Here is a 114,402-nt window from a genome sequence, read left to right as displayed (position 1 = left end):
ATCCGCCCGTCACCTGCGATGGACAGGTCAACATGACTGCCCGTCCCGGCGATTCCGTACTGGTCACCAAGAAGCCACACCGGCTCACGCTGCTGCACCCGCTGGGTCACAGTTTCTATGCCAGTTGCCGCGATAAACTGCGCTGGAATACGGCGCTGGTGAACTGATGCACGAGGGGCATGTCGTGCTGCGGGCACCCGCGGGAGAGGATTTGCGCCCGGTGGTTGTGTTCCTGCAGCAACAAGGTGTGCGCTGCCGCGTCTACGAGGCCGGCGGGGAACAGGTGCTGGAGGTGGCAGACCCATCCCAGGTGGAGGCGGCGAGCGCCGTTTATGCCGCCTGGCGGGCCGGTGACATCCAGCTTGAGCTGCGTGCAGCCCCTTCGCATGCCCAGTCGCGGCTGGGGCGGGGTGTCTGGCGCGAGGCACCGGTTACGCTGCTGTTGCTATTGCTCAGCGTGGCAGGGTTCCTGCTGGTGTATCTCGGAGCCTCCGCGCAGCGACTGTCCCTGTTCACCTTCACCCCGTTTGTTATCAGCGGCGATAGCCTGCGCTTTGGGGAAATGGGCAGGGAGTACTGGCGCCTGCTCACCCCGGCGTTCCTGCACTTTGGCTGGTTGCATATCGTGTTCAACAGCCTCTGGCTATGGGAGTTGGGTGCCAGGATCGAGCGGCGCCTGGGCTCGGTACACATGCTGGGGCTGTTCATCTGCATCGCGCTGGTCTCGAATGGCTCCCAGTACCTGTTTGGCGGGCCCTCCATCTTTGGCGGCATGTCCGGTGTGGTTTATGGTCTGCTCGGCTTCAGTTTTTGCGGAGCACGCCTGCAACCTGCCTGGGGTTTCGAACCCAGTCGTCCCATCATGTTGCTGATGGTGGGGTGGTTGCTGCTCTGTATCGCTGGGGTGGTTGAGGTGCTCGGTTTCGGCGCCATCGCCAACGCCGCGCACGTTGCTGGCCTGTTGTCGGGCGCGCTGCTTGGCGTGTTTCTTGCGCTGCTGGCGCGGCGCAGCGGCGACAGCGGAGCGTCCGGACGGTTATAATCAGGGCTTTTGCCGCAGCCGGGGCCGTCATGAATTACCAGGACATCATCAAACAGCTGTCGCCGGAGATCTACCAGAGCATGCGACGCTCCGTGGAGCTGGGGCGCTGGCCCGACGGCCGCCCGGTTACGCCGGAGCAGCGCGCTCATGCCATGCAGGCGCTGATTGCCTGGGGGGAGCTGCATCTGCCGCCGGAGCAGCGGATCGGCTACATCGACAAGGGCAGCAAAGCCCGCGATACCTGCGATGATCCCGAGCCCCTGCGCTGGCGTGATTCGCAGGAGGGGCAGTGACATGGGGCAGGAGCTGGCGCGCGGCGCGCTGCGCAAAATGGCCACCGAACTGAGCCAGCCCGTGTCCTACACGCTGGTATTGGGTGATGCGCGCCTGCCGCTGAACGACTTGTTGGGTAAGTCTCTTACCCTGGAATACCTCGGTGAAATTCACTGCATCCACTGCGATCGCCTGACCAGCAAGAGCTTCAACCAGGGTTATTGTTACCCGTGTTTCCGTCGGCTTGCGCAGTGTGACAGTTGCATCATGAGTCCCGAGAAGTGCCACTACGACCAGGGCACCTGCCGCGAACCCGAGTGGGGGCTGGCGAACTGCATGATCGATCACATTGTCTATCTCGCCAACACATCCGGTCTCAAGGTGGGTATCACGCGGCACAGTCAGGTACCCACCCGCTGGATGGATCAGGGAGCCACGCAGGCGCTGCCGATTTTCCGGGTCGCCAGCCGCTTCCAGTCGGGTCTCGTCGAAAGCCTGTTCAAGGGTCACGTCGCTGACAAGACCAATTGGCAGGCCATGCTGAAAGGCCCTGCCGATCCAGCGGATCTGGCATCCGAGCGCCAGCGCCTGATGGAAGCCTGTGCCTCGGGTATTGCGGAGTTGCAAGGCGCTCATGGCCTGCAGGCGATAGCGCCTCTGCAAGCGCAGGAAACACTGATCGACTACCCGGTGCTGGCCTATCCCGGCAAAGTGTCCTCCTTCAACTTCGACAAGACGCCCCGGGTCTCGGGTACGCTGCAGGGCATCAAGGGCCAGTACCTGCTATTTGATACCGGTGTCATCAACCTGCGTAAATTCGGCGGCTATCAGGTCGCCCTCACGGAACATTGAGGATTCGCATGCGCGACGCAAAGCCCGGCGCAGTCTACCTGCGTGACTATCAGCCACCTGCGTTTTTCATCGAGCGCACGGAGCTCGCGTTTGACCTGCATGAGGATCACGCGCTGGTGAGTGCCTGCCTGCACATACGGCGTAACCCGGCGGTCACGGGCGCTAATCCACTGGAACTGCAGGGCCAGCAACTGGAACTGGTGTCCCTCGCGATCGACGGTCGCGCATTGTCGCCGGAAGACTATGTGCTGGATGATGCAGGTCTGCGCATCGGGCAGGTGCCCGACGCGTTCAGGCTGCAGTCGCAATGCCGCATTCAGCCCCAGAACAACACAGCGCTCGAAGGCCTGTACAAGTCGCGCAGTATGTTCTGTACACAGTGTGAGGCGGAAGGGTTCCGCAAGATCACCTGGTACCTGGATCGCCCGGACGTAATGGCGGTGTTTGATGTGACGGTGGAAGCGGATGCCACGCGCTACCCGGTGTTACTCAGCAACGGCAACCCGGTGTCCTTGCGTGCCCTGGGCAATGGCCGCCACCGGGCGCACTGGCACGATCCTTTTCCCAAACCCGCCTACCTGTTTGCGCTGGTGGCCGGCGATCTGCGCAGTGTCGATGACCGGTTTGTCACCGCGAGCGGTCGCAAGGTGGCTCTGCACATTTACGTGGAGGAGAAAGACCTCGATAAATGCGACCACGCCATGCTTTCGCTGAAGCAGTCCATGCGCTGGGACGAGGCGGTGTACGGGCGTGAGTATGATCTGGATATTTTCAATATCGTCGCGGTCGACGACTTCAATATGGGCGCGATGGAAAACAAGGGGCTGAACATTTTCAACAGCTCCTGTGTTTTGTGTAGCCCGGAGGTGACCACAGACAGCGAATTCCAGAGAGTGCAGGCAATTGTTGCCCACGAGTACTTTCACAACTGGTCGGGGAACCGGGTGACCTGCCGCGACTGGTTTCAGCTGAGCCTGAAAGAGGGTTTTACGGTCTTCCGGGACGCAAGTTTCTCGGCAGACATGGGGTCACCCACCGTTAAACGGGTGGCCGAGGTCAATGACTTGCGCAACACCCAGTTTGCGGAGGACGCGGGTCCACTGGCGCATCCGGTGCGACCGGAGTCCTTTATCGAGATTTCGAATTTCTACACCGCTACGATCTACGAGAAGGGCGCGGAAGTCGTGCGCATGATACATACCCTGTTGGGAGCACAACGCTTCCGCGCCGGGTCTGACCTCTATTTTCAGCGTCACGACGGACAGGCCGTCACCTGCGAAGATTTTGTGCGAGCCATGGAAGACGCCTCCGGCGTAGACCTGCAGCAGTTCCGGCTCTGGTATTCACAGGCCGGCACCCCGGTACTGTCCGCTGAAGGTGCCTATGACCCGGAGGCACAGCAGTTTCATCTGACCCTGCGACAGTCCTGCCCATCCACACCCGGACAGCCGGTGAAATTGCCGATGATGATTCCGGTCGCGCTGGGCCTGCTGGGGAGCGCGGGTAACCTGCCGCTTCGTCTGGCGACAGACGACCCGGCCTCAGCCCTGCAAACCCACCGGGTGCTGGTGCTGAACCAGCCCGAGCAAACCTTTGTGTTCGAACAGGTCAGCGAAGCGCCTGTGCCCGCGCTGCTGCGCGGCTTCTCCGCCCCGGTGCGCCTGGAGTATGCCTACTCCAGTGACGATCTGCGCGCCCTCATGAATCGCGAGGCGGATGGCTTCGTGCGTTGGGACGCGGCCCAGCAATACGCGTTGCGGGTGATCGCGCAGGGGCAGGCCGCCTACACGGCGGGTGACGCAATCGACGTGGAATCGGGCTATCTGGAGGCCTGCGGGCAGCTCTTGCAGGATCCTGCGCTGGATCCCGCGCTGGTCGCGGAGATGATCACGCTGCCCAGCGAAACGTATCTGGCAGACCTCGCGGCGGAGGCGGGTGGGGCGGATGTCGACGCCATCCATGCCGCTCGGCAGGCGGTGCGTTATGCCATTGCCACAACGCACAGGGAGGCGCTGCAGGCCTGCTACCAGCGTTTGCAGAGCACGGCGCCCTACGCGCCCGATGCGGCGCAGACAGGCGCGCGCCGCCTGCGTAACCTATGCCTGGATTACCTCGCGCTAGGCACCGCTGAGGGTCTGGCACTGGCCGCCACCCAGTTCCGGGAGGCCACTAACATGACCGACCGGCTTGCTGCCCTGCAAGCCCTGGCGTTCCACGGTCGCGATGACCGCAGCGATGCGGCTCTGCAACAGTTTTACCGCGACTGGGAGCACGAACCCCTGGTGGTGAATAAATGGCTGCAGCTGCAGGCCCTGGTTCCCGTGCCTGATACGCTCGAACGCGTGCAGGGGCTTGTGCCGCACCCGGCGTTCGATCTGCACAATCCCAACAAGGTGCGCGCCCTCATCGGCGCGTTCGCCAATGGCAACCCGGTCGCCTTCCACCGGGCGGACGGCGCTGGGTACCGTCTGCTGGCGGACAAGGTTACACAGCTCAATGCCCTGAATCCGCAGCTGGCGGCGCGTATGCTTGCGCCGCTTACGCGCTGGCGCAAGTACCGGGACAGGGGTGAGCAGATGCGCGCCGTACTCGTCGGGCTGTCCGCGTTACCCGGCTTGTCTCCCGATGTGTTTGAGGTTCTGCAGAAGTCGCTCGGAGACTGATCAGCGGGCGGGCTTCGCAGCCGGGTAGAGGGGGAATGCACTGTGGCTGCCGTTTTTTTCACCGGGCTGCTGACGCCGCAGCGCGGTGACAGCGGCGGCAAGTTCCGTGCCGCGCCAGGGATTGGCCCCGCGCCGATAGAGTGCCTCTTCCAGATCTGCAATGGCCTGTGTCAGTGTCGGGTCTCCGAACTGACGGGCTATGTCTGCAGTGCGTATGGGCCGGTCGGCGCCGAGTACGGTCCGGGCCCAGTCGATCAGCGCCACGCGCGCAGCCGCCGCGCTGTCGCTGGCACAGGCGGCCTGTAAGTGCTTGAAGGCACGCGTCTCGCTGCCAGCTGCGCGCGGGTCCGGCTCGGCCTGTGGTGTGGACACCGGGCGCCGCCGCCAGAGCAGGAACACAGTCGCCAGCCAGAGTGTTGCAAAGACCACTGCCAGGCTCTGCCAGAGCAGGCCTTGTGCCGCAGCCGACGTCGATGCATTGGAGGGAAGTGCCTGCGGGGACGTTGCATCGGCGGGTACCGCCGATGCCTGCGCGCCACGTGACGTCGCAGCCGCGGCGATCGTAATCCTGCGCTCGGGCACCACGGCGAAGCGCAGTACCTCCTGCTCGACATCCCACCAGGGGATGCGAAGCTCGGGGAGCGTGAAGTCTCCGGCGCGGCTGGCTACCAGCGCGGCGCTGTCCCGGCGCTGCCCGACCAGCCCGCTGCCGGACTCGCTGTCTACCACGTCGGGCTGATCCGGGTAATAGCGCAGGCCCTCCTGGGTGGTAAATGTCACCGGAGGCAGCTGCGCACCCTGCAGGCCCTCGCCACGCAGGGTGATGGTACGCGTTGCCGACTCGCCCACCTGCAGTGATTCCGGCGCTGTGGACCAGGATTCCTCGATGCTCAGATTGCTCGCAGGCAGCCAGGTGGCGTCGGCGGGGAATCCGCTGGGTCGCGGCAGTACGCGCACGGTCACCGGCTCGGTGCGGCGCTGGATCTGACGCCCGCCCGTACCGAAGTCAAATACGCTGCGTCGGCCGGCACTCTCACGGCCGGAAAACACCTGAGCCGGGATAACCAGCGTGCCACTCTGTTCCGGGAAGATCGCGTAACGTATTTCATGCACCAGCCAGGGTCGGCCGTCTATCGTGCGTTGAAAGGAGTTCTGCTCCAGGGGCTGCACATAGGCATTGTCGAGCTGCAACTCGCTGACGCTGCGGGAATCCAGGTTAATCGCCTGCTGAATACGCACGGTGAGCAGCAGCTGCCCCTGTACATACACGGCATCGCGATCGACTTCAGCGGTGACCACGACGGTCTCCTCACTGTCAGTGGGCTCGGGTGGCGGCCCCACCTCGATGGCTATGGGCTCACTGGTCGAGGCGCCAATGCGCAGGCCCGGAATCGCCAGCAGCCCCTGGCGTCGGGGGCTCAGGTCAAGCAGGAGTTGTCGCGTCTGGGTGCGCTGGCCGTTGATGATACTGGTGCTGCTCGTTTTACTGCGCTGCAGCACCTCGAAATCCGCCAACAAGCGACGCAGGTCCAGCGCGTCGAGATCTTCGTTCGCGGTGGCGGTAATGACCAGCCTGAGGCTGTCGCCGAGGGCCACCTGTTGCCGGTCGACAGCGACTTCCAGCGCCGCCTGCACTGGAGCCAGCCACAGAGCAAGCACCAGCAGCACCCAGAAACGCTTACCACTCAACATCATTGCCTGTCCCCGGTTGTTGTTGCCGTTTACGACTCTCATAGCGGAACTTTTCACGCAGCAATCCAGAGGGATCGTCGGGCACCCGTCGCAGCCACTGCTCCATAGCCTGATTGCGCTCGGCTTCCTCCATGGACAACTCGGGTACCGGAACGTTTTGCAGTGAGCCAGGCTGCGCGGGCCGCTCGTTTTCTGCCGGTTGCTGTGCCGTCTCTTGCGGCGGTGTTTCCTCCTCCGGTGAAGCACCTGCCGTTGCGTTGTCATTCTCGTCCGGGTCCCGCTGTTTGCCCTCTGGCTCACTGCCGGGGTCCTGCGGTGGCGCATCGTCTGCGGCGTCCTCTCCTTTGTCAGAGGGGTCAGCCGCATCGCCGCCGCCTTGTTCGGGCGGCGAATTCCCAGGCTCCTGTTCAGCGGATTCTCCGGGCTCTTGCGCCTGCTCCTGCTGACGTTGCAGCTTCTCCAATAGCGCCAGATTGGCTTTGGCATCGTCCTTATCCGGATCCAGCTCCAGTGACTTCCGGTAGGCGTTCATGGCAGCCTCCAGCTGACCACTGCGCGCCAGCGCATTGCCGCGGTTGTACCAGCTGTCCGCGTTTTCCTCTGCAGCAAACAGCTCGGCGGCCAGGTCAAAGTCGCCACTCTGGTAGGCCGCGGTGCCCTTCCAGTCAGGGTCCCTGAACAGCGCAGCAGCGCTTTCCGGATCATCTGCTTCAAGCGCTTTTTGCCCCTGCTGGTCCGGTGTCAGCCATAAATCTTCCCAGACCCCGGCATCTGCGGGGGACGGTTGGAAGAAGAACAGCAGGGGGACGAGCGTGAGCAGCCAGCCACGGCGGAAGAGGGCGAGGCCGAGGGGCAGGAGTGCAACAATCAGCCAGTAGCCCTGGTCCTCCCAGGCGTCTGCACTGCGGTTGTCAGCGATGCGTGTTTCGCGGGTGAGGACTGGCTGGGAGAGCAGATAACGCAGGTCGCTGTCGTCAACCCGCAGTTTGCTGTAAAGGCCACCTGTGGCGGCGGCCAGGACTGTAAGCTGGCTTTCATCCAGACCAGGCATGACAATCGCCCCGCTGTCATCGCGCACGAATCCGCCCCGGGGAAGCGGCATCGGGGCGCCACTTCGGGTGCCGAGGGCGAGTATGGAAAGGCGGGCGGATGAGCCCTCCAGCAGCCCCTGGATACGCCGGCTCTGGTCATCGCTCACGCCATCGGTCAGCAACAGCAGGCGCCCGTGCGTGGTGCCTGCAGAGGTCAACAGCTCCAGCGCGAGCGCAATCGCGGCGGAGGTATTACTGCCCGGCAAGGGCATCATGTCGGGATTCAGCGCGGGCAACAGGTTGGCAATGGTTGCGGTGTCGTCTGTCAGCGGGGTTACCACATGCGCATCGCCCGCGTAGGCCACCAGTCCGGTCTGGCCTTCGTCGCGCTGCTGCAGCAGGTCGAGCAGTTTCTGCCGTGCCCGGTCCAGTCGCGAGGGGGCCTGGTCGGCAGCTTTCATGGAGTAGGACAAGTCCAGAACCAATACCAGTGCATCCTGCACCTGCTCTACCGGGTGTGGAATCTGCTTCAGGCTCGGCCCTGCCGCCGCAACTGCGGCCAGCAGCCACCCCAGCAGGGCGCACCAGAGTACCCGTCGGCGGTGGCCAGCGCGGGTCCCCGCATCGGGTGCCAGGTAAGAAAGCAGGCGTGCGTCGATAACCCGCGTCCAGTCGCCGGCCCGCTGCCCCTGCCGCCACAGCATCCAGGCCAGCGGAATGGCAGGAATGCCCCAGAGCAGCCAAGCAGGGCGCATGAAATGCAGGAAAACCTCGGGGTTATCCACGGGCAGTCTCCCCTGTGACCAGGGCGCCACTGCCGCGCAGTCGCCACAGGTGACGCGCGGCAAGCCCGAAACTGATGAGCAGGGCGAATAACAATGGCCAGTGACCCAGTGCCTGCCGCGGGCGATAGGTCGCGGCGTCAACTTCCACCGGCTCCAGTTGATCGAGCAGCTGGTAGATGCCGGCGAGCTCCTGCGGGTCTCGCGCGCGGAAATAGCGTCCTCCGGTCATCTCGGCGATGGCCTGCAGGCTCTCCTCGTCAAGATCCGCAGACGGGTTGACGCGACGGCTGCCAAAGCTGGACCCGAAGAGACCGGGAATCGCCAGCTGATCGGCACCAATGCCGATCGTGTACACGCGGATACCGAGGCCCTGGGCCAACCGCGCCGCGTCCATGGGGTCAACACTGCTGGCAGTGTCCTGCCCATCGGTCAGAAGGACCAGCACGCGGCTTTCTGCGGGGCGTTCGCGCAAACGTTTGACGGCGAGCCCAATGGCGTCACCGATGGCGGTCTCCTGGCCAGCAAAACCGATCTGGGCCTCACGCAGGAAACGTTCCACCGTTGCGATATCAAAACTCAGCGGAGATTGCACGTAGGCATTGCTGCCGAACAGAATAAGCCCTACCCGGTCGCCGCGACGACGCTCGATGAATTCGGCGCCGACGGCTTTCACCGCGTCCACGCGACGCACCAGATTATTGCCGACCTGCATATCCTCAACCCGCATGCTGCCGGAGATATCCACGGCGAGCATCAGGTCGCGACCGCTGGCGGGCAATTGCACAGGCTCACCAATCCAGGTGGGGCGGGCGGCGGCGGTGAGCAGGCACAGCCAGAGCAGCCAGAGCAGAACCAGTGGAGGCAGGCCTGTGGTGCCCCCCAAACTGCCGCGCGATTGCTCCAGTGCCTGCCAGTCCTCGAAAAACGGTGCGCGCAGCGCGGCCGCCTCGCTACGCGCTGCCGGCAACCAGCGCCGGATCAGCAACGGCAGTGGCAGCAGCAGCGCCATCCAGGGCCATAGCCAGGTGATCATGCGCGGCCACCCCGGTGTCGGCGCAACCAGGCGTCAGCGCAGGCGAGCAGGGCCGGAACATCAACGAATCCCGGGTCGGCCGCGTGTGCCCGCGCGATGGCATCGGGAAAGCGCTGTTCACTGCCCGCTGCAAGAAACTCCGTATTCAGGAAGTCCAGCCAGGCCGCGCCGCTCAGCGCTGCGACGGTGCGTCGTGGATACACCTGCAGGCAAACGCCCTTGAGCAGCACATTGATCGCACACAGTGTGGCTGCCGGATCCTGCCCGGCAGCATGCTGATCTGCGATGGTGCGCAGTTCGGCCCGCGCCAGACGTCGATAACGGTTGCGTCTGTGCCGCCTCCACACATGCCAGCCCAGCGTGGCCAACGCGGCGCAGCCCAGCGCTGCGAGAAGCCACCAGCCCGGCGCAGGCGGCCAGAGCGCGATGGGCTCGGGCGTGCGCAGGGGGTGCAGGGCGGCAAGCGGGTCTTGCGGCGTCATGCGCGCGGTTCCCCAAAATAGCGCTGCAGCAGCAGAAAAGGCGAGTTTTCTGTGCTGGCAGCAAGCAATGGAATCCCCAGCCGCTGCAGCTCCGTCTGTAACGCCGCCGTGCGCTCTGCGGCGAGGGCGGTGTAGCGGGCGCGCAACTGACGATCACTGGTGATCAGTTCGGCTCTGCGCGAGCCATCGGTGACGGCGTAGCGGCCGGGTGGCGGCAGCATGGACTCCAGAGGGTCGCTGCAGGCGATGGCCGTAATCTCCGTGTGCTGTGCCAGACGAAAGAGGTGCTCGCGCACGGCGGGCTCTGCCGCATCATGAAAGTCGCTGATCAGATAGAGGCTGGTTCCCGGTCGGGCGATGTGGCGCAGTGTCTCCAGCATGGCGGCCAAGCCACGGGGTGGATGCTGCCGCCTGATATCGGGCAGTTGCGCGTTGAAGTTGACGATGTGTGAGAGCAGGGCCAGCACCGTTTTGCGGCTGCGCCTGGGCCGTACCTCCTGATGGGACGCTTCGTTGAAGACGACACCGCCAACCCGATCGCCGTTGCCCAGTGCGCTCCAGGCGAGCAGTCCGGCGAGGTGAGCGGCAAGCACCGACTTGAAGCAGCAGTGCGACCCGAAAAACAGGTGCTGCCGTTGGTCGACGACGACGAGCACCGGCCGTTCGCGCTCCTCGCGAAATACCCGGGTGTGAGCGCTGCCCGTGCGGGCGGTGACACGCCAGTCGATAGTACGGATATCATCGCCCGCCTGGTAAGTGCGCACCTCTTCGAAATCAATGCCGCGACCGCGGAAATTGGCCTTGTTCGGCCCGGTCAGGGCCGCCAGCGCCCTGGTGCGGCGAGACAGGCTCAGATGCGCAGCGGAAAAGCGCAACCCGATCAGTGCATCGAGTGTTGCGTAGGCGCCGGTCGCGGGCCCTGTGGCATCGGCGATGCTCACCTGGGCAGCCCTACGCGGCGGGGACGAGAGTCAGCAACTCGTCGATGACGTGGTCCGGGGTGATGCCTTTGGCCTCCGCTTCAAAGCTGAGAATCAACCGGTGACGCAGCACGTCGGCGGCGATTGCCTGCACGTCATCCGGGCTGACAAAGTCGCGTCCACGCAGCCAGGCGTAGGCACGGGCGCAGCGGTCCAGCGCAATCGTGGCGCGGGGGCTGGCGCCGTACTCGATCCAGTTTCCCAGCTGCTCGTTGTACGCAGCCGCCTGGCGGGTGGCAACCACCAGTTGCACGATGTAATTTTCAACGGTGTCGGCCATGTGCAGGCCGAGTGCTTCATTGCGCGCGTCGAAGACACTTTGTTGAGGCAGCGGCGTGGGCGTGGGAGCACCGCCACTGCGCGCTTCAGCGCGCGTCAGGCGCAGAATCTCCGCCTCTGCCGCGGCATCCGGGTATCCAACTTTCACGTGCATCAGGAAACGGTCCAGCTGTGCCTCGGGGAGAGGGTAGGTGCCCTCCTGTTCAATCGGGTTCTGGGTCGCCATCACCAGGAACAGCGCCGGGAGCGCCCAGGTTTCAGCGCCGACGCTCACCTGGCGTTCCGCCATGGCCTCGAGCAGCGCCGACTGCACTTTCGCTGGCGCACGGTTGACTTCGTCCGCAAGCACCAGGTTGTGAAAGACCGGGCCGCGCTGGAAATGGAAGCTGCCTTCCTGGGGGCGATAGATTTCCGTGCCGGTGATATCCCCAGGCAGCAGGTCCGGGGTGAACTGAATGCGGTGGAAGCTGCCCTCGATGCCATCTGCCAGGGCCTTGATGGCGCGGGTTTTGGCGAGCCCCGGTGCGCCCTCCACCAGCAGGTGGCCATCTGCCAGCAGGGCGATGATCAAACGTTCGACCAGATGCGATTGCCCGATGATCTGGCCACTCAACCAGCTTTCCAGCGTTCTCAGTTCAGCGCTAGCCACGCAGTCTCCTTTAATTGTTGACACTACCGCGTCTGCGGCTGGGCGCGTATTGTAGCCAATACCCTGTGCGACTTCACGCCCGCTCCAACGCAGCCCTTGGAGCCCCGTCGCTGTGTAAAAGTTCCCTCCGCAGACATCACGCCCGGGGAGCCCTTTAGGGTAGACTGGGCATGGCGAAGAGAAAAAAAACAGTCGCCCAGGGCGCGGGAGCAGTGCAGCATGGCGTGGGACGAATTCAAGAAAAACCTGCTCAGGGAGCTGTCTGTGCGCATCGACGCGCAGGCCGCCGAGGATGATCGCGCGTCCCTGCACGAGCTCGCAGACGATTTCTTTTCCCGCTACCCCGCGGAAGACCTGCGGCATCGATCGATTGATGACCTCTACGGCTCGCTGTATGGCCTGCTTCACTTCATGGCTGATTGGGACGCGCCAGAACCCAAGGTGCGTATCTTCAACCCGACCCTGCAGGATCACGGCTGGGAAAGCAAAAGCACGGTAATCGCCATTCTTTGTCGGGATTTGCCCTTTTGCACGGCCTCTGTGCGTGGCGAGTTGAACCAGCGCAATATCCGCATTCATGCCCTGGCGAGCTGCAACCTGTTGGTCGTCCGTGATGCCGAGGGCGCATTGGAGGCCGTGCTTGGTGCCATGCCCGATGAGGCATCCCGGGTGTCTCATGAGAGCCTGCTGTTCTTCGAAATCGGTCGGCACTCACGCCCCGATCAACTGGGTGAACTGCATGACGCCCTGCGGGATATCCTGCGGGAAGTTGCCCTGGTGGTCGACGACTTTGCGGCAATGCGCGAGCGCCTGCAGTTGGCGCGTGACGCAGTCAGCGCCAATGCGGGCCAGGATGTCGAGAGCCGCAGCGAAGCGCTGGAGTTTATCGACTGGCTGCAGCAGGATCGCGTGACGTTTCTGGGCTATGAATACCTGCAGGTAACCCGGGAGGGACCGGACTACTCTGTCCATGAAGATCCGGCCGAGCGGTTGGGCATTCTGCGTCAGCGCGACACACGGGGTGCCCAGGATTTGCAAGCGGATCTGCATGCGATGTCCCCCGAGGAACTGCGCAGGCGTCAGCTGAGTTTTGCCAAGTCCGGACTGCGCTCCCGCGTTCACCGCCAGGCCTATCCCGACTACATCGAGATCAAGGTGTTTGATGCGGCCGGTGATGTGGCCGGCCAGCACCGGTTCATTGGCCTGTACACCTCGGCGGTATACACCATGAACCCAAACCTGATCCCGATCCTGCGACGCAAGGTTGCGCAGGTCGTGGAGGGCTCGGGGCTGGATCCGCGCGAGCACGATGGCCGGGAACTCGCTCGCGTGCTGGAGCTGTTTCCGCGTGACGAGCTGTTTCAGTCGAGCGTTGACGAACTGCGCAGTACGGTGCTCTCCGTCAACCGCATCCAGGAGCGGCGCCAGACCCGCCTGTTTGTGCGTCGGGATGTACACGGCAAATTCTTCAGCTGCCTGGTGTACATGCCGCGTGATCGCTACAGCACGCAGCAGCGCTGCGTTATGCAGGACATCCTGTGTCGCGCGCTGGGCGCCGAGGAATCGGAGTTCACGACCTATTTTTCCGAGTCGGTGCTGGTGCGCTGTCACTTTGTCCTGCGGGTAGACCCCGCGGTGCGCAGGGCGTGGGATGTCAACGAGATTGAGGAGCAGATCGTGCAGGCAACACTGGCATGGGAAGACCGGCTGCGACTGCGCCTGATTGAGGAGTTTGGCGAGGAACTGGGAGAGCAGCACGCGCGTGAACTCGGGCCGGGCTTCCCGCCGGGCTACCGTGACGACTTTGATCCTCGCGTCGCCGTGCTGGATATCAAGCACCTGTTGAGCCTTCGAGCCGGGCAGAAGCTGGGGATGAACCTGACGCGCAAGCTCGAAGAGGATGAGGATCGCCTGCGCCTGCGGCTCTACCACCGCGGTGAGTCACTGCCGCTGTCGGATGTGTTGCCGATCCTGGAGAATCTGGGTTTGAGGGTCATCACTGAGCGGCCCTATGGCATACGCGCCGCCGACGATACCCGGTACTGGATTCAGGAGTTCACGCTCAGCTATTCGCTGTCGGACAATATCGACCTTGAGCAGGTGCGCGAAGAGTTCGAGGATGCCTGAGAACGCATCTGGTTCGGCGAGGCTGAAAGTGACTCCTTCAACCGACTTCTGCTGGGAACCCGGCTGAGTTGGCGGGAGATCGCGCTGTTGCGTGCCTACGCGCGCTACCTGCGCCAGATACAGTTTCCCTACAGTGTGGATTACATCGCCGAGACCATGGCGGATCATCTGCAGATCACCGGCGGCCTGGTGGAACTGTTCCTGACCCGGTTTTCGCCGGCATTTGATGGCGACGATGAATGGCGCCACCAGCGGGAGCAGGCCGTGGAGGACAGGTTGCTCGCGGCTCTGGACGAGGTACAGAACCTCGGCCAGGATCGGATCATCCGCCAGTATGTGAAGGTCATCAAGGCGACCCTGCGCACGAATTTCTTCCAGCCCGGAATCGACGGCAAGTTCAAGCCCTACTTCTCATTCAAACTGAGCCCGCGCGACATACCCGATGTGCCCCGCCCCGTGCCGCTGTATGAAATCTACGTCTATTCACCCCGTGTCGAGGGCGTGCACCTGCGCGGTGGCAAAGTGGCGCGTGGTGGGCTGCGCTGGTCGGACCGGCTGGAGGATTTTCGTACCGAGGTGCTCGGCCTGGTCAAAGCCCAGCAGGTGAAGAATGCGGTGATTGTGCCGGTCGGCGCGAAGGGGGGCTTCGTCGCGAAGTGCCTGACCCCGGGCATGTCGCGGGATGAGGTGCAGGCTGAGGGCGTAGCCTGTTACCAGATATTCATCCGCGGTCTGCTGGATATTACTGACAATCGCGGTGAGGGCGGCATTCTGCGTCCGCCGCTGGTGGTCGCCAAAGACGATGAGGACCCCTACCTGGTGGTAGCGGCAGACAAGGGCACGGCGACCTTTTCCGACATTGCGAACGCGCTGGCGCGTGAGTATGGTTTCTGGCTCGGGGATGCCTTTGCCTCCGGCGGCAGCGCCGGTTATGACCACAAGAAAATGGCCATCACGGCGCGCGGCGCCTGGGTGTCAGTGCAACGGCACTTCCGTGAGCTGGGTATCAACGTCCAGCAAACAGATTTCACCGTAGTGGGTATCGGTGATATGGCGGGGGACGTGTTTGGCAACGGTATGCTGCTCTCCCCACACATACGCCTTGTCGCGGCCTTCAATCACCAGCATATATTTGTCGATCCCGAGCCGGATGCCGCCGCCAGTTACGCCGAGCGCCAGCGTCTGTTCGCACAGCCACGCTCGAGTTGGGCTGACTATGACACCACCCTGATATCCGCGGGCGGCGGTATATTCGATCGCGGCGCGAAGTCGGTGTTCATTTCACCACAGATGCAGTCGAGATTCGATATTGCTGTCGACAGGCTGACCCCGAACGAACTCATCTCGCAACTGCTGCGCGCAGAGGTGGATCTGCTCTGGAACGGGGGCATCGGTACTTATGTCAAGGCCAGCAGCGAATCCCACACGGACGTCGGCGACAAGGCCAACGACGGTCTGCGCATCAACGCCAGCGAGCTGCGCTGTCGGGTCATCGGCGAGGGCGGCAACCTGGGCATGACGCAGCTGGCCCGGGTCGAGTATGGCCTGGCGGGCGGGCGCTCCAACACCGACTTTATCGACAACGCGGGCGGGGTGGACTGCTCCGACCACGAGGTCAATATCAAGATCCTGCTCAATGCTGTCGTGGAACGCGGTGACCTTACCGGCAAACAGCGCAACGTGCTGCTTGAGGACATGACTGACGGCGTGGCGGCGCTGGTGCTGCAGAACAACTACCGTCAGACGCAGGCGATCAGCCTTGCCGAGGCGGAGGTGCAGGAGCGCAGCGGCGAATACCGGCGCTATATCAGCAATCTGGAAGCCGCGGGCAAGCTCAACCGGCAGCTGGAGTTTATCCCCACCGACCAGGAACTTGCCGACAGGCGAGCCCAGGGACAGGGGTTGACGCGCCCCGAACTGGCGGTACTGGTGTCTTACAGCAAGGCCATCCTCAAGGAAGAGCTGATCGCCTCTGACCTCGGCCTGGACCCGCATCTGGCCGCAGCAGTGGCCACAGCGTTTCCAGCGCAGCTGGTGCAGCGCTATCCGGATGAAGTGGCCGAGCACGGCCTGCGCCGTGAAATCATGTGTACCCAGGTGGCGAATGACATCGTCAATCGTGTGGGATTCAATTTTGTACCGCGGCAGCGCAAAGCCACTGGCGCGCCGGTGGCAGACGTTGCCAGGGCCTATACCGCGGTGATGCACATCTATGCCGTCGATGAGTTATGGGGGCGTATCGAGGCGCTGGACTACGTGGTTGATGCAACGGTGCAACAGGCCATGATGCATTGCCTGATTCGGCTGGTACGCCGTGCCAGCCGCTGGCTGCTGCGGAATCGACGCCATGAAATGGCGCCGACACGTGCCATCGCCGAATTTGCAGACGGTGTCGCGCAGCTGCGCGAGGCGCTTCCGACCATGTTGCGCGGGCGGGCGGCAGAGCAGTACCGTGCCATGTCGCAGCAGTGGCAGGAAGCGGGTGTCGATGCCTCGCTGGCCGAGGCCGTGGCGGGTGCTCTGCAGGGCTACACCGCCCTGGGCATAATTCAGGCGGCGCGGGAGACGGATGCACCGCTGATGCACGTGGCCGAGCTGTACTTCGACATGGGTGAGCGACTGCAACTGGACTGGTTCAGTGGGCAGATACTGGCCAGCAAAATCGAGAACGAGTGGCAGGCGCTGGCGCGCGATACGTATCTTGAGGATCTGGAGTGGCAGCAGCGTACGCTGGCTGTCGGGGCACTGCGCTATCTCACCCCAGAAGGGTCCCTCGAGGCATGCCTGGAAACCTGGGAAGCGCAGCAGGCAGCGCTGTTGTCGCGCTGGCAGGATATGGTGACCGAGCTACACACCACGGACTCACCGGACTTTGCGATGTTCGCTGTGGCCGTCCGCGAGCTTCTCGACCTGGCGCAGAGCAGCCTGCGAACCTGAAACCGGTGCAGGGGGCCCATGAGGCACCCTGCACACTGCATTGCGTCAGCTGACGCGAAGTTTGTGTACGCCTGACACGCCGGTCAGGCCGTCCCATTGGTCAACACGACCCTCTCGCCAACCTGATACCCACTGCTGACGGTGTTCCTCGTTGGCGTGCGGACAAAAGTCGATACTCCGGCCCGTAACACCGGCTTGATAACCGCGGTCGTACGCCCTGGAACTCATGTCGCGTTTCTGTCTTCTCATAGATACTGCCTCCTGTTGGAACTCTGCACCCTGCGGGCGCAGTTCCATCTAAACAGACTGACACAGGCCTCGCAAACATCTATTTGGAGCAAAGCTCCATCCGGTTATAACCAAACAGGGTGTACACTGCAAGGACAAGCCCGGCTGTGCACATCGAGGGGGGAGTATGGCGACGTCCGGCAAGCATATTGTGATTTGCGCCGATGGCACCTGGAACGATCCGGAGGACGAAAACCCCACCAATGTGTTGCGTATCGCCCGGGCGATCAGTCCCCGCGCCGCGAATGGCCGCAGGCAGGTGGTTTTCTACGATTGGGGTGTCGGCTCCTACTATGCCCAGGCGAGCGGCGGCGTTACGGGGCTGGGGATGACCAAGAATATCCAGGATGGCTACCGCTTCATCGTGCAGAATTTCGACCCGGGAGACCGCCTGTTTCTGTTCGGTTTCAGCCGTGGCGCCTACACGGTGCGCTGCCTGGCCGGCATGCTCAACAACTGCGGTATTCTGCGGCGCTCCGAGGCCAACCGTATTCCGGAGGCCTTCACATTGTACAAGCAGCGCAACGCGCCACCCGGTTCAGTGACCTCAGAGCAGTGGCGGCAGCGCTTTGCCGTTGGTGGTCAGCGTGCCACGGTCGATTTCATCGGCGTTTGGGACACGGTAGGCGCCCTGGGCATTCCCACGCGTGTGCTCGCCTTCGCCGAGGAGAAGGACCTGTTTTACGATCCCGTGCTTGGGAGCAACGTGAGGGTCGCACGGCATGCGGTGTCCATCGACGAAGAGCGCAGCGATTTCGAACCCACACTGTGGGCACCCAGCGAGAGTGCCGATATGCAGCAGGTCTGGTTTGCTGGCGTGCATGCCGATGTCGGTGGTGGCTACCCGGCTGACGACGCTGGCAAGCGGCTCAGCGATATCCCGCTGCACTGGATGGCCAAGGAGGCAGAGCGCAGTGGGCTTCGCCTGGAGCCGCACCTGCTGGACCCTCTCGTGCTGGACAGCACGGCGACCGCACATCGCTCCTACCAACGTTTCTGGCGTGCCCTGGGCCGCTACAGCCGACCTATTCCCGATGACGCCGTACTTCATGCCTCCGTCCGAGAACGGTATGCGCAGGGCAACTACGCGCCTAAATCTCTGGTGGAGTGGCTCGCGCGCCGCAGCGGTGCCTGGCGTTCAACAACATGATTGATGGGCCGTGTTATGTGGTGGTCGCGAGAGTCGCGGAGACTCGAGATACCGTTGTCGCTTTTTGGGTTTTAGCCGGTTGAGGTCAACCATCACGAAAGCGTCCACACAGTGGCCAAACGTCGGGTCGATATTGAAGGCTGTCATCCACATCCCGTCGGGCTCCGCAACGTTGGCGTAATGTTTGAACAGGGTCGGAATCTGCAGGCCGAGACCTGAGAGATGCTGACGCAGTGCCAGCAAATCCTGCTCCTGGTCACCGCTGGGTGTGTAGGGTTGCTGTGGGCGAAACGGGCGACGTGGCTGTACGGAGAGCGCGGTGTTAGCGCCGTAGGTGGCATAATACCCACAGATCATTGTCGTGGCTTGCTCCCCATAGAGCGGGCTGATGGACGCGGGTCCGAACAGATAGCGACAACCGGGGTAGCGACGCAGGTAAGCACCGATGCCCAGCCAGAGGTAGTCCAGGCTGTGGCGGGTTTGGTAGTGCGTCTGTACAAAGCTGCGACCCAATTCCAGTCCTTCTCGCAGGTAGGTATCCATGCTTCTACCAAAGCGAAACAGTGAATGGGAGTACAATGCCGCCAATCCACCCGCAGCAATCAGCATCCGTGCGCGGCCGAGTCGGTAGGCGCCGGCAATTTCTCGAGCCTTTGGGTCCCACAGCGTCAGCTGGAGGTATTCGCGATCGAATCGATCGATGTCCCTTGGCAGACCGGAGCCTTCGCCCAGCGCGCGAAATGCCAACTCTCTCAGACGCCCGATCTCGCGCATGACACACGGGGCGGAATCCATTCTGCACAAACGAATCTGCATACCATCCGGTGTGGTGCCGAGTAGCTCGCTGGTCTCCATTTCCTGCTGCAGCAACGTGCGATTCTCAGGGTCCGCGATTGCCTCAGCACCCTGGAAGATCGGGCGCGCGTTTCGTGCGAGGCGATAAACATGCCGTCTGAAGAGATCCGCCAGAACACGAGGAGAAGAGGACACCTGGCTATAGTTAGCCCAGGGAATCGGCGCTCCCACGCGCGCTGCGATCGTGTTGTGTTCCTGCTTGAACATCTCACGCACCAGCCAGAGTGTTGAGAGGGGTCGTGACAGGAACGAGAGGCTGTAAAAGAACACGGAATTGCGCCCAGCGACGTAGACAGGCAAGACGGGTGCGCGAGCAGACTCAGCGATGCGTATGAAGCCTGGGTTCCATTCACCGTCTTTGACACCCTTGATGCCGAAGCGGGACACCTCGCCCGCGGGAAAAATAATCAAAACCCCCTCGGATTCGAGGTGTTCCCGAATGCGCTGCAGGTTTCTCTTTGGAGTGCCGCCCCCCATGTTATGGACTGGCAAGAGCAGAGTCTCCAGTGGTTTTATCGCGCTCAAGAGCGCGTTGGCGACCACCTTGACGTCCTGCCTGATGCGCCCCACCTGCTGCAGGAGCGCGAGCCCGTCCAAGGACCCCAGGGGGTGATTGGCAACGATAGCAATGCGTCCTGAGGCCGGTACCCGAGCCAGCTCACCCGGCGTAACCTTGAGAGTGAAGTCGAAGTACTGCAGCACGCGATCGACGAACTCTATGCCCCTGAGATCTGGATGTTCACGCGAAAACTGGGCGAACCGCTGCGTGTAGAACAGATAGCCCAGAAAGCGCGTGGCGCTGCGAGCCAGGCGCTTATGGCGTGATACAAACTGGGGATAATGCGTCTGCAGTATTTCCTGTACATCCAGCATCTGTCACGGGCTCCCGTCAGGAGTAGAACAGTGTCAGGGCCTCATCATGATCTCGCTGCCAAGTGTACTGCGCACTGCGCCCCTGTGCTTGCTCGATAACGGCGATGCGTCCACCGCGCTGGATGAAGTGGTCGATCTGGCGCTGTATTTCACGCCGTTCCCGCTCTTTCTGAGTCAATGACGATCGAAACTTGTCTGTCTGCATGGGAGCATCTCCGTGTGCGGTTTGATGGCCAAGGTGCATGGCTGCTGTTGCAGTCCGGCGACAGAACCATGAAATTTTCTTGACCGATAAGGCGTGGTGACCCGTCGCCTTGCTCGATATTCCGTGCAACAAAAACGTCATATATCAATCACACAACTGTCATTTACCCACCTTATTCTTGCCCCTGTCCTGAGCCGGCGCGCTGATCGCAGCCCCGGCTCAAATGTTGCTCATGCATCGGGAAGCAAGAATGAAACCATCGTTTTCTCATATCGGCGCCGCAGCCATCCTCATTTGTTCCAGTGTTATCGTGCAGGCAGCCGATGAACTTGTGGTACAGGTCAGCCGCGATGGGGCCTCCGCAGCGGGGCTGACCGTGGTACTGGACGGCGCGGTGAGCAAGCCCGTAGACGACGGTGGCTTCGCCTACTTCGATCTGTCATCCGGCGCGCACAGCGTGCAGATCCTCGACGGTGGCCGGACACTGCACAGCTTTCGCTTCAACACTGCTGACGGGCAGCTTGCGGATGTACTGGTGACGCTTGGCTCCGACTCGGAGGCCTCGGCCTCGGTAGAATCCTACTTTGCCGCTGAAACTGCTGCACAACGCAGTCGCGCCACCACGGGGCGGATCACCGGCCGTGTGGAATCAGGGGGCCAGCCGGTTGCGGGTGCCCTGGTTGCGCTGGGCGGCGGTGTTGAGCGAACAGCCACGACCGACGAGAACGGGCGCTACCAGCTCGAGGCGCCGCGCGGTATTTACAGCCTGACTATCAGCCACCCTGACCTCGGTACGCAGAACATCGAGGAATACCGCGTTATCGCCAACGCCGAGAAGCAGTCAAATTTCGTGCTGCGTTCCGCGGCAGCGCAGTCACTCGCGATTGGCGTGCCGCAGATCGAGGAAGTGACGGTCATCGCCAGCCTGCCCGCCGGCGGCATGCAGGAGTCTGAGCGATTCGCGACCAACGTCATCAACACACTGGACGTGGAGCAGCTCGCACGCTCTGGCGATACCGATGTCGCGGCTTCGGTGATCCGTGTTCCGAGTGTGACGGTGCAGGATGACCAGTTCGTATTCATTCGCGGATTGGGCGACCGCTATGTCAGCAGCACACTCAACGGGGCGACCTTGCCCAGTACCAACCCGACCAAACGCAGCGTGCCCCTCGATCTGTTCCCCAGCAGCATGGTCGAGCAGCTTGATATCCGCAAAAGTTACCTGGCGTCCATGCCCGGTGAGAGCACGGGCGGCAACTTGGAAATCAACACCCGGACGTTCCCGAATGAGCGTGGGGGCAGTGTCTCGTTGCAGCTGGGCTACGTGGATGGCGTAACCCTGGACGATGCCTATGTCGATCCGGCCAGCGGCGATTTCGACGTCTTCGGCTGGGACGATGGCGCACGCCAGAGACCCGCCATTGCCTACGCCGTGTCGCAGGCACTGAAGTACTCAGAGTTCTACGGCCCTGCGGTCGAGCGCGAGCTCGGGAAGCTGGGCGCAAACGCCATCACGGATGGCTTCCAGTACGACACCGAAACCGCGGTGCCCGACCTGTCGATGGGTGCGAACTACGGGGACGTGTTCGATCTCCCGGATTGGGGTGCGGAATTCGGTTACTTTGTTGCCGGCAACTACAAGAATGAACGCGGCGTTCGCAAAGACGGCATCCGCCGCACCTACGGCGGCCTGAACGCGTCCATGGTGCTGGACGATTACCGCTTCGAGCAGTTCGACAACGATGTTGACGCCAGCGGCCTCTTGTCCCTGGGGTTGAACATGGGCGCCTCCAGCTTTACCTCCAATACCGTGCTGTCGCGGGTCACCAGCGAGTCGGTCCGGGTCGAGGAAGGGTTTGACGGCGATGAACTCAACCCCTCCATCAGCTGGTCCATTGAGTGGGAGGAGCGGCAGTTCATTTCCCAGCAGCTCGCCGGCGAGCACATCCTCGGTGATGAGGAGTCCTGGACGCTCAACTGGCAGCTGACCGGCAGCCGGGCCGAGCGCTACGCGCCTGACCGCCGCGATGTGCGCTTCGACCTGCAGGGTGATGACGGCATCTACAACCTGCAGGTGCCCGAACTGACCCGCCGCTACGATGACCTGGTGGATGACAATCTTGACGGCTCTGTGGACGTCAATTACCTGTTCTCCAACGGTGCATTGGAGTCTTCACTGTCCTTCGGCGTTAACGGCATCAGTCGTGAGCGGGACTCGGATTCCGACACCTACGGCTTCGGTGGTGGTCTGCTGGCCATTGACGATAACGCCCCGAATCTCGACGTCTCCGATGTCGTCAACAGCGAAACCATCACGGGCATTCCGAGCACCGGCTTCACCTTCCAGGACAAGACGCTCCCCAGCGACAGCTACGACGCCGAGCTCGATCTGAACAGCGTCTACTTTTCATATGATGCCCTATGGAACCTGAAGTACCAGCTGGTTGTTGGGCTCCGCTATGAAGAGTTCGAGCAGATCACCGACACCTTCTCCCTGTCGGGTGACCAGGGCCCGGAGCAATCCGTGCTGGCGGAAGACTCGCTGTTGCCGACCCTGAGCTTCAACTGGTTCATCACCGATGACCAGCAGCTGCGCTTCGGGATGTCGCGCACGGTAGCGCGTCCGGATTTCAAGGAAACGTCCAACGCGACGTTTTACGATCGCGAGTTCAACTTCCGCGTTCGGGGGAACCCGAACCTGCAGGTGTCGGATGTGACCAACTACGACGTGCGCTGGGAAAAGTACTGGTCTGACCAGGAGTCCTTGAGCATCGCCCTGTTCTACAAGGATATGAAGGATCCGATCGAGCGCGTGGTACAGCCCGCGTCAGGCACGGCCGGCAACTCCCGCACCTTCCAGAACGCCGAGTCTGCCGAAATCCTGGGCGTTGAAATAGATGGGCGGAAGGACTTTGCGCTGGATGACAGCTTCACGCGCAGCGTGTTCCTCGCCACCAACGCCAGCCTGATTGATTCCGAGGTGACGCTGCAGAACGCCAGCACGCGTTCACTGCAGGGTGCGCCGGATTACACCTTCAACCTGATCGTCGGCTACGACGACATCGCGCGCGGTCACGAACTGACGCTGCTGTTGAACCAGAGTGGGGAGACCATCGTGGATGTCGGTGTTTCCGGGCAGCCGGACGTCATTCTCGAGCCCCGCATGGATGTCAACCTCGTCTACCGCTACTCGCTCTCCGACACCTTCACCTTCCGCGTGAAGCTGGAAAACCTGCTCGACAGTGAACTGGAGTTCACCCAGGGAGGGAACGTGTTCCAAAGCTACAAGCGCGGGTATGAAGTGAAGGCAGGATTTGATTGGCAATTCTGATAACAGGCACGCGTTCCGGCGCAAGCAGGATTTTTTTATGAACCAGGAAACCCGAGGAGTAACTATGAAACTGAAGAAATTGGCAATCGCCACGGCGATGCTCGGCTCAGTTGGCGGCCTGTATGGATGTTCTGAAGGTGACAGCGCCACCATCAATATTGATGCCCCCACTGAAATCGTGAACCCGCCAGTGGATGGCGGCGGTGACGGTTCAGGCAGTGCCTCAGTCTGCCCCGACTGGTCTTCCGCGCGTCCGAAAGACGCGGACGGCAACGATGTGTGTCAGATGCCGTCTACCGTTCTCGTTGACCGTACGTTGACCAGCGACAAGGTCTGGTACATGGAGTCGCGGGTTACCGTGGGCAATGGTAACCAGGAGATGTCTATCGACGAGGGCACGCTGGCCAGCGGTAACCCTGTCACGAATGTGACCCTGACGATTGAACCGGGCACACAGATCAAGGGACAGACCGGGAGCTTTGCCAACCTGATCATCACACGCGGCTCCAAAATCATGGCGGAGGGCACCGCTGCGGCGCCCATCGTGTTCAGCTCGGATGACGCAGGCTTTGATGGCTCAGGGGAGTGGGGCGGCCTCATCATGCACGGTTACGCGCCGCACAACGAGTGTTTGACCGCAGACCAGGGCGCAGTCGCCTGCAACGTCGACTCCGAGGGTGAATCCGGCTTCGGCGGAGGCTACAGCCCCGACGACAGCAGCGGCGTGCTGCGCTACGTCGTCGTCACTGAAGGTGGTTTCGAGTTCGCCACGGGTAACGAGATCAACGGTATCTCCCTGATCGGCGTCGGCAGCGGCACCGAGATGGAGTACATCCAGGTGAATGCCAACGCTGACGATGGCATCGAGTTCTACGGCGGCAACGTCAGCGTGCGCTACATGGTGCTGACCGGTAACCAGGATGACTCGGTTGACTGGGACGAAGGCTGGAGCGGCAACCTGCAGTTTGTGCTGGTCGACCAGGGCCCAGACGCGACAGGAAACGTGATTGAGGCTGATACGGAAGGTACACTGGACTTCCTCTCCCTGCCCACTATTGCCAACGCGACCTTTATCGGTGGTGGCTCCAATGCCACGGGTGCGGTATTCAAGGCGACCTCTGGCGGGTTCATCCACCACTCCGTGTTCACCTACGACGACGCATTCACGGCGGAAACGACCTGTGTTGACGCGAGCCGCGCTGCCCAGGTGGGTACCGAGCTGGTGTACACCAACGTCGTGGCGGACTGTGACAACAGCGGTGACGTGGTGCTGTTGCCTGCGCTGGTTCCTGATGTCGAACTGGACGCCAATTACGCAGCGCAAGCCGCTGAAGCGTCTGCAGTCGGCGTTCTGGACATCTCGGACATCAATGCAACCTATCCGGCCAGCCTGGCGGACCCCGACTTCTTCGAGGCTACGGACTACGCGGGTGCAGTTGACCCCTCAGCCACCAGCTTCTGGTACGAAGGTTGGACGGTCTCCGGGTCGCTGTAAGCGAAGCCGAATCCCCTTTTGCGCCAGCCTTGAGCTGGCGTTTTTTTTGGTGATAGTTTCAGGGCAACTCCATCCCCAGCTGGCTGCTGCCGTCAATGCGGGGGATATCCAGCACTGTCACGACGCCGGCGCTCGCGGCGACCACCGCGGGAATTGCATTCACCAGCCAGCAGGCTGCGGATGCGTTGCCGCCGCCAGCCGCGCCGGGTTCGAAGCGGTCCTCCGCATGCAGGCTGAGTGTGACGGTGGGGTTGCCACTGACGATCACCTGGTGACAGCCACCCCCGTGCGGTGGGTAGGGCCAGTCACGTGCGCAGCTGTCATCAATGCGGGTGATGTGCTCCAGTACAAACAGCGCGTGGCCCTGGTGCAGCCCGCGTACTTCGAAGCGGAACGCGCCCTGGGTGCCCGCCTGAAACAAGCCCATGCCCTCGACAGTAATGTCCCGTTCCAGCGCGCGTCGCTCCACGACGACCTCGATTGCGGATACGGGGTGACCGAGGGCGTCACCGACCAGGCGCACCATGGGGCCCCAGACCATTTCGATGGCAAAATCGTGCAGCATTAACGGCAGGGTCTGCATGTCGCTACCAAAGCCGATCACCTCGCGCACGACACGGGGTTGGTCATACAGCGCGTAATTGAAGATCTCCCGGCTGCGAATTTCGGTGATTGCGGAGCTGGTGCCGCTGGCAATGATGGGCAGCATATCCATCGCCCAGCCGGGGTCGATCCCTGAAACGAACAGCGATGCGCCGCTGCGCTGGCAGGCCGCCTCGATGGGCTGCAGCACCTCGGCGAAGCTGGAGGCCGGGTGCAGCAGGTTGTAAAAGGCGCTGGAGACAACGTTGCAGCCCGCATCAAGGCATTGCAGCAGGTCGCGCATGGCCTCCTCGGGCCGGGTGTCGGCCGTCGCGGTGTAGACAACGGCATCGGGTTGCTGCGCCAGCAGCCCGGCAGCGTCGCTGGTCGCCACCACGCCCACCGGGGCAACCCCTGCCAGGAGCCCGGCATCAACCCCGACTTTTTCCGGATTGGAAACCACAACGCCGGCGAGCTCAAGGCCGGGATGAGACAGTACGGCCCTGATCGCCGGGCGTCCGACATTGCCGGTGCCCCATACAATGACACGCAGATTCATGGTCCAGTGCTCCCCACATTCTTCATATTCTTGTCATACGGATGTCATAAAGCGGTCGTAATGTTGCGCGCAATGACGTTTCCCCTGAGGAAGGCCCAGCGTACCATGCGATCACTTGTTGCTGCACTATTGCTCGTTGTCACCACCCAGTCTCATGCGCTCTCCCTCGGTGCAGAGGAGTTCGCCGCGTCCCGGCAGCTGAGCTGTGTGTTGGCGCAGGACGCACTCGGCTTTCTCAGCGAGGACGAGTACGCCGACCAGGTGAACGAGGTGCTGGGTAACTACGATGCCGAGGCCGGCGATGTGATCTATGCCAAGGCGCTGGGCTACTTCGACGGGCTCATGTTCGGCATCCTCGAGCGCGACCAGTCTGCAATTCAGGCGCGGCTGCTGGAATACAGCGGCAGCCAGGCCTGCAGCCGCCACGTCGGTGCGCACTATACCCTCTAGGCACTCTGCTCAGGTGATCCCTCTGGAGGCCCAGCGCGTAAGGTAGCAGGAACCCACTACCTTAGAGGCTCTCCATGCGCCCCTTGCTTCCGTTTCTGCTCCTGTTGTCCCTGCTGCCGGGCCTGTCCGGCTGCGGTGCGGTAACCGTGGACGACTACACCGACAATCAGCCGACTCTGGTGCCGGAAACGTTCTTTAACGGCCAACTCACGGCCCACGGTGTTATCAAGGACCGCAGCGGCAAGGTCATTCGCTACTTCAATGCCGATATCAAGGCCTACTGGAAAGACGGGATCGGCACACTGGAAGAGGATTTCCTGTTTGACGACGGTGAACCCGACCGCAGGGTCTGGACGCTCACGCCTGCGGGCGATGGTCGCTATATCGGCACCGCCGGTGACGTGGTGGGCGAGGGCGAGATTACGGTAGCCGGCAACAGCATGTTCCTGGATTACGTGCTGCAGATTCCCTGGAACGACGGCACGCTGGACCTGCGCATCGATGACCGCATGTACCTCGTCAACCCGACGACTCTGATCAATGAGTCCATCATGAGCAAGTTTGGCGTGCGGGTCGGCGAGATACTGCTCGTGATCAGCAAAGTACAGGACTGACAGGACTGTCGCAGTGACACGTCTGGTCACGGCGCTCGGCTATGCCGGGCTGATACCTTTCGCTGTCAGTGCCGCCGGCATCTGGCTGTTGCAGGATTATCTCCGTGCGCTGTCACAGCAGGGTTTCATCGTATATTCGCTTGCCATCCTGTGTTTCATGGCCGGGTCGCTCTGGGGGACGGCGCAGCGACGGGTGGGTGGCGACAAGGCACTACGCTTGCTGGTCAGTAACGGCCTGGTGTTGTTCGCGGTGTGCAGTGTGCTTACGGCGCAGGCACTGATCGCCGCCGGGCTGCTGGCGTTGGCCCACCTCGCAACTCTCTGGTATGAACGCGGCAGCAGCACCGATCGGGGTTGGTACTCCCGCATGCGGGTTCAACTCACGCTACTTGTCGTCGCCCTGCATATTGCCTACATTGCGGGCCTTATTGTGCGCGGCAGCGCCTGAGAGGCATTCCGGCGCCAGCGAAGACCCGTACCCGCATCAAGGAGAACCCACATGCGTGCAGTTGCTGTTTCCAAACCCGGTGGCCTCGACAGGCTGAGATTGATCGAGCGGGATGTCCGCCCGCCGGGGTATGGCGAAATACAGGTGCAAGTGCGCGCCAGTTCCCTGAATTTTCACGACTACGTGGTAGCGCTGGGCATGCTGCCCACGGACGACGGCCGCATCCCGATGTCCGACGGCGCCGGCGTCGTCACCGCCGTGGGCGAGGGCGTTACTGACTTTGCGGTGGGCGATGACGTACTGAGCTGTTTCTTTCCCGCCTGGCAGGACGGGCGGCCCGACCTGCAGAAAGTGCTCGGCGTGCCCGGCGACCATGTGGATGGGTTTGCCGCTGAAGTCGTCACCATGCCGGCACAGGGTTTCACGCGCATGCCAGCGGGGCTGAGCTACGCCGAGGCGGCCACATTGACCTGCGCCGGGTTGACCGCGTGGCGGGCCCTGGTGGTGGAAACGCATCTGCGGCCCGGGGACTGGGTGCTGGTGCAGGGCAGTGGCGGGGTGTCCGTGTTCGCCCTGCAGTTTGCACGCCAGATGGGTTGCCGGGTGATCGCCACCTCGTCGTCTGATGCCAAGCTGCAGCGGCTCGGCGAACTCGGCGCGGAACAGCTGATCAATTACCGCGAGGTGCCCGCCTGGGGCCAGCGGGTGCAGGAGATTACCGATGGCCGCGGTGCCGACCTGGTGGTGGAAGTTGGCGGGCCAGGTACGCTGCCACAATCCGTGAAGGCGGTGGCTTTTGATGGCTGTATCAGCATGATAGGCGTGTTGACGGGTCTTGCCGGCGAAGTGCCGACAGCGGAGCTGTTCCAGAAGAACGCCCGCATCAGCGGCATTACCGTGGGCAGCAGGGCGCAACAGCTGGACATGCTGGCAGCGGTGGAGGCGGGCGGCCTCAAACCCGTCATCGACAGCAGCTACCCGTTGGAGCAACTGGCAGACGCCTTCCGTCACCAGGAATCCCAACAGCACTTCGGCAAGATCTGCCTGGATATTGGCGGCTAGTACCGGGCTCGAAAGGTGCCAACAGCGCGAACGGGCTGCTATACTCGCGGCCCGCAGCGCCCCCGTAGCTCAGTTGAATAGAGCGACCCCCTCCTAAGGGGTAGGTCCCAGGTTTGAGTCCTGGCGGGGGCACCAAATAGCCATATAAATCAATGGGTTAAAGAGGGCTCTACCCACTTAAAGGGGGATGCACCGGTTTTCACTAAACTCGGTTGATAATGCCATCCCATCCACAGTGGGTTAAGACCCGCAGTCGATAGTTTTCAAAGTTTCTAAATCCATAAGCTCGCCTGGACATCATCTCCATCTTGTTGTGAAAGCCCTCGGTGGGCCCGTTGCTCTTGCTGAATCGCCACATCATGACGATGGGCTCTAGCCAAGATGTCAGGGTCTTGGCCAGTCGCCTGAGCGGGCTTTGCCGCAGCTGCTCGATCAGTTCCAGCAGTTCGGGTAGCTTCGTCTGGGCCGTTTTCTTCTTGAGGTTTTTGAGTAGCAGCAGCGTGTTGAGGCGCTGTCTGGCCCCGTAGAGCGCTGCCAGGACCGGATAGTCGCTCAGGTAGCGCTGCAGGTTTTCGCGCTGCTCCGGCTTTAGGCGCCACGCGTGGCGTCGCATGAGATTCACAAGCCCTCGGTTCTTGCGACCTTCGGGGTGCACGTCGGACCAGACTTTCAGGAAATGCTGGTTGACCAGACGAATGACGTGGAATCGGTCGGCGACAATCTTTGCGCTGGGGAAGTACTGCCGAGCGATGTTGCGGTAGGTTTCCGACAGGTCCATGACGATGAGTTTCACGTTGTCCTTCCCCGGCAATCGCCGCAAATAACCGTCCAAGCTGGCCTCGGAGCGCCCCAGGCGCACATCAAAGACTTTGTTGCGGCGCAGATCCACGAGGGTTGTGGCAAAGCCCCGTTTGCGGGTGAAGAAGTGCTCGTCGATGCCCAGGACCTTGGGGCAGGGCCGGTTCGACATCTCGGATACCCGTCGTTGGCAGTGTGCGTGATACCAGCGTTCGGTGGTCGCCGCGCTGATGCCATGCGTGCGTGTCAGTTTGGCCTGGGTGACGCCGCCGTCGTGGGTCTCGAAGACCTCAAGCCGAAAAGCTTCCGAAGCCCTATAGCGCGGCCGCACGCCCTTGAATCGGTGGCGGAAGTAGCGACCACAGCGGGGGCAGTGATACTTCGGTGCTTTGAGATACAGGGTGATCAGCTGATTCCCCTGACGTGTGTGCTTCAGGGTTCGCTGGTAGGTCGCCTTGATCCGGATCTTCGGATGCTGGCAGTGCAGGCAGCAGGGCCGTTTCCTGGGTTTGGCATAGACAGCGATCGCATCATTGCGATCAACGCGTTCGACCTCCAGCTCCGGAAGGCCTAGTATTAATCCTGCGTGGGACATCGGGGGTTCTCCATTAAATGATTCCGCAAAATCAGTTTAATGAACCCCGGTGTCCCCCTTTAATGATGAAGAGCCTTAAAGAGTTTTAATTTTTATACCTACATAAATGCCTACATAGAAATTCGCTTGCCTGAACTCCGCACCAGTCAATAATCGAGTCCCAGGGTGCCTTGATCCAGCAGACCCTGGGTCTGGGTCCACGGCGCTAAATCCCTCTCGAATGGCGATAACTTAACCGCAGTAGACTGGTTACAGTGTAACCACAAACCCCGACCGGCGGTGACGGGGTTTCCCCTTGCATCGGCCGCAACCCCATGCATTATTGACCCAGAGATCACCCGAGTACCAGGCCCGCCATCGTCACTAGCGAGCGTAGCGGGGTAGTGACGATGGCCCCGAGCCCAGAAAGTACGCCGTCGCCAGGCCGATTTTCGGCAGGACGCGCACGTGACGTGTTCGTAGACTGCCTACCGTAGACCGAATTACCCGTGGCCACTGCGGCTCAGTGGCACAGAGGGGGCCCGCCCTCGACCATCCGGTCACAACGGGCCCGTGCGTCCAGGACTGCTTACGGCGCACCGACCTCAGGGTCGGCAGTCCATTCTCTACATCGCGACCGTCGTCGCTCAACTCAAAGGAGGTGCTTATACCACTACCATTGTCACTCGGCCCCCTGGGGCCACGCGTGTATACACAACAGGAATCTCCCCCAGGAGATCAGTTGTGTAGCCTGTTTACAGGTGCTTTCAGGTCGTAAGGGAGTGGTGTCCCGTGATCCTTGCCGGTTTCCGGATGCGTTGGGTTAGTCCCCCCGCCTGATCAGAAACACTAACCGAGACAGGTAAAACACCGTGAGAGACCTGAACTACCAACTCAAACAGCTCTGCCCTCGCGCCATCGAGGGTTAAGCGCAGGTGCGGTGGTCAGAAGCGCGTCCACACACCCGATGTTTGTTTGTGGTGAGCCGCTGTGGTATCACAGAATCTCAGACGTCTGATCCAGAGCGCGCAAAGATTAATAAAGACATCTTCAAACACATTCGCAGACTCCGTCACCTTCCAGGGGCTGTCCTTGTTAGCTGGTCGCTGCAGAGTCCGGCGACATATGCTACCGGGTCGCTGCAGGGCTGCGAACGTAGCGAAGTCCCAGGTGCGGTCCACTACGACTCGGCTTACTTCCGTGAGAGATGGGAGTCGAATCAGTGGTTATTGGTTTACCCGGCGCCAGAAGGTGAGGTGTCGGCAGCCCCTTCGGGGCTGCTCCCGAGGGAGGATCTGGATCGTCTCGCCGCTGACCCGGGCGCTGCCGGAACGCGGCTGATGGAAACGCTGGAGCGGCATCTGTGTCGTCCCCCGCCTGAGCGCTACACCCTGGACTGGTATACATTTCTGCAGTCCAATCTCGGGGGTAGCGGCGCCGCCTGGCTGACCTTGGCAGCGGGCCAGTTCATCGACGGCGTGCGAGCGTCTAACAAGAGCTGCAACTTCCACTTCGACCGGGAAGGCGAGCTGGTGGGCATCTATTGCCAACTGCTGGCCGCGAAGGATGTCGCCCTGCCTGCGGCAGATTGGCCCGACGAGGCGGATGTGATTCGCGTCGCTGAAGCTGCCTACCTTGCGGACTTACGCAACCTGCCCGGTCCCGGCCAGAAGGTTGAATCCATCGAGCGAGTCTACCGGGGGTCAATCCCGACCCTGATTGCCAGGCATGCCGGTTGCGGTGAGACCGCGGTCAATGCCCGCACACTGGAGGCGCAGTACGGCTGTGATGACTACAGTTGGCCGGAGCGTCCGTACCACGGTATAGCCGAGGGCGAGAGTGTCATACAGCTGCATGACTTGCCGCCGTACTTCGAGGACGGTGTGTTCGCGTTGGATTCCAGTGGAGGCTTTCTGTTGTCCGGCACTGTCCGGCGTTCCTGGACGGATCACGGTGAACCGATGTTTGAGGTAAAGCATTATCTGCTTGCCTTTGACAGTGAGGGAGGGCTGCGCTGGCAGCGCCAGCTTGCCTATCCCGACGCGGTGACTGACATCGTTGCCGACGACGATTTCCTCCTCCTGTGGCAACAGGTGCGTGACCCGGAGGGAAGCGGCCGCGCGGTGTCGCACAAACTGTCTCTGCGTGACGGGGAACCCCTTGAGCCCGAACGGGGGTTCGAGGTGACCGCCTTCCGTGGAATCCTGCCGGACGAGACGGGTCAGCGACTCTATACGGTGCACGAGGCCGATGGGCAGTGGCAGATATGGTCCCGGAACCGGGACGGTGAAATCCTGTGGCGGGCAGATTTGCCGGGGGCCGTCGCGGACAGTGGTCTGTCACTGGTCAATGGGGGCGGCTTGGCGGTGCTGTCCCGGCCCGACGGGGACGACCCCAGGCGTTACGAGGTGCGTCGTCTCGATCGCGACGGCCAGCTGCTGCACCGGGTCGATATTGCGTCAGCTTCAGCGTCAGCGGATCGGTTCGATGCCAGCCTGCTTGGTGTGGGAGAAGATCGTGTATTGCTGTTTGCGCATTCAGAGGGGGATGATCGCCGGGGTATCAATGAGCTGCTTGTTTTCGCCACCGCGGACGGAGGCTTGCTGCGGCGGCACTTGCTGCCAGAGCATCGGCCTCCAGAATGGCTGCCTGATGGGAGGTTCCTCCATTTCGGTGGTGAAGGTGGCTGGGCACTGCTGGCTGAAGCCGGTGCGGATGTCCCCTGGCGCCGCCACTTCGGTTTCGGCGTGCGATCACAGCGCATCACCCACGCTGCAGTCGCAGGCAATGGCAAGCTGGCGTTGCTGGTGAACCTGGAGTACCAGCGCAGCTCATCGCAGACTCCGGATCGCAGAGCTATCCTGCAACTCGACATGGCTACCATGGGAACACCGGCACGCCCTGCGAATTGCCCTGTTGTAACGTACGATACGCTGCGCAACCTCGAGCTGGCCTTGTGGCGCGACTTCCACCTGCATCCTGCCCCCAAGCTGATGGATTATCTCCCCGACCCGGACTGTATTGACGTCGACCGGGTGAAGTACCGGGACTTCATGCAGGACCTGCATGATGACCTGACCCGGCGGGGCTATCGGGCGCCGGGTTTCTTCGTCCACCTTACGGTGGAGTCGGGACAGTCTGGCCTGCGATTCCTGGGCGGCTACGGGGGCAGCTCCGGTGAGGCGGGCGGCTATCAGCTGCGCGCGCACTTCAGCGACGCTGCCCGGCTGGGAGGCTACCTGCAGGACACGCTGGAGCCCCACGCCCGGGTCATCGCGCGATTGCAGGATGATTTTCGGGTACATACCGGGGCCGCGTTGAAGCCATCATATCCTGTGGACAATGGGTTTCCGGATCTGGACAGCATTGCTGCGAACATGAAGCGGGTAGTGGACATGGCGCGCACTGTTCCGTATTCCGACTTTCCTGATTTTGGCGGGTTTGGTGGGTTTGAAGAATCGATCCCGCCAGTGTTGCTGCTGAATGATCACGAACTTGTCCCGCTGAGCTACCGGGGCCCGCGTGGTGATGCTCCCATGGCGCTTGCAGAATCCGGCGTCGAGGAGCTGAAAAGCCTGATCTGGACGCAGTATCAGAAATATTGGGCAGGGGATTCAGCGGCTTGCGGGCAGGAGCACAGTCGAGAAGACAGCCCCGACGAGCGCCTGAGCGCGGCGCTGTACTGCGACGATCCCGATCGGATCCGGCAGGCACTGTCGGAGGGGGCCAACCCCCGATCGAGTGCCGACTACACTGGCCGCCCAATTCTGCACCTCGCCGCCCTGGTCAGTCCCGCCGGGCTGCAGATCCTGATTGATGCCGGCGCTGACCTCCTTATTCGCGACAACCGTGGCAACACCGCCCTGCACTCCGCCGCGCGGCAGGGAGCGAGAACTGCGCTGGCGCGATTATCCGCGGATGCAAGGCTGGCCAACGCGAGTGCGTATGACGACGCAACACCGCTGCACCGGGCGGTGTTTGCACCGGGATTCCCCGCGCCATCGCTGGCGCCCCTGGTGCAGGCGCAAGAGGACATCAATGCGCGCAACATCGATGGCGAAACTGCCCTGCATCTTGCGGTGCATTCGCCGGAGATCGTGGCCCTGCTACTGGAAGCCGGTGCTGAACCGAATGTGCGGGATGAGCGGGGTGCGACACCACTGCATCGCGCCGCGGCGGTCTGGCTGGGGGAGAACAGTGTGAGCCTGCTGCTGGCAGCGGGCGCTGACCCGGGCTTACGTGATGAAGATGGCAATACCGCACGGATGATCGCAGAGCAGCGTCGATTGCCGGCCAACGTCGGAGTGTTGAAAGGGAGGGGGGCACCTTGAAGACCAGTGCTGTCTTGCTGGGTATTTTCCTGCTGCTCGAGCCGCTGCTTATTTATGCCAGTTCCGGGCCAGGTATCGGCCTCCCACCACGGTACCTACAGCCAGGTTCGATGACGTTTCGCTTGCCCTATGACCTGGCATTCAATGGTGGATGCCTCATTGACCTGGCGCCCCAGCAGGTACTGCTGGAGTTCGATGTGGACCGGGATGGGCGGGTGTTATCCGTGCAGACACGAGGTTCGGCACCAGCCCACGAAGCCCTGAACGCACTGCTGCAGGCCGCCCGAGATTTCCGGTTTCCAAAGAAGTTTGTTGAGTGGGAAGCGCTTCCCTACAGCACCGTAGTGGCCTTGCCCTTGCCCAGTCGCGGCTGTTGGCGCCCGCCATTGCACGAGGATGAACAACGGGGTAGTCGCGGCAAGGATACTCTTTCATGAGTTGGTGAAGAGATGCTCGGCTCCTCGTTGACGATCACGGCTGAACCGTTAGTTTTACTCCTAAACCATGCAGGACTTTTACAATCGTCTCGTAGCGAGGCTTGGCGCCCGGGGTCAAAGCCTTGTATAAACTCTCGCGGCCCAGACCAGTGCTGTTGGCAATCGCGGTCATGCCACGAGCTTTTGCGACGTCGGAAACAGCCGCAAGAAATACGTCTGGATTTTCGTCTTCCATGGCAGCGGAAAGATACTCTGCAATCATTTCTTCGCTACCCAGATAGTCTGCAGCGTCAAATCGTTTAAGACCACTCATCTAAGATATCCTCGTACTTCCTGGCCAGTGACTTTGCCCGCTCAATGTCCTTCTTCTGGGAGTTCTTTGTGCCACCGCATAGGACCAACAGCAGGACCTTTCCCTTTTGTTTGAAGTAAATTCTGTACCCGGGACCGTAGTGAATTCGAAACTCGCTCAGTCTCTCCCCGATAGGCTCTACATCTCCAAGGTTTCCAAACTCTGCGGATCGGATCCGGGCAATAATCTTTGCCTTGGCCCTCAGATCCTTGAGCTTGGCAAGCCAGTCATCGAATTCTTCTGTCCGTTGAATGAAATACATGGGGCAATCGTATCCGTTGGGATACGCTAGCGCAAGCGGAATTCCTGGGCTCCGGACATGCCAAAACTGTAGCACCGGTACCGCCCGTGGTTTCTTGCAGGCTTCTCTGATGGAGCAGCCTTGTGGAGCTGCACCCGCTGCGGACGCTATGGATCGACGTTCATCACTCTGCGTTCCCGATTCTGATCACCTTACCCCGCGCCGGCAGCCCCTCCCGGCAAAACCGCTCCCAGTCCTGCATCAGCAGGCGGCGCTTATCAAGTAACTCCGAACGCGCGTACGCGGCTCGGGTGCTGTCGCTGTTCACGTGGGCCAGGGCCAGTTCGCAGACTTCGTCGCGGTAGTTTGTATGCTCCTGCGCCCAGGTGCGGAAGGTGGCGCGGAAACCGTGGACAGTTACGTCATGCCCAAGCTGCTTGGGTACCTTGCTGACGCTCACATCTGACAGCGGGCCGCCTTTTGTATTGTGAAATAGATATTCGCTGTCCCTGGACAAGGATTCCAGCAGAGACACTGCGCTGGTGCATAACGGCACCTTGTGAGCCCTGCCGCCCTTCATGCGCTCTGCCGGGATAGTCCAAACCTTTGCGTGAAGATCCACCTCGTTCCAAGTCGCACCGCGCACTTCCCCGGATCGGGCGGCAGTCAGAATACAGAACTGTAGCGCCTTCGCACTCATGTACTTTTGTTCGGTGAGTCGTTGCATAAATGCGGGCATATCCGCCAGCGACAGTGCCTTGTAATGCCTCACGGTCGATACCTTGCCAGGATTGGGCAGCGATAGTGAGAGATTGCCCGCCCACCGGGCTGGATTGTCGCCGGTTCGCAGGCCCTCGGCGGCAGCCAGATCAAGGATTCGCTCCACGCTGGCCCTCAGTCTGGTCGCCGTCTCGGTCTTTTCCTGCCAGATCGGCTCCAGCATGCGTACTATGTTTGCGCGCTGAATCTCGCTCACTATCATGTGGCCAATAAAGGGGTAGGCATAGCTCGCAAGCTGATTGGTCAGCTTTTGGGTTTGCTTGGCGGTTTTGAACTCCCTGCTCTTCTTGGCGATATATCGGGTCGCGACTTGCTTGAAGGTCAAATCCTTTGCCTGAGCGAGTATCAGCGCTGATCTGGTAGCACGTTTTTCGGCCAGTGGGTCAATGCCCTGGCTGATCAGTTCCGCGTAGGCACGGGCCTTGTCCCGAGCCATTGCCAGAGTCACGTCTGGGTAGCCACCCAACCCCATCTCCTGGCGGCGACTGCCCACCGTCTTCTTGAGAATCCATGAGGCGGCCAGGGTAGGAGACACACTCAAGTGCAGCCCGGCCACGCCGCCGACGGCGTGAAAGCCTGGCGTCAGTGCCTTTCGCTTCAGCTGCAGGGGTGACAGTTCCGGGACCCGTTTTGGCATACCTACGTCTATACCTACATTAAGCATGTGATCTGATGCTACAGCGTACACCGGGTTGGCACAAGAAAAGAAGAAAAAGGTCTATAAAAATAGGGTTGAATGCGATTCAATGTCACGGAATGCTACTGCCCAATGGGCGCTGGCGGGGGCACCAATACCCGCACCCCCTTGCAAATCCCCCGTCCCCGTATCACTCTCTGCACCGTGGAATACCGCTGCACGGCCGTGCAGCGCGGTGGTTTTTTCAAGAGGGATGCCCGATTGCGGTGGCGGTGTATCGCGAGTGTTCTGGCACTCCAGTATCTGGTAACGACGTCGGCTGTTCAGGCGTCGAACCTTCCCGCGGATCGTGAGCGCTATAGCGATGCTGTAGTGGCTATCGACCGCGGCCAGTGGACCGAATACCGGGCGCTGCGTCCGGCGCTCGACAGCTATCCGCTGGCCATGTACCTCGACTATTTTGAGCTCAGTCGCAAGCCCAGCGCAGTGCGCCCCGGGGATGCCCGGTTGTTTTTGCAGCGCAGCGCGGGCACGCCGCTGCCGAACCGGTTCCTGGCGATCTACCTGCAACGCGCGGGTCAGGAACAGCGCTGGGATGATTTTCTCGCCGTCATGCCAACTGAGCCCAACAGTATCGAGCTGAAATGCTACTTTTTGCGGGCGAAGCTTGCCGCCGGAGACCCACTGGTGGCCTGGGAGGGGGCCGAGCGGCTCTGGGTCCATGGTGAGTCGCGCCCCAAAGCCTGTGATCCGTTGTTTGCGGCCTGGCAGAAAGCCGGGCAGCTGCAGGACGAGGTGGTCTGGGCGCGGTTGCTGAAAGCCTTCGACGCGCGGCAGCGCAGCCTCATGACCTACGTGGCACGCAAGGGCAGTGATGACCTCCAGCCCTGGTCCGAACGGCTGCTGCAGGCCTATGTAAATCCCGATCAGATGAAGTCCCGGCTCGCCCCGAGTGACAATCCGAAAGCGGCTGACATCGTTGCACACGGCACCGCCTATTTTGCGCGCTACAGACCGGAGGCGGCGTTGGCGCAGTGGCAGTATTTTCAGGCACGCATGGCATTTTCAGCGGAGCAGCAGGCCCTCGCGGAGCGCGAGCTGGCGCTGCGCAGCCTGTTTGCACGCTCCGCCGCCAACCTGGATTGGGTGGAGGCGGCGCTCGCCAGGCTGAACGACGATCTGCTGGTTGAAGTCCGCATGCGCTGGGCACTGGAGGAACAGGACTGGCAGGCACTGGCGGCAAACCTGCAGAAGCTCTCCAGCGAGGGCAAGGCGCAACCGGCCTGGCGCTACTGGCGAGCCGTGCTCTTTGAGCGCAGTGGCGACAGGGCGCTCGCCGAGGCGCTGTTCAGGGAACTGGCTGCAGAGCGCGACTACTATGGCTTTCTCGCCGCCGACCGCCTCGCCCTGCCGTATCAGTTCAACCCCCAGGTCGTCACCCTGCCTGCGGAGCGGATGGCGCCCTTGCGCGAGCTGCCTGTGGTGCAGCGCATCGAAGAACTCTACCATCACGACAAGGAAAACCTGGCGCACTCCGAGTGGTACCAGGTGCTGCAGATGACCACCGCAGAGGAGCAGGTGGAGCTAGCGGCATTGGCCGCTGATCTCGGTTGGCACCGCATGGCAATCGATGCGGCGAACCGCGCCCAGGCCTGGGATGCGCTGGACCTGCGCTTTCCGCTGCCTTACCGCGACACCTTTGCCCGAATGGCGTCACAGCGGGGCGTGGCAACGACTGAGCTCATGGCCATTGCCCGGCGTGAAAGTGCGTTTTACGCCGGTGCGCGGTCGCCAGTGGGTGCGCGCGGCCTGATGCAGGTTATGCCTGCCACTGGCCGGGAGGTTGCCGCCAGCCTCGGTACGCCGCATTCCGACAGCGCGCTGTTTGATGTCGAACACAACGTGTTGCTTGGCAGCGCGTATTATCGGCAGTTGCTGGACCGTTACGACGGCAATCGGGTGCTGGCGCTGGCGGCCTACAATGCCGGCCCACACCGGGTGACACGGTGGCTGAATCCGCAGGATGAGACGGTACCGGTAGATGTCTGGATCGAAACCATTCCTTTTCGGGAAACCCGCAACTACGTACAGGCCGTGCTGGCCTACAACGTGGTTTTCCAGTACCAGTTGGGCACGGCTGGCAGTCTGCTGACGGAACGTGAACGTCAGCGCGCGTATTGAGCGCTGGCGGTGACGGCTGCGCCACAATTCAGTTTTGTGATCCCGGTGCTCAACGAGGGGCCGCGTATCAAGGGCCTGCTGGATGCATTGAGCGCGGCCTTTCCCCGGGCTGAGCGTATTGTGGTCGACGGCGGCAGTGTCGATGACAGTGTGGCGCAGGCCTTGCCCGGTGCGACCGCGTTGCTGATGACCGCAGCCGGCAGGGCGGCACAGATGAACCTGGGGGCGCAGACCGCGCGGGGAGAGTATCTGTTGTTCCTGCACGCCGACACTTACCCCCTGTTTGCCGGCGATGCGCTGTCGACGGCGCTCTCTGCGCGCCCGGCCTGGGGTTTCTTTGCCGTGTGCCTGGATGGCAGACGCGCCGTGTTCAGGGTGATCGAGCGGGCGATCAGCTGGCGCTCCCGGGCAAGCGGCATTGGCACGGGTGACCAGTTGCTGTTCGTGCGTCGCGATGTGTTCGAGGCGGCAGGAGGCTACGCCGCGATCCCCCTGATGGAAGACGTCGAGCTGAGTGCGCGTTTGCGCCGGCAGCACAGGCCCCTGGTGCCTCGCGGCCTGCGGGTACAAACGGCGAGTCGGCGCTGGGAGCAGCGCGGCGTGGCCCGCACCGTCCTGCAGATGTGGCGGCTGCGGCTGGCCTTCGCACTGGGGGTAAGCCCCGAGCGCTTGTGGCGGCAGTACTACGGGGCGCCGCGGTGAGTGTCTTGCTGCAGCAGTTTGCCCGGCTCCCGGTCCCCGGCCGGGTGAAAACCCGCATGCAACCGGTGCTCAGTGCGGAACAGGCGTGCGCCCTGCACGAGGCCCTTGTGTTGTGGACCAGTCGCAGGCTGTTGCAGGCGGGTCTCGGGACAGTGGAGCTGTGGGCGGCAGGCGGTGTCGACCATCCGCTGTTCCGGCGCTGCCTGGGTGAGGGGGTGAGCCAGATCTGCCTGCAGCGGGGCGACGACCTGGGTCATCGCATGCAGTGCGCGCTGGCAAGCGGGCTGCGACGGGCCGCAGCGGTGTTACTGGTGGGCAGCGATTGCCCGGAGATCGACGCCGGCTACCTGCGCGCTGCGACGCGCGCACTGCAACACGTCGACCTTGTGTTAGGGCCGGCACTGGACGGCGGGTTTGTCTTGATCGGTGTGCGCCGCCCGGTATCTGACGGGGTGTTCGCGAACGTGCGGTGGGGCTCGGAAACCGTGCTGGAGGAGACCCTCAACGGAGCGCAGGCGGCGGGCTACAGTGTACAACTGCTTACGGCCCTGCAGGACATAGACCGCCCGGAGGATTTGCCGGTCTGGGAAGGGCTGCAGGCAGCGGTCGACCCTGCGGTCAGGCGCTAGCGGCTGCCGCGGTGTGCTGTGGTTCCTCGGCACTGGCCCGGGAACGCTGGTACAGCAGCCAGGCTATGGCGGTGCAGTAGCCGAGGTTGGTCTGCAATTCGCCGTCCGGATCGCTCAGGAAGGCGCGCTGGCTGGCAAGCCCCCGGATGCGGCTCGCCATTTCCGGGCGATAGGCCAGGTAGCGATCCCAGATATCGCGGTGCTGCGCTGCGGTAATGTGGTAGAGGCCGAGCCCGTTGCTGCGCTGCGAGAACAGGCCCAGTTCCGGTGCCGCGATGGCGGCCTGAAGCAGGAAGTCTTCACAGGCCGGTGTCCACACGCCGAGGTATTTCAGTGTGGGCCGGATGACTTGGTCTCTCAGGTGTTCTGCCGTGACGTACATGGGCCGTATCCTCTCGGGAAGCCGATTGAATGCTCTACCGCCGTATCGTGTCTCAATCCTCTATCGGCGCTGTTATTGTGAGTACCCTGCCCGGTAGTGCGGCTCGAACACCCGGATGCGCCTGAGGTCTTTTTTAGCACAGGAATAGGATAAATCCAACAAAAATAACGGGTTGCGAGTAATTATTTACTAAATGGATGCGGAAGACTGTGTAACTGGCTTTTTCTATGCCTCAGGTCCAGTGAATAACGTCGTCTAAAGTCTGTTAAATGTGGCAAATGAATAGTTAAAATTCGATAAAAGTATCGAATCAGCCGCCTGCGATCTTTACTGTAAAGCCGCGTCGCTCCAACTCGGTTTTCAGCAGCTGACGTTGGTCACCCTGGATTTCCACCACATCGTCCTTGACCGATCCACCCACTCCGCACTTCTGCTTCAGGGCCTTGGCAAGGGATTTGAGCGCTTCGCCGGTGAGCGGCAGTCCGCGAATCAGCGTAACGGCCTTGCCCCCGCGCCCCTTCGTTTCCCGGTGCAGGCGCACGATGCCGTCACCCACTGTGGCGGGGCGATCCCTGCCGCACACACAGCTGGCTTCCGGGCGCTGGCACTGTGGGCACAGCCGGCCCCCGTCGGTGGAGTAGACAAGGCGGGAGTTCTGGGCGTCGCGTCGCGGCACGGGGATTTCCTTGTTGAGCGGTCCCCGGCAGTATATTAGCCTCGGCGCTGCAATTGAATGGCGCCACAAGGAGGCACCCCGTGAAGAAAAAGGAATTGCTGCAGATGGTCGAAGACCTGCAGAGCCAGGTCGCCTTCCAGGAGGATGCGCTGCAGGCGCTGCAGGCGGCTCTGACCGGCCAGCAACAGGATCTGCTGGTGCTGCGTCGGCAGCTGCAGCTGCTCAAGGAGCGGCAGGATGAGCAGGCTGCGGCCCTCGATGACGCACGCCCGGAGGGTCGCGAGGCGCCGCCTCATTACTGAGCGCGGGCGCGGGACAACCGCGGGTAAGGCGCGCAGCGCCCGGTGCAACTTGCCTCCCGCGGGCAAATCGCCCACACTTTGGCGCTTTTTGCATACGCATCAAACTGACAGGAAAAGAGCATGTCCGACGCTTCTGCCCGTAAAGATACCCCTGCCCAGGCCGAATTCCGCGCCTATTGCCGCGACTGGCTGGCTGCCAACAAGCCCGGTGAGCCGCCGGTGCGCTTGCCGCAGACCCCGCTTGAGATCATGACCACAGAGCAGCTGGGCTACCTGCAGGCCTGGCAGAAGGCCGCCTATGACGCGGGCCTGGTCGGCTGCGACTACCCGGAAGCAGTCGGGGGCGGCGGGCGCAAGGACTGCCAGCGCGTGGCCAATGAAGAAATGCTGGCCGCCCGCACGCCGTTCTTTCCCAATGTGATCGGTCTCGGCATGGCGGCGCCGACGGTCTTTTACCATGCGCAGGAAGCGGTCAAAGCAGAGCTTCTGCCCCGGCTTTTCTCCGGTGAGGATATCTGGTGCCAGGGGTTCAGTGAGCCCGGTGCGGGTTCCGACCTGGCCAGTGTGCAGACCTTTGCGGAAAAGCGCGGCGACCGGTGGGTGATTAATGGCCACAAGGTGTGGACCTCCCTTGCGCACTTTGCCGAGTGGATGATCATCCTCCTGCGCACCGACAAGTCACACAAGTACGATGGACTCTCGTACTTCGTCGTACCCATCCGTGCCGCACTGGGTAACGGCGTGACTGTGCGGCCGCTGATCAAGATCACCGGTGAAACCGGCTTCAATGAAGTGATTTTCGACAATCTCGAGGTTGACGACCGCTATCGCCTGGATGAGTTGGGCAAGGGGTGGCAGGTGGCGATGACCACGCTGCTGCACGAACGCGGCGCCGGCGAGTTGCAGACCCCGCGCTCCGGTGGCATGAAGAACCGCTCCAGCCACAACATCACGACGTCCGCCGTTATCGAGCTCGCGCGGCAGACACGCCGGGGTGCCGGCGCAGCAGCCGACGACCCACTGCTGCGCGACAAGTTGATGCGTCAGCTTATTCGTGAAGAGGGGCTGAAGCAGAACCAACGGCGCTCGCGCGTGCAGGCGCTGCTGGACCATCCCATGCGTCTGCCGCTGCAGAACAAGCTCCTTGCCAGTGAGATTGCCCAGTCGATCGCTTCCCTGGCGGTCGAGGTGGAGGGCATGGCGTCATCGCTGTATATGGGAGACAGCAATGCGCCCGCAGGGGGGCAATGGCCGCTGTCCTACATGAATTCCTACGGCATGACCATCGCCGCAGGCACCAGCGAGGTACAGCGCAATATCCTCGGCGAGCGTGTGCTCGGCCTGCCCAAATCGAAGTAAGTTGAAGCCGTTGCAAGGAGAATACCGATGACACAACCCAACAACTACGGCTTCGGTGAAGAGGCTGCGCTGCTCAAGGACTCTGCGCGCAAGTTTTTCCGTGAGCATTTCCCCACCGACAGGCTGCATGCGCTGGTCGCCGCAGACCCCACTCCCGGGCGGGCGCCGACCTGCCAGTGGGATGAGGCGCTCTGGGCGCAGTTGGTGGAACTCGGCTGGACCGTGCTCGCCGTGCCGGAGGAAGCGGGGGGTGTCGGCATGCCGGTGGCCGCGGTCGCCGGGCTGGTTGAAGAGGTGGGTCGTGCGGCCTTCCCCTGTCCGCTGTTGGGTACCCTGAATGCGACCTACGTGCTGGTGGCCTGTGGCGAGGCGGGGGCCGTGGGACTGGCAGATATTGCCGCCGGCAAAGCCGCGACCCTTGCCCTGACGGACAGGCACGGCGCCTGGGACCCCGCCGCGACCGAGGTCGAATACCGCGATGGCGGGCTTTATGGCACTGCCTGGTTCGTGCAGGATGCGGGCAAGTGCGAGCGGTTGCTGGTGTGTGCCAGCACCGATGCGGGTTACGGTCTTTTCTGGGTCGACGCCCATGCGGCAGGCGTCACTGCCGAGGCCGACGGCATTGTCGACCTCACCCGGGATCAGGCGCATATCGTGTTCGATGGCGCAGCGGGCATCGAGGTCAGTGGCAACGCGCTGTCGGCCCTGCACCAGGCCATGCCGGCGATCTGGACCCTGGTGGCTGCCGATATGGTCGGTGCCGGCGAATGGCAGTTGCAGACCACGGTGGAGTACGTCAGCACGCGCAAGCAGTTTGACCGGCCGCTGGGTTTTTTCCAGGCCATCAAGCACCCGTTGGTAGAGGTGATGGTGCAGATCGACGAGGCGAAGTCCCTGGTCTACAACGCCGCCTGTGCCTGCGACAGCGAGCCGGAGAAAGCGGCGCAGTACGCACACATGGCCAAGGCGTCGGCGAGTGACATGGCGGCCTACGCCAGTAGCCGCTCGGTACAGAGCCACGGTGGCATCGGTTTTACCTGGGAGTGCTATGTGCACCTGTACTTCAAGCGCCAGAAGCATTCCCAGATGTTGTGGGGTGACGGTGCCTGGCACCGGGCCCGTCTGGCCGATATTGTAATCGGCACTGCGGCATGAAGCCCCTGCAGCGTACTAGGGAGACCACGCTATGAATTGGAAAACCTGGGTGTTGCTGGGGATCACATTTGCCCTGGGCATGTTCACACTGTTTTCGATCGCCACCCGCTTGCCGGCTCCGCCCGAGCACCAGGTGTTCGTCAATGGCGACGTCCTCACGATGGATGCCAACAACCGGGTCGTACAGGCACTGTCGGTGCGCGGCGAGCACATCGAGGCGCTGGGCAGCAACGAGGACATCATGGCCTTGGTGGACGACCGCACCGAGGTGATCGACCTCGCGGGCCGGACCCTGATGCCGGGCTTTATTGATGCGCACGGGCACTTCCCCGGCTCCGCAATGAACACGGTCGCCGTCGACCTGAACAGTCCGCCGATTGGTGAGATCAAGGATATGGCGGGGCTGCTGGACGCGCTGCGCGCCAGGGCCGCCGTGGTGCCGGAGGGCGAGTGGGTCACCGGATTCGGTTACGACGACACCCTGCTGGCAGAGCGTCGGCACCCCACCCGTGAGGAGCTGGATGCGGTCGCGCCCGGGCGCCCGGTCGCGCTCCTGCACATTTCCGGGCACATGGTGGTCGCCAATAGCCTTGCGCTGGAAGCCGTGGGCATCGGCCCGGAAACGCCGGACCCGGAAGGGGGGGTGATTGCGCGTGACCCCGACAGCGGTGAGTTGACCGGCCTGCTGGAGGAGACAGCCCGCCTGCCTGTGGCCGCACGCATGCTTGATCTCGGTGCGCTGGATTTCCTGCGCATGGTGAGCGCCGCGGTACGCGAGTACGCCGAGTACGGTGTCACTACGGCGCAGGCGGGCGGTGCAGCGCCGCAGATGGTGACCGGCTTCAAGCTCGCCAGCCACCTCGGCCTGATCCCCCTGCGACTGATGATTTTTCCCATGGAGGATGACTACGGTGAGGCGATCGCGGCGGGTACCTTCGACAGCGCCGACCTCGCTGCACCGCGCATTGACGTGGGTGCGGTAAAGATCGTCGCAGACGGCAGTATCCAGGGCTTTACCGGCTACCTTACGCGCCCCTATCACACGCCGTTCCACGGCGATGCGGATTACCGGGGCTATGCGGCGGTGCCCAGGGAGCGCCTGTTCGAGAAGATTGCGTCACTGCACGCCGCAGGGCAGCAAATTGCGGTGCATGGTAATGGCGATGCCTCGATCGACGACATCCTGGACGCGTTTGCCGCGGCACAGGCAGAACATCCCGTCGCAGATCCGCGGCTGATCCTGATTCACGCGCAAATGGCCCGCGAGGACCAGATCCAGCGCATGGCAGAACTGGGGGTGACGCCGAGCTTTTTCGCGGCCCATACGTTCTTCTGGGGTGACCGCCACCGCGACATCTTCATCGGCCCGGAGCGTGCAGCACAGATCAGCCCGGCTGCCTGGGCACAGACGGCGGGCCTGCGCTTCAGCTCCCACATGGATACCCCGGTGACCCCGATGCGGCCTCTGCAGGCGGCGTGGAGCCTGGTACATCGGCAGACCTTTGCCGGCGACGTGCTGGGCCCGGAACAGCGCGTAGATGTGATGACCGCGCTGCGTGCGGTGACCATCGACGCCGCCTGGCAGATCTTCCAGGAGGATAATCGGGGCTCGCTGGAACCGGGGAAATTCGCGGATCTGGTGTTGCTGGACGGCAGTCCGCTGCGCGACCCCATGGCTATGCGGGAACTCAAGGTGGACGCGACCTGGGTGGGCGGTGCGCTGGTGTACAAGCGCGGCTAGGCAGCGGCGTGGACACCCGCGCCGCGATTCGCTATAAAGCGGGGGCAGTGCCGCTACTCGCGCCGGCAGGTGACAACAAACAAGGGAATGCCCCTCACCCATGTACCTCTACAGCGTTGACAGAACACTGACCTTCACCTCCGAAGATATGGTTCTGTTCAAGGAGTCACCCTTCGCCAGCTGGATGGAGCGCCTGACGATCGAGAATCCGGCGCACGGTGTTGCCCCGGACCCGGGCAGTGCCGTGCCCGGTGACAGCGCCAGCCGGCAGGACGCCGTCGCCGCTGTGCTTGCCAGGAACGGTCGGCAGGTCACCTTGGTGGACTGGGACGCGCCGGAAGCCCTGCGGCGCAGTGATACCCTCGCTGCCATGCGCAGCGGCGCGCAGTTTATTGTCAACGGCCAGCTCGCGGTGGGGCCATTGGCCGCGTCCAGCCAGCTGCTGATGCGCACTCGCGGTTATTCAGAGCTGGGTAACCATCTCTACATACCCTGTGATACGCAGGGTAAAACCAATCAGCACGATGCTTTCAGGCTCTGCTTCATTGCCGATCTCCTGCACAGCCTGCAGGGGGTTCTGCCGCCGAAGATGGTGATTTTTCGTGCGGGCGGGCAGGCGCTGCATCTGAATACCGAAGACCATATCTATCACTATCGCGCGGTCAAGCAGCACTTCATGGCCGCGCAGCGCGAGTTTCGCAAGCACCGTATGCCGGATCCGGCGCTGTCCGTCCATTTCGGCCGCTGGAGGGATTGCGCCAACGCGGTGCTGCGCCAGCGGGCCCTGCAGGGTGACACCCACTGGCAGGCGCAGGAACGGCAGGGCGAGGTGGCCCCGCTGCCGGAGAGCGTGCCAGCCGCGCCCCGCGCGCTGCTGGCAGAAGGCAGTGATGCGGCGCTGCAGGGCCTGGAGTTCATCGGCAGTGGCGGTGTTTCGGTGAAACGCCCTCCTGGCCGTGCGGCCCGTGCGGGCGATCGTCGACGTAGACCCGTGCCACCGGCGGTGCTGGGCGGTGCTGCGGTGCCGCCTCAGCCGGAAAAAACAGAGCCCGTGGCGCACCCGCTGGATACCCCGGGATTCAGCGTTGCGCGTCGCGATGAGCCGCTTCCGCGGCGTGCCTATGCAGTATCCTCAGCAGGGCGCAGGTGCGAGCCGCTGGAGGACAGACCGGGTGAGCAGGACACACCCAGGCGTTTCACGCCCGTGCCGTTTTCCGCCAGTCTGAACACCAGTGAAAGTTTCGACGGCTGAGGGCTGAGCGCCCTAGGGTGTACTCAACAGCGCCTTCTGTGGCCTGATAAACAGCCCCTCACAGCTTGCCGTGACCTCACCCCCCACCAGCATTTCGCCAGTGACCACGGTTTTGCGCCCGGTGGAATCCTGCAGCGTCGCGCGCAGCGACAGGTCGGTGTTCAGCGGTGTCGGCCGGTGGTAGCGCACGGTCAAGGTGCCGGTCATCCCCGGGTTATCTCCCGCCAGCTGTGCCATACCGAGAAACTGGTCGAAAATGGCGGCAATGAAGCCACCGTGAATGAACCCGGGTGGGCCTTCGTAGGCGTGGCCACAGCGGACCGTGCCGAAGGCTTCACGTCCCTTCAGCCACATGTTGAGCGCCGGTGAGAGGGGGTTGCTCCACCCGCCCAGCGCGTTCAGCTCATGGTTCACCTCTCCGTGGCCACCGTGTTTCCCGTCGGCGATGAAGGCCTCCAGGCCGTAGAGGCGCGGCTGGGCGCCGAGCGCAGCGTTCTCCTGCTCAAGGCGCTGTGCCAGCGCATTCAGGCGCTCGGTATCCGCATCACTCGTTACGAGGGTTTCAGTCAGCGCGCGCAGCGCCTCTGCTGCCCTGCGTTTGGCCTCCCAGTGTGGGGAGAAAGGGGGTGACACTTCTTCGGAAGCAAAGGGGCTGAATACCGCCTTGCTCCGGTCGCGGTTGTCGAACATGCATGGGGTCCTGTTGTGTCGTGTGCGTCAGCGCAGGCTGCGAAAGCAGGTGCGCAGTTCATTGACCATCACTTCCGGCTGTTCCAGGGCGGCGAAGTGCCCGCCACTGGACAGCTCGTTCCAGTGAATGAGGTTGTGGAAACGCTGCTCCGCCCAGCGTCGACTGCTGCGAAAAATCTCTTTCGGAAAGATGGAGCAGCCAGTGGGCATCGTGATCGGTTCCAGAGAGGGGTTGTTGAAGCTCTCCCAGTACAGGCGTGCGGAACTCGCCCCGGCATTGTTCAGCCAGTAGAGCATCACGTTGTCCAGCAGTTCATCGCGGCTGATCACGTTCTCGGGATGTTTGACGCCGCTGCGCTCGCAGTCCGTCCAGGCCCAGAACTTTTCAATGATCCACGCCATCTGCCCCACAGGTGAGTCGGCGAGTCCGTAGCCCAGGGTCTGCGGCCGGGTGGACTGCTGCTTTGAGTAGCCGGAATCCCACTGTGCGTAATAGGTCATGCCATCAAGCGCAGACTGCTCGTTCGCAGTCAGGTCGTTCATCGTGTCGGGGTCGGGTGACACGATGGGCATGGTGATGTGAATGCCCGCGCAGTGACGGGTTTCGGTCTGCCCGATGCTCTGTGTGATTACACTGCCCCAGTCACCACCCTGGGCGACATAGCGGTCGTAACCCAGACGTGCCATGAGTTCACCCCACAGGCGTCCAATCACTTCGACGGAGGTCCCGGTGGCCGCTGGTTTGCCCGAGAATCCGTAGCCCGGCAGCGAGGGAATCACGACATGGAATGCATCCGCTGCGTCGCCGCCGTGTGCGACCGGGTCGACCAGTGCATCGATAATATGACGGAACTCAAGCACTGACCCGGGCCAGCCGTGTGAGATAATCAGTGGCAGTGCGTCGGGGTGGGGTGAACGGCAGTGCAGGAAGTGGATGTCGATGCCGCCGAGACGCGTACGGAATTGCGGCCAGCGGTTCAGTTCCGCCTCGCAGCGCCGCCAGTCATAGTCCTGCGCCCAGTACTGCGCCAGTTCCTGCGTGTAGGCGAGCGGGATACCCTGGCTCCAGTCGTCGCAGGTTTGCGGGTCAGGCCAGCGGGTGGTGCCCAGGCGGCGCCGCAAATCGTCCAGATCGGCGTCAGGGATATCGACAGTGAATGGCAGAACGGTTGTGTCAGACATGGTAGAACCCTCAAAGAAGCGCTCTACCGTAGCCAGAGGAACCTGTCGATGCAAGCAGCGGCGGTGACAAACCCGTCGCGCGGTATAGCGACTTAACCAGCCACCGCCGCCCGCTTGCCGTTGCCGGCGCTGCGGGGCGCTCGGCTTTTACGCGGTGCCGTTACCGAGATGGACTCAAGGTAGGGTTGCAGCGCCTCACGCTCCTGCGCATCGCCCTCAGTCTTGCTCAGCAAGTGCGTCGTGCGTGGCTCGCGGTCGAGGAACAGTGCACCAGTGACTTTTGCCGCTTCTGTCGCGGCGGCGAGCCAGACAATGGTATCCGCACCTTCTTCCGGGCTGCGCAGAATACGCCGGGTGATACGGTGGAAACCGGGCAGGGCCGATTCCACACCGGGTGTATCCGCCCAGCCGGGATGCATGGCGTTGACGACGATATTCTCATCCTTCCAGGCCTCGGCCCACTGCTCGGAGAGCACCATCAGCGCGCGTTTGCAGCGCGCGTAGGCAACGCTCCCCGAGTAGTTCTGTTCCCGGGCCTGGAGCCAGCGGACCTTCAGGGGTTGCGTGTACATGCCACCCGAAACCACGTTGATCACGCGTGCCTGCGGTGCTGCCTGCAGGAGCGGCTTGACCCCCAGCGTCAGCCGGTAAGGGGAGAGCAACAACAAGGCGAAACTCTGTTCCAGACCTTCAGCGGTTTCCGCGCGCTCGTTGAACAGCGCGCCCGCGTTATTCACCAGTACATCGATAGGTCGGCCTGTGCGCAGCAGTCGCTCGACCAGACGCTGGACCTCGGACATCAGGCTCAGATCGGCGATCTCGACCGAGATATTCGGGTTGCCGGTCTCGCGCTGCAGGGTGTTGACGAGGTCCTGCGCACGTGACTCGTTACGAATCACCAGCGTGAGCGCTGCGCCGCGCTCGGCAAGCGAGCGCGCTGTTGCCAGCCCCAGCCCGGACGTGGCCCCGGTAATCACCACGTGCTTGTCGCCCATCCAGGCCGAGATGGGGTTCCAGTGGCGTTTGCCCAGTGTGTAGCCCCGTCGGCTGAAGCGCGCGACGCCTGGCAGGACCCAGCGGTCAGCCCGCGCATTGCTTGCGGACACTGTCGGTGCGGGGTAGTTGTCCTCCAGCGCAGTCTTCAACCCCTGCACGGACTCGTAACCCATTTTTTCCATGCCTTTGCGCAGTGCTGCCACCGTTGGGCCCAAGGGCACATGAAAGTTGAAGGTGGCCCGGTAGTCGATATGTGTGCCGGTCGACGATGACGAAAAATGAATAACATCGTTCACTTCGAACAGCCGGCAGCTGCCGTGCAGCTCAATGGATTTGTCCTGCTCAAGGTGCGTGACTGTATACAGCAGGTCAACCGAGCCAACCGGCATGTCGCAGGTCACGCGGAAGCGTGTACCTACCTCAACGGGCCCTGCGGACAGCTTCTCTGCAGCACTGGCCGTTGCATCCCATTCCTGCGTGGTGCGGAAGTCCTTCACATAGTCGAACGCCTCGCGTACTGGACGGGGCACATCGATTTTCTCATGCAGCTCAATCATGGTAGAAATCCCGGATAAACGTTAGTCTATATACGATGTCACCCCTGCAGCAGATTGCCTGCCTCGTCAAAGTATAGACGCCAGGTTGCGGGGCGGGGGTGCCGCGATGTCGCGGTGGTCGCAGGCGAATCTGTGGAGGACTCTATGAAGAGGATTGGTGCTGGCGTTATCGGGCTGTGCTGCACGCTCGCCACTGGCCTGACGCAGGCCCAGTACGATATTGACACCCGTCTGCCAACCTGCGCCACGCTCCAGTGGTCGCCGGCGGTGCACAAAAGCTACCCGGATATCGAGCAGATTTGTCGTGGTATCTATGCGCGGGACGGCACCCTGTACGCGCAGGCTGAGGTTGACGTCTTGCGCGTGACGGGCAACCGGATGACCTTGCGTACTGTCCACGTGGATGGCAGCCAGGGGCATGAAACGACGGTTCGCGTGGGACCCAAATGGCGCGCCGTCATTGACGGCAAGGCGCTGCGCGCCGGTGAGTTGATTGCCGGCCAGCGTCTCACGGTGTACATACCGCAAAACCGCTTCGCGCTCACCGCTGAAGGAGGGCAGGGCATGGCGGAGGGGCTTGAGCCCGGATCCGGTGATAATGCCGGGCGAGAATAGCCCTAATCGTCAACCCAGATCTGGCGCAGTGGCTCGCCGAAGTCATCGTAGAGAATCTTCCGCCGCGGCCTGGGTTGCACGCGGCCCTTGCTGGCCGGCTGCTGCTTCTGCAGCGCTTTCCGGCGTTCCTCTATCGCGGCGACCACCTCGGGTACCAGTGTGCGCTCCGAGCGTGGTTCGGCAAACAATCGGCGCGTCAGATACAGCGGCGGGGCGAGGGGGTCTTTGCCGCTCACACCCGGCGGCACAGATTTTACCTTCCCACCTTCCTGCAGAAACCGCTGTGTCTCGCGGTCGAGGTCGGCGCGCAGATCCGCTTTGTCGGGTAGCTTCTTTACCATGAGCTGCGCCTGCCGCACCGCCTCTCGAGCATCTAAAACCGCAAAGTATAGCGCTCCCACAGGAATTTCACAGGCCTGTAGCCGGGCGGCTTTCCTGGCACCTGTTGCGGTAATAGCCAAGGGCAATGCCCGCGAGCGCGCCCAGTACGTCCGCCAGCAAATCGCCGCCGCTCGCGGCCCGTCCCGGTACTGCGAGCTGCAGGATCTCAGTGGCAGCGCCATAACCGGACAATGCGAGGAATACGTAGATCCAGCGCTCGGCGCTGCGGCCCCAGGCGCGCATCGCGGTAAAGCCGCACAGTGCGAACAGCACCCCGTGTACGAGTTTATCCGATGAGCCGGTCTGCAGTACCGGCGCTTCGATCGTGGGTAACCAGCCTTCAAGCAGGCTCAACATCTCGCCCGGCAGCAATAGCAGTAGGGTAGTAACGCCCAGCATTGCCAGGGCCTGACACTGCAGGCGACGCGGTTGTCGAAGGTCAGGCATGCTGTGTCTGTCGGGCATCGAGCAACAGGTTGCGGGGGGTCAGCGCGTAGTCGCAAAACGTGCCCAGGCGCACGTCGGCGCCCTGTTCCTGGAGCAGCAGCGCCCGGTCCAGCACCAGCCATATTTCCAGCGGGCGGCGAAACGCATGGGCAACCAGCTCAATACGGCGTACCAGGTCGCGACGCTGCAGGCCCCGTTGCAGCCAGTGGTGTTCGTCGAGGTCCGTTGCCGGTGGCAGTGCCTTGAGGGCGGCGGCCGTGCGCAGAAAACCGCCAAAGCTCCCGCGCGCGAGACGGTAGGGCACAGCCGGGAGCGGGAGGTAGCGGTCAATGCCGGTGACATTGCGCTGCCATTCATCGAAGGCCAGGCGCCACAGGATTTCGCGTTGACGCCTCCTGCGCGTGGCGCGGCCTCCGGTGACAGTTTCCTGCTGGGTGAATTGCAGGTCCGCGCGGCTCAACCGGAGACGGCTGCTGGCGGCCTCGCGGGATACGGGGCGATAGCGGTCGCCGGCGATCGCGTCGTAGCAGCAGGGAGACAGGGTCAGGCGCTCACAGCGGCTGCTCAGCCAGAGTGTCATGAGCCGCGTGTGCAGGTCGCCACACGCATGCAGTGCCACGGCGTGGCCGTTGGCGGGTAGAAAGTGTGCGGCGGCATCGCCAAGCACATCGACTTCGTGAAATTGCACCGGAGCACCCCAGCCCGCAGCGAGACGCTGGCCTTGGGCACACAGCGTCGCATCACGCTCCAGGCTGACAACCTGCCGTTGGTCCGCCACTGCGAGCAGGCGGCCGAGGTGCCCCTTGCCGGCGCACCATTCCAATACGGGCTGTTCCGCCCGCGGCGCCATCCGCGCTGCAAACGCCGTAATCTGCTGCCACTTGCGTCCGGGTACCCCGGTGTCGAGGCGCGCTGGAATATCCAGACGACGACCTGGCAGCAGGGGCAACGCCACGAGCTGTGACAGCCGATCGGCCGCGTCGCCCAGCCAGGGGCGCAACCAGCGCAGACGGCGCTCCATATCGCCTTCCAGCACCGTCAACTGGGCTTCATCCAGTGCGTGCAGCGCTTCGGCGAGGGTCGCTTCGTTTTCCCACCAGGGCAGCGAACGGTGGTGAAAGGGCCGCAGCTGCCACAGAGGGCGATGGCGATAAAGCAGTGCGTCGAGCGCGCGAAACCGTTCTGCCCAACACGTTGGCGCTGCGTTGCTCACCGCCGCTGTGCCGTCAGGCCTGCAGCAGCCGGTTTACATCGGCGGCCTCCACCGGGCGCACACAGCGGGCAATTTCCTGCCCGTTGCGCAACAGGATCAGCGTCGGCCACAGTTTGACGCTGTAGGAGCGACCCAGTGGGCGGCCCTTGCCGTCTTCGATTTTCAGGTGGGTCAGCGCGGGGGGCTGGCTCAGTGCCCGGGCAATGCCCGCTTGCGCGGCCTGGCAGTGGCCACACCAGTCGGTGCCGAATTCAAGGAGCAGATCACCTTCGCTGTCCTCCAGCGATGCCCGATCGGGGGCCTGCGGTGAGTAGCTTGTGTTGCGCGTCATGGTTTTTCTCTGCGGCTGTCTGTGGGCGCTGCCACTATACCGAATCTCCGGGCACGCGGTCAGCAGCGCTTGCGCAAGCCTTCGAGAAAGGTATGCGTGCTGCTCTCCAGGAGTGAGAAAACGTCTGCCTGGGGCAGGAAACGCTCCACGTGGCCATACAGGGCAATACCCGCAAGCCCGTGCGCCATCGACCACAGCTTGATGGACAGCTGCAGCACATCGCGTTCATCCACAGGATTCTGCGCGCACCAGGCCTCAACCGCCGACATCAACACGTAGAACCCGGCGGCGCTGCGTTCGTCACTGGGCCGCTCCTGTAGCGCGCGTATCCCGGCGTCTCCCCACATCAGACCGTAGAAGGCGCGATGCTCGCGCATGAACCGGATATAGGCTTTGCCGATGGCGATGATGGCCTCGGCACTGCCGGATGGCTGCCTCTGTACGGCGGCTTCTACCTGCTCGCCCAGGGCGAAGAAGGCGAAGTCGATGACGGCGTCGAGCAGCGCTGTCTTGTCGCGGAAATGCCGATAGGGCGCCGCGCTGCTGACGCCGGCACGGCGCGCAGCATCCACCATGGCGAAGTCTGCGCTGCCCCGCTCCTCGATCAGCTCGGCGGCGGCGAGAATCAGGGCGTTGCGCAGGTCGCCATGGTGATAGGCGGTTGCCCGGCTGTTCATGAGATCACATCCTTCGGCGTCGAGGGCGTGGATTGCGCTTCTGTGTGAGCCTTTCCGTGTTTGAGTAGCACGAACAATTGTGGCACCAGGAAGAACGATACCACTGTGGACAGCAGAACACCCCCGGCGATGGACATGGCGAAGGGCGGCCAGAACTGGCTGCCCTCCAGGATCAGCGGCAGGAAGCCGCCGAAGGTCGTGACTGTGGTCGAGGTGATGTGCCGACTGGAATCCATGACGACGCGTCGCACGGCATAGCGGCCACCGCTCATGGCGCCACTGTCTTCCTGCAGCGCCGTCATAATGATAATCGCGGCGTTGATCGATACCCCGATCGATCCAATAACGCCGATCAGAGCCTGAATGCCGAAGGGATACTGGAAAATCGCCAGCGACAGCAGGCTGAGCCCGATGGAGCAGACGCAGACGACCCCCGCGACAGCGGACAGTCGCCAGGAATTGAAGGTCAGGACGATGGTGGCGATCAGCAGTGCGACAATCATCCCCATCGGTGCCATGATCTCATTGACCACACCGGCGCGTTCGTCACTGTCGCCACCAAAGCCATAGCGATAGCCTTCGGGCATGGCAATCGGGTTGGCCAACAGGTCCGTGCGCAGCTGCTCAAGTGCCTCCTCGGGCAGTACGCCGCGGGTCAGGTAAGCCTGTACCGTATTGGTGCGTTCACCCTGTTTGCGACTGATGGGGCTGCGGGCAGGCTCCAGCGAGAAGCTCCCCAGGCTGTGCAGGGTCACACCGGGCAGGCCGTTGTCGCCGGCACCGCCGCGCAAAGGCAGGTGCAGGCTGCCGACATCTCCGGGGCTGTGCCAGCGCGCTTCGTCCAGCCGGGCGACGACCGGCAGCCGTTCTGTTCCCTCGAGCACTTCGCCGCCGCTGATGCCCTGCAGTGCCGCTTCCAGGGCGGTCGCGACATCGCGCTGGCTGACGCCCGCCATCTCCATGCGCATGGTGTCGCCGTGGAATACCCACTTTGGTGCCCCGGCAGCGAGGCTGGTATTGGTGTGGGTGACATCCGGGAGTTGCTCCATGCGCAACCGGAACGCCTCGCCGAGTTCGCGCAGCACATCAAGATTATCGCCATAGACCTCAACTTCCAGCGGCGCCATCACGGGCGGTCCCTGGTCGATGCCACGGACGATGATGCGGGCCTCCGGGTAGTCCCGATCAACAGCGCGCTGCAGTCGGCGGATGAGGTCATCGGTCGCGCGGGCATCGGTTGTCAGTACCAGTGCCTCCGCCCAGCTGGGCATCGCTTCGCGGGTGCGGAACATGTTGTAGTAGAACGGCGGTGCGCTCTCGCCAATGGTCCAGTCCACCCGCCGCACCAGCGGCTCCCGGCGCAGGTCCTGGTCGAGCCGCTGGACCAGGGCGGTGGTGTCGTCAATGGATCGCCCATCGGGCAGCTTGACCTGCAGGTACATCTGGTCCCGGTCGGTGCCGGGGAAGAACTGTGCGGTGAGCGTGGGGAAGGTGAGAAACCCCGTGACTGGCAACACCAGCGCCAGGGCCACCGAGCTGGCCGGATTTTGCAGCGACCAGTCCAATGCACGTACCAGCAGTGCGCCGGGCGTACCGCTGTCAATACCCATCTCCCACCAATGGCCGCTGCGCGCGAGCCCCCTGGGCAACAGCCATGCGGCGAGCACCGGAGTGACAATCAGTGCCAGCAGCAGGGAACCGGTCAGCATTATGACCACGGCGATGGCAATCGAACCCATAAAGTCCCCCGCAGGTCCCGGCAAGATCACCATCGGCGTAAATGCCAGCACCGTAGTCACAGTGGAGGAGAGCAGGGGAATGCGCAGGCGGGATACGGCCCCGGTGATGGATGAGAGTGGGCTGTCGCCGTGGTCCACCAGACGCTTGCGGATCTCATCGGTCATCACGATTGAACCATCGACCAGCAGGCCCAGCGCAACAACCAGGCCGGTGACGGACATCTGGTGGATGGCAATTCCCGAGTGATAAAGCACTGTGATCGAAAACAGTGTGCACAGGGGCAGGATGCATGCGACCACCACCGCGGCGCGCCAGCCCATAGTGAACAGCAGCACGAGCAGCACCAGCGTCACGCCAAGCGCCAGGTCGCCCACCACGCTGCGCAGGCGCTCGTCGGTGTACACGCTCTGGTCGTAGCTGATGTCGATGCTGACGCCCTGCGGCGCCAGGGCTCTGTAGTTATCAAGGAACGCGGTAAAATCCGCTGCCCAGCGGTCCACCTGCAATCCATCTTTCATGGCGACGCCGATCAGAATGCCCTCGGTGCCCTCGACCAGTACCCGGGAATCTGGCGGGGTGGCGTGTGCGCGATACACCTCCGCGATATCGCCGACGCGGATCGTGCCGCCATCCGCCGTTATCCGCAGCAGCACGTCACGTATTTGCGCGGTGCCGTCAAACGTGCCATCGACTTCAATGAGGAAATCGTTGCCATGTCCGGTACTGCGACCCGCGGCTATCCGCGGGTCGGCGCCGCGCAGGGCGGCGGCAACATCCGCCGCGCTCAGGCCGGTACTCGCCAGCGCCACCTCATCGATCGCCACCCGAATTTCCTCGCGGGGCTCACCGAAGAGGTCAACCCGCTCGGTGCCGTTGAAATTGCGGGCCGCGTCGGCAAAATCCAGCGCGACACGGTGTATCAATGAAAGTGGCGCGGTATTCGCCGTTGCAGCCCGCAGAGCCACCAGCATGGTGTAGGACTTGAGCCGGTCGTCATCAAACAACGGTGCGCTCGCGCCCGGGGGAAACTGCGCTGCAGCATCCGCCAGTGCATCCCGAATTTCCGACCAGCTGCGCTCTATGTCGGTATCGGACAGACTTTCCACCAGGGAGACGGTGAGACTGGAGACCCCGGTTGCCGAGCTTGAGTTGAGCTCGTCGATCTCCGCGATCTGGCGCAGCGCATCCTCCAGCGGCCGCGTAATGATCGCCTCGACGCGGGCGGGGTCGGCACCCGGATAAAAGGTTGTCACGTGGGCGACAAAGTTGGTGATGGTCGGGTCTTCCTGGCGAGCGATGGAGCGCAAACTGGCGATCCCGACGGCAAGAATGACCAGCACCAGCAGGGTAAAATAGCGTGTGTTGTTGTAGAGCAGGCGCGCCAGCATGTTCAGCGCTCCTGTGCCTGTACCGCGGTGCCTGCGGCAATGCGATGTACGCCATCGGCGACCACAGGCTGGCCGTCCAGCAGGCTGCCTCGCACAAAAGCCCTGTTGTCGTCGACGGACAGCACTTCGACTGCTTCCCGCAGCGCAACCTGGGCCCCGTCCTGCCGCTCACTGATCCGCAGCACCGTCCAGGCACCCCGTTCGCCCTCGAGCAGTGCGCTGATGGGCACCCAGCCGCCGCGTGCCCGCACGGTGCGCTGCAGGCTCAGGCTGACGGTTTCGCCATCCAGCACTGTCGCGGTCGGTGGCAGGTCAAACACCGCCAGGGCCGTGTGTGTGCGGGTGTCGAGGTCACGGCGCAGAGCCCGCAGTGTGGCACTGATGTCTCCGCTGCGCAGATTCAGGAGGTAGCGTTGTCCGGGCTCGAGTTCATCAAGGTGGCTCGCGGGGATACCGATGCGGGCTTCCAGGCTGTCAACGGAGACGAGCTGCAGAACCGGTTCTCCAGCCTGCAGCACGGTGCCAGGATCCAGGTGGCGCGCTGCCACAACACCGTCATAGGGTGCGCGCAGGGCAGACTTTTCCAGATTGATGTCGAGGGTTTCCAGCCGCGCAAGCAGGGCAGAATGGCGGCTGGCCAGCGCCTCCGCGGTCAACCGCGTTTCGTCAAATTCCTGTGCTGACACCGCACCGGTCTCCCGCAGTCGTGCACTGCGCTCGAGGCGCAGGCGGGCCAGTTGCAGCTCTGCATCGATACTGGCCAGGTCAGCTGCGGCGACATCCCGTTGCGCCTGTAGCTGGCGTGTATCCAGTTGCCCGAGGACTTCCCCGGCGGTGACCGGGAGGCCTTCCTCGGCCTCAAGCGCCAGAAGCAGGCCGGGGATTTCAAACGCGAGCTGTGCCCTGGCTTTCGCCTGCACCAGGCCCGAGAGCCGCAACGTCTCGCGATAACTCTGTTCCTCGATAAAGGGCAGCACGGTGACCGGGAGGGGGGCAGGCGCAGGCTGCCCTGCCGAGCCCGCGCGCAGCGTAATCCCTGCGGTCAGTGCAGTAGTCAGTAACAGGGCGGCGGCACAACTGAGCACCAAGGTGGAGTAACGAGAGCGAGCGGGTTGGGGCATGCGAACGCCTGTATGTTAATAGCTTTAACATGTAATGTTAGAGGATTTAACATGCTAGGGGAAGCACCAACATCACAAGTGATGCGGCAGCCGCTTGACGTTGGCGGGTAGCGCCCCGCGTAACGCGCCGGTTGCAGCCAGCCGGGGATTCAGGGAGAATGCCGCCCGGCGACCCGGGTGGTCCCCTCGCAACGCCAGGTAGCGAACCCCGCCAGGCCCGGAAGGGAGCAACGGTAGTTACTGATGCGTGTGCCGGGGTGTGGCTGCCCGGGTTGCCTCTTTCCCGAATTGCCTGTGCCCCGTCACCGGGGGTGGTGTATCCTTTGCGCTTTTCGGCAAGGCCAGTTTGACATGTCGTATCAGGTACTCGCACGCAAGTGGCGGCCCCGTCGGTTCAGCGAAATGGTGGGCCAGGAGCATGTATTACAGGCGCTGATAAACGCGCTGGATCACGACAGGCTCCATCACGCCTACCTGTTCACTGGCACCCGCGGCGTCGGCAAAACCACAATCGCACGGATACTCGCGAAAAGCCTCAACTGCGAAGCAGGGGTCAGCTCTGAACCCTGCGGGTCGTGTAGCTCTTGCCTGGAAATTGCCGAGGGACGCAGTGTCGATCTGCTGGAAGTGGATGCCGCCTCGCGTACCAAGGTGGAAGACACGCGCGACCTGCTGGAAAACGTGCAGTATGCCCCCACACGATCGCGCTACAAGGTCTACCTGATTGACGAAGTGCACATGCTGTCCAACAGCAGTTTCAACGCTTTGCTGAAAACGCTCGAAGAGCCGCCGCCTCACGTCAAGTTCCTGCTCGCCACCACAGATCCGCAGAAACTGCCGGCTACCGTGCTTTCGCGCTGTCTGCAATTCAACCTGAAAAACATGGTTCCAGAGCAGATTGCAGCCCATTTGGCCGCGGTGCTTGATGCCGAGATGATTCGCTACGAGGAGCCCGCACTGTGGCTGCTTGGGCGGTCGGCAGACGGGAGTATGCGCGACGCCTTGAGCCTCACAGACCAGGCGATTGCCTTTGGCGCGGGGGCGATCACCGAGGCGGGCGTGCGCAGCATGTTGGGCACCGTGGACATGACCTTCGTCTATGCCGTGCTGGAGGCGGTAGCGGCGGGAGATGCCGCAGCCGCTCTGGCCGCGGTGGCGCATATGGCGGAGCACGCGCCGGACTTTGAGTCCGGTCTCGATGAATTGCTGTCACTCCTGCACCGTGTTGCGGTGGCGCAGATGCTGCCCGACCACACTGACAATAGCCGTGGAGACAGCGAGCGCGTGGCGCGTCTGGCCCTGTCGCTGACGGCGGAAGACGCGCAGTTGTTTTACCAGATGGCCCTGAACGGCAAGCGCGATCTCCCGCATGCCGCTGATCCTCGCAGTGGGTTTGAAATGACCGTGTTGCGTATGCTCGCCTTCCGCCCACTGGTTCTGCCCGATGATGGCAGCCTGATTCCATCCGCAGACGGTGCATCCGGCACGGCCGGCCCAGCGCCATCAAAACACGGCAGCGCTGCCGCGCGGCAGTCTGCCGCACCTGCTGAGGAGGCTGCGGCGGCGGTTATCGAATCGCCTGCAGCGGCTGAGCCTCCTGCGGCGGCTGAGTCCCCAGCCGTGGCATCGGTGTCCGCTGCGGAGCCGACCAGGGCTACCGCCGGTGCGCGGCTGCAACTCGACCGCGCCAGTCCACCGGCCCTGACCGCCTGTGCCGACTGGCCGGACTTGCTGGATCGGCTGGGTCTCGCTGGCATGGTCTTGAGCATCGCTTCACACTGCGCTCTTGAGTCGCAGCAGGGCAACGACTTCCGTTTCGTACTCGACGACAACCAGATGGGGCTGTTCAACCCGGGACACGCAGAGCGTATTCGCCTCGCATTGCAGAACTACTTCGATACACCGGTGTCAGTGTCCATAGAGCCAGGGCGGCCCGCCTCGGAAACGCCGGCGATGCGCACGGCGCGGCACAAGCAGGAACGGCAACGGGCGGCTGAGGTGGCGATCGAGTCTGATGCGCGTGTGCAACGGCTGATTCAGCGCTTTGATGGCGAACTGGATCGCACCTCTATTACGCCCCTGGAACCCTGAGGACACGACATGAAAGGCATTACCGACCTGATGCAACAGGCCCAGAAAATGCAGGCCGACATGCAGAAGGCGCAGGAAGAACTGGCACAGAAAGAGGTGACCGGCGAGGCGGCCGCGGGCCTTGTTCGGGTGACGATGAATGGTCGCCATGATGTCAAGCGCGTGCGTATTGACGACAGCGTTCTCAGCGAATCGCGCGAGGTACTGGAGGACCTGCTCGCCGCGGCGGTCAACGATGCCGTGCGTCGGGTGGAAGAGCAGAACCGGGAGTCCATGGCCGGTCTGGCCGCCGGGCTCAACCTGCCGCCCGGTTTCAAGTTGCCGTTTTGAGCGCGCCATGAAGTTCAGCCCCGTCCTGGCGCAGTTGATCGATGCCCTGCGTTGCCTGCCCGGCGTTGGTCCGAAGTCTGCCCAGCGCATGTCTATGCACCTGCTGGAGCGCGACCGCGCCGGCGCACTGGCACTGGCCGAAGCACTGCGTGTCGCGATGGACCGCATTGATCACTGTACCCTGTGCAGGAACTTCAGTGAGCACGATGTCTGCGAAATCTGCAGCGATCCACGCCGCGACCGGCAGACCATATGCGTACTGGAAACCCCGGCTGACGTGCTCGCTGTAGAACAGAGCGGTAGTTATCGCGGCCTGTATTTTGTGCTGATGGGTCATCTGTCACCCATCGACGGCATAGGCCCTGCTGAGATCGGGCTAGACAGGTTCCAGCAGCGGGTGGTTGATGAAGGCATCACCGAGGTTATTCTGGCCACCAACCCCACGGTGGAGGGTGAAGCAACCGCCTACTATCTATCGGATATGTTGTTGCCCCGGGGCATTCGGGTTTCACGTATTGCGCACGGCGTGCCGCTCGGCGGTGAGTTGGAATACGTTGATGGCAATACGCTGGCACACGCGTTCAGTGGCCGACGCCAGATGAGTGGAGACGGCTGAATGCAGTGGCAGTTGATTGAATCTGATCATGCGTTGCGGACCTTGCTGCAACGCTTCAGCGGTGCACCCGCGGTTGCGGTTGATACCGAATTCATGCGCCGCAGCACCTTCTACCCGCAGGTGGCGCTGGTGCAACTGTGTTTTGGCGAGGAAGCCTGGCTGGTAGACCCCCTGCAGGTGAGCGACCTGCAACCTCTGAGGGAACTGCTGCAAGCCGCGGAGACCGTCAAGGTACTGCATTCCCCGAGCGAAGACCTGGAAGTGTTTGATCGCTGGTTGGGCGTGCTGCCCGAGCCTCTGTTCGACACCCAGCGCGCCGCGGGGTTGCTGAATCTGGGTTTTGGTATGGGCTACCGCGCGCTGGTGCTGGCCTGTGAGGGCGTGGATGTGCCCAAGGAAGAGACCCGCTCAGACTGGCTGCAGCGCCCGCTCACTGCAGCGCAGTGTGAGTACGCTGCACAGGATGTAGCCCATTTGTTGCCGCTGTGGCGTCGGCTGGCGGCGGATTGTGAGGCGCAGGGCAAGTTCGAGTGGGTGCTTGCGGATGGCGAGGATGCGCTCGCGGCCTACCGCGCGCCCGGTGATCATGGTGTATCCAGGATCAAGTCAGCCTGGAAGCTGGACCGGCGCGCGACAGGGCGCCTGTATGCACTGTGCGCCTGGCGCGATGCAACAGCCCGCCAGCGGGACAAGCCGCGCGGCTGGATTATAGACGATGCCGCCTGTCTCGGACTTGCGGAGAAAGATCCGCAATCACACACATCGCTGGAAAAACTCGGCCTGCTGAGCCCGGGTTCACTGCGCCGTGATGGTGCGGCGCTGCTGCAGCTGCTGGCTGCGCAGCGTGAACTCCCGGAAGAGGCGCTGCCGCAGCGTCTGCCGCAGCCGCTGGATCCCGCCGGGCGCAAGTCCCTGCAGGCGTTGAAACAGTGGTCCAGGGAGATCGCTGCCGAACTCGGCACGGTGCCCGAGGCATTGCTTGCCGCCCGCGACTACGAAGTCCTGTTGCGGCAGCATCGGGGAGAGGCGCTGGAGGACCCACCGAGCTGGTCCGGCTGGCGTCACGAGCGGGTGATCGTGCCCCTGCGCCAACGGTTGCGGGAGAGGGTGTCGTGACGCGTATCTGCCAGGTGTTCCGCAGCCCGCTGAAGCCTGAAATGTACCTTTACGTGGACAAGGCAGAGGGCTGTGCGCGCGTGCCCGAGACGCTGCTCGCGCGCTTCGGCGAACCGCAGCCTGTACTGGTACTGGCGATCTCGCCAACGCGCAAGCTGGCTCGCGTGAACGCGGCCGACGTCCTGGCCAGTATTGAGTCGCAGGGGTTTTTCCTGCAAATGCCCCCTGCGGACGCAGTGTACACACAGCGGGAGAGCGCCCGTGACTGAGTGGTGGGAGCAGCCGCTGGAATCCCTCAATGCGGCGCAATGGGAGGCGCTCTGCGATGGCTGCGCCCGCTGTTGCCTGCACAAACTGGAGGATGCCGACAGCGGTGAGGTGTTCTACACCCGGGTGAGCTGCCGGTTTCTCGATACCGAGACCTGTCGCTGTCGAGATTACCGGCATCGCAGCAGTCTGGTGGCGGACTGTATTACACTGGGTCCGGCCAATATCGCGGACGCGCTGAGCTGGTTGCCTGCCACCTGTGCCTACCGCCTGCGCGCGCGTGGGGAGCCACTGCATCCCTGGCACCCGCTGCTTTCCGGCGATGCTGCCACGGTGCACAGGGCGGGCATTTCCGTGCGCGGGCGTGTAGTCTCGGAGCTGCATGTGCACCCGGACAGCTACGAAGAGCAGATTGTGCACTGGGTAGAGGAGGGCACGCGATGACGGAACAGCCGGACTACCTTATCGCCACCCTGGTTTACCTGGGGACGGCCCTGCTGGCGCTGGTCGCGATGTTCTGGTGGCTACGGCGGGTCTGGTCACCGGCCTGGCGCTGGCTGCTGCTACTGGCAGGTGCCGCGCTGCTGATGACGCCGGCCTATCCCTATGAGGGGGTGGATACGTTTGCCCCCGCGCTTATCGTGGCTGCGTTCCAGCTGCTGACAGCGGGCCCCGAGGCCGCCGCCCACGCAGTGCGCCCGCTGGTCGCCGCGTTGGGGCTCGCGCTGGTAGTCACCCTGCTACTGAGAATAACCGTGTTGCGCCGCGCACGGCATGCACCTGGCGATCAATGATCCGGAGGAGCTGTTATGTCCGTTCAGTTTGGAAGCAAAGCATTATTCCCGCGTATTTTCCTGTTTCTTGCCGTACTGCTTGGCACACCGACTGCGCTCCACGCGCAACCCCCCATCGGGCCACAGCCGGACCTGCGCCTGCTGATCGATATTTCGGGGAGCATGAAAGAGTCCGATCCCGACAACCTGCGCGGTCCCGCACTTGAGCTGATCGTTCGCCTCCTGCCCGATGGCGCCCGCGCCGGCGTCTGGATATTCGGTGAAGACGTACAGCAGATTGTCCCGCACCAGGTGGTCGATGCCCGGTGGCGGGAGCGCGCACTCGAGGCTGTGGCGCGCATTGACAACTCAGGGCAGCGCACCAATATCCCCGCGGCGCTGGCTGCGGCGACCTACGACATCGGCAGTATGGATCCCACCTACCGCACCAGCGTCGTGCTGTTGACCGACGGCAAGGTCGATCTGTCACCGTCGCCGATGGCAAATGCCGCTGCAGCGCGTGACCTCCTCGCTGCGACGGCGCCCAAGCTAGGTGCGACGGGCATACCCGTGCACACCATCGCGCTGTCGGAGGAGGCCGACTGGACCTTTTTACGCGCACTGGCCAACAGCACCACGGGGATTGCAGAGAAGGCGCGTACAGCGGCGCAACTGACAGAAATCTTTGTGCAGTCGCTGGAGATGGTGGCGCCCACGGCGCGGGTGCCGATTGTCGGCAATATCTTCCTGATCGATGACACAGTGGACGAGTTTACCGCCCTGGTGTTCCTGCAGGAACCCGGTGCGGAGGTGACCCTGACCAGCCCGGGCGGCAGCGTGTATCGTCCGGCGCAGAATGCCGACGGAGTCGATTGGTTTCAAAGCAGCCAGTTTGCCCTCGTCACGGTGACCGCCCCGGAGCGTGGTGCCTGGACACTGGTCGCGCCGGATGGTGCCCGGAGCCGGGTATCGGTGATCTCGGATCTCAAGCTGGAAGTCGACCCACTGCCCAACAGTCTTCCCGCGGGGCGCGTTACAGAGCTGGGCATCCGCCTGCGCGACGGCGATGGCGTCATCGCCCGGCCCGACCTGCTGCAGCTATTCACACTGTCGGTGCAGATCACCGGACCGGAGGCTTACAGCGAGCTGATCGACGTAACCGGGCGCTACCCGGTTCCTGCGAACGGGGAATATCGCGTCAGCATCCCGGCCTTTGAACGCGGTGGGCGTTACCAGCTGTTGGTGCAGCTGCGCGGTGAGACCCTGCAACGGGAACTCCCGCTCTATATCGAGGTGATTGCCGAGGAGGCAGCACCGGCCATCAGCACCCGCCCGCCAATGGTGCCGGAACAGGATTTACAGCGCCCGGCACTGACGCTGGCGGTTGTGTTGTTGCTGGCAGTTGCAGTCGCTCTGTGGGTTTACCGGCGTCGTCGCAAGCGCAAGCTAGCCATCTGGCAGCGTCGTTTTGATGCCTCACGTGGCGCCGCGGATGAGACCGTCGTGGCCGGGCTGAGCGCCACAGCGGATGAAGATGAAGGGAAAGGGAAATCCCCTTGATTAGGCGCGCGGCGCTCGCTACCCTTGGCGGCTTTGTTTTTTTACGGGTATTGAACAGATGATGCAATTTGAGGGAACCGAGCGCTACGTCGCGACCGACGATCTGCGCATGGCTGTTAACGCGGCGGTGACCCTGGCGCGCCCTTTGTTGATCAAGGGTGAGCCGGGCACGGGGAAAACCATGCTTGCGGAGGAGGTGGCGCTCGGTCTGGGCAAGCGGCTGATCCAGTGGCATATCAAATCCACCACCAAGGCCCAGCAGGGCCTGTATGAGTACGATGCGGTCTCGCGCCTGCGGGACTCCCAGCTCGGTAACGAGAAGGTGCACGACATCGGCAACTACATCAAGAAGGGCAAACTGTGGGAGGCCTTCGAGGCTGAGGAGCAGGTCGTGCTGTTGATCGATGAGATCGACAAGGCGGACATCGAGTTCCCCAACGACCTGCTGGTTGAACTGGATCGCATGGAGTTTTTCGTCTACGAAACCGGCGAGACCGTGCGTGCCCGCCACCGCCCCATCATCATCATCACCAGCAACAACGAGAAGGAACTGCCGGATGCGTTCCTGCGCCGCTGCTTCTTCCACTTCATCAACTTCCCTGACCGAGACACCATGCGCGCGATCATCGACGTGCATCACCCGGGCATAGCCCAGGAACTGGTGCAGGAGGCGATGGAGGTGTTCTTCGATCTGCGCTCCATTCCCGGCTTGAAGAAAAAGCCATCGACCTCCGAGCTGATCGATTGGTTGAAGCTTATCCTCGCGGACGACATCCCTGATGAGGTTCTGAAGAACCGCGATGCCAGCAAGGCGATTCCCCCCCTCTACGGCGCGCTGCTGAAAAACGAGCAGGATGTGCACTTGCTGGAGCGCCTGGCATTCATGCACCGTCGCGAGACGCGCTGACACATGCTGGTCAACTTTTTTCATGGTCTGCGGGATGCCGGGGTGCCGGTGACCACGCGAGAACTGCTGGATCTGCTTAGCGGCATCCGGCAGCACGTGGTTTTCGCGTCGATCGATGACTTTTACTACTTCAGCCGCACCTGCCTGGTGAAGGATGAGAAGTACTTTGACCGCTTTGACAGGGCCTTCGGCGCACACTTCAAGGATCTGGAGGGCCTGGATGACGTCATCGAGGCGATCATCCCCGACGACTGGCTACGCGCCGAGTTCATGAAGCAGCTGTCCGAGGAGGACCGCGCGAAAATCGAATCCCTGGGCGGACTGGAAAAGCTGATCGAGGAATTCAAGAAGCGCCTGGAGGAGCAGAAGAAACGGCACCAGGGTGGCAACAAATGGATCGGTACCGGCGGCACTTCGCCTTTCGGTCAGCAGGGTTATCATCCCGAGGGTATCCGCGTGGGCCCGAACGGCGGTAATCGCAAGGCCGTGAAGGTCTGGGACAAGCGCGAGTTCCGCAATCTCGACGACAGTGTTGAACTGGGCACGCGGAATATCAAGGTCGCGATGCGCCGCTTGCGCAAATTTGCGCGAACCGGTGCAGCCGATGAATTGGATCTCGACGATACCATTCGCTCGACGGCGCGTAATGCAGGCCTTCTGGATATCAAGATGGTGCCCGAGCGGCACAACGCCGTGAAAGTGCTGCTGTTTTTCGATGTCGGGGGATCGATGGATCCGCATGTGCGTGTCTGTGAGGAGCTGTTTTCGGCCGCGCGCAGTGAATTCAAGCACATGGAATACTTCTACTTTCACAACTTCATTTACGAAAGTGTGTGGCGTAACAACGTGCGCCGGCAAAACGAGCGCGTGTCGCTGCTGGACGTCATGCACAAGTACAGCCACGACTACAAAGTGATTTTTGTCGGCGACGCCGCCATGTCGCCCTACGAGATTGCACAGCCCGGTGGCTCGGTAGAGCACTGGAACGAGGAGTCGGGCGAGGTGTGGATGCGGCGACTCAAGCAGACCTACGAAAAAGTGGCCTGGATCAATCCGGTGCCGCGTGACGAGTGGGAGTACGCCCAGTCTACGGCGATGACCCACAAGTTGCTGGAGGGTCACATGTACCCGCTCACCCTCCAGGGGCTGGAGCAGGCGATGGCGTTCCTCTCCAAGTAAGTCCGCGCACGGGATTCCGGCGCTAGCGCCCGAGGCTGCCGCAGAAGGCGATGAGGCTCGCCGTCACGGCAACGTTGAGGGATTCAACGCCGTTGCGCATGGGGATGCACAGGGCCTCGTCCGCCAGGCGCTCGCTCGCCTCGGAGACGCCCTCGGTTTCGTTGCCCAGGATGTACACACAGTTGCCTGAAGGCCGGTAGTCGAACAGGCTCTGACGGGCGTCCGCACGCAGCGAGCACACCTTGAAATTCCGGGCCTTGCAGGCTTCCAGCGCAGTGGGTAACGATTCGCAAAACAGGATGGGGGCGCGGTATAGCGTGCCGGCGCTGGCCTTGATGACCAGTGGGCCCAGCGCGGCGTTGCCGCGTCTCGCCAGCACGATCCCATCGATGTTTCCGGCGGCGGCGGAACGGACAATCATCCCCAGATTCTGCGGGTTGGTGATGCCGTCGAGTGCGAGCAGGCGCTGGTTCGCGAGGTCCGGACCTGCCAGGTAGTCATCTACGCGGGCAAAGGCGGGGCACAGGATATCCAGTGCGATGCCCTGATCCTGGCGCCCGTTGCGCGATATTCTGGCGAGTTCTGCCCGGTTGTGACGCTGCACCGCGAGGCCGCGTCGCGCCGCATCGCGCAGAATCTCTGCCATCACCCCGTCCTCCCGGTTGCTGTCGGCGACATGCAGTGCATGCAATGACAGTCCCGGCGTGCGCAGGGCTTCAAGCACGGGCTTGCGGCCGTAGACGGTGAGAACGCGGTCGAAAAAGGCCTTGCGCGCCGTGTATTCGGGACGATCGCTCAAGGTGTCAGGGATTTGCGCCGGGCTCGTGGCCGCTGGCGAGCCGGGTTACACGGTCAGCCGACTGCTTCATGCGCTGGGCGATATCCTCGATCTGGGCGCCGGTAATGGGTGAATCCATCGAACCGGCCACAAAACACATGACCGGCACCTGCCGGTAAACAAACACCGGCACCGCAATGGTGCTGACCTCGTAGCGGGCCTTGGGGTCGATACGGTCGAGGTGGTAATGCTCGACACAGATGCCCTGCTGGTACTTGTTGGTGGCCTCTTCCAGCTCCTGCAGGCTCCAGGACTGGTGAATGCGGGTCAGCTCCCGGGTCAGTTCTTCCTCCGCACGGGTTTTCAGCGTGACCTCATAACCCCGGGCCCGAATAGCAATCACCGACACCCGCAGCTTTTGGTCCAGGCGCTCGTTGTACCCGCCCCGTGACTCGTGTGCCCGGGTCAGCCAGGCTTCGAGCTGCTTCGCTGGGGAGAAGGCGGTAAAACACGCCGCAACAGGCGCAGCGTTGGGCAGGCGCAGCCCCAGCTGGAAGGAGTCCATCAGCGGGGTGGCGTTGCCATACAGCGCCAGCAGGACCTGATGGAGCTTCGAACGTGCGGTGACGGCAAAGCCGAGGTTCAGGTCGCTGTTGAGGCCCTCCAGTTCCGGCCTCGCGTATTCCAGCACGGGAAACTGCGCGAATGCGGCGTTACCTGCAGCTATAATGGAAGGGCCGAGGCGATACGCCTTGGTTTTGGGGTGTTGGACCAGGAAGCCGTAATTGGCCATGGTGGTCAGGATGGCGTGACAGGTGGCCTTGTTGAGGTTCAGGCGACGCGTCATTTCCGTCAAACCAAAGGCCTGTTGCGGGTTCGCCATCAGCAGATCGAGTATGGCCAGCGCGCGGGCGGTGGGTTGGGAAAACAGTGCCACGTCAGGTACTCCCTGGCTTCGCAATGGTGCGGTTCATTATGCTGTACTGAAGAATCATAACCTCCGACTGCCTGCGGCCGCAATCCTGCGTTTGGGTGAGGTGTGGAGCAGGCGAGCCGCATTAAACAACAGGGAGACTGCAGGTGCCAGAGCTTTGTCAAAGTCCACTCACACTCTACGGGACGTCTGCCTGTCACCTGTGCGAACAGGCGGCTGCCTTACTGGATCTGGCTGTGCAGGAGGCGCTGATCAGCCACTACGATGCCGTGGATATCAGCGAGGATGAGCAGCTGTTTGTGCGCTACGCAACCCGCATCCCGGTGCTGTACCGGCAGGACGGGCGCGAGCTGGACTGGCCGTTTTCGCCCCAGCAACTACTGGATTTCATCGATGGCGATGACGGCGGGCAGGTGTAACGCGCCGCGAGCCGCGGCGCAGCAGGGCTCAGGACCGGTTGCCGACTCTGACGGCGAGCACATCACAGGACGCGCCATGCAGGACGCCGTTGGCAGTAGAGCCCATGAGGAGTGCCAGTCCGTAACGGCCGTGACTGCCCACTACGATGAGGTCGGCGCCGATTTCCTCTGCCTTGCTGTGGATCTCCACTTCCGGGCGGCCGAGTACGATGTGCTGGCGGTCGGCGGCAATTCCGTACTGCTCCCCGAAACGCGCCAGTTGCTGCGCGGCCTGTTGATGGATTTCGTCCTGGATACCGGAAAAATCCATGGGGATGTCGCCGCCATAGGCAAAGCTCAGAGGCTCAATGACGTGTATGAGATGCAGCTCGGCACCGCTACCCTGTGCGACGCCGCGTGCGCGCTGGGCCACGTCCGCGGAATCTTCACTCAGGTCCACGGCAATAATCAGTTTCTTGTAGTTGGACATAGGCCCCTCGTCATCGTGAACAGAATTCAGCGCCTGTTATAGCATACAATGCGTGCCGGACAAGCGCCTCCAGCAGCAGGAGGTGCGACTTTGCCCCCGATCGTTGACCTGAGTCAGGACCTGCCTTGAATTACTTGCTGATCGCCTTCGCCTTGCTGGTGGCCATCGCGCCGCTCACGCATTTCCTCCCCAGCAAGCGACAGCGCCTGCAGGTCACCCTGCGGGAGACCGCTGCACTCAACGGGCTTTTTGTCGAGTTTCGCGAGCAGCCCGGGCCAGCGTTACCACAGCAGAGCCAGGCATCCGACGTCATTTATTACGGGCTGCGGCTGCCGCCTTCCAGCGGCAAGGGGCGCCGGCGCTGTGTCTGGCAGTTGCGCGCTGGCGGGTGGCAGGCCGTCGGGGCGAAACATGAACCGGTTCCTGCTGCGCTGCTCGCGGCGCCTGACAGCATCCTTGCGGCGAGCGTGCATGAGGACAGCTGTGGGCTGTACTGGCAAGAAGCCGGCGATGCGGCTACCGTAGAGCAGATAGCAGCTGTTCTGAAGGACTGGGCGCAACAGATTCCTTGACCCGGAGGGACAGGGTCTTTATATATGCGACTTTTTTGACGGGCGCCGGCAGGTGAATGCAGGCGTCCGCTGACCCACACCAAGCGAGATCACGCGGGAGTCTATGGGTAAATCACTGGTTATTGTCGAATCGCCAGCCAAGGCGAAAACGATCAACAAGTATCTGGGCCCGGATTTTATCGTCAAATCCAGTATCGGACACATCAGAGACCTGCCGACAGCGGGCAGCGCCACCCCGGTGGATGCCAAGGAGCGCGCCGCCCAGGCGGCCATTACCCGCAAGATGTCACCCGAGGAGAAGGCCCAGCACCGCAAGGCCAAGTCGCGTGAGCAGTTGGTGCGCCGAATGGGCATTGATCCCGAACATGGCTGGCAGGCGGACTACCAGATCCTGCCGGGGAAGGAAAAGGTCGTGGCCGAACTGCGTAAGCTGGCCGCCAGCAGCGATGCCATTTACCTCGCAACCGACCTCGACAGGGAAGGGGAGGCGATCGCCTGGCACCTGCGTGAAGCGATCGGGGGTGATGAATCGCGCTATCAACGCGTGGTGTTTAACGAGATCACCAAGAAAGCCATCGGCGAAGCATTCAAGCACCCTGCGCATCTGGACCAGAACCGGGTCAATGCGCAGCAGGCGCGGCGCTTTCTCGATCGCGTTGTCGGCTATATGGTTTCACCCCTGCTGTGGGCCAAGGTGGCCCGCGGTCTTTCGGCGGGCCGGGTGCAATCCGTCGCCGTGCGCCTGATCGTCGAGCGTGAACGCGAGATCCGTGCCTTCGTACCCGAGGAGTACTGGGAGATACATGCCGACCTGCAGCCCGCCGATGCTGAGGCGGTGCGCTTTCAGGTGCGCAAGCAGGCTGGCGCGGCCTTCCGCCCGACCAGCGAGGAGGCAGCGCGGGCGGCAACCGAAGCGCTTGAAAAGCTGCCCTACGTGGTCAGCGACCGGGAGGACAAGCCCACCCGGTCGAAAGCGCCAGCACCCTTCATTACCTCCACCCTGCAGCAGGCGGCCAGTACACGCCTGGGCTTTTCGGTGAAGAAAACGATGATGATGGCACAACGGCTGTACGAGGCTGGCTACATCACGTACATGCGTACCGATTCCACCAACCTCAGTGAAGACGCGGTGCAGGCCTGTCGCGACTACATCGCGGCAGAGTTTCCTCCCGCTTACCTGCCCCCAACGCCCAACCGTTACAGCAGCAAGGAGGGCGCGCAGGAAGCCCACGAGGCGATTCGCCCCTCCGACGTCAACCTGCTGCAATCGGGTCTGCAGGGCATGGAACGCGATGCCGAGCGCCTGTATGAAATGATCTGGCGGCAGTTTGTCGCAGGCCAGATGACGCCCGCTGAGTACACTGCAACGACCATCACGGTCACCGCAGGCGACTACGAGCTGTCGGCCAAAGGGCGCATCATTCGCTTTGATGGTTACACCCGTGTGCAGGGGGCCGCCGGACGCAAGGGAGAAGACGAGGTTCTTCCCGATATCCAGAAGTCGGACACGCTGAAACTGGTCGCCCTGGACCCGGCGCAGCACTTTACCAAGCCCGCACCGCGCTACGGCGAAGCCAGCCTGGTGCGAGAACTTGAAAAGCGCGGCATTGGCCGCCCGTCCACCTACGCCTCGATTATTTCAACGATCCAGGATCGCGGGTACGTACGCCTCGAGAACAAGCGTTTCTACGCCGAGAAGATGGGTGATATCGTCACCCAGCGCCTGCAGAACAGCTTCACCGAACTGCTCGACTATGGCTTCACCGCGAGCATGGAGGAACGGCTGGATACGGTGGCTCAGGGCGAACTCGACTGGCGGGATCTTCTGGACAGTTTCTACGCCGATTTTCGGCAACTGCTGGAAAAGGCGGAAGAGGCGGAACCCGTCGGGATGCAGCCCAATGAGCCGACACCGACGGATATACCCTGCAGCAAGTGCGGCAGGCCCATGCAGATCCGCACCGCCAGCACCGGCGTGTTCCTGGGCTGCTCCGGTTATGCACTGCCACCAAAGGAGCGCTGCAAGAACACTATCAACCTGACACCGGGCGACGAGGCCATTCGCGAGGACGCGGACGACGAGGCCGAATCCCGCCTGTTGAGAAAGAAGCATCGCTGCACGCTGTGTAATGCGGCAATGGACAGCTACCTGATCGACGAGCAGCGCAAACTGCACGTCTGCGGCAACAATCCTGACTGTCCCGGTTACGAAGTCGAGACCGGCAAGTTCAAGATCAAAGGCTATGATGGTCCTACGCTGGCCTGTGACAAATGTGGCGCAGAGATGCAGCTCAAGACCGGCCGTTTCGGCAAGTACTTCGGCTGCACGGCGGAAGCGTGCAAGAACACGCGCAAACTGCTGCGCAACGGGGAAGCGGCACCGCCGAAAATGGACCCGGTGCCCATGCCGGAGCTGGCCTGCGAGAAGGTGGATGACCACTACATCCTGCGCGACGGTGCGGCCGGGCTGTTTCTGGCTGCCAGCCAGTTCCCGCGCAACCGGGAGACCCGGGCGCCCTTCGTGGATGAACTGCTGCCCCACAAGAACGAGATCGACCCCAAGTACAGTTTCCTGTTCTCGGCGCCAGTCGAGGACGACGACGGCAACCGCACCCAGGTGCGCTACAGTCGGAAAGCGGCTGAGCAGTATGTGATGACCGAGCGCGACGGCAAACCGACGGGATGGCGAGCGGTCTACCGCAATGGCAAGTGGCAGACGGAAGAGGGCAAGAGCCCGGCCGCAGCGAAAGGCGCACCGCGAAAGAAGAGCGCCGCGCCCAAGCGCAAGGCGGCTCGCAAGCGCACATGAGCAGTCTCCGGGGCCAGGCCAATCATGCGCTGTACCTCGGCCGGCTGCTGCTGCAGGCGTGGGAGCAGGCGCGGTGCGCAGAAAATGTGCCAGCCAACACCCTGGCGCAGGCTTTCGGGCCAGCCGTGCGGGAGCACCTGCTGACGGCCTATGGCTGGTTCCTGCTCGATTTGCAGAAGCCCGCACAATTGCCGCCGCAGCCGCCGCACTGTGTTGCGGAACTGCCGCCGGCAGCGCCGGGCAAGGCGCAACCGGCAGAGGTGACGGAGTTTGCGCAACTTGAAACACAGGGGTGGCTGTTCCGGTTGCTGCAGCAGCCCGCGGCGGAGCCGGCCAGGCGGATGGTAGGCAACCTTGCGGTGAGCACCTCTGGCCAGCTGGATTGGGACACACTGCAGGTCGCAGCGGACCAGCTTGAAGCTGCGTTTTCCCGTATGGGTGACCTGTTGGACGAATGCTAGAGAGTGCCCGTTGGCGGTCGCATCTGCCCCCTGTTACACTGGCAATCGATGCAAAAAGAGGAGCCTCTTGTGGCCACAGCCCTGTTGGAAATTGTTGATCTCGGCGAAGGTGAAATTGTCCTGCAACGCGCCGAGGACGATTCCGAGCCTCTCCTGCGCATCCAGTTCTCAGACGAGGCGCGGGATTACCTGATGGACAATGGCCTGGAAGTTGCGAAGGTGATGATTCAGGCCGGCATGCAGGCCGCGGCCAGCATCAACGAAAAAGAGCGCCCCGAAGACAGTGAAAGCCGGGCGCGCACCGTCCACTGACCCGGCTGACGACGACCGCTAGCGTCGGAGGATGCCGACGCTCAACCCCTCAATCGCGAACGCCTGCGTGCGCAAATCAACCGTGATTGGCGCATAGGCCGGGTTCTCGGCGTGCAACTCTACCAGGTGCCGGCTGCTGCCGCGCTGAAAGCGTTTCACGGTCACTTCATCCTCAATGCGGGCGACGACAATGGCGCCATTGCGGGCTTCGCTGCTGCGGTGCACCGCCAGCAGGTCTCCATCCAGTATGCCGACATCCTGCATGCTGTCGCCCGTGACCCTTAGCAGGTAGTCTGCTGCCGGATGAAAGAAGTTGGCTGGGATGGCGCAATAATCCTCGATATGTTCCTGCGCGAGCACCGGGTTGCCTGCTGCAACGCGCCCGATGATGGGAAGGCCTGGGTTTTCGGGCAACCGGATGCCACGAGAGGCGCCGGCAATGATTTCGATCGCACCCTTGCGCGCAAGTGCCTTCAGGTGTTCCTCGGCAGCGTTGGCCGACTTGAAACCCAGCTCCCTGGCGATATCGGCGCGGGTGGGTGGATAGCCGGTCTGGTCGATATGCTGGCGGATGATGTCCAGCACCTGCTGCTGTCGCTGCGTAAGTTTGTCCATACCCCGTCCATCTGTGTATTTGTACAGTGACTGGGATTATATACAGTAATACGCGACAGCGACAAGCAGGCTTAAATATCCTCCACACCGAGCATGGTGTCGGGTTCGATGGTGGACAGCGGGTTGTTCCATTCCTCGGGGTGGTAGGGCAGGTCCGGATCCAGGCCGTCATCGTCGTCGAGTTCGAAGGGCGTTCGCCAGTCCTCCGGTGCGGCCGCGCGTTGCAACTGCAGCATGCGCCAGACCTCAAGGTCGTATTCTGTGACCTCGCCATCGAGGAACTGTGTCTCCACGGTGCGCGCGGCCTCGTCCAGGGCGACAACTTCGAACAGCTCTCCCGTTTCGATATCCCGGTACCAGCTGCCAACAGTGGGATTCAACATGTGTGCGCTCCCTTCGTGAGTCCTCAGTGTCACCTGCAACATACCATGCCGACCTGCGCTGTCCATTATGTGTTGTCGATCTAAAAACGCCGGTTTTCATAGCGCTTTCCATCTCTCTGAATTTTCCGCGACAGATCAGTCGCTTGCGGATGTCTCTCGGCACGTGTCGAAGGGGCGGAGGCGCTGTTATACTGCGCGGCTCTGACAAGTGCCTGGCCACAGAAGAAAATTGTCTAACCCCGGGAAACCAGGAGCCTGATGTAACGTGGAAGCTACAGAGCAAACGCTGTCGCGACTATTGGCGACCTATGGCCTTGATGCGCCGCTGGTAGCGATCGGTGGGCTACTCCTGCTCGCCATGCTCCTTCACCTGCTGCTCGGTGTCCTGCTGCGCCGCCTGCACCGCGTGGCGAAAACCAGCAGTAATCGCTGGGACGACGTGGTAATCACTGCGCTGGAAACACCGCTGCGTGTCGCGCTCTGGGTCATCGCCCTGATGCTGATCCTGGGCAGGGTGTCGATCGCCGCGGATGTGCAGGCCTTTATACTGCGCGCCTATGACACGCTACTGATTCTCATGCTGGCCTGGTTCCTGCAACGCCTGATATTCGGTGCGGAAGAGGAGCTACTGTCTCCCGCGCGCGGACACAAGGCCTCCACCGACAAGGCCGCAGTGCGCTCCACGGCGAAACTCATCCGGGTAATCCTCTGGATACTGGCCGGCCTGATGGCCCTGCAGAGTGTCGGTGTGTCCATCTCGGGACTGCTGGCCTTCGGCGGGATCGGCGGGATAGCGGTCGGTTTTGCCGCGAAGGACCTGATGGCGAACTTTTTCGGTGGAATGAGTATCTACCTCGATCGCCCCTTTACCCCCGGTGACTGGATTCGCTCACCGGACCGGGAAATTGAGGGGACGGTGGAGGATATCGGTTGGCGCCTGACCCGCATCCGCACCTTCGATCAGCGTCCGCTCTATGTGCCAAACGCGGTATTCACCCAGATTGCGGTGGAAAATCCGTCGCGCATGTTCAATCGGCGGATATATGAAACGATCGGCGTGCGCTATCAGGATTCAGCCAAACTCGCGTCCATTGTTGCTGACGTCCGGCAGATGCTGGAAGAACATCCCGAAATCGACCTCAATCGCACCCTGATCGTGAATTTCGTGTCCTTCGGGCCCTCGTCGCTCGACTTTTTCGTCTATGCCTTCACACGCACCACAGTCTGGGTCGAGTATCACGCCATCAAGCAGGATGTCTTGTTGAAAATCCTCGACATTATTCATGAGCACGGCGCCGATGTGGCGTTCCCGACCCGGACCCTGCATCTGGACAGCGCGCCACCCGAGCTGGCGCAGGCTGTGCGTGGAGAGCACTCATGACGGAAAGCACCGCGCAAGCACCATTGTGTCTCGGGATTATCGGCGGCACAGGTATCCATCAGGTCGACGGTTTGCAGCTGCTGCGTGAGCACTCTGGAGACAATACCTACGGCAGCCCCTCGCGGCCTGTGCAGGAAGGCGTAGTCGAGGGTCAGCGCGTGTTTTTTCTCCAGCGCCACGGCAGCCCCCGGGCGATTCCGCCGCACCTTGTCAATTACCGGGCGAATATCGAGGCGCTGCGCGGCCTCGGGGTTACCCACGTGGTTGCCATCAACGCCGTCGGCGGTATCAGTCCCGACATGCAGCCGGGGCGGCTGGTGGTGCCGGACCAGATTGTGGATTACACCTGGGGACGGGAGCACACGTTTGACGATGGCCGCAGCGGCGCGCTGCAGCATATCGATTTCACCTATCCCTACGATCATGCCTTGCGCCTGGCCATTATCGAGGCAGCGGAATCCGCGGGCATTCCACATGAGCCCTCCGGCGTGCACGCCGTGACACAGGGCCCCAGGCTGGAAACTGCTGCTGAAGTGCGGCGCCTGGCGAGTGACGGGTGTGACATTGTCGGCATGACCGGCATGCCCGAGGCCGCGCTGGCGAGGGAGTGTGGCATCGCTTATGCAACTATTTGCATGGTGGTCAACCCCGCTGCCGGGCTGGGTGACTTGCCCCTGACGCAGGATACGATGCGCGATATCCTGCAGCGCGAGGCCGCCGTGGTCAGGCGCCTGCTGGGCTGTCTGCTGCCTCGGTTGGGTGCACAGGGCCTGTGATGAGCTCAAGCACGGCCTGATCGTAGGTCGCGCTGTACAGCGTATCCGCATCCAGTGGTGTCAGTTTGATGACCAGGCCGAACAAGGGGTGGTCGATGTAGTGCACCTCGTTGGAGCGCATGCGCCGCTGCTGCTGCAGAAGCACCGCGTGACGATAAGGATAGGTGGGGCCAGATTCCGGCTCCGGGGCGTCCAGCAGCCCTGCCGCGGCATCCCACTGCGGGTTGTAGCCCACGGGTGCCTCGGGGACGGCCGGGTTTGCGGGCAGCACCGGCGCCGCGATCAGCTCCAACGAGGCCGGCGCCAGTGGTGGCGCCGGCATACGCCAGGTGCCGGGCAGGTAATCGCCGTTGGTGTTCAGCCAAAGCTGAGTGTCGACATGCAGGAAGCGGGAGCGGTGCAGCCTGATCGTGCCCTGCAGGGCGGGGTAGGCCTGGTCATCGCCAGAGTGGTCAAGCACGATAGGCAGGGCTGCCCTGGCGCTACCCACCGGTTGCCACCACACCTCATGAAACAGTATTCGGTAGGGGCCGTTGCGTTCCATATAGGCTGCTTTGCCGCGAAACTCCCTGGCTTGGGCCGGTAGCAGCATGAACGGCGTGGGCAGGCGGGGAAGCGCTGCCAGATCCGCAGCGCCAACCTCGGCCCCGGGTTCCACCGCCTCTTCTGGCAACGGTGTCGGCGTGTCGACAACCGCCGCTGCCGGCATGTCTGCCGCTGCGCCGTCGGCCTCTCCGCCACGCAGCTGGATAAGCTGCTTGCCGCGCTTATCGACCCGGCTGTGCAGCGCATCGGCTGTGCGCTCCAGGTTGGCCTGCAAGCGCTGGGGATCGATCAGAAAACGCACGGCGTCCGGGTACTGTAAACGGGGCAGGGCGTCCCACTGTTCCGAACGTGGCGCTCCCGGACCGGTGTGTGCAACGATCAGCAATTCCACCTGATACCAGTTCTGCTCACTCCCACCCTGTGCCTGGGTGGGCATCGTCGGTAGCGCCATCGCAAGCAGAGCGAACAGGGTCTGAACAGGGCGGGGAGTCATCAGGCTGCATCTTCCGTGGCATCGGCGGCAAAGGTGTCCAGCAGCTGGTCGGCGAACTGCTGGCGCTGTTCGGGCTCATCCAGCGGGCGCTTGAAGCGCAGGCGCATGGCGCCGGCCAGCTGGTACCCCTTGGGATCGGACTGCACCAGCTTGACGAGGCTCAGCGGATTCACCCGGGTGGACTCCCGAAAGTCGATGTTACCACCGCCGGGGCCAACCTCAATGCCTGCTATACCCAGCTGATCGGCACGGATGCGCAATCTGGCCACCTGCACCAGGTTTTTCACCTGCTGCGGCAGCAGGCCGAAGCGGTCGATCATCTCCACCTGAATATCGCGCAGTGCCTGCTCGCTGTCAGCGGCCGCGATGCGCTTGTACAACACCAGCCGCGTGTTGATATCCGGCAGGTAGTCCTCGGGGATCAGCGCCGGTATATGCAGGTTGATCTCGGTACCTGCATCCAGGGGCGCGTCCGTGTTGGGAATCTCCCCGCGCCGCAGTGCCGCCACGGCCCGCTCCAGCATGCGCATGTACAACGCGAAGCCCACGCTGTGAATTTGCCCGCTCTGTTCGTCGCCCAGCAGTTCGCCCGCACCGCGAATTTCCAGGTCGTGGGTCGCCAGCAGGTAGCCGGCACCGAGGTCTCCCGCGGCTTCGATGGCTTCGAGGCGTTTTTCCGCATCGGGTGTGATTGCCGAGCGCGGTGGGCACAGCAGGTAGGCATAAGCCTGGTGGTGCGAGCGGCCAACCCGCCCGCGCAGCTGATGCAGCTGGGCGAGGCCGAATTTGTCGGCGCGTTCGATAATGATGGTATTGGCGGTCGGCACGTCGATCCCGGTTTCAATGATGGTCGTGCACAGCAGGATATGGTGGCGCTGGTGGTAGAACGCGGACATGACCTGCTCCAGTTCGGCCTCGCGCATCTGCCCGTGGGCAACGCCGATGGACAGATCCGGCAGCAGCTCCCGCAGCTTGCGGCCGGCCTCCTCGATGCTCTTCACCTCATTGTGCAGGTAGTACACCTGCCCGCCGCGCAGGGTCTCACGCAACACGGCCTCGCGAATGAGGGCGATGTTGTGTTCCCGGACAAAGGTCTTGATCGACAGGCGGCGCGCCGGTGGCGTGGCGATGACAGACAGGTCGCGCATACCGCCCAGTGCCATGTTGAGTGTGCGCGGGATGGGGGTTGCGGTCAGTGTGAGAATATCCACCTCGGCGCGCAGGGCCTTGATGGCTTCCTTCTGCTTGACCCCAAAGCGGTGCTCCTCATCAATGATCAGCAGGCCGAGGTCGTGAAAGCGGAAGTCGCTGGAGAGTAGCTTGTGGGTGCCGATGAGAATGTCGATGTCGCCATTGCTGACCCGCTGCAACACCCCACCCAGGTCTTTGCCGCTCTTGAAGCGTGAAACGACCTCCACGGTCACCGGCCAGTCCGCAAAACGATCGGCGAAGGAGTTGAAGTGCTGTTGGGCGAGCAGGGTGGTCGGTACCAGTACGGCGACCTGCTTGCCGTTGCGCGCAGCGATGAAGGCGGCGCGCATGGCAACCTCGGTCTTGCCGAAGCCAACATCGCCGCACACGAGCCGATCCATGACACGTTCGGCCGTCATGTCGGCGATAACCGCGTCGATCGCGGCCGCCTGGTCCGCAGTCTCTTCAAAGGGAAAGCTTGCGGCAAACTGCTCGTACTCGAGGGCAGGTATCTCGAAGCAGAAGCCCTTGCGGGCCTCGCGGCGTGCATATACATCCAACAGCTGCGCTGCCACATCACTGGCCTTCTCTGTAGCCTTGCGCCTGGCTTTTTCCCACTGGTCAGAGCCCAGCTTGTGCAGCGGGGCGAGTTCTGGATCGCTGCCTGCGTAGCGGCTTACCAGGTGAAGTGAGGCGACGGGCACGTAAAGCTTGCTGCCCTGCGCGTATTCCAGCGTCAGGAATTCATTGTCGGCGCCATCCACCTCAAGGGTCTGCAGTCCGAGGTAGCGACCCACACCGTGCTCCAGGTGCACCACTGGCACACCCTCGCGGAGCTCATTGATATCGCGAAACACATTTTCCGCGTGGGCTTCATCGACCTTGCGCCGGCGCCGCCGCTGGGCGACCCGGTTGCCGAACAGCTGCGCTTCGCAAACCAGTGCCGGCTGGTCCGCGCCAAAGTACATGCCGCGATCAATCGGTGCGGTGCTGATGGCGAAGCGCAGTCCCGAGGCCAGGAATTCGGCCCAGTCCGCCACCTCGGGGGGCGTCAGGCCGTGGGCGGCAAGATTTTCCAGCAGGATCTCCCTGCGGCCGGCGGATTCCGCGCACAGCAATAGCGGCGCCGTATGCTGTTCCATGAAGTGCTGCAGCCGCTCGGCAGGTGTCTGGCGCGCGCCCTCGGTGCTCAGGTCGGGCAGGGGTTGTGAGGGGCTGGCCACATGTGTCGGCGCCTCCGGATTGCGTCGCAGCTCCAGCACCGGGCACTGGCCCAGTAGCTGGTAAAGCTCTTCCACCGGGGTGAAGCAGCGCGCGGGAGGGAGCAGGGGGCGCCGGGGATCGATGCCGTACTCGGTGTATCGGTGCCCTGCATCTTCCCAGAAGCGCTGCGCGGCGCGGTAGTGGTCGCCGATCGCAATGACCGGGGTGCCTTCCGGGAGGTAGTCGAAAAGGCTGGCGCAGTGCTCGAAAAACAGCGGCAGATAGTACTCGCAGCCGCCGGGTGCACGACCCGCACTGACTTCGCGGTAGGTGGGGCAGGCGTCGTGGTCGACATCGAAGGCTTCGTACCAGTTCAGCCGGAACCGCTCAATGGCCGCGGGATTCAGCGGGTATTCGCGAGCAGGTAACAGGTTGATGGCGGCGACTTTCTCCAGCGTGCGCTGAGTGTCGGGGCTGAACGTCCGCAAACTGTCGACCTCGTCGTCCAGCAGATCCACCCGAAAGGGCAGCTCGCTGCCCATGGGATAGATGTCCAGCAGCGAGCCGCGCAGGGCGAATTCACCGTGCTCGTAGACGGTTTCGACATTGCGGTAACCATTGCGCTCCAGGTTCCGCCGGAAGGACTCGCGGTCCAGTACCTGCCCGGGCTCCAGCACCAGGCTCGAGCCCGCCACATAATGCACCGGTGGCAGCCGGTGCATCAGCGTGGAGATGGGTACCACGAGAATGCCCGCTGTGAGCGTGGGCAGTCGGTACAGGGTCTCCAGTCGCTCGGAGACGATGTCCTGGTGCGGCGAGAAATTGTCGTAGGGCAGTGTCTCCCAGTCGGGAAACGCCAGTATGTCGACGGGCTCGGCCAGGAAGAACGGCAGCTCCCGCTCCAGCGCCAGGGCTGAACTGGTGTCCGCGGTGATGACCAGGAGCAGGCTGTCGGGCCGCGCCACCTCCGCAATCAGCCGGGCCTCGGCACAGCCGTGGAAGGGACCGATGGCGGTGCGGATGCCGGATTTGGCGGGCCAGGGGGTGCTGGCGAGCAGGGATCTGTACATAAAGCCTGGCGTTTCACTGCGGAAGGGGCGGTTATTGTAAAGCGCTGGGTGAAAAGTACCACTGTGCCTTGCCCTCACCGGGATGCGGCGGGATAATACGCGCCCGTTGCAGCCCTGATTCCCCCTCATACAGGTGACAGACGAGTGAACGAACGCAAGCGAGAGCGCCCCGACGACTATTTCAGAGACTGGAAAGAGCGCGAAGCGCTGGCCGAAGGCATGATTCCCCTGGTCGGTGAGCTGTCCCGCCGCAAGAATGTAAAGTGCTACATCTACGGCAAGTCACTGGTGAACCAGTCTGTCACCCAGATCATGAAGGACCACCGCTACGTGCGGCAGGTGGAGGAGAACGAGCTCTCCGAGTTTGAGACCTTCCCCATCATCAAGTCCCTCTCGGCCCTGGACCTGGGGCCTGCGCATATCGATATCGGCCGTCTCGCGGTGCAGTATTACGACAAAGGTGAAGGCGCCGGCCTCAGTGTCGACGATTATGTACGCCAGCAGGTCGCCGACCTGATTGGCGCCAAGCCAGAGCCGGGGCGTGGCCCGGTGGATGTGGTGCTGTACGGCTTCGGCCGCATTGGCCGCCTTATGGCACGCATTCTGATCGACAAGACGGATGGCGGCGAATCGCTGCGTCTGCGGGCCGTTGTCGTGCGCAAGGGGTCAGCCCCCGACGACCTGGTGAAACGCGCCAGCCTGCTGCGGCGTGATTCGGTGCATGGAGCGTTTGACGGCACCATCCGCGTGGATGAAGAGCGCCAGTCGTTTGTGGCTAACGGCAACGAGGTCAAGGTCATTTACGCCGACTCGCCCGACAGCATCGACTACACCGAGTACGGCATCAACGACGCGATTGTGGTCGACAACACCGGGGTATGGCGCGACGAGGCCGGCCTGTCTCGGCACCTTAAATCCAAGGGCGTAGCCAAGGTCATCCTCACGGCACCTGGCAAGGGCGACATGAAGAATGTGGTTGCCGGCATCAACAACGACATGATCGACGCCTCCGACAGCATCATTTCTGCGGCATCCTGCACCACCAACGCCATCGTGCCGCCGCTGAAGGCAATGGATGACCGTTACGGCATCATCAGCGGGCACGTCGAAACCGTGCACGCCTACACCAACGACCAGAACCTGATCGACAACTACCACAAGGCTGACCGGCGCGGCCGCAGCGCGCCGCTGAACATGGTCATCACCGAGACGGGCGCCGCCAAGGCAGTGGCCAAGGTGCTGCCGCAGCTCGCCGGCAAGCTCACCGGCAATGCCATTCGTGTGCCGATCCCCAATGTCTCCATGGCCATCCTCAACCTCACGCTGGGTCGGGCCACGACCAAGGAAGAGGTCAACGAGTACATGCGGCACATGGCGCTGCACTCGTCGATGCGCAAGCAGATCGACTATTCCAATTCTCCCGAGGTGGTGTCTAGCGATTTTGTCGGCTCCCGGCACGCCTGCATCTTTGACGCCCAGGCCACCATCGTTAACGGCACTCAGGCGGTGTTGTACCTCTGGTACGACAACGAGTTTGGCTACAGCTGCCAGGTCTACCGGATTCTCGAGCAGGTGTCAGGGATACGCTACGCCCGCTACCCGAAGAATGCCTGAGAAACATAGCGGGCGGCCGCCGCGATGGGCGGAAATGGCGTGACGGGGCGCTTGCGCGGTGGTGTTTTGGCGCGGGCTTCTGTTATAATGCGCGCGGCCCGGGACCGGGCGGCTGCGCTTGATTTCTCCGGCCTGGCCAGGCGCGCGGAAGACCCGGCGCCTCGCCTCTGCCCGCTTTGGGGTGCCAACCCCTTCGCACGGCTCTGGCCGCCACAAATACTGACGAACCTGTAGGCAGATCGTATGATCAAGATCAAGCGGGGCATGGATATTCCCATCCAGGGGGCCCCCCAGCAATCGATTGAAGACGCTCCCCCAGCGCGCGCTGTCGCCCTGGTCGGGCCCGACTACGTCGGCATGAAGCCCACCATGGAAGTCGCCGAGGGCGACCGGGTAAAGGCCGGCCAGCTGCTGTTCACCGACAAAAAGACGGCCGGCGTGCGTTATACAGCACCTGCGGGCGGTGTGGTGTCGGCGATCAACCGGGGGGCACGCCGCGTGCTGCAATCCGTGGTCATCGAGGTGGAGGGCGACGCCTCCGAGAGCTTTACCGCCTACAGCGCCGACCAGGTCCGTGGGCTGGGCGGCCCGGCCATTCGTGAACACCTCAACCAGGCAGGGCAGTGGACCGCGCTGCGGACACGTCCCTTCAGCCGGGTCCCGGCGCTGGACGCCGAGGCCGCCGCGATCTTTATCACCGCGATCGACACCCACCCGCTCGCCCCCGATCCGGCGGTGGTGATTGCCGCCGAGGCAGAGGCGTTTGCCCTGGGGCAGGATATTCTGGCGCAGCTGACTGCTGGACCCGTCTACCTGTGTACGGCGCCCGGTGCCAATCTGCCCTCGGGACAGGCGCCGACCATTCAGGTGGCCGAGTTCGCGGGCCCGCATCCGGCAGGTCTGGCGGGCACCCACATCCACTTCCTGGAGGGCGGTGTCACCGCGACCAAAGTGGTGTGGACCATCGGCTACCAGGACGTGATCGCCTTCGGTCGATTGTTTCTTGACGGATCCATCTGCACATCGCGTGTTATCGCACTCAGCGGACCGCAGGTGAACAAACCGCGCCTGTTGCGCACCCGTCTGGGCGCGGACCTGCAGGCGCTGTGTGCCGGAGAGTTGAAAGACGGTGAAAATCGCATCATTTCCGGCTCGGTACTGGGCGGCCGCCGTGTGCAGGCGCCCACGGCCTACCTCGGGCGCTACCACAATCAGGTTTCCGTGCTACTGGAGGGGCGTCAGCGCGCCTTCATGGGATGGCTGTCCCCCGGCGTGGAGAAGCATTCAAACCTCGGGATCTACCTCAGCAGCCTGTTTGGCCTCAAGCCGCTGGCAATGACCACCACAACCAATGGCAGCCAGCGTGCCATGGTGCCGGTGGGCACCTATGAGACGGTGGTTCCCCAGGACTATCTGCCGACGCACCTGCTGCGGGCACTGATCGTCGGCGACACGGAAACCGCGCAGTCACTCGGCTGCCTGGACCTGGATGAAGAAGACCTCGCGCTGTGCACGTATGTGTGCCCCGGCAAATACGAGTACGGTCCCATCTTGCGGGACAACCTGACGCGCATCGAGAAGGAGGGTTAAGCCGTGGGACTGCGTAAGATCCTTGATGGTGTAGAACACCACTTTGAAGAAGGCGGCCGCTTCAAGCAGTGGTATCCGCTGTACGAAGCGATTGACACGATCTTCTATTCGCCGTCCTCGGTAACGCGGAGCACGGCGCATGTGCGCGATGGCGTGGATCTGAAGCGCATCATGATCACCGTCTGGTTCGCAACGTTCCCCGCCATGTTCTACGGCATGTACAACCTGGGCTTCCAGGCCAACGACATTCTTGCGGCCACTGGCGGTCAGGTAGACGGCTGGCGGGGTAGCCTGATCGCTGCGTTCGGTGGCTACGACGCTTCCAGTCTCTGGGATTGCTTCTTCTTCGGCGCCCTCTACTTCCTGCCTATCTATGCCACCACCTTTTTGGTCGGTGGGTTCTGGGAAGTCCTGTTTGCCATGAAACGCGGGCACGAGGTGAACGAAGGCTTCTTCGTCACGTCCATTCTGTTCGCGCTGATCTGCCCCCCGGACGTACCCCTGTGGCAGGTTGCTCTGGGCATCAGCTTCGGTGTGGTGATTGGCAAGGAAGTGTTCGGCGGCACCGGGAAGAACTTCCTCAACCCTGCGTTGACCGGACGGGCCTTCCTGTACTTCGCTTATCCCGCTCAGATGTCCGGTGACGGCGTCTGGACGGCAGTGGACGGCTATACCGGCGCCACACCGCTGTCCATTGTCGCCTCCGACGGCATGGCTGGCCTTGCCCAGGAACAGATCACCTGGATGCAGGCCTTTCTCGGCAATATTCACGGCTCTATCGGCGAAACCTCCACGCTGGCCATTCTGATCGGCGGTGCCGTGCTGATGCTGATGCGCGTTGCGTCGTGGCGTATCGTCGCAGGTGTGTTCATCGGTATGGTGGCCCTGTCTTCACTGTTCAACCTGATCGGGTCCGAAACCAACCCCATGTTCAATATGCCTTTCTACTGGCATCTGGTGGTGGGTGGTTTCGCCTTCGGCATGATGTTCATGGCGACGGATCCGGTGTCTGCGGCCTACACCAATACCGGGAAGTTCGCCTACGGTATCCTGATCGGCGTGATGTGTGTGCTGATCCGGGTGGTGAACCCGGCGTTCCCCGAGGGCATCATGCTGGCGATTCTTTTCGCCAACCTGTTTGCGCCGCTGATGGACCACTTTGTGATCCAGTCGAATATCAAACGGAGGCTTGCCCGTGTCTAAGAATGACGGCATCAGTAAGACCCTGCTGGTTGCCTTTGCGCTCTGTATCGTCTGCTCTGTGGTGGTCTCGACCGCCGCGGTTATGCTCAAGCCGGCACAGGAAGCAAACAAGACCCTGGATCGCAAACGCAATATCCTCGCGGCCGCGGGTATGCTCGATGAGTCGCGTTCTGTTGAGGAGCAGTTCGCGCAGGTGAAGACCCGCGTGGTGGACCTGCGCACAGGGCAGTTCACAGACGCCGTGGACCCGGCCAGCTATGAACAGACCAAGGCGGCGAAGGAGCCCGGGAAGTCCACGGATCTGAGCAAGACGGAAGACATCGCCGGTATCGGCAGCCGTGAGCACTATGCGCTGGTCTATCTCGTGGAAGATGGCGGGGGCGACATCGACAAGCTGATCCTGCCCGTACGCGGCTACGGACTCTGGTCAACCCTGTATGGCTTCATCGCGTTGGAGTCCGATGCCAATACCGTCGCCGGCCTCGGTTTCTATGAGCACGGCGAAACGCCCGGTCTGGGTGGTGAAGTGGATAACCCGCGCTGGAAAGCACAGTGGCCGGGCAAAAAGGTTTACCGCGACGGCGAAGTGGCTCTGTCCCTGGCGAAGGGTAGCGTAGACCCCGGCAGCCCGGACGCGCCCTGGCGCGTGGACGGTTTGTCCGGTGCAACGCTGACGTCACGCGGTGTAACCCAGCTGGTTCACTTCTGGCTTGGTGAGCAGGGCTACGAACCGTTCCTCAATAATCTCAAAGCAGGGGAGGCCTGAGATGTCTTCGGTCAAGGACACCCTCGTTACACCTATTTTCAAGAACAATCCGATTGCGCTGCAGATCCTTGGTATCTGCTCGGCATTGGCGGTCACGTCGTCGCTGCAGGTCACCGTGGTGATGTGTATCGCACTGACGCTGGTGACAGCGTTTTCCAATCTCTTTATCTCCGCGATACGCACCCAGATACCGGGCAGCATCCGCATTATCGTGCAGATGACGATTATCGCTTCACTGGTGATCGTGGTTGACCAGGTGCTGAAGGCCGTCGCCTACGACATCAGCAAACAGCTTTCGGTGTTTGTCGGCCTGATCATAACCAACTGCATCGTCATGGGGCGCGCGGAAGCGTTCGCCATGAAGAATCCGCCGTTGCCCAGTTTCTTCGACGGTATCGGCAATGGCCTTGGCTACAGCACGGTGCTGCTCGCGGTCGCCTTTGTGCGCGAGCTGTTTGGCTCGGGCAAGCTGTTCGGCATGGAGGTGTTGCCGCTGGTCACGGAAGGCGGCTGGTACAACCCCAACGGCCTGTTATTGCTGCCACCCAGCGCGTTCTTCCTGATTGGTGGTTTCATCTGGATACTGCGCAGCGTCGACAAGAAGCAGGTTGAAGAGCCTGACTTCCGCATGGCCAAGCACACAGCTGCCGAGGAGGGTGCGTAATGGAACAGTATCTGAGCCTGTTTATCCGGGCCGTGTTCATCGAGAACATGGCGCTGGCCTTCTTTCTCGGTATGTGTACCTTCCTGGCTATCTCCAAAAAGGTACAGGCGGCAATCGGCCTCGGCATCGCGGTGATCGTCGTGCTCACCATCACGGTGCCGGTGAACAACCTGATCTACAACTACCTGCTGGCGGACGGCGCGCTGGCCTGGGCAGGGCTGCCGGATGTCGACCTCAGCTTCCTCGGGCTGTTGTCCTATATCGGCGTAATCGCGGCCATCGTCCAGATCATGGAGATGTTTCTCGACAAATATGTCCCGGTTCTGTACAACGCGCTCGGCGTCTTCCTGCCATTGATTACAGTAAACTGTGCCATTCTGGGTGCGGCGCTGTTCATGGTGGAGCGCGACTACAGCTTCGGTGAAAGCGTGGTGTTCGGTGCGGGCGCCGGCGTCGGTTGGGCACTCGCCATCGTCGCCCTCGCAGGCATTCGCGAAAAGCTCAAGTACAGTGACGTGCCCGACGGCCTGCAGGGCTTGGGCATCACCTTCATTACGGTGGGTCTGATGTCACTTGGCTTTATGTCTTTCGGTGGTATGAATCTCTAGGCGGAAGTGCTGTTATGAACCTGACGATCATCCTCGGTGTTACCATGTTCACGGCGATCGTGCTCGCCCTGGTCGCCGTCATTCTGAGCGCACGCTCTCGCCTGGTCAGTAGTGGCGAAGTCGCCATTGAGATCAATGGTGAGAAGACCATTCATGTACCCGCCGGTGGCAAGTTGTTGCAAACCCTGTCCGAAAGCGGGTTGTTCCTGCCCTCGGCCTGCGGCGGCGGTGGCACCTGTGCTCAGTGCAAGTGCATCATCACCGAGGGTGGCGGCGCCATGCTGCCCACCGAGGAGAGCCACTTCACCAAGCGTGACGCCCAGGAAGGCTGGCGCCTGAGCTGCCAGACAGCCGTCAAGCAGGACATGAAAATCGAGGTGCCGGAAGAAGTGTTCGGCGTCAAGCAGTGGGAGTGCACGGTAGAGAGCAACCCCAATGTAGCGACCTTCATCAAGGAGTTGACGCTGAAGCTGCCGGAGGGCGAGAACGTCGATTTCCGCGCCGGGGGCTATGTGCAGCTCGAATGCCCGCCGCACGTGGTCAAGTACAAGGACTTTGAGATCGAGGAGGAGTACCGCGGCGACTGGGAGCGCTTCGGTTTCTTCAAGCTGGAATCCCACGTTGACGAGACCACCATCCGTGCCTATTCCATGGCCAACTACCCGGAAGAGCGCGGCGTCGTCAAATTCAACATCCGTATCGCCACTCCGCCTCCGGGCAGCGAAGGTATTCCGCCTGGCGTGATGTCGTCCTGGGTGTTTAACCTGAAGCCGGGCGACAAGGTGAAGGTCTATGGGCCTTTTGGCGAGTTTTTTGCCAAGGATACCGATGCAGAGATGATCTTCATCGGCGGTGGCGCGGGCATGGCGCCCATGCGCTCACATATTTTCGACCAGCTAAAGCGCCTGCAGAGCAAGCGCAAGATTTCCTTCTGGTACGGCGCGCGTTCGCTGCGTGAAATGTTCTACGTCGAGGACTACGACCAGCTCGCTGCAGAGAACGACAACTTTGAGTGGCACGTGGCCCTGTCGGATCCGCAGCCCGAGGACAACTGGGAAGGCCTGACCGGCTTTATCCACAACGTCCTGTACGAGGAATACCTGAAGGACCACCCCGCACCCGAGGACTGCGAGTACTACATGTGCGGTCCGCCAATGATGAATGCCGCGGTAGTGCGCATGCTCACAGACATGGGCGTGGAGCCGGAAAACATTCTGCTGGACGACTTCGGCGGCTGATGCAGCGCCATCGGCACAGTGCAAGCCACTCTTCGGGGTGGCTTTTTTGTAGGGCGGCCGGCGCCATACTGGCGTTGCTGTTGCTGCTGGTTTCCGCGTGTTCGCAGCCGCGTACCGGTGTGGCCCTGTCGGGCGCCACCATGGGCACGACCTGGCACATCACGTATCTACCCTCCAAGGAATCAGCACGCCCCGAACAGCTGCAGGCCGTGCTTGAGGGCCTGCTGGTCGACCTGAACAACAGCATGTCCACCTGGCAGATCGATTCGGAGATCAGCCGCTTCAATCGCAGTCCGGTCGGCGAATGGGTTCCGGTTTCCGAGCACTTTGGGCGGGTCATGGCACAGGCCCTGCACATTGGCGAACTGTCCGGTGGTGCCTACGATGTCACCGTGGGGCCGCTGGTCGAACTCTGGGGTTTCGGACCGGTCCAACCCCGTATGGAATTGCCCAACAAGCGCGCGATCGACGCAGCGCGCGAGCGTGTGGGGCAGCGTCACATTGAGTTCGACAGCGGCCTGCAGCGTCTGCGGCGCCTCCGGGACGTGGAGCTGGACCTGTCCTCGATTGCCAAAGGGTACGCCGTCGATGTGCTGGCCGCTGCCCTCAGCGGACACGGTATCGACAACTTCCTGGTTGAAGTGGGCGGCGAGATGCGCGTCTCGGGAATCAGTCCGCGCGGTGACGCTTGGCGAGTAGCGATAGAACGACCCGAGCCTGGTGCACGGGCTGTCGCGCTGGGGATTGCGCTGGAGGACATTGCGGTCGCGACCTCGGGGGACTACCGGAACTACTTTGAACTGGAGGGCCGGCGCTACTCGCACAGCATAGATCCACGCACGGGGTATCCGGTGGCACACGATCTGGTGTCCGTCACGGTACTGGCAGAGGACTGCATGACGGCGGATGGCTGGGCGACCGCACTTACCGTGCTCGGCGCTGAGGAGGCACTCGCGCTGGCGGAGCAGCATGGCCTCGCCGTGTATTTGATGCGTCGCGATGGGGAGCGTATCGTGCCATCGTATTCCAGCGCCTTTGCGCCGTGGCTGGATCAGAGTACCCTGACAGAATAGCGGCCTGGAGCCGCAAGGATGACTGCAATGACCGAATTTGTTCTCGCCGCAGTGCTGATCGCGGTTGTCATGGGTATTATGGCCGTCGGTGTGCTCATGGGACGTGGGCCCATCAAGGGTTCCTGTGGCGGGATGGGCGCACTCGGCTTCGACACCGCCTGTGATATCTGTGGTGGTGATCCCGGCCGCTGTGAGAAGGAGACGCGTAACACCGGTGACGCCGATGACCGGGATGACACGCGCTTCTATCCGGCGGACCGCTAACGCAGGCCACGCGCAGGTACATTCCACTGGGCTTCCACTACGCCATCTTCGTTGGTCTGCGCTACAGCTTCAGCCGACGGCGCAACCGCTTTGCCAGCGTCATAGCAACAGTGTCCATGCTGGGCATGGTGCTGGGCGTGGCGAGCCTGATTACCGTGCTCTCCATCATGAACGGTTTCGCCGCGGAACTGCGTGATCGCATCCTGGCGCTGGTGCCCCACGGTTTTGTAGTGGCAGCCGAGGGGCGCATCGAGGGCTGGCCGCAGCTGGCCGAAGTGCTTGTCCTGCAGCCCGGCGTTCTCGCCGCTGCGCCGTACCTGACAGACAAGGTGATTTTCTCCGGTCAGGGGACTCTGCGGGGAGCCAGTCTGACCGCTATCGATGTGCAACGCCAGGCCACTGTATCCAGTGTCAATGAAGCGATGCTGACCGGCACCCTGGCCGACCTGCAACAGCCCTTCAGCGTCGTGCTGGGCACGGGTTTGGCACGCGGGCTGGGAGTCGCACCCGGCGATACGCTGGATGTCACGCTACCCAGCCTCACGGTCACGCCGCTGGGCACATTTCCGCGCAGTAAACGCCTGCGTGTGGTCGGGCTGTTCGCGGTCAATGCCCAGCCGGATGGCTACCAGGCCTACGTGTCGCTGGAAACCGGCCAGCGGCTGTTCGGGGCGGGCGCTGGCGTGGACGGTATACAGCTGCGCACCAGCGACCTGATGCAGGCGCCGCGACAGCTGGCCGCACTCCAGCAGTCCCTGGCTCCCGGTTTGCTGGCCCGCGACTGGACACAAACCCAGGGCAGCCTGTTCCGCGCGGTCAAAATGGAGAAAATCATGGTCGGGCTGTTGCTGTTGAGTGTGGTCGCCGTGGCGGCATTCAATATCGTATCCACACTGGTCATGGCAGTGGCTGAAAAACGCGGTGACATTGCGGTGTTACGCACGATGGGGGCCCGCGCCGGCGGCATTATGGCGATTTTCTTTGCCCACGGTCTGGGCCTTGCCTGCACAGGCATTGGCGTCGGCGCCGCCCTGGGCGTGTTACTGGCGAGCCACATTGCCCGGATCACGGCAGCCCTGGAGCGGTGGCTGGGTGTGAAATTGTTTGATCCATCCGTCTATTTTATCAGCGAGTTACCGGCGCGTTTGCAGTGGCAGGACGTCGCAGCGGTGATTGCAGCATCCCTGCTGCTCAGTCTCCTGGCGAGTGTTTACCCCGCGTGGCGGGCCTCGCGTATCGCGCCGGCCGAGGTGTTACGTTATGAATGAATCGTTGGTGCTGCGTTGCGAGCAGTTGGGCCGTGTGTACCGGGATGGCACTCGCGAGGTGCAGGTGCTCAGCCAGGTAGAACTGGCGCTGCGTGACGGGGAGAAGGTCGCCATTGTGGGCGCTTCGGGCTCCGGAAAATCGACGCTGCTCAATCTGCTCGGTGGCCTGGATACGCCCACGACAGGTCGGGTACTGATTCGCGGTCAGGATCTTGCCGAGCTTGGGGAGCGCGCCCTGTGCCGCTGGCGCAACCAGCACCTGGGTTTTGTCTACCAGTTTCACCACCTGTTGCCGGAGTTCGACGCCAGGGAAAACGTCGCCATGCCATTGTTGATTGGCGGGGCACGGCGACGCAGTGCATGGAAGTCAGCAGAGGCCGTGCTGGAGCAGGTCGGCATGCACCACCGCCTACAGCATCGCCCCGGCGAGTTGTCGGGTGGAGAACGTCAGCGGGTGGCGATTGCCCGGGCCCTGGTCACCCGGCCTGATTGCGTGCTGATGGACGAACCCACGGGTAATCTGGACCCCGAGTCGGCGCAGCAGGTGCTCGCCCTGATTGACTCCCTGAGCGCCGCACGCACCGGCTTCATCGTGGTCACTCACGATCCGTACATCGCGCGGCGCATGGATCGAACGCTGGAGTTGCGGCAGGGTGCCCTGTGGGAACAGACTGATGCGGCTGCGTGACCAGGGACGCATCGCCCTGCGCTACAGCTTTGCGTTTGGGCGCGGTTATCTGTCGACCTTCCTCGCCTCACTCTCGGCGCTGGGCCTCATTCTCGCGATCGCTCTACTGATTGCGGTGCTCTCGGTCATGAACGGTTTTGACAAGGAGATGCGCGAGCGGATCCTGGCGCTGGTGCCACACATCAGCGTCTATGCCACGGAGCCATTGATCGACTGGCAGCCGGTTGCCTCTGCAATACGCGCACGGCCGGAAGTGCAATCGGTGCAACCGTTTGTACAGTTTGACGCCCTGTTCATGCGCGGTCGTGACATTGAAACCGGCATCGGCATCGGGTTGCCCGGCGCGGGGCACGAGGGGCTGCTGGCGGCGCTGGATCGCGATCTGCAGCAGCGCTTCACCGCAGCGCCCTCGGGACTGCTCCTGGGCAGTGGTCTTGCGCATCGGCTGGGCGCAGCACCCGGTGATTCGCTGACCCTGATTGTCCCCGGCGCGGACAGCTCCAATCCGGCAGAGACGCAGTTTGCCGCAGTAACCCTGATTGGCCTGCTGTCAACCGGCACGGAATTGGACGAGTCTGCTGCCGTGGTGCGTTTGGAGCTGGCCTCGGAACTGGCGGGGCTCTCGGGCGGGATAACGGGTCTGCAGGTGCGCGTGATGGATCTGTTCAATGTGCACGGCCTTGGCTGGTCTCTGCTGGCCGATCTGCCGGTGGGTTACTACACCACAAACTGGATGATGACACACGGAAACCTGTATTCCGCCATCCAGCTGTCGCGGGATCTGGTCAGTATTCTGTTGTTCTCCATCATAGGGGTTGCCGCGTTTAACGTGGTTTCCTCACTGGTGCTGGTGGTATTCGACAAGCAGGGCGATATCGCAATTCTTCGCACGCTGGGTGCGTCCGGAGCAGACATCACCGGCATCTTTCTTCTTCAGGGTGCCATGATCGGCATTATCGGCGCCTTGCTTGGGAGCCTGTCCGGTGTGCTGTTGAGCCTCGGGATACCCCGTCTGGTAATGGGGCTGGAACAGCTGCTGGGGATGCGTTTTCTCAGTACCGACGTGTACCCGGTGTCATTTCTCCCGGTGGAAATACTGGTGTCGGATGTGGCGTGGGTGTCGCTGGTGGCATTTATACTTTGCGTGTTGGCCGCGCTGTATCCGGCGCGGCGCGCTGCACGCCTTGCGCCGGCGCAGATTCTGCATCAGGAACGCGTTTAGACGTCTGCACCCGGCTGTGCCGACGGGCCTGGCGTTTGCGCCAGTGATGGCCGACCCGCCAGCGCCACAGGAGGTTGACCGCCGTATAACCCAGTGAGCCAAACAGCAGGCCGCAGAGCAGGCTGCCCACGAGCAGGGGCTTCCAGATCATCTCAATGCGATCTGTTATCCAGCCAAGGCTGAGCTCAAACTCCAGGACATGCACCGGCGCATCAATCAGCAGTGCGCCTACCCGGTAGGAGAGGTAGAACATCGCTGGCATGGTTACCGGGTTGGTGATCCACACCAAAGCCACCGACATGGGCAGATTGCAACGCAGTAACACCGCCAGTATGGCGGCCACCAGCATCTGCCCGGGTATCGGCAGAAACGCGACGAAGACCCCGACAAAAAAGGCCATGGACGCAGAGAAACGATTGATGTGCCACAGATTGGGTTGGTAAATCCAGTCACCCAGCACGCGCAGGCTGTCAATATTGCGGATGCGGCTGGGCGTGGGTAACCACTGTTTCAGGGTTTTTCGTGGCATGTGCAGTCTGGTTGATTTTGGTGTGTATAAAGGGGGCTACGACGTGTTTCAGTGCGCACTGGTAACCACCAGGTCCATCCGGCGCATATTATGGCGGCAAAACCCGCGGCAAACCACCGATGCCTGCGCTGCTGACGGCGTTTCTTGTCGGGGTGATGCTCTGTTCCCTGGCCTCGCAATTGGGACCAGCCTGGCTGCCGCCCCTGTTCGCGATCCTCGCTGTGGCTGCCTGGCACCGACGCAGCCGTATCCACAGGTTGTGTGCCGCACTGCTGATGGGCCTTGCGGTGGGCGCCAGCCACGCCCACGCTTGGCAGGCAGAACAGCTCCCGGTTGCCTGCGAGCGCCTGCCGCTGTGGGTAGAAGGTCGTGTCTCGGGCTTGCCGCATAGGTACGTGGAGGCAGAGGGGCGCCAATGGCAACGCTTCCATCTGGAGCTGGAGCAGCCGCTGGGCAACGGCTGTTCTGGCCCGCAACAGCTGCTATTAACGGAAGGCAGCGGCCTCACGCTGTTTCCGGGGGAACGCTGGCGTTTCCGGGTTCGGTTACGCCTGCCATGGGGTCTGGAGAACCCCGGCGCGAGTAACCGCCAGCGCTGGCTCGCAGAAGCCGGCATTGACGCGGTGGGCAGCGTCAGCAGCACCGCGCCGGCGCAACGCCTGGAGGCGGGTGGCTGGTCCACCGCGCACCAGCGTCTGCGACAGCATCTCAGTGAAAGGATCAGCCGTTCGCAGGGCGCCAGCCCAGCCTCGCAGATACTCGCGGCGTTGGCCGTCGGCGATCGCAGCGCGCTGGACCCCGGGCTCTGGCGGATATTCCAGCAATTCGGCGTCGGCCACCTGCTGGTGATCTCAGGGCTGCATGTCGGGATGGTCGCCGCCTGTGGCCTGTTGCTGGGCAGCGTTTTTGCCCGTCTCCTGCTCGTGTTCGGTATCTCCCGGTGGAATCATCTGGCGGCGCCGCTGGCGGCACTGATGCTCGCTACCGTGTACACCGCATTGGCAGGATTTTCACTGGCGACATCACGAGCGTGGCTGATGCTGGTCACGCTGCTTTGTGCGCGCCTGTGTGGCCGTCCCGCGCTGACCTGGCACAACCTGTTGCTCGCCGCAGTGGCGCTGGTGGCCCTGAATCCATTGGTCGTGCTGGGCGCGGGTTTCTGGCTTTCGTTTTCCGCAGTGGCGTGCCTGCTCTGGTTCAGTGCCTGGCGGCGCAGGGGGGGTGGCTGGTGGCTTGCCCATGGCTTCATGGCCGTTGCCATGCTGCCTGTCAGCGGCGCATGGTTTGGCGGCGCGAGCCTGGTTGCTGCCATCAGCAACGCCCTGCTGGTGCCGATGGTCGGGACGTTCGTGGTGCCTCTGGTACTTGCCGGAACACTTGCTGCTTTGCTGGGGAGTGGCCTCGCCGACCTGCTCTGGAGCCTCGCCGCGTGGCCGTTTGAGCAGCTGCTTCCAGTGGCGACAGCGGTGGCGGCGCGTTATCCGGCAGGCGTATACCGGATGCTTGCGTCGACACCACTTGCCTTGTATCTGGCCGCTGCGGCACCAGCGCTGGCCTGCCTACCGCTGCGCTGGCCGCGCAAGGCATTGCTGCTCATACTGCCGCTGCCTCTACTGCTACCCTTTGCCAACCACCGGGTTGCCAGTCCGCAGGCGGTGCATGTGATGGTGCTGGATGTCGGGCAGGGGACGTCAGTGCTGCTGTACGACCGGGAACACGCACTGCTCTACGATACCGGTGGAGGCCCTCCGGGCGGCGTGTCGGTGGCTGAGCGCGCCGTAATCCCGGTACTTCGCCAGCGCGGTATCCGCCATCTTGACACGCTGCTGGTCAGCCACGGCGACCACGATCACAGTGCCGGACTTGCTATTCTGCAGGCAGAGCTGTCACCTGCCGGTCTTCTGGTTGGCGCCGACCTGTCCGACATCAGGGGCGCCCAACCCTGTCGCGCGGGGCAGGCCTGGCAATGGCGCGAGGACGTGCGCTTTCAACTTCTGGCACCGGCGCCCGGCGAGCACCTCAGTCGCAACGATGGCTCCTGCGTGCTGCGTGTCGTGCTGCCCGGTACCGAACTTCTGCTACCGGGTGATATCAGCGCGCGCAGGGAGAGAACCCTGGTCCGCTACTGGGGCGAACACCTGCATAGCCACCTTGCGCTGGCGGCGCATCACGGGAGCAAGACCTCGTCGTCCTGGGCCTGGCTTGGGCATGTCCGACCACGGCGGGTGATCTATACCCATGGACGGGCCAATGCTTTTGGTCACCCGGCCACCACCGTGGTGCAGCGACATCAGGCGTTGGACATCGACACGCTGAGTACGGCGCATACGGGGGCGCTTGAGTGGGTGCTGGAGCCCGGTGAACGCCCCGTCCTGCTGCAGCACCGGGCCCTGCAACCGCGCTATTGGAAGCGCTAGTGCGCAGTTTCGCAGGCCTCTGGCCTGTGCGTATAATGCAGGCCACACTGGCAATGGACATCGATTGTGCTGGAACTCGTAACGGCGGGCGGTTGGCTGATGGTGCTTATCCTGCTCTGTTCTATCCTCGCGCTGGCGATCTGCGTTGAGCGCCTGTACACACTGAATCCCAAAAAGATCGCGCCGCCGCACCTGCTCGCTACCGTGTGGAAGCAGCTGAAGGCCGGGGAGCTGGACACCCAGCGTCTGCGCAGCCTGCGGCAGTCTTCCCCGTTGGGGCGCATACTGGCAGCGGGGTTGGCCAATGCCAACCACGGCCGCGAGGTGATGAAGGAGAGTATCCAGGACGCCGCGAGCCACGTCGTACACGACCTGGAACGCTACCTGAATACCCTGGGCACCATTGCGGCGGTCGCACCCCTGCTTGGACTGCTGGGCACCGTGGTCGGCATGATCAAGGTTTTCGCGCAGATCATGGCCCAGGGCACAGGTAATGCCAGTGCCCTGGCCGGCGGTATTTCCGAAGCGCTGATCACCACAGCGGCGGGCCTCGCGGTAGCGATTCCGGCCCTGGTCATGCACCGCTACTTCGTCGGTCGGATTGACGCCATCGTGGTGGGGCTGGAACAGGAGACCATCAAACTGATGGACGCTCTGCACAGTGATGAGCGGCGGGACGAGCGCACTTGAGGTTCCGCCGCCAGCAAGCCGCCGAAGTCGGCGTGAATCTCACGCCGCTGATTGATGTGGTATTTCTCCTGCTCATTTTTTTCATGGTGTCGACAACCTTCACCCGCGAGACCCAGCTTACCCTGGACCTGCCTGAGGCCGCCGGCGAGCCCAGGGCGGTCACGGAGCAGCAGGTGGAGGTCTTGGTGGATGAAGATGGGCGCTACCGCGTGAACGGGCAGCCGTTGGTGGATAACCGCGTGCGGACACTGCAGGCGGCGATCTACAAGGTGTCTGCCGGTGACACGACGCTGCCGCTGGTGATTGCAGCCGATGCACAGGCGGCCCACCAGGATGTGGTGCGCGCCATGGATGCCGCGGGCCAGATGGGCTTTGTACACATGAACATCAGCACTCGAATGCCTGCCGAGGCAGCCGCCAGTGACTGACCAGGATCGACCCAGCGACTGGCAGCTGTATCGGCGCCTGCTCTCCTATGTGTTGCCCTACTGGTATCTGTTTGCGCTCAGTATCGCCGGCTATGTGGTCTATTCCATCGGCAATGTGCTGTTGGCCGACCTCATGCAGTTCCTGCTCGATTCGCTGAATGAGTCAGACAAAGCCGAATCCGGCCTGGTCGCGCGCGCTGCCTATGCGCTGCTGGACGCGGGCGACATGACACGGCTCGAATTTGCCCGCATCGGTGTGCCGATTGCCATGATCGTGCTGGCCTTCACCCGTTCCATGGGGTACTTCGCCGGCAACTACTTCATGAACCACGTAGCCCGCAATCTGATTCACCAGCTGCGCATCGAATTGTTCGACAAGATGCAACTGGCGCCCAGCAGCTATTATGACAACAATAGCCAGGGGGTGCTGATTTCCAAGATCACCTACAACGTGGAGCAGATCACTGGCGCCGCTACGAAGGCACTGAAAGTGGTGGTCGGGGAGGGGCTCACCGTGATAGGCCTCTTGGGGTACCTGTTCTACCTCAACTGGCGTTTAAGCCTGGTGTTTATGCTGGTCGCCCCCTGTATTGCGGTGGTGGTAAGCGTTGTCGGCAAGCATTTCCGGCGCTACAGTCGGCGGATTCAGGATTCCATGGGCGATGTCACCCAGGTGTCCAATGAGAGTATTGGCGGCTACCGGGAGGTGCGCCTGTTCGGGGGGCAGGCGCAGCAGAGCGCACGCTTTGCTGCCGCCAGTGAGTACAACCGCAATCAAAGCCTCAAGTTGGCCTTTGTCGATGCGTTCAGCACCCCGGTGATACAGACCATGCTGTCCATCGCACTGGGCGCACTGGTCTGGTTCGCGCTCAACCCGGAAATCCTCAGCGGCTTCAGCGCAGGTTCCCTGGTCGCTTTTTTGACGGCCGCGGGCCTGCTGGGCAAGCCAATTCGCCAGGTCAGCAGCATTCAGAGCATTATTCAGCGGGGGCTGGCCGCCGCCGAAGACATCTTCGCGCAGCTGGATCTGGATGACGAGCAGGACACGGGAACCTATCGCGTGGACCGCGCCCGGGGCGACATCGTGCTGCGCGACGTCAGCTTCAGCTACCCCGGCACCACGCAGGAGGTCCTCAGCGGACTCAACCTGAGTATCCGGGCGGGGGAGGCGGTGGCACTCGTTGGTCGCTCGGGCAGCGGCAAGAGCACGCTGATCCAGCTGCTTGCACGTTTTTACCCGCTGCAGAACGGCGACATCACGCTGGACGGGGTCTCCATCGCGGATTACGAATTGGCGAACCTGCGCCGCCAGCTGGCGATGGTGTCTCAGGACGTCACCCTGTTCCAGGACAGCGTAATCAACAACGTCGCCTACGGCGACCTGTCGGGGGCCAGCCGGGAGGATGTGATCGCGGCCTGCCAGTCGGCCCACGCGATGGAGTTTATCGAGCGGCTCCCCGATGGACTGGATACCGAACTGGGTGACGATGGCGGTGGGCTGAGCGGTGGCCAGCGCCAGCGGCTGGCGATTGCCCGCGCCATCCTCAAGGATGCGCCTGTGCTCATCCTGGACGAGGCGACATCGGCTTTGGATAATGAATCGGAGCACCGTATTCAACGGGCTCTGGATACCATCATGCGCAACCGCACCAGTATCGTTATCGCGCACCGCCTGTCTACGGTAGAACGGGCTGATCGTATCGTGGTCATGGATGCGGGACGTATTGTCGCCGCAGGCAGTCACGAGGAGTTGCTGGCCCAGGGCGGTCTGTACGCACAGCTGTATCATCAGGAGTTCAGTGACTAGCCGAGGGATCGAAGCGGCCCTGCTGCGAGGCTGGTACGAAGGCGCGTGCTGGACCTGGCTGTTGCGGCCGCTGGAAGCGGTCTACCGCGCTGTGGCGGCGCTGCGGCGGCTGCTTTATCGCCTGGGGGTGTGCAAGGCCTACCGGGCCCCAGTCCCGGTGGTGATCGTCGGCAATATTACCCTGGGCGGCACCGGCAAAACCCCGGTGATCGTCGCGCTGGTCGAGGCGCTGCAAGCGCGCGGCCTGCGACCGGGCGTGGTCAGCCGCGGCTACGGCGCCAACGGGTCCGGCAGCTTCCCGCATACCGTCTCTGCGACCAGCAGCGCGGCCGATTGCGGCGACGAACCGCTGCTGATTTTCCAGCGCACCGGCGCACCCTGTGTTGTCGATCCGGATCGGCCCGCGGCGGTGCGCAGCCTGTTGGCGCAGCACCCTGTGGATATCGTGCTCTGCGATGACGGCCTACAGCATTACGCTCTTGCGCGGGACTTCGAGATCGCCGTGCTGGATGCAGAGCGCGGCTTGGGCAACGGTTTCTGTTTGCCGGCAGGACCCCTGCGCGAACCGCCGTCTCGCCTCAAGACAGTGGATGCGCTGCTGTGGCGCGGGGGCACAGCGGTAGAGACAGGCTTAACCCTGGACGTTGACGGTGTGTTTGCGCTGCGGCCCATGCCGGGGCAAAGCCCTCCCGGAGCGGGTGCGCGGGTGCACGCGGTCGCCGGCATCGGACAGCCGCAGCAATTTCAGGCGACGCTCACGGCGATGGGCTATCGCGTCATTGCACACAATTTTCCGGATCACCACCGGTTCAGTGCCAGAGATATCACTGTACTGGACGATGCGCCGGTTATCATGACGGAGAAGGACGCGGTAAAATGTCGGGCGTTCGCAGGCGTAAATCACTGGTATCTGAAAATCAGTGCGCGCTTGCCCGAGACCGTCGTCGACCGTATTGCCGCACTGGCTACCCGGACGCCTTGAGCCTGTAGACACTATGCATTTCACCGTTGTCATTCCCGCACGCTACGCCTCAACCAGACTGCCCGGCAAACCCCTGCTGGACATTGCAGGCCGGCCCATGGTCCAGCGGGTCTGGGAGCAGGCGCGGCAGAGTGGAGCAGACCGCGTGGTCGTGGCGACTGACGACGCGCGCATTGTCCAGGCTGCGGAACGCTTTGGTGCCGACGCGTTGCTGACCGCTGCCGCTCATCCCTCGGGGACAGATCGCCTGGCAGAGGTTGCGCACATGCTGCAACTGCCGGGGGACGCCATAGTGGTCAACGTACAGGGTGATGAGCCCCTGATTCCGCCTGCCGTCATCGACCAGGTCGCAGGCAATCTCGCGGCACACCCCGCATGCGGCATTGCCACCCTGTGCGTACCGATCACAACGCTGGAGACCTTGCGTGATCCGAATGCGGTGAAAGTCGTGAGCGACGCGCAGGGCAGGGCGCTCTATTTCAGTCGTGCACCGGTGCCCTGGCCGCGTGATGCCTTTGCCGCAGCCGCCGCAAGCCTGCCCGCCGAAGGCGTCTGGTTCCGGCACGTGGGTATCTATGCCTACCGGGTCAGCTTCCTCCATCAGTATGTTGGCTGGTCGCCTGCGCCGCTGGAACAGCTGGAACAGCTGGAACAGCTGCGAGCCCTGTATCACGGCGTGAGTATCCACGTTGCTGAGGCCGTCGCCGAGGTGCCTGGCGGGGTGGACACGCCCGATGACCTGGCAGCCGTCCGCGCGCGCTTCGGAGTCTCGCTGTGAGCACGTCGCCGTCTACCCAGCGCGTGCTGTTCGTCTGCCTGGGCAATATTTGTCGCTCGCCCACGGCCGAAGGTGTATTCCGGAAGCGGGTTGCAGACCGCGGGCTTGAGCACCGCATATACGCAGACTCCTGTGGCACTGCTGACTGGCACAGCGGCAAGCCGCCGGATGCGCGCAGTATCGCCGCCGCGCGACGTCGTGGTTACGATCTGGAGGCCCTGCGCGCACGCCCGTTGTGCTGGGAAGACTACTACACCTTCGATTACATGCTGGCAATGGACGAATCCAATCTCGAGGTGCTGCGCCGGGAGTCGCCGCTCGATTACGCGGGGCACATCGGGCTGTTCCTGGACTTTGCCCCCGACCTTCCGGAACGCGAAGTACCGGATCCGTACTACGGCGAAGGTGACGGATTCCTGCGGGTGCTGGAACTGGTCGAGGCGGCCAGTGACGGTTTGCTGGCTGAGCTGCTGCAGCATGGATGATGCCCTCGAGTCCCTGCAGCCGCCGAATACCCTGCGCCTGCGTGCACAGGCGCAGGCACTGCGTAGCGTACGCTCGGTCGTCGAGGTCGAGTCCGCGCTGGCGTGGGCGCGGGCCCGGGCACTGCCGGTGCTGCCGCTTGGCGAAGGCAGCAATGTGGTGCTGCAGCCGCAGCTGGGTGCCTTGGCGCTGCTCGTGCGGCTGTCGGGGCGGGAGCTGCTGGAAGACGGACGCGAGTTCATCACACTGCGCGTTGGCGCCGGTGAAAACTGGCACGCGCTCGTGGTGTGGACATTGTCGCGTGGTTACTACGGCCTCGAGAACCTGGCGCTGATCCCCGGCACCGTCGGCGCGGCGCCTATCCAGAATATCGGTGCCTATGGCCGTGAAGTCGCCGCTTTTGTGGTCGCCGTTCACGCACGCCGTGTTAGCGATGGCACACCGCTGACCCTCAGCGCTGCCGAGTGTGAATTTGCCTACCGGGACAGCGTGTTCAAGCGGGCGCTGGTTGACAGTGTGGTCATTACCCATGTCGACCTGCGGCTGGCACGCAGGCCGGCGACCAACACCGACTATCCCGCACTGAGCGCGGCGCTGGGGGCGCGAGGTTGCGGCGACAATGCGAGTCCGCAAGAGGTATTCGACGCCGTGGTCGCACTGCGCCGCGCACGCTTGCCAGACCCAGCGCTGCAGCCCAACGTGGGCAGTTTCTTCAAGAATCCGATTGTCTCCCGAGATCACGCCGATGCACTGCGCGGCCGGCATCCGGACTTGCCGGTGTTTCCGCTGGATGCCCGGTACTGCAAGCTGGCAGCGGCCTGGCTGATTGAACAAGCGGGCTGGAAAGGCCGCCGGTCGGGAGGCGTCGGCGTGCATCCCGGGCACGCGCTGGTGCTGGTCAACTACGGTGCGAATACAGCACCGCCCCTGCTGGCCCTGGCCGCCGAAATCCAGGCCACCGTCGCGCAGCAGTTTGCGGTGCAACTGGAACTGGAGCCGCGCGTCTACGGGGTGGAGCGGTGACTGATTTCGACGCCGAGAGCTTCCTGAAACAGCTCACCACGCGCCCGGGCGTTTACCAGATGTACGGTGCCGACGCCGAACTGTTGTATGTGGGCAAGGCCCGCAACCTGAAAGCGCGGGTCAGCAGTTATTTCCGCGCCAGCGGGCTCACGACCAAGACCATGGCGCTGGTGGCGCGAATCCGGGACATCCAGGTCACGGTCACCTCGACGGAAGTGGACGCCCTGCTGCTGGAACACAATCTGATCAAGAGCCACAGGCCGCCCTACAACATACTGCTGCGTGACGACAAATCCTATCCGTACATCTACCTTTCCACCGACGACGAGTTCCCCCGCCTGAGCCTGCACCGGGGGCGGAAACGGCGCAAGGGCAGCTACTTCGGACCCTATCCCTCAGCCTCGTCGGTGCGTGAATCACTGCACTTCCTGCAAAAGGTGTTTCGCGTACGGCAGTGCGAGGACAGCTTCTTTCGCAATCGCTCGCGACCCTGCCTGCAGCACCAGATCGACCGTTGCACGGCGCCCTGCGTCAACCTGGTGTCGGCCGAGGCGTATGCAGAGCAGGTCCAGAACACGGCGTTGTTTCTGGGGGGTAAATCGCAGGAGTTGCTTGTGCGGCTCGCGGATGACATGGAGCAGGCCGCGGCGGCGCTGGAGTATGAAAAGGCTGCCGTGTATCGCGACCAGATCAGTCAGCTCCAGCATGTCCAGGCCAGCCAGGGCATCGAGGGTGCCAGCGGGGAACTGGACATACTCGCCGTCGCCGTCGATGGAGGACGGGCCTGTGTGCAGGTGCTGTTCGTGCGCAACGCGCAGGTTCTGGGCAGTAAAACCTGGTACCCGCCTCTCAAACTGGACGAGACAGGCGCTGAGGTTCTCGCGGCCTTCCTGCCCCAGTTTTACCTGGCGGGCGGACGGCCCATACCGGGCGAGATCATCGTCACCGACCTGCCGGATGACAGCGAAGCCCTGGCGGCGGCCCTGACCCATCAGGCCGGCCGTCGCGTGCGTATCCGGGCCAACGTCCGCGATGCGAGAGCGCGCTGGATGCAGCTTGCCCGACAGACCGCCGAGACCAATCTGCAGTCACATCTGGCCGGCCGGCAATCCACCCTGGAGCGCCTGCAGGCGATACAGGAACTACTGGATCTGCCAGCACTGCCGGAACGCATGGAATGCTTCGATATCAGCCACAGCTCCGGTGAGGCCACGGTGGCTTCCTGCGTGGTCTTTGACCAGAACGGGCCGCGTAAATCCGACTATCGGCGCTTCAATATTGACGACATTACCGGCGGCGATGACTACGCGGCCATGCAGCAGGCGCTGGAGCGACGCTACCGACGGCTGAAGGACGGGGAGGGTAGCCTGCCTGACATCCTCTTCATCGACGGTGGCAAAGGGCAGGTTGCGCAGGCCATGCAGGTGCTCGAGGCATTGCAGTTGAACAGCATTGAGGTCGTCGGGGTTGCCAAGGGGGTCACCCGCAAAGCCGGTTTTGAAACGCTGATCCGTGGCGATACAGGGCGTGAAACCCGGCTGCGCGGGGATAGCCCCGCGCTGCACCTGATACAATCGATACGCGACGAGGCACACCGCTTCGCCATAACCGGGCATCGGGCGCGGCGCGACAAGGCCCGCCAGCGGTCCTCACTGGAGGGGATTCCCGGAGTAGGGGCCAAACGCCGCCGGGAGCTGCTACGGCATTTCGGCAGTGCCAGCGGCGTGGCGAACGCCAACGTCGATGAGTTGAAGAAAATCAACGGAATTAGTGCGACCCTGGCGCAACAGATATACGATCACCTCCACGGCAGTGGCCAGTAACGGAGCGAACGCCCTCTTGAGCATCAACATACCTAACACGCTGACCCTGATGCGGATATTCCTGATACCGGTGTTGGTTGTGGTGTTCTATCTACCGTTCCAGCACCATCTGCTTGTCGCTGCGGCGGTGTTCAGCGTCGCTGCGGTGACGGACTGGCTGGACGGTTACCTTGCCCGGCGTCTGGGGCAGATGACCAAGTTCGGGGCGTTCCTCGACCCGGTTGCCGACAAGCTGATGGTCGCGGTGGCACTAGTGCTGCTGGTGGAACGCCACAACACTATCCTGCTCACCCTTGCGGCCAGCGTGATCATCGGCCGGGAGATCGTGGTCTCGGCGCTGCGTGAATGGATGGCGGAACTCGGGCAGCGCACCTCGGTGGCCGTATCTTACATCGGTAAGGTGAAAACCGCGTTCCAGATGATCGCCATTATCGGCCTGCTGGCAATTGATCCCACTGTTCATGGCAACGCCTTGCAGGCACTCTGTTACTTCATGCTCTACGCTGCCGCCGTACTCACCTTGTGGTCCATGGTGATTTATCTGCGCGCCGCGGCAGAGGTCATGCGCGGACAATGAGCCCTGCATTGTTCTTGACAGGGCGGTAACAGGCCCTAGAATAGGCGCCCTCACGCGGCCCTCACGGCTGTTTGATGTTGCGGGAATAGCTCAGTGGGTAGAGCGCAACCTTGGCAGGGTTGTGGCGGGGCGCGAAGCCTCGGCGGTTCCGGCGACCGGGGACACAGTAGTAGCGAAGCAGTAAAGCGGGAATAGCTCAGTTGGTAGAGCGCAACCTTGCCAAGGTTGAGGTCGCCGGTTCGAACCCGGTTTCCCGCTCCAACCCCCATCTGTACCGGCTGGTACAGTGACAATCAAGGCTCGGTGGCAGAGTGGTTATGCAGCGGATTGCAAATCCGTCAACGCCGGTTCGATTCCGACCCGAGCCTCCATTGTCTCCAGCATATCGCTGGCATGACGAAGGTTCTCAACCCCTCACTGAGTAGTCCAGTTGGACGAATGTTCGGGTGATGTATTTCAGAAGCGCGTAGATAAACAGCGCGATGCCCAGCATCTCGAATGTTTCCTCCACCGTATAGAGTACCGAGTAGGTGATTTCCTGCGCTCCGGGTGAGGAAATGTATTTGCCCGCCAGCATTTCGAGACCCAGGCTTCCCGTCAGATAGAGTCCCCCCGCGACGACAAAGCCCACCCCCGTTGCACGAGGCAGGCGGAGGAGGAAATTGGCGAAGAGTACTGCGAGCAACAGCGCGGCGAGACCGTAGGGAATCACCCAGGCATAGTAGAAATAGCCCGAGGTCCCCAACGTTGATCTCAGATAAACGGTCAGGTTCTCATGCAACGCCGCCGTTTCATCAATGGCCAGACCAATAAAGATTACGCCCAACAGATACCAGGAAAAGCTCGCTTGCTGCTTGGCGCGGTGACAATGGGCGATGCCAAAAAGCAGACAGGAGGCGGCAAGCAGTTGCAGTGAGGAAAAGAGCGTGGGTATGTTGGCTTCCAGATTAAGGTTGAAGAGATTCACCCACAGTGGCACCCGTTCAACGGGCGGGTAGGCAATAAACCAGGCGACGCCCAGGCTACTGGCGATCACCAGAAACAGGATGATCCCCAGAAGAGCTTTCAGCGTTCCTCCGGGTGAAATAACGATGTACACGTGATGATGCCTCCCTGTGTTTTTGGCCGGCGCGGCGAATCCCTCTCGAGTTTTACACGCTGGCTCGCGAGCCTGGTGACGGTTGCTGAGGAACAGGACGCCGCTGCAGGCACGGTTGCTTGTCTTCACCGCCTCAGCAAGGCAGGATTGTAGCCTGAGTTGACGAGAGAGTGCGTGGTGCCGTGATGAAACAGGATATTTCCGGGCAGTTGCTTGCCGTTCTGGCCTTACTGCTTGTTGTGGGTTTCGCGTCGGCGGCGGAGCCTGACCCGCTCCCGTCCTGGCGGGAAGGGGTAGCCAAATCCTCGATCGTTGCATTTGTTGACCGAGTTACGCAGGAGGGCTCTGGGGACTATGTCGCTCCTGCACAACGCATCGCAACCTTCGACAACGACGGCAATCTCTGGGCCGAGCAGCCAATGTATTTCCAGCTGTTCTTTGCCATTGACCGGGTGAAGGCACTGGCGCCGCAGTACCCGGAGTGGGCATCCCAGGAGCCCTTTGCGTCTCTGCTCAAAGGGGATGTCAAGGCAGCGCTTGCCGGAGGCATGCCGGCGATCAATGAATTGATCATGACGACACACGCGGGCATGACCACCGACGAATTCGCGGTGCTGGTGCGCGACTGGATTGCGAGTGCGCGGCACCCGGAGACCGGGCGGCTGTTCACTGACATGGTGTACCAGCCCATGCTGGAATTGCTGGTGTACTTGCGGGCAAATGATTTCAAGACATTCATCGTCTCGGGCGGGGGCATTGAATTCATGCGCCCCTGGACCGAAGCGGTCTATGGCATACCCCCGGAGCAGGTCGCAGGCAGTAGCGTGGTTACGGAGTTTGAATTGCGGGATGGTAAGCCGGTTCTGGTGCGCATGCCTGAGATCCGGTTTATCGATGACAAAGAAGGCAAGCCTGTTGGGATCAACAGCCATATCGGACGGCGGCCCATTTTTGCCTCGGGCAACTCTGACGGGGATCTACAGATGTTGCAATACACCGCTGCAGGGCAGGGTCCACGGTTCATGCTGTACCTGCACCACACGGATGCAGAACGCGAATGGGCTTACGACAGGGAATCGCACGTCGGCAGGCTGGATAAAGGACTGGACGAAGCCCGCGAGCGGGGCTGGACCGTGATTGACATGCAGCGCGACTGGAAAACCGTGTTCCCTGAGCGTCGAGACTGAATACCGGGAAAGGCATGCGACCAGGTTCCTAATCGCTTAATCGGCGCGCTTCTGGCCCCGGACAGTGGCGTCGGAAACCGCACACTACCCCCTGTTGCAAAACGTCACATACCGCTCAAGACATCATGATTTAATAGCCGACCGCAGGTTGAAACAAACCTGGCAAGGTCTCCAGCCATGGTGCGCGCTGAACGCGTCAGTGTGCTCATCTCAATAACACCAACGGCGATCAGCGGAACAGCGATGGGCGCAATCACTACGAGCAATTGCAGAAACCTGCGCAACGTTGCCGCATCAGCGATGGCAGTGGCGTGCAGTGTGGTCTCCGCGCCGACTGCGGCACAGGGGATACTCGAAGACGTCGTGGTCACCGCTCAGAAACGCAGTGAAAACCTGCAGGATGTGCCAATGTCTGTGTCTGCGATTGCCGGCGCTGACAGTGAACTGTTCCGGTTTCGCGACGCTACCGATATCGCAGTGCAGATACCCAATCTACAAGCCACGAACACAGCGGGCGATGGCTTTCCGATTTTCTCCTTGCGGGGCGTGGCCATGAGCGATTACAGCTTCAACCAGTCCAGCCCCGTTGCGACCTACATTGACGAGGTCTATAAGGGCAACCCCGCCATTCAGGGCGCACAGTTATTCGATCTCGAGCGCATCGAGGTTCTCCGCGGCCCGCAGGGCACGCTCTACGGGAAAAACTCCACCGGTGGCGCCGTCAACTACATCACCCGAACGCCGGGCTACAGCGAGACCGAGGGTGGCCTCACAGTCGGCTACGGCAACTTCAATCGTCGGGATATCAGCGCTGCAGTGGATGCACCGCTGCGGGAAGATACACTCGGATTGCGCATTGCCGGTAGGTGGGCGGAAGCCGATGGTTGGTTCGATAACCGGAACCCCGGCGTTGAGGATGGCAATGCCGTTGACGAGTACGGGCTGCGAGCCTCCCTGGCCTGGCAGCCATCGGAGACTCTCGAGGTGATACTGCGCTATACGAAAACCGATCAGCGCGCGGTGAACTACGGCATCCAGCCCTTCAACATTTCAGCCGACGGTTTGGGCGGTGGCGTCTATGGGCTGTACAACGCGCTCGGTGCAACGGACAAGGTCGATTACCAGCGCAAGGGTTTGGACTTTTGGGAGTTTGAGTCCGATCAGGACGCGAGGCGGGAGCTGTCCAATCAGGCATTGGCGCTCACCGTGACCTGGAAGCTGTCCGATCGCTACGTGCTCACATCGATAACCTCCCTGGATGACGGAGAGGCACTTAACCCCGAAGACACGGACGGCTCACCGCTGGATGTGCTGTCGATACCCTATTATGGCGAGGCAGAACAGTACACGCAGGACTTACGGCTCGCGTCGAATGGTGATGGCCCCCTCAATTCCATCGTCGGTCTCTACTGGTCCAATGAGCAGGTTTACAACGCCACGACCATCGGTTTTTTCAGCGATCTGGATATGAATCTGGACGGCCGCATTGATGCGTTTGACTGCGCTGACGTGGCCGGCACCGCGTTTCTCGGCGCGCCGGTTACCGAGGCGGGGCTGAATGCGGAGATCACCCTGAACGGCCTGGGATTCAGTCTCGCAGACTTCGCACCCGCCAGTTGCCAATTCGACAATGCCTTTGCCCAGGAGCGTACCAGCCAGGCGGCGTACCTCGACAGCAGTCTCGCATTGTCGGAGGCGTGGACCCTGCGCCTGGGGCTGCGCTACACCCGGGATGAAACGGCGCTGAGTGACTTCTCTGGGCGCATTCTGGCGGCGGCTGACGGTACACCGATTCTCAACACGATTCCCGGTGATCCCGAGGATGTGTTTGCAAGGGCCGGTAAACGCTCCGAGACGGAGGGTGAATGGACCGGCAAACTGGGGCTCGACTACAGCAGCGAAACCGGCATGCTGATCTACGGCAATGTGAGCCACGGCTATCGCTCTGGCGCGTTCAATGCCCAGGCGTTTCTCGACCCCTCCGAATTGACCTACGTGGAGCCTGAAACCCTGGACGGCGCCGAACTGGGTGTGAAACATGAGCTACTGCAAGGTGCCTTGCGCCTGAATGCGGCCGCATTCTATTACCGCTATTACAACCAGCAATTCCTCAATATAGACGGCATCATCCAGACGCTGGTCAACATTGATGAATCTGCCATTGCCGGTATGGAGGTAGAAGTAGAAGCTGCTCTCAGCCAGAGCCTGATCGTCCAGGCGGGACTCGGTCTCCTGTCGACCGAGGTGAAGGAAGGAGCATTGAGCGGTGTCGACCTTGCCGGCAATGACCTGCTGCTGGCCCCGGCAAGTAACTTCAATCTCACCGTGCGCTGGGATATCGCCACGCTGGAGCAGGGGACGATCACCCTGCGTGCGGATACCAGCTTCACTGACGATTTCTACTTTGATGTCTACAACACGGAACGAACAGCCTCGGAGGCATACTGGCTGCACAACCTGCGCCTGGATTTCCTCTCGAAGCATGAGGGCTGGCAGCTGGGCGTCTGGGTGAAAAATGTCAGCGATGAAGAGTACTACACATCCACACTGGACCTGCAGACCTTCGGCTTTGACTACGGGCATATCGGGGCGCCGCGTACCTACGGTGCCGAGCTGCGCCTGAATTTTTGAGCGATACTGCAGCCGGGGGAGCGGCTACACCCCGGGCTCAGCCGCTCGCCAGTCGCTGTCGATATAGAGTTCCAGGGGGCGGTACGCGGTTTTGTAGGACATCTTGTTGCAGTTGCGAATCCAGTAGCCCAGGTACAGGTAGTTCAGGCCCATAAGCCGCGCCTGTTCGATTTGCCAGAGGATGGCATAACTGCCCAGGCTGCGACGCTCCTCTTCGGGCTCGAAGAAGGTATAGATGGCTGACAGTCCATCGGTCAGCACATCCACCACGGCAATCCCCAGAAGGCGCTCTTCCGCGAAGAACCGGTAGTAGCGGGTGCAATCCCAGGCGTCATTGAGGAACGACATGTATTGATCGCGATCCGGGGGATACATGTCACCATCGGCGTGGCGTTGCTCGATGTAGCGGTAGTACAGGTCATAGGCGGCCTCATCGCCGATATGTGCGCTGCGTTCCACGCGAAGGTCTGCGTTGCGCCGCCAGGTGCGCCGCTGGGCGCGGTTGGGTACAAAGCTGTGCACCGGAATCCGCGCCGGGATGCAGGCATTGCAACGCCCACAGTGTGGCCGGTAGATGTGGTCGCCGCTGCGCCGGAACCCCATTTGTGACAGCCGGCTGTACAGCAGCTGATCCATTTCCTGCCGCGGGTCAATGAACAGGGTAGTGGCTTCCTGATCCTTCAGGTAGCTACAGGTGTGGGGGTAGGTGGTGTACACCTTGAGATCCCGCAGGGATGAGGTCACGGCAGCAGGTCTCCGCAATGGGCCGGCAAAACCCAGATAGTCGGGTCAATACACTGATTAACATTCTGGGCAAGCTCCGCTTCAAAGTCCAGCCTGCTGATCAGCCGTGCCCCCATTCTGTTCATGTGCGCGCTCTCCACCTGGCAGTCGATCAGTCTGAAGTCTGCCTGGCGCAGCAAGGACACAAGGGCCACGAGGGCAATGCGGGACGCGCTGGGTACGCGGGAGAACATCGACTCACCAAAGAACACACGCCCCAGCGCAACACCATACAGACCACCGACCAGTTCGCCTCCGGCGCTGAGCACCTCTATCGAGTGTGCGATGCCCCGCCGGTGCAGGGCCTGGTAGGCCTGCAGCATGTCGTGGCTGATCCAGGTGCCGTCGCTGTCGCGCCGGGGCGCTGCACAGGCAGCCATGACCGACGCGAAGCGCCGGTCCACGCTGAGTTGCAGGGTTGTTTGGCGCAGGGTCTTGCGCAGGGAACGCGACACATGCAGGGCATCGAGGTAGAGCACCGAGCGCGGGTCTGGTGTCCACCACAGTACGGGTTGCGGTGGCTCATACCAGGGGAAGATCCCCCGACGGTAGGCCGCTGTCAGGCGCTCGGGAGACAGTCCGCCGCCGGCTGCCAGCAACCCGTTGGGATAGGTCAGTGCCTGACTGGAGGGCGGAAACTCATCGCCGGGGGCCAGGCGGGCGATCCCCGGCATGGGCCTAACCCAGGTTGTCCAGGTATTTTTCGGCGTCCAGCGCAGCCATGCAGCCGAATCCGGCGGAGGTTATCGCCTGGCGATAGATGTGATCACCAACATCACCCGCCGCGAAAACACCGGATACAGACGTGGCCGTTGCATTGCCCTCGGTGCCACTGCGAATCGTGATGTACCCGTCCTTCATGTCCAGTTGCCCCTGAAACATCTCCGTGTTCGGCTTGTGGCCAATGGCAATGAACACCCCGGCGAGGTCCAGTTCGCTGGTCGCACCGTCAGCCGTGGCCTTCACCCGTATACCCGTCACGCCGCTGGTGTCTCCCAGCACCTCGTCGAGCGTGTGGTTCCAGAGCAGGCGTACCTTGCCTTCTTCAGCCCGTTTGAACAGGCGGTCCTGTAGTACTTTTTCCGCCCGGAGGCTGTCACGCCGGTGTACCAGCACGACCTCTGAGGCAATATTGGCCAGGTACAGGGCCTCTTCGACAGCCGTATTGCCACCACCGATAACGGCCACTTTCTGGTTGCGGTAAAAAAATCCATCACAGGTGGCACAGGCACTCACGCCCTTACCCATGAACGCGGCTTCGCTGGGCAGCCCCAGATACTGCGCCGAGGCCCCGGTCGAAACAATCAGGGCATCGCAGCTGTAGCGATTGCTGCCCTCAAGCTGAAACGGTCGGGAGGACAGGTCTACGCGCTCGATGTGGTCGAATACCACGGAGGTTTCAAAGCGCTCAACGTGGGCCTGCATCTGCTGCATCAACTCTGGACCCTGCAACTCGGCATGTCCCCCGGGCCAATTTTCCACCTCGGTGGTAGTCGTCAGCTGTCCACCCTGCTGCATACCGGTGATCACCACCGGCTTCAGGTTCGCCCGCGCCGCATACACAGCCGCCGTGTAACCCGCCGGACCGGAACCGAGAATGATCAGGGGGTGGTGTTGAATGTCGCTCATGTGGTGATTTCCCGGTTGCTGGTGTTAAATGTCGCCTGTTCTGCGGCTGACGCATGCTGCGTTATCCGGCAGCGGCTGGGCTGGCTATGTTAATGTAAAGACCACGCCGCGGCAAAGGCGAGGTGGATTCTAAATAGTTTCCATAAGTTTTTGAATATAATCATAAAATGGGGCACAATTGCTGAGTGATGTGGCGCGTGGAAAACGTCTTTTCCACGCCAGTAAGGGGAAATTCAAGCGTGCCTGAGAAATCCAGTCAGCACAGCGTCCTGGGCCCGCGGTTGCGGGAGGGCGCCTTCATTGGCGTCAGCGCGGCCTGCCTCTATGTGTTGTTGGCACTCGTTACCTACAGCCCAAGGGACCCGGGCTGGTCGGCGACGGGCTCCGGGGCGCGCATCCTCAATGCCGGTGGCCCCACCGGCGCCTGGGTGGCGGACGTGGCTTTTTCGCTGATCGGTTTCGCGGCCTATCTGCTTCCCGTCCTGCTGGCTTACCGCGCCCTGGTCATTCTGCTGCAGCGCCACCGGCACCAGCGCTTTGACTGGGTTACGTTTGGCATACGGTCCCTGGGGCTGGTGCTGGTCATGATTGCCGGCACAGCGCTCGCAGCGCTGAACGACAGCGGTGGGTCCGGCTTGCCTCAGGGGGCCGGCGGCATTCTGGGGCAGGCGATTGGCGATGGTTTTCGCCTGGCTTTCAGTGCGATCGGTAGCCGGCTCATTCTGCTCGCTGTCTTCCTGTTCGGAATCACGATTTTCACCGACATCAGCTGGTTACGCCTCATGGAGCGCCTTGGACGCTGGACGCTTAACGGCGCCCAGCGCATACGGCACTGGTGTCTGGCAACGCTGGACCGGGTGCGTGACCGTCGCCAGCGTGAGAAGGCGCTGGAAGCGCGCAAGGCGGTGATCGATGAGCATGTTGAGCGCAGCAAACAGCGCAAACCCCCGAAGATCAAGCCCCTGAAGCCGCGTCCTGAAAAGAGCGACCGTGCGGAAAAGGAAAAACAGCAGCCATTGTTCGATGCACCGGTTACTGGCGAATTGCCCGCACTGGGCCTGCTGGATGCGGAAACCAAGGACCCGACAAAGGGCTTTTCCGAGGAGGCTCTGGCCGCCATGTCGCGCTTGCTGGAGCTCAAACTGGCGGACTTCGGCATCAGTGCAGAGGTGGTAGCCGTATATCCGGGCCCGGTGATCACCCGGTTTGAGATCCAGCCGGCTGCGGGTATCAAAGTGTCACGGATATCCAACCTGGCCAAGGATCTGGCACGGTCACTGGCCGTCATCAGCGTTCGGGTGGTGGAGGTGATTCCCGGTAAATCGGTGGTCGGGATCGAGATCCCCAACGAAGACCGGGAGATCGTGAATTTCCGCGAGGTGCTGTCCTCACGTGCCTTCGACCAGTCACGCTCGCCGCTGACCCTGGCTCTGGGGCATGACATTTCCGGCGAACCCGTGGTGGCTGACCTCGGCAAAATGCC

105 protein-coding genes, 3 tRNA genes and 1 other RNA gene (2 of these 109 cut by a window edge) are annotated in these 114,402 nt (G+C 62.4%); 71 read left to right on the top strand and 38 right to left on the bottom strand.

Features of this window, described 5'->3' with window-relative positions; translation table 11 throughout:
* The 5 genes in view from R3E49_RS05085 to pepN are tightly spaced (at most 29 nt apart) and all read left to right on the top strand, a layout consistent with a single transcriptional unit that may run on beyond the window.
* Window positions 1–167 carry the final stretch of an NAD(+) kinase gene (locus tag R3E49_RS05085; protein WP_371294048.1) on the top strand. It extends 718 nt beyond the left edge of the window, so the window shows 167 of its 885 coding nt (coding positions 719–885); its start codon lies off the left edge, out of view; its stop codon occupies window positions 165–167.
* A complete protein-coding gene (locus R3E49_RS05080) occupies window positions 167–1,042 on the top strand; it encodes a rhomboid family intramembrane serine protease (RefSeq protein ID WP_371294047.1) in 876 nt (291 codons plus the stop codon). The genes R3E49_RS05085 and R3E49_RS05080 overlap by 1 nt, the downstream gene beginning before the upstream one ends.
* A 29-nt stretch (window positions 1,043–1,071) precedes the next feature.
* A complete protein-coding gene (locus tag R3E49_RS05075; protein ID WP_371294046.1) occupies window positions 1,072–1,335 on the top strand; it encodes a YeaC family protein in 264 nt (87 codons plus the stop codon).
* A gap of 1 nt (window position 1,336) precedes the next feature.
* Entirely contained in the window at window positions 1,337–2,167 is an 831-nt protein-coding gene (locus tag R3E49_RS05070) for a DUF2797 domain-containing protein (RefSeq protein ID WP_371294045.1), read from the top strand.
* A gap of 8 nt (window positions 2,168–2,175) precedes the next feature.
* Window positions 2,176–4,830, top strand: coding sequence for an aminopeptidase N (gene pepN, locus R3E49_RS05065; RefSeq protein ID WP_371294044.1), 2,655 nt, complete (start codon window positions 2,176–2,178; stop codon window positions 4,828–4,830).
* Here the strand turns inward: pepN and R3E49_RS05060 are convergent, their stop codons facing one another.
* Genes R3E49_RS05060 through R3E49_RS05035 form a run of 6 tightly spaced genes read right to left on the bottom strand, consistent with a single transcriptional unit; the run spans window position 4,831 to window position 11,761 of the window.
* Complete coding sequence (locus R3E49_RS05060) at window positions 4,831–6,525, bottom strand: BatD family protein (RefSeq protein WP_371294043.1); 1,695 nt, start codon at window positions 6,523–6,525, stop codon at window positions 4,831–4,833.
* A complete protein-coding gene (locus tag R3E49_RS05055) occupies window positions 6,509–8,338 on the bottom strand; it encodes a VWA domain-containing protein (RefSeq protein WP_371294042.1) in 1,830 nt (609 codons plus the stop codon). Before R3E49_RS05055 ends, R3E49_RS05060 begins: the two co-directional genes overlap by 17 nt.
* A complete protein-coding gene (locus tag R3E49_RS05050; protein ID WP_371294041.1) occupies window positions 8,331–9,371 on the bottom strand; it encodes a VWA domain-containing protein in 1,041 nt (346 codons plus the stop codon). Before R3E49_RS05050 ends, R3E49_RS05055 begins: the two co-directional genes overlap by 8 nt.
* Window positions 9,368–9,853 (bottom strand): DUF4381 domain-containing protein, encoded by a 486-nt coding sequence (locus tag R3E49_RS05045; protein WP_371294040.1) that lies wholly within the window; start codon window positions 9,851–9,853, stop codon window positions 9,368–9,370. The genes R3E49_RS05050 and R3E49_RS05045 overlap by 4 nt, the downstream gene beginning before the upstream one ends.
* Entirely contained in the window at window positions 9,850–10,794 is a 945-nt protein-coding gene (locus tag R3E49_RS05040) for a DUF58 domain-containing protein (RefSeq protein ID WP_371294039.1), read from the bottom strand. Before R3E49_RS05040 ends, R3E49_RS05045 begins: the two co-directional genes overlap by 4 nt.
* Window positions 10,795–10,804: 10 nt before the next feature.
* Complete coding sequence (locus R3E49_RS05035; RefSeq protein ID WP_371294038.1) at window positions 10,805–11,761, bottom strand: AAA family ATPase; 957 nt, start codon at window positions 11,759–11,761, stop codon at window positions 10,805–10,807.
* A gap of 219 nt (window positions 11,762–11,980) precedes the next feature.
* Between R3E49_RS05035 and R3E49_RS05030 the strand changes: the two genes are divergently transcribed.
* Complete coding sequence (locus tag R3E49_RS05030; protein WP_371294037.1) at window positions 11,981–13,888, top strand: hypothetical protein; 1,908 nt, start codon at window positions 11,981–11,983, stop codon at window positions 13,886–13,888.
* A 6-nt stretch (window positions 13,889–13,894) separates the two neighbouring features.
* Window positions 13,895–16,825, top strand: coding sequence for an NAD-glutamate dehydrogenase (locus R3E49_RS05025; protein ID WP_371294295.1), 2,931 nt, complete (start codon window positions 13,895–13,897; stop codon window positions 16,823–16,825).
* Between the two features lie 45 nt (window positions 16,826–16,870).
* Here R3E49_RS05025 and rmf read toward each other — a convergent pair whose 3' ends face one another.
* The gene (gene rmf, locus R3E49_RS05020) at window positions 16,871–17,074 is read right to left on the bottom strand and encodes a ribosome modulation factor (RefSeq protein ID WP_290739107.1); all 204 of its coding nucleotides are present in this window, start codon (window positions 17,072–17,074) and stop codon (window positions 16,871–16,873) included.
* Window positions 17,075–17,240: 166 nt separating this feature from the next.
* On the opposite strand from rmf, the gene R3E49_RS05015 reads away from it, so the two are divergent.
* Window positions 17,241–18,263 carry a DUF2235 domain-containing protein gene (locus R3E49_RS05015; RefSeq protein ID WP_371294036.1) on the top strand — a complete coding sequence of 341 codons (1,023 nt, stop codon included), beginning with the start codon at window positions 17,241–17,243 and terminating at the stop codon, window positions 18,261–18,263.
* On the opposite strand, the gene R3E49_RS05010 is transcribed toward R3E49_RS05015, so the two are convergent.
* Both R3E49_RS05010 and R3E49_RS05005 read right to left on the bottom strand, forming a co-directional pair.
* Complete coding sequence (locus tag R3E49_RS05010) at window positions 18,252–19,991, bottom strand: lysophospholipid acyltransferase family protein (RefSeq protein WP_371294035.1); 1,740 nt, start codon at window positions 19,989–19,991, stop codon at window positions 18,252–18,254. The genes R3E49_RS05015 and R3E49_RS05010 overlap by 12 nt on opposite strands.
* A gap of 16 nt (window positions 19,992–20,007) precedes the next feature.
* Window positions 20,008–20,196 carry a hypothetical protein gene (locus tag R3E49_RS05005; RefSeq protein ID WP_371294034.1) on the bottom strand — a complete coding sequence of 63 codons (189 nt, stop codon included), beginning with the start codon at window positions 20,194–20,196 and terminating at the stop codon, window positions 20,008–20,010.
* A 250-nt stretch (window positions 20,197–20,446) separates the two neighbouring features.
* On the opposite strand from R3E49_RS05005, the gene R3E49_RS05000 reads away from it, so the two are divergent.
* Complete coding sequence (locus R3E49_RS05000; RefSeq protein ID WP_371294033.1) at window positions 20,447–23,527, top strand: TonB-dependent receptor domain-containing protein; 3,081 nt, start codon at window positions 20,447–20,449, stop codon at window positions 23,525–23,527.
* Window positions 23,528–23,591: 64 nt separating this feature from the next.
* Window positions 23,592–25,022, top strand: coding sequence for a hypothetical protein (locus tag R3E49_RS04995; protein ID WP_371294032.1), 1,431 nt, complete (start codon window positions 23,592–23,594; stop codon window positions 25,020–25,022).
* Window positions 25,023–25,080: 58 nt separating this feature from the next.
* On the opposite strand, the gene R3E49_RS04990 is transcribed toward R3E49_RS04995, so the two are convergent.
* Window positions 25,081–26,163 (bottom strand): hypothetical protein, encoded by a 1,083-nt coding sequence (locus R3E49_RS04990; RefSeq protein ID WP_371294031.1) that lies wholly within the window; start codon window positions 26,161–26,163, stop codon window positions 25,081–25,083.
* 105 nt (window positions 26,164–26,268) lie between these two features.
* Between R3E49_RS04990 and R3E49_RS04985 the strand changes: the two genes are divergently transcribed.
* From R3E49_RS04985 to R3E49_RS04965, 5 genes are all read left to right on the top strand, one after another.
* Complete coding sequence (locus R3E49_RS04985; RefSeq protein WP_371294030.1) at window positions 26,269–26,613, top strand: hypothetical protein; 345 nt, start codon at window positions 26,269–26,271, stop codon at window positions 26,611–26,613.
* A gap of 74 nt (window positions 26,614–26,687) precedes the next feature.
* On the top strand, window positions 26,688–27,227 hold the full coding sequence (locus R3E49_RS04980; protein WP_371294029.1) for a DUF3833 domain-containing protein: 540 nt from the start codon (window positions 26,688–26,690) through the stop codon (window positions 27,225–27,227).
* A gap of 13 nt (window positions 27,228–27,240) precedes the next feature.
* Window positions 27,241–27,675 (top strand): DUF3429 domain-containing protein, encoded by a 435-nt coding sequence (locus R3E49_RS04975; protein ID WP_371294028.1) that lies wholly within the window; start codon window positions 27,241–27,243, stop codon window positions 27,673–27,675.
* 51 nt (window positions 27,676–27,726) lie between these two features.
* Window positions 27,727–28,737 carry an NAD(P)-dependent alcohol dehydrogenase gene (locus R3E49_RS04970; protein WP_290739135.1) on the top strand — a complete coding sequence of 337 codons (1,011 nt, stop codon included), beginning with the start codon at window positions 27,727–27,729 and terminating at the stop codon, window positions 28,735–28,737.
* 58 nt (window positions 28,738–28,795) lie between these two features.
* A tRNA-Arg gene (locus R3E49_RS04965) sits at window positions 28,796–28,872 on the top strand.
* Window positions 28,873–28,939: 67 nt separating this feature from the next.
* Here the strand turns inward: R3E49_RS04965 and R3E49_RS04960 are convergent.
* Window positions 28,940–30,130, bottom strand: a complete 1,191-nt coding sequence (locus R3E49_RS04960; RefSeq protein ID WP_371294027.1) for an ISL3 family transposase — start codon at window positions 30,128–30,130, stop codon at window positions 28,940–28,942.
* Between the two features lie 1,235 nt (window positions 30,131–31,365).
* Here R3E49_RS04960 and R3E49_RS04955 point away from each other — a divergent pair.
* On the top strand, window positions 31,366–34,440 hold the full coding sequence (locus R3E49_RS04955) for an ankyrin repeat domain-containing protein (protein WP_286983413.1): 3,075 nt from the start codon (window positions 31,366–31,368) through the stop codon (window positions 34,438–34,440).
* Window positions 34,437–34,877 carry an energy transducer TonB gene (locus R3E49_RS04950; RefSeq protein ID WP_286983412.1) on the top strand — a complete coding sequence of 147 codons (441 nt, stop codon included), beginning with the start codon at window positions 34,437–34,439 and terminating at the stop codon, window positions 34,875–34,877. Before R3E49_RS04955 ends, R3E49_RS04950 begins: the two co-directional genes overlap by 4 nt.
* 34 nt (window positions 34,878–34,911) lie before the next feature.
* Here R3E49_RS04950 and R3E49_RS04945 read toward each other — a convergent pair whose 3' ends face one another.
* The 3 genes from R3E49_RS04945 to R3E49_RS04935 form a co-directional block, all read right to left on the bottom strand.
* Window positions 34,912–35,190 carry an addiction module antidote protein gene (locus tag R3E49_RS04945; RefSeq protein WP_286983411.1) on the bottom strand — a complete coding sequence of 93 codons (279 nt, stop codon included), beginning with the start codon at window positions 35,188–35,190 and terminating at the stop codon, window positions 34,912–34,914.
* Window positions 35,177–35,491 (bottom strand): type II toxin-antitoxin system RelE/ParE family toxin, encoded by a 315-nt coding sequence (locus R3E49_RS04940; protein ID WP_286983410.1) that lies wholly within the window; start codon window positions 35,489–35,491, stop codon window positions 35,177–35,179. Before R3E49_RS04940 ends, R3E49_RS04945 begins: the two co-directional genes overlap by 14 nt.
* 163 nt (window positions 35,492–35,654) lie before the next feature.
* Window positions 35,655–36,887 carry a site-specific integrase gene (locus R3E49_RS04935; protein WP_286983577.1) on the bottom strand — a complete coding sequence of 411 codons (1,233 nt, stop codon included), beginning with the start codon at window positions 36,885–36,887 and terminating at the stop codon, window positions 35,655–35,657.
* Between the two features lie 372 nt (window positions 36,888–37,259).
* Between R3E49_RS04935 and R3E49_RS04930 the strand changes: the two genes are divergently transcribed.
* The 3 genes from R3E49_RS04930 to R3E49_RS04920 are packed head-to-tail and all read left to right on the top strand — an operon-like array spanning window position 37,260 to window position 40,399.
* Window positions 37,260–39,068: a transglycosylase SLT domain-containing protein gene (locus R3E49_RS04930; protein WP_371294026.1), complete on the top strand. Its 1,809-nt coding sequence runs from the start codon at window positions 37,260–37,262 to the stop codon at window positions 39,066–39,068.
* A gap of 9 nt (window positions 39,069–39,077) precedes the next feature.
* Complete coding sequence (locus R3E49_RS04925) at window positions 39,078–39,770, top strand: TIGR04283 family arsenosugar biosynthesis glycosyltransferase (protein ID WP_371294025.1); 693 nt, start codon at window positions 39,078–39,080, stop codon at window positions 39,768–39,770.
* Complete coding sequence (locus R3E49_RS04920) at window positions 39,767–40,399, top strand: TIGR04282 family arsenosugar biosynthesis glycosyltransferase (RefSeq protein WP_371294024.1); 633 nt, start codon at window positions 39,767–39,769, stop codon at window positions 40,397–40,399. The genes R3E49_RS04925 and R3E49_RS04920 overlap by 4 nt, the downstream gene beginning before the upstream one ends.
* On the opposite strand, the gene R3E49_RS04915 is transcribed toward R3E49_RS04920, so the two are convergent.
* Together R3E49_RS04915 and R3E49_RS04910 are read right to left on the bottom strand one after the other, a co-directional pair.
* Window positions 40,389–40,781, bottom strand: coding sequence for a hypothetical protein (locus R3E49_RS04915; protein ID WP_290739147.1), 393 nt, complete (start codon window positions 40,779–40,781; stop codon window positions 40,389–40,391). The two genes, R3E49_RS04920 and R3E49_RS04915, sit on opposite strands and share 11 nt — an antisense overlap.
* Window positions 40,782–41,091: 310 nt before the next feature.
* Entirely contained in the window at window positions 41,092–41,457 is a 366-nt protein-coding gene (locus R3E49_RS04910; protein WP_290739150.1) for a translation initiation factor Sui1, read from the bottom strand.
* Between the two features lie 80 nt (window positions 41,458–41,537).
* Here R3E49_RS04910 and R3E49_RS04905 point away from each other — a divergent pair, with 80 nt between their 5' ends.
* The 5 genes from R3E49_RS04905 (at window position 41,538) to R3E49_RS04885 (ending at window position 47,266) form a co-directional block, all read left to right on the top strand.
* Window positions 41,538–41,759 carry a SlyX family protein gene (locus R3E49_RS04905; RefSeq protein ID WP_290739153.1) on the top strand — a complete coding sequence of 74 codons (222 nt, stop codon included), beginning with the start codon at window positions 41,538–41,540 and terminating at the stop codon, window positions 41,757–41,759.
* Window positions 41,760–41,879: 120 nt separating this feature from the next.
* Entirely contained in the window at window positions 41,880–43,118 is a 1,239-nt protein-coding gene (locus R3E49_RS04900; protein ID WP_371294023.1) for an acyl-CoA dehydrogenase family protein, read from the top strand.
* A gap of 27 nt (window positions 43,119–43,145) precedes the next feature.
* Window positions 43,146–44,273, top strand: a complete 1,128-nt coding sequence (locus R3E49_RS04895) for an acyl-CoA dehydrogenase family protein (RefSeq protein ID WP_371294022.1) — start codon at window positions 43,146–43,148, stop codon at window positions 44,271–44,273.
* Between the two features lie 31 nt (window positions 44,274–44,304).
* Window positions 44,305–46,014, top strand: coding sequence for an amidohydrolase (locus tag R3E49_RS04890; protein WP_371294021.1), 1,710 nt, complete (start codon window positions 44,305–44,307; stop codon window positions 46,012–46,014).
* A 100-nt stretch (window positions 46,015–46,114) separates the two neighbouring features.
* A complete protein-coding gene (locus tag R3E49_RS04885) occupies window positions 46,115–47,266 on the top strand; it encodes a hypothetical protein (protein WP_371294020.1) in 1,152 nt (383 codons plus the stop codon).
* Window positions 47,267–47,278: 12 nt separating this feature from the next.
* Here the strand turns inward: R3E49_RS04885 and R3E49_RS04880 are convergent, their stop codons facing one another.
* The 3 genes from R3E49_RS04880 to R3E49_RS04870 all read right to left on the bottom strand — a co-directional run bounded on the left by R3E49_RS04880 (window position 47,279) and on the right by R3E49_RS04870 (window position 50,691).
* Window positions 47,279–47,956 carry a PaaI family thioesterase gene (locus tag R3E49_RS04880; RefSeq protein ID WP_371294019.1) on the bottom strand — a complete coding sequence of 226 codons (678 nt, stop codon included), beginning with the start codon at window positions 47,954–47,956 and terminating at the stop codon, window positions 47,279–47,281.
* A 27-nt stretch (window positions 47,957–47,983) separates the two neighbouring features.
* Complete coding sequence (locus R3E49_RS04875; RefSeq protein WP_371294018.1) at window positions 47,984–49,138, bottom strand: epoxide hydrolase family protein; 1,155 nt, start codon at window positions 49,136–49,138, stop codon at window positions 47,984–47,986.
* A 92-nt stretch (window positions 49,139–49,230) separates the two neighbouring features.
* Window positions 49,231–50,691: an SDR family NAD(P)-dependent oxidoreductase gene (locus R3E49_RS04870; protein ID WP_371294017.1), complete on the bottom strand. Its 1,461-nt coding sequence runs from the start codon at window positions 50,689–50,691 to the stop codon at window positions 49,231–49,233.
* Between the two features lie 144 nt (window positions 50,692–50,835).
* On the opposite strand from R3E49_RS04870, the gene R3E49_RS04865 reads away from it, so the two are divergent.
* Window positions 50,836–51,306, top strand: a complete 471-nt coding sequence (locus tag R3E49_RS04865; RefSeq protein ID WP_371294016.1) for a hypothetical protein — start codon at window positions 50,836–50,838, stop codon at window positions 51,304–51,306.
* Between the two features lie 2 nt (window positions 51,307–51,308).
* Here the strand turns inward: R3E49_RS04865 and R3E49_RS04860 are convergent, their stop codons facing one another.
* From R3E49_RS04860 to R3E49_RS04830, 7 genes are all read right to left on the bottom strand, one after another.
* The gene (locus R3E49_RS04860) at window positions 51,309–51,647 is read right to left on the bottom strand and encodes a hypothetical protein (protein ID WP_371294015.1); all 339 of its coding nucleotides are present in this window, start codon (window positions 51,645–51,647) and stop codon (window positions 51,309–51,311) included.
* A gap of 67 nt (window positions 51,648–51,714) precedes the next feature.
* Window positions 51,715–52,134, bottom strand: a complete 420-nt coding sequence (locus R3E49_RS04855; RefSeq protein ID WP_371294014.1) for a VanZ family protein — start codon at window positions 52,132–52,134, stop codon at window positions 51,715–51,717.
* Entirely contained in the window at window positions 52,127–53,347 is a 1,221-nt protein-coding gene (locus R3E49_RS04850) for a methyltransferase (RefSeq protein WP_371294013.1), read from the bottom strand. The genes R3E49_RS04855 and R3E49_RS04850 overlap by 8 nt, the downstream gene beginning before the upstream one ends.
* Before the next feature lie 13 nt (window positions 53,348–53,360).
* Window positions 53,361–53,678, bottom strand: a complete 318-nt coding sequence (locus R3E49_RS04845; RefSeq protein ID WP_371294012.1) for a thioredoxin family protein — start codon at window positions 53,676–53,678, stop codon at window positions 53,361–53,363.
* Window positions 53,679–53,737: 59 nt separating this feature from the next.
* Window positions 53,738–54,355, bottom strand: a complete 618-nt coding sequence (locus R3E49_RS04840; RefSeq protein WP_371294011.1) for a TetR/AcrR family transcriptional regulator — start codon at window positions 54,353–54,355, stop codon at window positions 53,738–53,740.
* Complete coding sequence (locus R3E49_RS04835; RefSeq protein ID WP_371294010.1) at window positions 54,352–57,483, bottom strand: efflux RND transporter permease subunit; 3,132 nt, start codon at window positions 57,481–57,483, stop codon at window positions 54,352–54,354. The genes R3E49_RS04840 and R3E49_RS04835 overlap by 4 nt, the downstream gene beginning before the upstream one ends.
* A gap of 2 nt (window positions 57,484–57,485) precedes the next feature.
* Window positions 57,486–58,604 carry an efflux RND transporter periplasmic adaptor subunit gene (locus tag R3E49_RS04830; RefSeq protein WP_371294009.1) on the bottom strand — a complete coding sequence of 373 codons (1,119 nt, stop codon included), beginning with the start codon at window positions 58,602–58,604 and terminating at the stop codon, window positions 57,486–57,488.
* 175 nt (window positions 58,605–58,779) lie between these two features.
* Between R3E49_RS04830 and ffs the strand changes: the two genes are divergently transcribed.
* The 11 genes from ffs (at window position 58,780) to R3E49_RS04775 (ending at window position 67,443) form a co-directional block, all read left to right on the top strand.
* An RNA gene (gene ffs / locus R3E49_RS04825) (signal recognition particle sRNA small type) lies at window positions 58,780–58,876 on the top strand.
* A gap of 79 nt (window positions 58,877–58,955) precedes the next feature.
* The gene (gene dnaX / locus R3E49_RS04820) at window positions 58,956–60,695 is read left to right on the top strand and encodes a DNA polymerase III subunit gamma/tau (RefSeq protein WP_371294008.1); all 1,740 of its coding nucleotides are present in this window, start codon (window positions 58,956–58,958) and stop codon (window positions 60,693–60,695) included.
* A 9-nt stretch (window positions 60,696–60,704) separates the two neighbouring features.
* Entirely contained in the window at window positions 60,705–61,025 is a 321-nt protein-coding gene (locus tag R3E49_RS04815) for a YbaB/EbfC family nucleoid-associated protein (protein ID WP_371294007.1), read from the top strand.
* A 7-nt stretch (window positions 61,026–61,032) separates the two neighbouring features.
* The gene (gene recR, locus R3E49_RS04810; protein ID WP_371294006.1) at window positions 61,033–61,641 is read left to right on the top strand and encodes a recombination mediator RecR; all 609 of its coding nucleotides are present in this window, start codon (window positions 61,033–61,035) and stop codon (window positions 61,639–61,641) included.
* Window positions 61,642–62,757 (top strand): ribonuclease D, encoded by a 1,116-nt coding sequence (gene rnd, locus R3E49_RS04805; RefSeq protein ID WP_371294005.1) that lies wholly within the window; start codon window positions 61,642–61,644, stop codon window positions 62,755–62,757.
* On the top strand, window positions 62,754–63,026 hold the full coding sequence (locus tag R3E49_RS04800) for a YcgL domain-containing protein (protein WP_371294004.1): 273 nt from the start codon (window positions 62,754–62,756) through the stop codon (window positions 63,024–63,026). The genes rnd and R3E49_RS04800 overlap by 4 nt, the downstream gene beginning before the upstream one ends.
* Complete coding sequence (locus R3E49_RS04795) at window positions 63,019–63,468, top strand: YcgN family cysteine cluster protein (RefSeq protein ID WP_371294003.1); 450 nt, start codon at window positions 63,019–63,021, stop codon at window positions 63,466–63,468. Before R3E49_RS04800 ends, R3E49_RS04795 begins: the two co-directional genes overlap by 8 nt.
* Window positions 63,465–63,818, top strand: a complete 354-nt coding sequence (locus tag R3E49_RS04790) for a hypothetical protein (RefSeq protein WP_290739208.1) — start codon at window positions 63,465–63,467, stop codon at window positions 63,816–63,818. Before R3E49_RS04795 ends, R3E49_RS04790 begins: the two co-directional genes overlap by 4 nt.
* Window positions 63,819–63,833: 15 nt before the next feature.
* The gene (locus R3E49_RS04785) at window positions 63,834–65,357 is read left to right on the top strand and encodes a VWA domain-containing protein (RefSeq protein WP_371294002.1); all 1,524 of its coding nucleotides are present in this window, start codon (window positions 63,834–63,836) and stop codon (window positions 65,355–65,357) included.
* Window positions 65,358–65,418: 61 nt separating this feature from the next.
* Window positions 65,419–66,264, top strand: coding sequence for an AAA family ATPase (locus tag R3E49_RS04780; RefSeq protein ID WP_371294294.1), 846 nt, complete (start codon window positions 65,419–65,421; stop codon window positions 66,262–66,264).
* 3 nt (window positions 66,265–66,267) lie between these two features.
* Window positions 66,268–67,443, top strand: coding sequence for a VWA domain-containing protein (locus R3E49_RS04775; RefSeq protein ID WP_371294001.1), 1,176 nt, complete (start codon window positions 66,268–66,270; stop codon window positions 67,441–67,443).
* Window positions 67,444–67,465: 22 nt separating this feature from the next.
* On the opposite strand, the gene R3E49_RS04770 is transcribed toward R3E49_RS04775, so the two are convergent.
* Window positions 67,466–68,242 carry a TrmH family RNA methyltransferase gene (locus R3E49_RS04770; protein ID WP_371294000.1) on the bottom strand — a complete coding sequence of 259 codons (777 nt, stop codon included), beginning with the start codon at window positions 68,240–68,242 and terminating at the stop codon, window positions 67,466–67,468.
* Window positions 68,243–68,246: 4 nt separating this feature from the next.
* A complete protein-coding gene (locus tag R3E49_RS04765; RefSeq protein ID WP_290739219.1) occupies window positions 68,247–69,158 on the bottom strand; it encodes an IclR family transcriptional regulator in 912 nt (303 codons plus the stop codon).
* 143 nt (window positions 69,159–69,301) lie between these two features.
* Here R3E49_RS04765 and R3E49_RS04760 point away from each other — a divergent pair, with 143 nt between their 5' ends.
* On the top strand, window positions 69,302–69,574 hold the full coding sequence (locus R3E49_RS04760) for a glutaredoxin family protein (protein WP_371293999.1): 273 nt from the start codon (window positions 69,302–69,304) through the stop codon (window positions 69,572–69,574).
* Window positions 69,575–69,602: 28 nt separating this feature from the next.
* Here R3E49_RS04760 and R3E49_RS04755 read toward each other — a convergent pair whose 3' ends face one another.
* The gene (locus tag R3E49_RS04755; protein WP_290739225.1) at window positions 69,603–70,043 is read right to left on the bottom strand and encodes a universal stress protein; all 441 of its coding nucleotides are present in this window, start codon (window positions 70,041–70,043) and stop codon (window positions 69,603–69,605) included.
* 125 nt (window positions 70,044–70,168) lie between these two features.
* Here R3E49_RS04755 and R3E49_RS04750 point away from each other — a divergent pair, with 125 nt between their 5' ends.
* From R3E49_RS04750 to R3E49_RS04735, 4 genes are all read left to right on the top strand, one after another.
* Entirely contained in the window at window positions 70,169–70,615 is a 447-nt protein-coding gene (locus R3E49_RS04750) for a hypothetical protein (RefSeq protein ID WP_371293998.1), read from the top strand.
* Window positions 70,616–70,718: 103 nt separating this feature from the next.
* Window positions 70,719–73,424 carry a type I DNA topoisomerase gene (topA, locus tag R3E49_RS04745; RefSeq protein ID WP_371293997.1) on the top strand — a complete coding sequence of 902 codons (2,706 nt, stop codon included), beginning with the start codon at window positions 70,719–70,721 and terminating at the stop codon, window positions 73,422–73,424.
* Window positions 73,421–73,885, top strand: a complete 465-nt coding sequence (locus tag R3E49_RS04740; protein WP_371293996.1) for a hypothetical protein — start codon at window positions 73,421–73,423, stop codon at window positions 73,883–73,885. Before topA ends, R3E49_RS04740 begins: the two co-directional genes overlap by 4 nt.
* Before the next feature lie 69 nt (window positions 73,886–73,954).
* Window positions 73,955–74,197 (top strand): hypothetical protein, encoded by a 243-nt coding sequence (locus R3E49_RS04735; RefSeq protein WP_371293995.1) that lies wholly within the window; start codon window positions 73,955–73,957, stop codon window positions 74,195–74,197.
* 18 nt (window positions 74,198–74,215) lie between these two features.
* Here R3E49_RS04735 and lexA read toward each other — a convergent pair whose 3' ends face one another.
* Together lexA and R3E49_RS04725 are read right to left on the bottom strand one after the other, a co-directional pair.
* A complete protein-coding gene (gene lexA, locus R3E49_RS04730) occupies window positions 74,216–74,812 on the bottom strand; it encodes a transcriptional repressor LexA (RefSeq protein WP_371293994.1) in 597 nt (198 codons plus the stop codon).
* Between the two features lie 71 nt (window positions 74,813–74,883).
* Entirely contained in the window at window positions 74,884–75,195 is a 312-nt protein-coding gene (locus tag R3E49_RS04725; protein WP_371293993.1) for a DUF6763 family protein, read from the bottom strand.
* 265 nt (window positions 75,196–75,460) lie between these two features.
* On the opposite strand from R3E49_RS04725, the gene R3E49_RS04720 reads away from it, so the two are divergent.
* Window positions 75,461–76,576, top strand: coding sequence for a mechanosensitive ion channel family protein (locus tag R3E49_RS04720; protein WP_371293992.1), 1,116 nt, complete (start codon window positions 75,461–75,463; stop codon window positions 76,574–76,576).
* Window positions 76,573–77,352, top strand: coding sequence for an S-methyl-5'-thioinosine phosphorylase (locus R3E49_RS04715; RefSeq protein WP_371293991.1), 780 nt, complete (start codon window positions 76,573–76,575; stop codon window positions 77,350–77,352). Before R3E49_RS04720 ends, R3E49_RS04715 begins: the two co-directional genes overlap by 4 nt.
* Here the strand turns inward: R3E49_RS04715 and R3E49_RS04710 are convergent.
* Together R3E49_RS04710 and mfd are read right to left on the bottom strand one after the other, a co-directional pair.
* Window positions 77,300–78,391 carry a CsiV family protein gene (locus R3E49_RS04710; protein WP_371293990.1) on the bottom strand — a complete coding sequence of 364 codons (1,092 nt, stop codon included), beginning with the start codon at window positions 78,389–78,391 and terminating at the stop codon, window positions 77,300–77,302. The genes R3E49_RS04715 and R3E49_RS04710 overlap by 53 nt on opposite strands.
* Window positions 78,391–81,855 carry a transcription-repair coupling factor gene (mfd, locus tag R3E49_RS04705; protein WP_371293989.1) on the bottom strand — a complete coding sequence of 1,155 codons (3,465 nt, stop codon included), beginning with the start codon at window positions 81,853–81,855 and terminating at the stop codon, window positions 78,391–78,393. Before mfd ends, R3E49_RS04710 begins: the two co-directional genes overlap by 1 nt.
* Before the next feature lie 144 nt (window positions 81,856–81,999).
* On the opposite strand from mfd, the gene R3E49_RS04700 reads away from it, so the two are divergent.
* The 12 genes from R3E49_RS04700 to R3E49_RS04645 all read left to right on the top strand — a co-directional run bounded on the left by R3E49_RS04700 (window position 82,000) and on the right by R3E49_RS04645 (window position 94,053).
* Window positions 82,000–83,469, top strand: a complete 1,470-nt coding sequence (locus tag R3E49_RS04700) for a glyceraldehyde-3-phosphate dehydrogenase (protein ID WP_371293988.1) — start codon at window positions 82,000–82,002, stop codon at window positions 83,467–83,469.
* A 243-nt stretch (window positions 83,470–83,712) separates the two neighbouring features.
* A complete protein-coding gene (locus tag R3E49_RS04695; protein WP_371293987.1) occupies window positions 83,713–85,059 on the top strand; it encodes a Na(+)-translocating NADH-quinone reductase subunit A in 1,347 nt (448 codons plus the stop codon).
* A gap of 3 nt (window positions 85,060–85,062) precedes the next feature.
* Window positions 85,063–86,262 carry an NADH:ubiquinone reductase (Na(+)-transporting) subunit B gene (locus R3E49_RS04690; protein ID WP_371293986.1) on the top strand — a complete coding sequence of 400 codons (1,200 nt, stop codon included), beginning with the start codon at window positions 85,063–85,065 and terminating at the stop codon, window positions 86,260–86,262.
* On the top strand, window positions 86,255–87,028 hold the full coding sequence (locus R3E49_RS04685) for a Na(+)-translocating NADH-quinone reductase subunit C (RefSeq protein WP_371293985.1): 774 nt from the start codon (window positions 86,255–86,257) through the stop codon (window positions 87,026–87,028). The genes R3E49_RS04690 and R3E49_RS04685 overlap by 8 nt, the downstream gene beginning before the upstream one ends.
* Window position 87,029: 1 nt before the next feature.
* Window positions 87,030–87,692, top strand: coding sequence for an NADH:ubiquinone reductase (Na(+)-transporting) subunit D (locus R3E49_RS04680; protein WP_371293984.1), 663 nt, complete (start codon window positions 87,030–87,032; stop codon window positions 87,690–87,692).
* Window positions 87,692–88,300 (top strand): NADH:ubiquinone reductase (Na(+)-transporting) subunit E, encoded by a 609-nt coding sequence (gene nqrE, locus R3E49_RS04675; protein ID WP_290739271.1) that lies wholly within the window; start codon window positions 87,692–87,694, stop codon window positions 88,298–88,300. Before R3E49_RS04680 ends, nqrE begins: the two co-directional genes overlap by 1 nt.
* 14 nt (window positions 88,301–88,314) lie before the next feature.
* Window positions 88,315–89,538: an NADH:ubiquinone reductase (Na(+)-transporting) subunit F gene (gene nqrF, locus R3E49_RS04670; protein ID WP_290739274.1), complete on the top strand. Its 1,224-nt coding sequence runs from the start codon at window positions 88,315–88,317 to the stop codon at window positions 89,536–89,538.
* 80 nt (window positions 89,539–89,618) lie between these two features.
* On the top strand, window positions 89,619–90,611 hold the full coding sequence (locus R3E49_RS04665) for an FAD:protein FMN transferase (protein ID WP_371293983.1): 993 nt from the start codon (window positions 89,619–89,621) through the stop codon (window positions 90,609–90,611).
* Window positions 90,612–90,638: 27 nt separating this feature from the next.
* A complete protein-coding gene (gene nqrM, locus R3E49_RS04660; protein ID WP_371293982.1) occupies window positions 90,639–90,875 on the top strand; it encodes a (Na+)-NQR maturation NqrM in 237 nt (78 codons plus the stop codon).
* A 20-nt stretch (window positions 90,876–90,895) separates the two neighbouring features.
* Window positions 90,896–92,143 carry a lipoprotein-releasing ABC transporter permease subunit gene (locus R3E49_RS04655; protein ID WP_371294293.1) on the top strand — a complete coding sequence of 416 codons (1,248 nt, stop codon included), beginning with the start codon at window positions 90,896–90,898 and terminating at the stop codon, window positions 92,141–92,143.
* Entirely contained in the window at window positions 92,136–92,831 is a 696-nt protein-coding gene (locus R3E49_RS04650) for an ABC transporter ATP-binding protein (protein WP_371293981.1), read from the top strand. Before R3E49_RS04655 ends, R3E49_RS04650 begins: the two co-directional genes overlap by 8 nt.
* Window positions 92,818–94,053, top strand: a complete 1,236-nt coding sequence (locus R3E49_RS04645) for an FtsX-like permease family protein (protein WP_371293980.1) — start codon at window positions 92,818–92,820, stop codon at window positions 94,051–94,053. Before R3E49_RS04650 ends, R3E49_RS04645 begins: the two co-directional genes overlap by 14 nt.
* Here the strand turns inward: R3E49_RS04645 and R3E49_RS04640 are convergent.
* Window positions 93,965–94,582, bottom strand: coding sequence for a DUF2062 domain-containing protein (locus R3E49_RS04640; RefSeq protein WP_371293979.1), 618 nt, complete (start codon window positions 94,580–94,582; stop codon window positions 93,965–93,967). The genes R3E49_RS04645 and R3E49_RS04640 overlap by 89 nt on opposite strands.
* 119 nt (window positions 94,583–94,701) lie before the next feature.
* Here R3E49_RS04640 and R3E49_RS04635 point away from each other — a divergent pair, with 119 nt between their 5' ends.
* The 12 genes from R3E49_RS04635 to R3E49_RS04580 all read left to right on the top strand — a co-directional run bounded on the left by R3E49_RS04635 (window position 94,702) and on the right by R3E49_RS04580 (window position 105,961).
* Window positions 94,702–96,999, top strand: a complete 2,298-nt coding sequence (locus tag R3E49_RS04635) for a DNA internalization-related competence protein ComEC/Rec2 (RefSeq protein ID WP_371293978.1) — start codon at window positions 94,702–94,704, stop codon at window positions 96,997–96,999.
* A 66-nt stretch (window positions 97,000–97,065) separates the two neighbouring features.
* Window positions 97,066–97,689, top strand: a complete 624-nt coding sequence (locus R3E49_RS04630; RefSeq protein ID WP_371293977.1) for a MotA/TolQ/ExbB proton channel family protein — start codon at window positions 97,066–97,068, stop codon at window positions 97,687–97,689.
* Entirely contained in the window at window positions 97,686–98,117 is a 432-nt protein-coding gene (locus tag R3E49_RS04625) for an ExbD/TolR family protein (protein WP_371293976.1), read from the top strand. The genes R3E49_RS04630 and R3E49_RS04625 overlap by 4 nt, the downstream gene beginning before the upstream one ends.
* Window positions 98,110–99,924: a lipid A export permease/ATP-binding protein MsbA gene (msbA, locus tag R3E49_RS04620; protein ID WP_371293975.1), complete on the top strand. Its 1,815-nt coding sequence runs from the start codon at window positions 98,110–98,112 to the stop codon at window positions 99,922–99,924. Before R3E49_RS04625 ends, msbA begins: the two co-directional genes overlap by 8 nt.
* Window positions 99,917–100,906, top strand: a complete 990-nt coding sequence (lpxK, locus tag R3E49_RS04615; RefSeq protein ID WP_371293974.1) for a tetraacyldisaccharide 4'-kinase — start codon at window positions 99,917–99,919, stop codon at window positions 100,904–100,906. The genes msbA and lpxK overlap by 8 nt, the downstream gene beginning before the upstream one ends.
* A 13-nt stretch (window positions 100,907–100,919) precedes the next feature.
* On the top strand, window positions 100,920–101,684 hold the full coding sequence (gene kdsB, locus R3E49_RS04610) for a 3-deoxy-manno-octulosonate cytidylyltransferase (RefSeq protein WP_371293973.1): 765 nt from the start codon (window positions 100,920–100,922) through the stop codon (window positions 101,682–101,684).
* Complete coding sequence (locus R3E49_RS04605; protein ID WP_371293972.1) at window positions 101,681–102,169, top strand: low molecular weight protein-tyrosine-phosphatase; 489 nt, start codon at window positions 101,681–101,683, stop codon at window positions 102,167–102,169. The genes kdsB and R3E49_RS04605 overlap by 4 nt, the downstream gene beginning before the upstream one ends.
* Entirely contained in the window at window positions 102,162–103,190 is a 1,029-nt protein-coding gene (gene murB, locus R3E49_RS04600) for a UDP-N-acetylmuramate dehydrogenase (RefSeq protein ID WP_371293971.1), read from the top strand. Before R3E49_RS04605 ends, murB begins: the two co-directional genes overlap by 8 nt.
* Window positions 103,187–105,013: an excinuclease ABC subunit UvrC gene (gene uvrC, locus R3E49_RS04595; protein ID WP_371293970.1), complete on the top strand. Its 1,827-nt coding sequence runs from the start codon at window positions 103,187–103,189 to the stop codon at window positions 105,011–105,013. Before murB ends, uvrC begins: the two co-directional genes overlap by 4 nt.
* 22 nt (window positions 105,014–105,035) lie before the next feature.
* Window positions 105,036–105,590, top strand: coding sequence for a CDP-diacylglycerol--glycerol-3-phosphate 3-phosphatidyltransferase (gene pgsA, locus R3E49_RS04590; protein WP_371294292.1), 555 nt, complete (start codon window positions 105,036–105,038; stop codon window positions 105,588–105,590).
* A gap of 185 nt (window positions 105,591–105,775) precedes the next feature.
* Window positions 105,776–105,851: transfer RNA gene (locus R3E49_RS04585), tRNA-Gly, on the top strand.
* 36 nt (window positions 105,852–105,887) lie between these two features.
* Window positions 105,888–105,961, top strand: a tRNA-Cys gene (locus R3E49_RS04580).
* Between the two features lie 35 nt (window positions 105,962–105,996).
* Here R3E49_RS04580 and R3E49_RS04575 read toward each other — a convergent pair.
* Complete coding sequence (locus tag R3E49_RS04575; RefSeq protein WP_371293969.1) at window positions 105,997–106,689, bottom strand: hypothetical protein; 693 nt, start codon at window positions 106,687–106,689, stop codon at window positions 105,997–105,999.
* Window positions 106,690–106,874: 185 nt separating this feature from the next.
* Here R3E49_RS04575 and R3E49_RS04570 point away from each other — a divergent pair, with 185 nt between their 5' ends.
* Both R3E49_RS04570 and R3E49_RS04565 read left to right on the top strand, forming a co-directional pair.
* Complete coding sequence (locus R3E49_RS04570; protein ID WP_371293968.1) at window positions 106,875–107,876, top strand: HAD family hydrolase; 1,002 nt, start codon at window positions 106,875–106,877, stop codon at window positions 107,874–107,876.
* 243 nt (window positions 107,877–108,119) lie between these two features.
* The gene (locus R3E49_RS04565) at window positions 108,120–110,507 is read left to right on the top strand and encodes a TonB-dependent receptor (protein WP_371293967.1); all 2,388 of its coding nucleotides are present in this window, start codon (window positions 108,120–108,122) and stop codon (window positions 110,505–110,507) included.
* A gap of 24 nt (window positions 110,508–110,531) precedes the next feature.
* On the opposite strand, the gene R3E49_RS04560 is transcribed toward R3E49_RS04565, so the two are convergent.
* From R3E49_RS04560 to trxB, 3 genes are read right to left on the bottom strand one after another with little or no spacing between them, the layout of a single operon-like run.
* Window positions 110,532–111,251: an arginyltransferase gene (locus R3E49_RS04560; RefSeq protein WP_371293966.1), complete on the bottom strand. Its 720-nt coding sequence runs from the start codon at window positions 111,249–111,251 to the stop codon at window positions 110,532–110,534.
* A complete protein-coding gene (gene aat / locus R3E49_RS04555) occupies window positions 111,248–111,964 on the bottom strand; it encodes a leucyl/phenylalanyl-tRNA--protein transferase (RefSeq protein WP_371293965.1) in 717 nt (238 codons plus the stop codon). Before aat ends, R3E49_RS04560 begins: the two co-directional genes overlap by 4 nt.
* Before the next feature lie 4 nt (window positions 111,965–111,968).
* Window positions 111,969–112,919 (bottom strand): thioredoxin-disulfide reductase, encoded by a 951-nt coding sequence (trxB, locus tag R3E49_RS04550; protein ID WP_371293964.1) that lies wholly within the window; start codon window positions 112,917–112,919, stop codon window positions 111,969–111,971.
* 239 nt (window positions 112,920–113,158) lie between these two features.
* Between trxB and R3E49_RS04545 the strand changes: the two genes are divergently transcribed.
* On the top strand, window positions 113,159–114,402 hold the 5' portion of the coding sequence (locus tag R3E49_RS04545) for a DNA translocase FtsK (protein ID WP_371293963.1). It continues 1,069 nt past the right edge of the window; 1,244 of the gene's 2,313 nt are visible here — the first part of the coding sequence; the start codon lies at window positions 113,159–113,161; the stop codon falls past the right edge of the window.

This window comes from Haliea sp. (assembly GCF_041395985.1).
In the GTDB taxonomy this organism is placed as follows: Bacteria; Pseudomonadota; Gammaproteobacteria; order Pseudomonadales; family Halieaceae; genus Haliea.
Note: the sequence above shows the minus strand (reverse complement) of the source record. Positions and strands in the feature narration are given on the sequence as shown.

Excerpts from the sequence above, each read along its gene's own strand:
- R3E49_RS05080 (WP_371294047.1), top strand. The coding sequence starts at position 167 with ATGCACGAGGGGCATGTCGTGCTGCGGGCACCCGCGGGAGAGGATTTG.
- R3E49_RS05075 (WP_371294046.1), top strand. The coding sequence starts at position 1,072 with ATGAATTACCAGGACATCATCAAACAGCTGTCGCCGGAGATCTACCAG.
- R3E49_RS05070 (WP_371294045.1), top strand. The coding sequence starts at position 1,337 with ATGGGGCAGGAGCTGGCGCGCGGCGCGCTGCGCAAAATGGCCACCGAA.
- pepN (WP_371294044.1), top strand. The coding sequence starts at position 2,176 with ATGCGCGACGCAAAGCCCGGCGCAGTCTACCTGCGTGACTATCAGCCA.
- R3E49_RS05060 (WP_371294043.1), bottom strand. The coding sequence starts at position 6,525 with ATGATGTTGAGTGGTAAGCGTTTCTGGGTGCTGCTGGTGCTTGCTCTG.
- R3E49_RS05050 (WP_371294041.1), bottom strand. The coding sequence starts at position 9,371 with ATGATCACCTGGCTATGGCCCTGGATGGCGCTGCTGCTGCCACTGCCG.
- R3E49_RS05045 (WP_371294040.1), bottom strand. The coding sequence starts at position 9,853 with ATGACGCCGCAAGACCCGCTTGCCGCCCTGCACCCCCTGCGCACGCCC.
- R3E49_RS05030 (WP_371294037.1), top strand. The coding sequence starts at position 11,981 with ATGGCGTGGGACGAATTCAAGAAAAACCTGCTCAGGGAGCTGTCTGTG.
- rmf (WP_290739107.1), bottom strand. The coding sequence starts at position 17,074 with ATGAGAAGACAGAAACGCGACATGAGTTCCAGGGCGTACGACCGCGGT.
- R3E49_RS05015 (WP_371294036.1), top strand. The coding sequence starts at position 17,241 with ATGGCGACGTCCGGCAAGCATATTGTGATTTGCGCCGATGGCACCTGG.
- R3E49_RS05010 (WP_371294035.1), bottom strand. The coding sequence starts at position 19,991 with ATGCTGGATGTACAGGAAATACTGCAGACGCATTATCCCCAGTTTGTA.
- R3E49_RS05005 (WP_371294034.1), bottom strand. The coding sequence starts at position 20,196 with ATGCAGACAGACAAGTTTCGATCGTCATTGACTCAGAAAGAGCGGGAA.
- R3E49_RS05000 (WP_371294033.1), top strand. The coding sequence starts at position 20,447 with ATGAAACCATCGTTTTCTCATATCGGCGCCGCAGCCATCCTCATTTGT.
- R3E49_RS04995 (WP_371294032.1), top strand. The coding sequence starts at position 23,592 with ATGAAACTGAAGAAATTGGCAATCGCCACGGCGATGCTCGGCTCAGTT.
- R3E49_RS04990 (WP_371294031.1), bottom strand. The coding sequence starts at position 26,163 with ATGAATCTGCGTGTCATTGTATGGGGCACCGGCAATGTCGGACGCCCG.
- R3E49_RS04985 (WP_371294030.1), top strand. The coding sequence starts at position 26,269 with ATGCGATCACTTGTTGCTGCACTATTGCTCGTTGTCACCACCCAGTCT.
- R3E49_RS04980 (WP_371294029.1), top strand. The coding sequence starts at position 26,688 with ATGCGCCCCTTGCTTCCGTTTCTGCTCCTGTTGTCCCTGCTGCCGGGC.
- R3E49_RS04970 (WP_290739135.1), top strand. The coding sequence starts at position 27,727 with ATGCGTGCAGTTGCTGTTTCCAAACCCGGTGGCCTCGACAGGCTGAGA.
- R3E49_RS04960 (WP_371294027.1), bottom strand. The coding sequence starts at position 30,130 with ATGTCCCACGCAGGATTAATACTAGGCCTTCCGGAGCTGGAGGTCGAA.
- R3E49_RS04945 (WP_286983411.1), bottom strand. The coding sequence starts at position 35,190 with ATGAGTGGTCTTAAACGATTTGACGCTGCAGACTATCTGGGTAGCGAA.
- R3E49_RS04940 (WP_286983410.1), bottom strand. The coding sequence starts at position 35,491 with ATGTATTTCATTCAACGGACAGAAGAATTCGATGACTGGCTTGCCAAG.
- R3E49_RS04935 (WP_286983577.1), bottom strand. The coding sequence starts at position 36,887 with ATGCCAAAACGGGTCCCGGAACTGTCACCCCTGCAGCTGAAGCGAAAG.
- R3E49_RS04915 (WP_290739147.1), bottom strand. The coding sequence starts at position 40,781 with ATGTACGTCACGGCAGAACACCTGAGAGACCAAGTCATCCGGCCCACA.
- R3E49_RS04900 (WP_371294023.1), top strand. The coding sequence starts at position 41,880 with ATGTCCGACGCTTCTGCCCGTAAAGATACCCCTGCCCAGGCCGAATTC.
- R3E49_RS04895 (WP_371294022.1), top strand. The coding sequence starts at position 43,146 with ATGACACAACCCAACAACTACGGCTTCGGTGAAGAGGCTGCGCTGCTC.
- R3E49_RS04890 (WP_371294021.1), top strand. The coding sequence starts at position 44,305 with ATGAATTGGAAAACCTGGGTGTTGCTGGGGATCACATTTGCCCTGGGC.
- R3E49_RS04885 (WP_371294020.1), top strand. The coding sequence starts at position 46,115 with ATGTACCTCTACAGCGTTGACAGAACACTGACCTTCACCTCCGAAGAT.
- R3E49_RS04880 (WP_371294019.1), bottom strand. The coding sequence starts at position 47,956 with ATGTTCGACAACCGCGACCGGAGCAAGGCGGTATTCAGCCCCTTTGCT.
- R3E49_RS04875 (WP_371294018.1), bottom strand. The coding sequence starts at position 49,138 with ATGTCTGACACAACCGTTCTGCCATTCACTGTCGATATCCCTGACGCC.
- R3E49_RS04870 (WP_371294017.1), bottom strand. The coding sequence starts at position 50,691 with ATGATTGAGCTGCATGAGAAAATCGATGTGCCCCGTCCAGTACGCGAG.
- R3E49_RS04865 (WP_371294016.1), top strand. The coding sequence starts at position 50,836 with ATGAAGAGGATTGGTGCTGGCGTTATCGGGCTGTGCTGCACGCTCGCC.
- R3E49_RS04860 (WP_371294015.1), bottom strand. The coding sequence starts at position 51,647 with ATGGTAAAGAAGCTACCCGACAAAGCGGATCTGCGCGCCGACCTCGAC.
- R3E49_RS04855 (WP_371294014.1), bottom strand. The coding sequence starts at position 52,134 with ATGCCTGACCTTCGACAACCGCGTCGCCTGCAGTGTCAGGCCCTGGCA.
- R3E49_RS04845 (WP_371294012.1), bottom strand. The coding sequence starts at position 53,678 with ATGACGCGCAACACAAGCTACTCACCGCAGGCCCCCGATCGGGCATCG.
- R3E49_RS04840 (WP_371294011.1), bottom strand. The coding sequence starts at position 54,355 with ATGAACAGCCGGGCAACCGCCTATCACCATGGCGACCTGCGCAACGCC.
- R3E49_RS04835 (WP_371294010.1), bottom strand. The coding sequence starts at position 57,483 with ATGCTGGCGCGCCTGCTCTACAACAACACACGCTATTTTACCCTGCTG.
- R3E49_RS04830 (WP_371294009.1), bottom strand. The coding sequence starts at position 58,604 with ATGCCCCAACCCGCTCGCTCTCGTTACTCCACCTTGGTGCTCAGTTGT.
- dnaX (WP_371294008.1), top strand. The coding sequence starts at position 58,956 with ATGTCGTATCAGGTACTCGCACGCAAGTGGCGGCCCCGTCGGTTCAGC.
- R3E49_RS04815 (WP_371294007.1), top strand. The coding sequence starts at position 60,705 with ATGAAAGGCATTACCGACCTGATGCAACAGGCCCAGAAAATGCAGGCC.
- recR (WP_371294006.1), top strand. The coding sequence starts at position 61,033 with ATGAAGTTCAGCCCCGTCCTGGCGCAGTTGATCGATGCCCTGCGTTGC.
- rnd (WP_371294005.1), top strand. The coding sequence starts at position 61,642 with ATGCAGTGGCAGTTGATTGAATCTGATCATGCGTTGCGGACCTTGCTG.
- R3E49_RS04790 (WP_290739208.1), top strand. The coding sequence starts at position 63,465 with ATGACGGAACAGCCGGACTACCTTATCGCCACCCTGGTTTACCTGGGG.
- R3E49_RS04785 (WP_371294002.1), top strand. The coding sequence starts at position 63,834 with ATGTCCGTTCAGTTTGGAAGCAAAGCATTATTCCCGCGTATTTTCCTG.
- R3E49_RS04780 (WP_371294294.1), top strand. The coding sequence starts at position 65,419 with ATGCAATTTGAGGGAACCGAGCGCTACGTCGCGACCGACGATCTGCGC.
- R3E49_RS04775 (WP_371294001.1), top strand. The coding sequence starts at position 66,268 with ATGCTGGTCAACTTTTTTCATGGTCTGCGGGATGCCGGGGTGCCGGTG.
- R3E49_RS04755 (WP_290739225.1), bottom strand. The coding sequence starts at position 70,043 with ATGTCCAACTACAAGAAACTGATTATTGCCGTGGACCTGAGTGAAGAT.
- topA (WP_371293997.1), top strand. The coding sequence starts at position 70,719 with ATGGGTAAATCACTGGTTATTGTCGAATCGCCAGCCAAGGCGAAAACG.
- R3E49_RS04740 (WP_371293996.1), top strand. The coding sequence starts at position 73,421 with ATGAGCAGTCTCCGGGGCCAGGCCAATCATGCGCTGTACCTCGGCCGG.
- lexA (WP_371293994.1), bottom strand. The coding sequence starts at position 74,812 with ATGGACAAACTTACGCAGCGACAGCAGCAGGTGCTGGACATCATCCGC.
- R3E49_RS04725 (WP_371293993.1), bottom strand. The coding sequence starts at position 75,195 with ATGTTGAATCCCACTGTTGGCAGCTGGTACCGGGATATCGAAACGGGA.
- R3E49_RS04715 (WP_371293991.1), top strand. The coding sequence starts at position 76,573 with ATGACGGAAAGCACCGCGCAAGCACCATTGTGTCTCGGGATTATCGGC.
- R3E49_RS04710 (WP_371293990.1), bottom strand. The coding sequence starts at position 78,391 with ATGACTCCCCGCCCTGTTCAGACCCTGTTCGCTCTGCTTGCGATGGCG.
- mfd (WP_371293989.1), bottom strand. The coding sequence starts at position 81,855 with ATGTACAGATCCCTGCTCGCCAGCACCCCCTGGCCCGCCAAATCCGGC.
- R3E49_RS04695 (WP_371293987.1), top strand. The coding sequence starts at position 83,713 with ATGATCAAGATCAAGCGGGGCATGGATATTCCCATCCAGGGGGCCCCC.
- R3E49_RS04680 (WP_371293984.1), top strand. The coding sequence starts at position 87,030 with ATGTCTTCGGTCAAGGACACCCTCGTTACACCTATTTTCAAGAACAAT.
- nqrE (WP_290739271.1), top strand. The coding sequence starts at position 87,692 with ATGGAACAGTATCTGAGCCTGTTTATCCGGGCCGTGTTCATCGAGAAC.
- nqrF (WP_290739274.1), top strand. The coding sequence starts at position 88,315 with ATGAACCTGACGATCATCCTCGGTGTTACCATGTTCACGGCGATCGTG.
- nqrM (WP_371293982.1), top strand. The coding sequence starts at position 90,639 with ATGACCGAATTTGTTCTCGCCGCAGTGCTGATCGCGGTTGTCATGGGT.
- R3E49_RS04650 (WP_371293981.1), top strand. The coding sequence starts at position 92,136 with ATGAATGAATCGTTGGTGCTGCGTTGCGAGCAGTTGGGCCGTGTGTAC.
- R3E49_RS04645 (WP_371293980.1), top strand. The coding sequence starts at position 92,818 with ATGCGGCTGCGTGACCAGGGACGCATCGCCCTGCGCTACAGCTTTGCG.
- R3E49_RS04640 (WP_371293979.1), bottom strand. The coding sequence starts at position 94,582 with ATGCCACGAAAAACCCTGAAACAGTGGTTACCCACGCCCAGCCGCATC.
- R3E49_RS04635 (WP_371293978.1), top strand. The coding sequence starts at position 94,702 with ATGCCTGCGCTGCTGACGGCGTTTCTTGTCGGGGTGATGCTCTGTTCC.
- kdsB (WP_371293973.1), top strand. The coding sequence starts at position 100,920 with ATGCATTTCACCGTTGTCATTCCCGCACGCTACGCCTCAACCAGACTG.
- murB (WP_371293971.1), top strand. The coding sequence starts at position 102,162 with ATGGATGATGCCCTCGAGTCCCTGCAGCCGCCGAATACCCTGCGCCTG.
- R3E49_RS04570 (WP_371293968.1), top strand. The coding sequence starts at position 106,875 with ATGAAACAGGATATTTCCGGGCAGTTGCTTGCCGTTCTGGCCTTACTG.
- R3E49_RS04565 (WP_371293967.1), top strand. The coding sequence starts at position 108,120 with ATGGGCGCAATCACTACGAGCAATTGCAGAAACCTGCGCAACGTTGCC.
- aat (WP_371293965.1), bottom strand. The coding sequence starts at position 111,964 with ATGCCGGGGATCGCCCGCCTGGCCCCCGGCGATGAGTTTCCGCCCTCC.
- trxB (WP_371293964.1), bottom strand. The coding sequence starts at position 112,919 with ATGAGCGACATTCAACACCACCCCCTGATCATTCTCGGTTCCGGTCCG.